Source organism: Sorangium aterium (assembly GCF_028368935.1).
GTDB classification, from domain to species: domain Bacteria; phylum Myxococcota_A; class Polyangia; order Polyangiales; family Polyangiaceae; genus Sorangium; species Sorangium atrum.
This window is the reverse complement of the sequence record NZ_JAQNDK010000002.1, coordinates 2,362,356-2,477,698: the sequence shown is the minus strand read 5'-3', so window position 1 is coordinate 2,477,698 and position 115,343 is coordinate 2,362,356. Positions and strand designations below refer to the sequence as shown.

Below are 115,343 nucleotides of genomic sequence, written 5' to 3'. Positions count from 1 at the left end.
CAGGCACCAGGCTGACGGTATCGCGCCATGCGCGCACGGGCGGCCCAGCGCCGTCGATGTCGAGCACCTGAAAGAAGAACCCGTGCAGGTGGAACGGGTGATCGTAGTTGGTGGTGTTCGTCAGCGTCCACATCTCGACCGTGTTCGTCTTCGCAGAGAACATGAGAGAGCCGCCTGTCTGGCCGTTGATCCCGAGCACCGCTCCGTCGGCGTCGCCCTGCTCCATGAACTCCACCGCCTGCCGCTGCGCGCCCGTGGTGTCGATCGAGGCGATCTCTGCCAGTCGCTCGGGAAGCGCCGACGCGCCGCGCCCCGGAGGCTCGTCGGCCAGCTCGAGGCGCATGAGGTCCTTGGGATCGTTCTCGCTCGGCAGGTGGAATCGATTCGCGTCCAGGAGCGGGATCACCACCGACCGGCCCTCGACGGGCAGCAGGTAGAGCTCGGCGCGCTCCCCCGGGGCGAGCGTCACCTCGTCCACCGGTAGCGGGCTCTCCGAGAGGCCCCCATCTCCACCGATGCTCACGAGCGGCTGGCCCGGCACGGCGAAGCGGAAGTACCGGCTGCGCGCGGCGTTGACCACCCGCCAGCGCTGCGGAACGCCCTCCCGCGCCGCGACCGTCGGCAGGATCTTCCCGTTGACCAGGACCCTCGACCCCTCGCGCCCGAAGTAATCGCCGAACCATCCGCTCTCGTCGGCGGCGGTGAGCGAGCCGTCTTCCTCGATGCCGATGTCGCTCATCACGAGCAGCAGCTCGTCGCCGAGCGGCGCCTCCTCCGCGGCCTCCTCGACCACGAACGCGCCGTAGAGGCCCGCGCCGACCTGGGCGCTCGAGCGAAGGTGCGGGTGGTACCAGAAGGTGCCCGCGTCCGGCACGGTGAAGGAGTACTCGAAGCCCTCGCCCGGCTCGATGGGCTCCTGCACGTGCTGCGTCCCATCCATGGCCGCCGGCACGCGCAGACCATGCCAGTGGACCGTCGTCGCCTCGGGCAGGTGGTTCTCGAACTTCACCACCACGCGATCGCCCTTCTTCGCGCGGATCGTCGGACCGGGGAGCATCCCGTTGTAGGTCCAGACCTCGGTCGTGAGGCCTGGGACCACCTCGATCTCGGCCACCTTGGCCTCGAGGTGCACCTCGACAACGTCGGGCGCGGGGTCGTGATCCTCGGCGTCCGGCAGCCGCAGCGCGTCGTCCCAGCCCGCCGGCTGCCGGAGGTCCGGCGGCGGCTCTTCCGCGCCGCACCCCGCGAGCAGGCCCGCGAGCGACAGGGTGACCGCAACCTCTCCGGCAAAGCGTGCCGAGGACACGCATCCTTTGCGCCTCGCGCGGGGCAAGGCGCATCCGATCCAGCGCATGCGCCGCCCTCTGCAAGGCGTGAGCCCTCACGGGCGAGCGGACCTGGTTGTGGGAGTCGACCCCGCGGGCTGCGGGGTGAGCCTCGCCGCGCAGGACTGCGCGGCGAGGGCTACCGCCCGAACGCGCCGATCGTGAAGCTCGCGCCGTCGTTGCGCGCCCTGGCCTGCTGGTGCGGCGTGTACTGGTGCTCCACCGGCGGGAGGCCGTCGAGCGAGGCGCCAGCGCCGATGAGCGGCGCGCTCGCGGCCGGCATGAAGTCGTGGTCTGCCTCCGACGCGAACGCCGGATCGACGCCGAAGATCGAGGCGTCCAGGCCGTCCACCCGCCCGACCACCTTCACCACCTCCCGGACCGGATCGAACGGCAGCCATCCGTTCGTCACCCAGTTCCCGGACAGGGTGAGTGCCCCGGCGGCCACACCGTCGCGGTCCCCGAGGAAGGTCACCGCGCGGAGCTCGGTCGGCTCCAGGCTGCTGGCGAACACGTTGTTGCGGGCGTCGATCCGCTCGTCGTTGGTCGAGGCCTCGAACATCGAAGAGCGATCGTAGTCCTCGTAGTCGTCGTTGTTGACGAAGACGGTGTTGGCGAAGAAGTGGAGCGTGCCCTTCCTGTAGTACTCGGTCTCCCCGCTGTCCCCGCCATAGTGGATCATGGACGGGCCGTAGCCGTTGCGCAGGAGCACGTTGCCGTAAATGAACGTCTCGTGGAACGACGGCAACGCGACCGAGTCGGTCGCCTCCTGCGCGTCCACGAGGTCGATCAGGTGGGCGCCGTCCTCGATCCAGTTGTACCGGATCACCACGCCGGCCGAGCGCTCCTTGATGTTGTTGCCGTGGCCGCCGCGCGTGGGGCCGAAGCGGTTGAACTGGTAGATGACGTTCGAGGCCTCGTTGTAGACGTTGTGCTCGTTGTAATCATCGAGGCCGTTGTCGTGGATGTAGTTCGACTCGATGAGCACGTTCGTTGTCAGGATATCCCCGCCGGCCGTGCCGACGAAGAGGCCATTGGCGTTGTCGTGCACCTCGCAGGCGCGGATGGTCACGTGATCGCCGCGCTCCACGAAGACGCCGGCCGCGAAATCCGCGTAGGTCGCCCGAGACCCCGACTTGTCGGTGAACCCGTGGGGGGGCGCTGCGTTCTTGATCTCGAGCCCCTCGATCGTGATGTGGGTGGGCTCGAGCTCGTACGCGTCGTCGTGTTTGTGACCCACGATCACGACCCCCCGCACCTGGTGGCCGTCGAAGGGGAAATCGAGCTCGGGCCGGGTGGTCGCGTCCTCACCGTCGATCACCGGCAGCTCGCCGTTCGGCCCCGGAACGCCACAGAGCCGGATCGGCTGCTCGGCCGTCCCCTGGCCCCCGAGCATGATCTTCTCGTGGTACCCCTCGGCACGCCAGAAGATGCGCACCGTGTCGCCGGCGACGAGCGATTCGAGCGGGACGTCGCCGATCGCCTCGAACGCCTTGCCAGGGCCGACCTGGTAATCCTTGCCGCTTCCGACGTGGCTGCAATCGACGTGAATCGGCGGAATGTTCACGACGGGCGGAGGGAGCGGCGCCGGACCGCCGTCGGCATACGTCGTTCCGCCAAGCTCGCCGGTGCAACCGGCGGCGAGGAGCAATCCGGTCACGCAAGCTCGAACCTTCACAGAATTCTCCACGATATGGGCCATAGAAGCTCCATTGTAATTTTACACATTCCGAACCCTTCTCGGCTCGGTGAGGCAAGATGACACGCCGATGCACTTTGTCATGCGACCGGACATTGCTGTTGTCGCATCTTCCGCCCCTGAGGTAGCAGGATGTAATCCAGGCTCGCGCCCGATGTCGCTTTCGCGTCATTCGAGACGATGACGTAGGATATGCAATGGGTGCATGAGCTCCATGCGGCCTATGAGCTGGATCCCACCGATGAGCTGGTTGATTATCCACGATGGATAGAAGCCCCGGTTCGGCGATCGCTCGATGCCGATCCCCGGCGGGCGGCGAACACGCAGCACAGCGCGGCTCGATAATTCCCAGGAGAATCGAGTTGACGCCCCTGCGATCCAGCCCGCTGTGTTCAGCGACCGCGCGAGGACTGAAGCCATGAAGCGAACGAAGCCCAGCCGCGTGAGACCCCTCGACGTCCTCGATAGAGTCACCGCGCCAGGGCGGCGCGCGACGGCTGCCGCCGGCGCGGTTGTCCTCGCGGCGTCCCACCTGCTCTCGGGCTGCGTCGGCGACCTCGGAGGCGACCGCGGCGGGTCGCCGAGCGCGAGCGGGCTGGTCGACGTCGCTCCAGCGGGGATGCGCCGGATGACGCCGGAGCAGTTCACGAGCTCGATGCGCGACCTGTTCGGCGATCCGGGGCTCGAGCTCGACCTCGACCCGGACGCGGGAGAGGTCGCCTCGCTGCTCGCCGTGGACAAGCTCAACGCCGCGGCGGAGGCGATCGTCGCGCGGCGCGCGTCGTGGGGGACACGGGTGTTCCCGTGCGACACGGGCGGCCCGGAAGACGAGGCGTGTGTGGACAGCTTCGTGCGGACGTTCGGGCGCCGCGCCTTCCGGCGCACGCTCGACGAGGCCGAGGTCGCGATGCTCAAGGGCCAGTACGCCCGGGCGCGGGAGGAGCAGTCGTTCGAGGACGCCCTCCTCGTCGTGCTCGAGACCATGATCCAGTCGCCCGACGTCTATTACTTCGTCGAGCTCGGCCGCGACGGGGACGGGAGCGAGCCGCTCGCCTCGGGCGTCCGTACGCTCACGGGCTGGGAGCGGGCGTCGCGCCTGTCGTATTTCCTCTGGAACACGACGCCGGACGACGCGCTGCTCGACGCCGCGGAGTCCGGCGCGCTCGACACGGCGGAGGGCGTGCGCGCCCAGGCGGAGCGGCTCCTCTCGAACGACCGCGCCCGCGCCACGGCGAGGCGCTTCTTCGCGGATTGGCTGGAGCTCGACGGCACGAACAAGCACGCTTCGCTCGAGAGCGCGCCGAAGAGCCCCGAGATCTATCCCGAGGATTCACCGGCGCTGCGCGCTGCCATGCGCACCGAGCTCGAGGCCCTCGCGGAGCGCGTGCTCTTCGAGGGGGACGGCAGGTTCGAGTCGTTGCTCACGACGACGGACGCCTATGTGAACGGGCCCCTCGCCGCGCTCTACGGGGTGGAGGGCCCCGCCGACGAGCGCACGTTCTCGTGGGTCTCCCTCCCCCGCGATCAGCGCGCGGGGATCTTCACGCGGGCGGGCTTCCTGAGCGTGTTCGGCAGCATCGAGGTCAAATCGCCGATCCGCCGCGGCGCGTACATCCTGGAGCAGGTGCTCTGCCGCCCCCTCGGCCCGCCGCCCCCCAACGCGAGCGACGTGCCGGTCAAGGGCGGAGCCGTCGAGGAAAACGGCGAGGTGGTGCACAGGACGATCCGTCAGGACGTCGAGGCCAAGACGTCGAGCGGCACCTGCGCGAGCTGCCACAGGATCATCAACCCGATCGGCTTCGCGTTCGAGCATTACGACGCGCTCGGACGATGGCAGTCGCAGGAGGCGGGCGGGGACGCGCAGGCACCCTACAAACTCGACATCGACGCACGCGGCAGCCTCCCTGCGCTCGCTCCGGACGAAGATGGCGTGGAGGTTGACGGCGGCGTCGGGATGTCGGCGGCCCTCGCGGCGAGCCCCGCGGCGCGCGCTTGCCTCACGAAGCGCTTCTTCCGGACGGCGCTCCGGCGCGTCCCGATCGACCAGGATCTCGCGTCGATCGAGGCGGCCACGCCGACGCCCGAGAGCGGCGGCAGCATGCGTGATCTCATCCTCTCCCTCACGACCAGCAATGCCTTCTTGCACCTGCGCCAGAAGGAGGAGTGAACCCATGCGCCGCGCCGCTTTCAGCCGAAGGAATTTCCTCCGCACCGCGACCGGTCTGTGCGTCGCCCTGCCGTTCCTCGAGGCGACCCATGGGGACGTCTGGGCCGCGAACGGCAGGGCCAGGCGGTTCATCGTGTTCTTCAGCCACGGCGGCACGATCACGTCCCGCCACGCCTCCGGGGAGAAGGGGGATCCCTGGAAGCCGGGCGCCTGGAGCATGCTCGACCTCTGGGCGCCCGGCGACGAGGGGTCGGCGCTCGAGGCCCTCGGCGAAGAGATGGCGCCGCTCGAGGCCCACAAGGGCGACCTCACCCTGCTCCGCGGCGTCGACGACGCCGCCGGGATGCTCCAGGGAGACTACGGCGGTCACCACGGCTGCTCCAACGCGACCGTGCTCACCTGCGCCGATACGACCTCGGGAGGCGACGACGCCAGGGCGCTCGACCCATCGATCGATCAGGTGATCGCGCAGCGGCTCGCCGGCGAGAGCCCGGCGCCGTTCTCGTCGATCGATCTCATGGTCGACGGGCACAACTACGGAGAGCCGCTGTACAACGCGGCGGGCGAGCAGGTGTCCAGCGAGAAGGACCCGACGAGCGCCTTCGACCGGCTCTTCCAGGATGTCACGGAGACCGGGGCGGGTCCGACGCCCGAACAGCTCCGGCTCCGCGCCCACCGGAAGAGCGTGCTCGACGGTGTGAGCGAGCACCTCTCGGCCCTGAAGGGGCGCGTGAGCGCGGCCGACAGGCACCTGCTCGACGCGCACGCCGAGCACATCCGGAGCCTGGAGAAGAAGCTCGAGGGCCTCGCCAACCTGGCGGCCTGCACGAAGCCGGACGTCGGCGGAGCGCCCGTGTACCAGGGATACGGATCCTACACGGGAGGGGGGATCAAGGAGGCCGCTCCCCTGCTGGTCGACGTCCTCCTGCATGCGTTCCGGTGCGGCCTTACGCACGTGGCCACCTTCCAGGTCGCCGACGTTTTGACGAGCTGGCTGCCCCAGCCCTACAGCACCGACCTCGGCCACAGCCTCGGCCATGCCGGCCTCGACGTCGGCCCGAGCGGCGCGGAGCCCGACAGGCTCGAGGACTGGCGCGCGACCATCCTCGCGAACCGCAACTGGCGTATGGAGCTCTTCGCACGCCTGCTCGACGGGCTGAAGAGCACCCCCGAGGGCGACGGCACGATGCTCGACAACAGCGTCGTGCTCTTCACGAGCGAGTTCGGGTGCGGAGGCGGGCACTCGCCCCGCGATATCCCCGTCCTGCTCGCCGGCAAGGCAGGCGGCAGGTGGCCTGGCGGCCGCCACGTCAACTACAACAAGCGCGCGAGCGCGGATCCCACCCAGTCCGAGTACGAGACAGACGCCTCGATGCACAACGTCTACACATCGATCCTGCGCGCCTTCGGCTCCGAAGACGAGCACTTCGGAAATGAAACGGCGTACAGGAAGGGCCCGCTCGCGGAGCTGCCGTGAGAAGCGTACGACGCTCCTTCAGCGCGCCCCGTTCCTGCGACTACGACGGTTTCCGCCCACCTCTGCTACGTGCAGAGCAGAGCGGCGGTCTCCCGCACAGGAGACGGGCCCAGATCGGCGTTTTCGGCGCGCAAGCGCACTCCGGTGCGCTGAGCACCGAAAACGCCGAGGTGGGCCCGTATCCGAAGCGGGTGACCGCCGCTCTAGAAGGCGGGGTTGTCGCGCTTCGGGGGCAGCTTGCTCATCGCCCGTTCGGCCATGGCGGTGATGGTGAGCGACGGGTTCACGCCCAGGTTCGAGGGCACCATCGAGCCGTCGACCACATAGAGGCCCTCGTGGCCGAACACCTGGTTGCGCTCATCGATCACCCCGCGCTCGGGGCTCTCGGCGATGGCGCAGCCGCCGAGGATGTGCGCCGTGGTCGGCACGTTGAGCACCGCTTCGTTGATGGCGTTGCGCGGGGTGCCGTCCATCAGCACGGCGAGCCGCTTGCCGACCTCGTTGGCGACGGGGATGTACGCCGGCGGCTTCGGCTGGTCGGGCGGCCTGCGGGTGGTCATGCCGCCGCGTTGCCAGACGAGCTGCATGTAATTGTCCAGCGTCTGCATCACGAGGAGGATCGTGGAGCGCCTGGCGAATTTGAACGGCAGGAGCCCCGAGATCAGGTCGATGGGGTGGAGCAGCCGCCGCCCCAGCCAGCGCAGCCAGCGCGGCAGGCCCGGCGCGTCGTCGGTGAGCACCGTGCCCAGCGCGCCCATCACGTCGGAGCCGGCCGGGTATCGCACCGGCTCGATGTGCGTGCGCGCGTCGGGGTAGATGCCGCTCGTGATCGCGATGCCACGGGAGTAGTCGACCCGATCGTCGCTGGCCGTCACCCCGAGGATGACCTCGCTGTTGGTGCGCACGTAATGGCCGAGCTGCGGGGAGAGACGGGGTAACCGGCCCTCGGCCCTCGCCTTCAGAAGGAGCTTCACCGTGCCCAGCACGCCGGCGCTGAGCACGACCGCGCGCGCCCGGAGCCTGCGGCGGCGCTTCCTGAGCAGCGCGGTGGAGCGCTCCAGGGTGAGCTCGTAGCCGCCGCCCGGGAGCGCGTCGATGGCGGTGACCATCGTCTCGGGCTGGATGGTACAGCCCTTCTTCTCGGCCAGATAAAGGTAGTTGAGGTCGAGCGTGTTCTTGGCGCCGAAGCGGCAGCCCACCATGCAGCCGCCGCAGTGGACGCACGTGGCGCGGTCGGGGCCCTCGCCGCCGAAGAACGGGTCCGGCACGCGCTGCCCTTCCTGCTCGCCCTCCTTCGCGAAGAGGACGCCCACGCTGGCGACGTGGAACGTGTCCCCCCGGCCCATCTCGTCGGCGATCTGCCGGAGCTGCCGGTCGGCCGGCCACAGCTTCGGGTTCGCTGTCACGCCGAGCATGCGCTTCGCGAGCTCGTAGAAGGGCATCAGCTCGTCGCGCCAGCTCATACCGGCCGGCCAGCCGGGGCTGGTGAAGGCCTCGGGCGGGGGCACCAGCAAGGTGTTGGCGTAGACCAGCGAGCCGCCGCCCACGCCCGCGCCCGAGAGGATGAGCGTGTCCCTGAGCAGCGTCAGCCGCTGGATGCCGTGACAGAGCAGCCTGGGCGCCCAGAGGAACTTCCGTACATTCCAGTTGGTCTTCGGGAAATCCTCCTTGCGCCAGCGCTTGCCGCACTCGAGCACGGTGACGCTGTAGCCCTTCTCGGTGAGGCGCAGCGCCGAGACGCTGCCGCCGAAGCCGGAACCCACGATGGCAAAGTCGACGTCGAAATCCATGCTGCCCGCTTCTCGGGGAGGAGTATGACCCGGTCGGTCTCCCGAGCCCACCGGCGGACGCGGCTCGGCCTCGCGCCTCGCGCCTTGGGGGCGGCGCGCCCGCGCTCCCACGCCGCCGCCGCCGCGAGCGACGCGCGCCTTCCTGGAGAGGCGCACGCCTCCGCACGGACCTCGGCGGCCCGAGGACGCTCTCGAGGCCCGCGGTGCGCGCCGGAGCAGCCCCTTCTTACGTGTCCTTCACTCCGTTAGCGGCAGATACCCGTGATGCAGTTCTGTCCATCGTTGCAGGCCGTACCGCATCCTCCGCAGTTGCTCTCGTCGTTGCTGAGATTCACGCATCGGCTACCGCAGTACGCCAGCCCCGCATTGCACGTGCACTCGCCGGCGGTGCAGAAGGAGCCGCCGCCGCATGTGTTGCCGCACGCGCCGCAGTTGAACTGATCGAGCTTCGTGTTGACGCAGAGCGGATCGCAGTAGGTCTGCCCCGCCAGCGGGCATGTGCAGGCGCCGGCATGGCAGGTCGAGCCCGCTTTGCACGTGGTGCCGCAAGCCCCACAGTTCATGCTGTCCGTCTGCGTATCGACGCACGCGGGATCACAGAACGTCTGGGTCGGGGGACACGGAGGTTCGCTGGCCCCACCCTGCCCCCCCGCGCCGCCGTCACCGCTCCCGCCTTGCCCTCCGGCGCCCCCGAGCCCGCCCGCCCCGCCGGTGCCACCTGCGCCGCCGTCACCGCTCCCGCCTTGCCCTCCAGCGCCCCCGAGCCCGCCCGCAGCGCCGGTGCCACCCGCGCCGCCGTCACCGCTCCCGCCTTGCCCTCCGGCGCCCCCGAGCCCGCCCGTGCCCCCCTGCACGTCTCCACCACTCCCCGCGTCCCCGCCGGTAGCGCTGGCCGTGCTCGTGGTGGTGGAGCCTGACGTGGCGCTCGTCTCCTCCTGGGTGCTCTCGCTGCTGCTACATCCGACCATCGGTGCCGAACAGACGCCCACGCCCGCCAGCCAACCCAGGATCCACATATTCACGCGCGCACGATGCATGCCGTCCTCCAGATGTAAGAGGTAAGTGGAGTCGTGCCAACATCGAGGCTTGCTCTGGGCAGCTTCGACGACTCCCACGGACCACTGTCGCTGCCGACGGCGCGCGCGGCTCAGCTTTCTTTCATCTCGAGTCCCGATAGCGTCAGTCTCTGTTCGGGGAGCCACGGAGAGCCCAGGACGACACGTTCGCTCGCCGCTCGCATCCCCATGAAAGATCGCCCGTATTCAGCAGGACACACCTGAGCCTCGATAACGGCCGACCGGCCGCGTCCTCGACAACGAGGCGCGCAACTCCCACTGTTGCGTCACCACGGCGGTGTCGGCCCACGACGAGGGTCGGCGGCGCACATGCGACGATGGGCTCTGCTCGCCGCGCAGGCTCGGCCCCCTCCCGCGACCGGCAATGGCCAGCTCAGCGCGCTTCGCAGGAGCTTCTGATCACCCGACTACAGATCGCCCCGCCGCAGGCGCGCCATGATGAATGTCCGGGCGAGGATCGCGACGGCGGCCGCGATGCTCTCGATGTTCGAGGGCATGACGTGCAGCGTTGTCGCCTTCCGCCTCGCGCGCCTCATCCACCGCGCCCAGCGGGCTCAACCATCGTCGCGGCCAGGATCCAGCGGCGCTCCGCCCGCCGCCCGCGGCCGCCTCCGGTAGAGCAGCCGGCTCACCGGCAGCCCGTCGGCGATCGCGTGGTGCTCGCGGGGGCTCCGCGCGCCGTAGGGGTTCTCGGCGAGGTGCGGAGAGCCGGGCGCGTCGCCCGCCGGCTCGAACGCGGGGTGCGCGCCGATCTGCTCGGCGTAGAGCGCGCCGCGCTCCTCGACGTCGGTCTGCACGAAGAGCTCGCCGCCGTCCACGAGCAGGCGCGCGAGGCTGTCGAGCAGCGCCGGGCCCATCACGAGGCGCTTTGCGTGGCGCTTCTTCCACCACGGATCCGGGAAGTGCAGGAAGAACCGCGCGATCGACGCGTCGGGCCGGAGCCGCGCGAGCGCCTCGCGCGCGTCGGCGTTGAGCGCCCGCACGCGTCCGCCGAGGCCGCCTTTCCGCAAGCGCCCGTCGACGATCGCCGCCCACTTCAGGCGGATCTCCAGCCCGAGCAGCCGCGCCTCGGGGCTCGCCGCCGCGCGCTCGAACAGGAAGCCGCCGCGGCCAGGGCCGATCTCGATCTCGACGGGGCCGGCGCCCGGGATCAAGGCGTCGATGGAGACGTCGTCGCCGTCAGGGAAGCGAGGCGCGTCGGCGTAGGGGTGGTTCGGGCGCGGCTGGAAGACCATGGAGCCCCGGCGCTCTACCAAATGCCGGCCGCCCCCGCGCGGGAAATCCGCCGGCCACCGGGCGCGGGAAATCGCTGTCCCCGGGCGGCACGGTGGTATGCGTCGGGCCCCATGGCGGCTCCTCCGGCCCCCTCCCGGCTGCGCGCCCTCGCCGCGCGCGCCCTCCCCTATGCGCCCGCCCTCGCCGCGAGCGGCACGCTCGGCGCGCTCTGCGTCAGGGCGATCCTTGCGCAGGCCGGGGGCCCGGCCCTGCCGCTCGACGACGCGTTCATCCACATGCAATACGCCCGGCGGCTCGCCGAGGGCGGCTTCTTCAGCTTCGTCGCGGGCGACGGCTACTCGAGCGGCGCCACCAGCCTGCTCTGGCCCGTGCTGCTCGCCCCCTTCCACGCGCTCGGCCTGCGCGATCTCTCGCTCGTCTATGCGGTCTGGGCGCTCGGGCTCGTGTTCCACGCCGCGCTCGCCGTCGAGACCGCGCGCCTCGCGCGCCCCCTCGCCGGCCCCGCGGCCGCCGCCGGCGCGGGCGCGATGTGCGCCGGGTTCGCCGCGTTCGCGTGGTTCGCCTGGAGCGGGATGGAGACGGTCGCCTTCGCCTGGATCCTCACCCGCACCGCGCGCCTTGCGGCGGCGCTCTGCGAGCCAGCTCCGCCGGATCCCGCCACGGACAGCGCCGCCCCGGCGCAGCCGCTCAGTGCGCCCGCGCAGCCGCCGACCACCTCCGCGCAGCCGCCCAGCGCGCCCGCGCAGCCGCCCAGCGCGCCCGCGCAGCCGCCCAGCGCCTCGATCGCCCGCTCCCTCGCGCTCTGCGGCTTCGTCGCGCCCCTGCTTCGCCCGGAGGGCGCCCTCGCCTCCCTGCTCGCCGCGGTCGCGCTCGCCTTCTCGGCGTCACGCTCCGCGCCTCCAGCACCGCTCCCGGCGCCGCCCCTCCCCGCTCCGTCGCCCTCCCGCGGCGGCGCTCTCTGGCACTCCGCGCGCTCCGCCGGGCGCCTGCTCGCCCTCGCGCCGCTCCTCGGTCCGCTCGTCGTCCCGGCCTTGAACCAGCTGCTCGCGGGCCACCCGACCTCCTCGACGACCTCCGTCAAGTGGCTGATCGGCAACCCCAACTACGACGGACCGACGCTCCGAGCCGCGCTCCTCGACAACGTCCGGCTGCTCGTGACCGACGTGATCGACGGAGGCCAGTGGACGGCCGTCTTCCTCCCCGAGGGCTCCGCCGCCGTCATCGCCCTCGGCGCCGTCGCGCTCGCCGTGGCAGCGCACCGGAGGGGCCGCCCCGCGCACGCCGCGATCGTGGGCGCCCTCGCGCTCGGGGCGCTGCTGCCCTGCACGTACCTCAGCTTCCTCTGGAACCGCGTGCGGTACGTCTGGCCCTTCGCGCCGGCGTGGATCGTCATGGCCGCCTGCCTCACGCGCGAGCTCGGCGACGCCGCCCAGCGGCTCCGGCCCTCGCTCCACTACGTCACGCCCCTCCTCGCCGGCGCGTTCGCCGGCGCCCTGGCCGCGCGGCTGCCGTGGGCCATCGGCGACCTCGCCAACTCCGCCCGCGCCATCGATCGGCAGCAGGTCTGGCTCGGCCGCTGGGCCGCGCAGCACCTGCCGGAGGACGCCAGGATCGGCGTCAACGACACGGGCGCGCTCGCCTATTTCAGCGGCCGCAGGACCTTCGACGTCGTGGGCCTGACCACCGAGGGCGAGGCGCGCTACTGGGTGGCCGGCGCCGGCTCCAGGTTCGAGCACTACGAGAAGCTGCCCCCGGAGCGCCGGCCGACCCACTTCATCGTCTACCCGCACTGGATGGCGTGCGCGCCGGTGCTGGGCCGCGAGCTTGTCGATGCCACCGTCGAGGACCAGGCCATCCTCGGCGGCACCACGATGATCGCCTACGAGGCGCGCTGGGACCTCCTCGGCTCAGGGGCGCTGCCGGTGCGATCCGCGCCCGGCGAGCGGATCCTCGACGAGCTCGACGTCTCGGACCTCGAGTCCGAGGCGGCGCACGCCTACGCGCTCGATCCGCTCGCGGACCAGCGCAACATGGCGATCGCGCTCGCCGCGCCCGAGAGCAGCGCGCCGGGGGAGCTCGACCCCACGCGCCCGGAGCTCGCGGACGGCGGCCGGCAGCACCGCACAGCCGACCGCTTCGTCGCCCGCCTCACGGCGCCCCCCGCCGAGGCGCGCCTCGTGCTCCGGGTGGCCTCGGACGAAGGCGCCGAGCTCGCCGTCTCCGTGGCGGGCGAGGAGATCGGCACCGTCGACGTGCCGCGTGGACCGTGGGTGGAGCGGGCGCTGTCCCTCCCCGCCGCGCGCCTGTCGACGCCGACCCCGATCGCGATCACCCTGCGCCGCGGCGCTGGATTCCACGCCTTCCATTACTGGATCGCCGGGCGCTGACGCCAGCCACCCACGCGGCCAGCCCCCGAGGAAACACCACACCTTCTCACATCGACCTCCCATCGAGTCGCGCCCTGGAGCAACCCCCGCTCCCAAGATGCGCTCTGGAGAGCACGCCGGCGGGCTCGCGGCCCTCCACGTCGAGCGTTCAGGACAGCCATTGACGCATCCGGGCATTCGTGTAACATCGGGATGTTCGCGCAATACAGCAAGTCAGCGAACAGTTCCGTCGCAGATTCGTGGGGGAAACCGGGCAGCGCGCGCCCGCCGGCGCCGTCGCGCACAGCCACGGCCGGCGATCCTGGCGGGCTCCAGGACCTCGGGCCATCGGCACGTCGGCTCGCCCCGATCGTGTGCGCCCTGCCCGGCGCTCGAACGTGGGGAAATCCATGCGCAAGTCGGCTTTGCTCCTCTGCTCGCTGCTGTGCCCTCTCGGGGCGGCGGGCTCCGCCTGGGCGCAGAGCCCGGGGAGCGAGGCGCTGGCGAGCGGCGATGACGGCGGTCAGGGGCAGTTCCTCTCGCTCGATCTCGAGGAGCTGCTCAACGTGAAGGTCTCGTCGACTGGCTTCTTCGAGACCGAGAGCAAGACGTCGACCGGCCAGGCGCGCCTCTATGACGCCCGCGCGCTGAAGCTCTATGCCGTGCGCTCCCTCGACGACCTCTTGCAAGCCCACCAGCCCGGCGTCCTGATCGGCGAGCACGAGCGCACCTCGCGCCTCATCGGCGTGCGCGGCGTGCTCATCGACAACAACGCCAAGACGCTCGTCATGGTCGACGGCGTGAACACGAACATGCGCGCCCATTTCGGCGCCATCGGGAGCACGCTGGCCGTGCCCCTCACCGGAGACATCGAGCGGGTCGAGGTGATCCTCGGCCCCGGCGCCATCGTCCACGGCTCCGGCGCGATCAGCGGCTTCGTCAACGTCCTCAGGCCGACGGGGATCACCCGCCCCGGGCTCTGGGGCAAGGCGTCGTATGCCTCCGGCGACACGCGCACCCTGGAGGCCAGCTACGGCGGCCTGCTCAGCGAGAAGCACAACGCCGATCTCTTCCTCTACTTCGGCCACGCCGACAACGAAGGAGAGCTGCCCCAGGCGCCCCGGCCAAACACGGCGGAGCTGTATGGCAAGGGCTACGCCGGCGTCACGACGTCTCCCTTCCTGCACCACACGCGCGTCGACGCCCTCGGCGAGCCGAGCTACAAGGGCTTCGGCCGCCTCCGCTACGGCTCCGAGCGCAGCCCCGTCAGCGTCGATCTGCGGCTCGACTACGCGCAAACGTCGATGATGGGCAACGCCCCGAACAGGGCCATGACCCGCGAGCAGCTCGCGGGCCAGTGGTCCGACAGCAACACCGGCCATGTGCGGCAGAGGACGTTCGCCGTCACGCCGGAGATCCACGTCCACCTGTCCAAGCAGCACAAGATCGAGCTGGTCCCGACCTTCTCGGCCTTCGAGACGGCCCTCGTCCCGGCCGACTGGGTCGCAGACGAGATGGCGAAGGCGTCCAATCCGGTCCCGGGCGGAGGGCTCCTGCCGGTCGGGGGCCTCGGCGAGGAGCACCGGGACATCAAGGCGGTCTACAAGACGACGGCGCTGCCGAACAGCCAGATCGCCATCGGCGCGTCGGCGAGCCACAAGCGCTTCAGCGGCCAGAGATCCCGCTGGGGACGGCTCTACGGGACCGCCTTCGAGTCCCCGGAGAGCTTCTCGTGGACCGAGCTCGCCGCCTTCGGCGAGAGCACGGCCACCTTCCACGATCTCACCGTCTCCGCGGGCCTGCGCTTCGATCACACCGAGTTTGGAGAGCTGAACCTCCGCGGGGGCCTCTCGCGCGAGCCCGAGCCGGTGAACAGCCCCTCCTACCGCGTCGCGGCCGCCTACGCGATCAGCGACACGCAGAACGTCAAGCTGTCCTACCAGAAGGGCTTCCGCTTCCCGGACGCCGCATACTTCAACTGGCTCGAGCAATTCAACGCCGCCTTCGAGGACGAGCCCATCGCGCCGCTGCCCTCGCTCGTTCCGGAGTCCTCCCACCTCGTGGAGCTCGACTATGTCGTGGGCCTGCTCGACGAGCGCCTCGCCCTCGACGTCGCGGTCTTCTATGAGCGCTACAGGAATACCCTTGGCTGGGTGTCGTGGGATCAGGTGCGGCCCGAGGACTTCGAGGACCACGTGGCCCACAACCCCAGGCACCCGTCCGCGGGCGGCTGGTGGGGCAGCTTCGCGAACAGCACCGCGGACGTCGACGCCCTCGGCGGCGAGATCGGCGCGATCGGCGACCTCGGCGGCGGGTTCGCGGGGGACCTCTGGTACAGCGTGTCGAAGCCGTTCGGCGCCGAGAGCGACCTCAACATCCTGACCAACTGGGACGGCGAGACCTGGGCCAACTACCCCATCCACCTCGTCAAAGGCCACCTGAGCTACAGCGCCAGCCGGTTCACCGCCGGGCTCGCCGCGACCTTCCGGACTGGCATGAACAGCCACGGCTCCAGGGACGCGCCCGCCCACGACACGGACGAGCTGCCGCCCAGAGATCGGCTGGCGGCGCGCCCGGCGTTCAACCTCGACGCCTCTGTGTCCTTCTCGCCGATCGATCGCGTCTGGGTCTCCGTGTTCGGCAAGAACCTCACGTTCAACAAGGTCCCTCCGCCGTCCTACGCCTCGCACCGGCTGATCATCACCACCGGTCGCCCCTACGTGGGCGCCTCGGTCGAGGCGTCTTACTGATGCCGCCGGGGCATGCACGGGAAGGCAGACGCAGGAGCACACACGACAGCGACAGCAGAACCGACGTCAGAAATCTCCTGACACCGTGCAGCCCGATACGAATGCACCACCCCGGCGTCTGCCCTTGTGGTAAATCGAGGACACCTTGTCCGAAGCAATCAGCCAGGTTCACGATCTGCGCGACGACGCCCCGGACAAGGGCCTGCGCGAGAGGGCCGTTGTCGATTTCCTGCTCTTCGACATGGGCGCGGTGACCTTCGCGCTCAGGGCGCAGCAGGTCGAAGAGGTGATCGCGTGGCGCGCCCCCTTGCCGCTGCCGCGCGCCGACCCCCGGGTGATGGGCATCCTCCAGGACCGGGGGAGGATCATCGTGATCCTGTCGCCCGCCGTCGCGGAGCCGGCGGCTACCCCGCTCCGTATCGTCGTCTGCCGCGCTGCGCGCGGCTACCTGGGATTGCCCGCCGGCAAGACGCGGTGTGTCGCCGCGGTCGAGGTGTTCGGGGAGCCTGCGCCGAACGCCGTCGTCGACACCAGCGAGGGAGCGGTGACCTTCCTCGACGCAGCCCACCTTGTCGACGCTTCGGACGCTGCGCCTCGGCCCTCGGCGCCGACGCGCGAAGCTCAGGCCATCTGGTCGAACCCATGAGCGTTCCGAGCTCCCGATCGCCTGCGTCCAAACCCAGACCGCCGCTCGATTCGGCCGTCGAGGCGTCCCCGGCGAGCGGGGCCCCGCTGTCGCGGTCGCCGGCGAGCGCTCCGGCGAGCACGCCGACAACCGCGCCGACCAACGCGCCTGTGCTCGTGATCGACGACAGCGAGATCGCCCGAGAAGAGGTGTCTCGCGTGCTGCGCTCTGCCGGTTTTCAGGTGCTCGCGCTCCCCTCCCCCATCGGGGCGACGCAGGCCATCGTGCGGCACCAGGTGCGCGTCGTCGTCCTCGACGTCTTCATGCCCACCATCCGTGGGGACCGGCTGCTCACCCTGTTCCGGAAGAACCAGCGGCTCGGGCAGCTCAGCGTCATCCTGATGTCCGGACACTCCGAGCGGGAGCTCGAACAGCTGCAGCTGGAGGTCCAGGCGGACGCGGTCCTCTCGAAGCGCCACCTCGATCGTCTGCCGGCCCTGGTCAAGCGGCTCGCCGCCAAGGAACGTTGACGTGGGGTCCGCGGTCGCCTGATGCCACGCTTATCGAGGATCCGTCCGCGCTCCTACGAAGCTCGCCAGCGGAACATGGTATCTCCGATCTCGTCGATTCGAATGCTGATGGCCGCGGCGCTCCTCACGACCGTGAGCACCGAGAGCCGCTCTGCCGCCTCCGTCCCCTACGAGCTGCGAGGCGCCATCCTCCTGCGATCGATCGGCTACGAGAGCGGGTTCGCGAGCCGCGCGGGCACGGCCGTGCTCGCGGTCGTCGGGGCGGAGTCGGGCGCGAGCGCAGAGGACGCGAGCGCGATGGCGGCCGTGCTCTCCAGGCTGGCCGCGAAGACGACCGTGGCCAAGCGGCAGGCGTCGGTCCTGCGCGTGACGTACAGCGGAAGGGCCCAGCTGCAGGAGGCGCTCCGCGCCGCCGGCGCCGAGGTGGTCTATGTGGCGCGCGGGCTCGCCGCGGCCATCCCGGACATCCCGTCACGCGAGGGAGCCGTCGTCCGCATCGTCGTGTGCGGCGACGGCGACGACACGAAGCGCGGCTGCGCCGTCGCCGTGGGGCTCTCGGGCGCCAAGCCCGAGCTCCTGCTGAACGTGAAGCACGCCAACGCCGTCGGCCTCCGCTTCGACCCGCAGCTCCTCCGGCTCGCCCGCATCGTCGACTGAGGCCCTCGCGACGTCCGCCACCGGACACCGCGCATCGCCGCTCGCAACTTCACCGCTCACGGCTCACGACTCGCGATCTCCCATCTCCCAGCCAGCGCTTCTCGTTCCGCGTCCGCCATCGCCGTCCCTCACCCGCCATGCTCAACTTTCGCTCTATCCGCTGGAAGATCGCCGCCCTCGTCGCGTCGGTGGCCATCGTGCTGTCGGCGCTGGATCTGTGGCTGATCCCCGAGCACGCCGCGCGGGCGAGCGAGGCCGAGCTGCGCGAGCGCGCCGGGATCCTCGCCACCATGCTGAAGGAGCCCATCGGCGTGGCCATGGACCTCGAGCAGCCGCCGGAGACCTTCCCGGACACCCTGCGCACCGCGATGACCGATCCCCTGGTGAGCTGGGTGTCCGTCTACGACGCGAGGGGGCAGCGCATCGCCGCGATCGGCGCGGCGCAGGCGCCCGAGGGCGCGCGGGGCCGGGGCGACGCCGGCGTCGTCGTCAGCGAGGCCCCGATCCGGTCGCGGAACGGCGATCGCCAGCTCGGGACGCTGGCCGTCGGGCTGCGCAGCGACCGGATCGCCGAGCGCCGCGCCGACGCGCGCAAGACCATCGCCCTGCAATCGGCGGGGATCGCGCTGCTCGGCCTGGGCCTCGCCTGGGTCATCTCGGCGCGCATGACGCGCTCGATGGCGCACATCAAGGAGGCGGCGGACCGGATCGCCCGCGGCGACGTCTCGGCCCGGCTGTCCCTCAGGATCTCCGACGACGAGCTCGGGGACATGGCCAGCGCGTTCGAGCGGATGAACACCCAGCTGCGCGAGCTCCAGGAGACGGCCGCGCGGGTCGCTGGCGGCGACTTCACGTGCAAGATCACCGGCGACGGGGAGCTGTTCGCCGCGTTCCGCTCCATGGTGACGAGCCTCCAGGAGCTCGCCTCGCGGATTGGCAACACCTCGGCGGAGGTCGCGTCGGCCGCCGCCGGCATGTTCTCGTCGGTGCGCGAGCAGGAGACGAGCGCGAGCCAGCAGAACGCGGCGCTCGAGGAGATCCGGCGGACCGTCGAGGCCCTGACCGCCAGCGCGGATCACATCGCGAAGGACGCGACGACCGTGCACGAGATGGCGCAGCGGAGCCTCGTCAGCGTCCAGCACACCGCGGAGCAGACGCGCCTCGTCAGCTCCCACTCGGACCGCATCGGCGAGATCCTGTCCTTGATCCAGAGCATCGCCGACAAGTCGGACCTGCTCGCGCTCAACGCCGCGCTCGAGGGCACGAAGGCCGGCGAGGTGGGGCGCGGGTTCTCGCTCGTGGCCGCCGAGATGCGCCGCCTGTCCGAGCACGTCATGGACTCGGTGCGCGACATCCGGAAGCTCGTGGCGAACATGCACGCGGCCTCCCACGCGTCCGTGCTCGCGACCGAGGACGGGATCAAGCTGGCCCGCGACACGGCCGCGGCCGCCGCGCAGATCTCGGACGCGGTGGACCACCAGCGCGAGGGGACGGCGCGGGTCAAGACGGCGATCGTCGACATCGTCGGGGCGGTGAACGACGCGCTGACGAGCAGCGTGGCCGCGACGCGGTCGGCCGAGTCGCTGCTCCAGCTGTCGCACGTGCTCAAGACGACGGCGAAGGCCTTCCGGGTCAAGCCGCTGGGGGCGAGGGCCAGCAAGCCCGAAAGCGCGGAGGCGGACGCGGATGAGGAGCCGGGCTGATCTCGTCGCCGCGTTCCACCGGACCATGCCGGACCGCGTGGCCCAGGCGACCGACCTGTGGCTCGGCTACGAGCAGGGCCAGAGCGGCAACCTGCAGGTGCTGCGCCGGCTCCTGCACACGCTGAAGGGCGAAGCGCATATGCTGGAGCTCGCCGCGTGCGGCGACCTGGCCGAGCTGGCGGAGGACGTCATCGACGCGGTGCGGGGCGGCGCGCGCCCCACGCAGCTCACCGGCGACAGCCTCCTCGGCGCGCTGGAGGGGCTGGGGCTCCTGTCGGCGAGCCCCGGCGGCGACGCCGCGCCCGAGCTCGAGATCGTGAAGGAGACCCTCCGCGCGGCGCGCGCGGAGCTCGGCGGCAGCGGCTTGCCCGCCGGCGAGCTCGCGCCGCCGCTCGCGCCGCCGCCTGAGTCCGTGCACGAGAGCGTCCTGCCGCCGCGGCTGGACCCGCCCGACGCGCCGCCCGACCCCGCCCAGCCGACCGCCCGCGCGGCCCTCGACGTCGAGGCCGTCGGGGCGCTCTTGCAGGAGCTCCAGCGGCTCCACGGCGAGCGGGAGGTCATCCAGCGGCGCCTCCGCGAGTCCCAGCGCATGCTCCGCGCGCTGCTCGTCGAGATCGACCCCCGGGGCGCGCCGGACCGCTTTGCAGAGCGCATCGCGAAGACGCTCGGCTATGGTGCCGAGATCGAGCGCCTCCTGGGCGCCGTCCGGGCGGACTCGTCCAGCAACGAGTTCGCGGCAGGGCGCGCGCTCGGCGAGCTCGACGAGGTGGTCCGGAGGGCGTCGGTCGTGCGCACCGAGCGCCTGCTGAACCAGGTGTCGCTCGCCGCCCGGAGCGCCGCGCGCATGCTGGGCAAGGACGTCGAGGCGCGGGTCGAGGGGACGGGGCTGCTCGACGCGGCCGTGGAGCGCCGCCTCGAGCCGGCGCTGCTGCACCTCGTGCGCAACGCCATCGACCACGGGATCGAGCCGGCGGACGTCCGGGCGCGCCGCGGCAAGCCCGCGCGCGGGACGGTGGCGGTGACCGTGATCCAGACCGACGCCGCCGTGCGGATCGAGGTGAAGGACGACGGCGGCGGGGTCGACTTCGCCCGCCTGCGCGAGGTGCTCGCGCCCTCGGTCCCGGGCGCCTGGTCCCTCGACGACGCCGAGCTCATCCCGTACCTGTTCGCGCACGGGCTCACGACGAGCCGCAGCGTCGGCGCGATCTCGGGCCGGGGCGTCGGGCTCGACATCGTGGCGCGCGAGATCGGCGCGCTGGGCGGGCAGGTACGGGTCGACTCGAAGCCCGGCCTCGGCACGACCATCCTGCTCGTGGTGCCGAAGAACCTGCACGGCGAGGAGGTGGTCCCCATCTCCAGCGGGCGCTTCCGGTGCGCGGTGCCGACCCACGCCGTGCACTCGGTCGTGCTGCTGGAGGACGAGGAGCTCCTGCACACCCCCGACGGGCCGCGCGTGCGCCTGACCAGCGGCGCCGGCGCCGAGCTCGCGCCGCTGTACGCGCTCGGGGCGGTGCTCGGCGACGGAGGCCAGCCCGAGCCCGGGGACGCGGCGCTCGTGCTGCACCACGCCGCGGGCCTCTTCGCGGTGAGCGTGGGCGGCTACGAGAACCCCCGGCTGGTCGCGCTCGTGCGCTCCGAGGAGATGCCCGTCACCTCGCCGCTCGTGCGCGCGGTGGCGCCGACCGCGGACGGCGAGGCGATGCTGCTCCTCGACGTGGAGCGGCTGTTCGCGTACGCCCGGCAGGCGCCGCGGGAGGCGCCCTTCGCCGCCGCCGAGCAGAAGCGGGAGCCACTCGCGCTGGTCGTGGAGGACGCGCCCGTCGCGCGGGAGCTGCTCTGCGGCATCCTGCGGTCGCTCGGGCTGCGCGTCGAGGAGGCGACCGACGGGCGGGAGGGGCTCGCGCGGGCGCGGGCGGCGCCGCCCGACGTGGTGCTGACCGACCTGGAGATGCCCTACATGAGCGGCCTGGAGCTGGTGGCGGAGCTCAGGCGCTCGCCCGGGCTCGCCCGCGTGCCGGTCGTCGTGCTGACGACGGCGGCGCAGGAGCAGAGCGAGGCCGCGCTGCGCGGGCTCGGCGTGCGGGCGGTGCTGTCGAAGCAGCGGTTCGTCGAGGAGGAGCTGCGCCGGATCATCGCGGCCAGCCTGGGGGGCGCCTGACGACGCGCAGGTCGAGCGCCCCCGCGGCCGTCACTTCGCCGCGGGGGAGGCCCCCGGCAGCGCGACGGAGATCTCGACGCGCCCCGGAGGCAGCTTCGTCTCCCCGAGCGCGGCGGCCGCGGGGTCGTGCTCGGCGTGCCCGACCGCCGACAGCCGGGCCCCTGCCACCGAGCACTTGTCCTGGAGGGTCTGCGTGACGGTCGCCGCCCGGACCGCCGAGAGCTCCCACGGCGTCGGATAGGCGGCCTGCAAGGGCGCAGGGACCGAGGCCGGAGGACCGCTGACCGCGCCGACGCGCAGCGGCGCCTGGCCGCCGCCGCTCGCGGACAGCGCCCCCGACACCTGGCAGAGGAGGGCTTGCCCCTGCGGGCTCACGTCGACCGTGTTGGGGAGGAACACCGCGCTCTCCGAGAGCGCGACGAACGCCTGTCCCTCCGCGACCGCGACCGCCGCGACCCCTTTCTTGACGTGCTTGTCGAGCTTCCCCGCGAGCTCCGCCTTGATCTGCTCGACCCGATCGACGCCCGATTTCTTCGCGGCCTCGGTCTGCTGCCGCTCCGCCTCGCTCTTCTCGATCTGCGCCGTCTTCGCCTGGAGCTCCCCGCGCACCTGGCTCAGCGTCTGTTCGAGCTCTTTGCCCCTCTGGTTCGACTTCCGCTGCTCCTCCAGCAAGAGCACGTGAGCGCGGTGAAGCGGGACGTAATATGCCGCCACGAACGCCGCGGCCGCGACGAGGAGGAGCGCCGGCATCACGCGCATCCAGCGTCGGAAGCTGGACGATCCAGCGCTGTTGCCGGCCCCGATCGCCTCATCCGCGATGTTCATGACTGCCTCCATGCTCCGCCGCCATCGCCGGCGAGAATACCGGCATGGCGAGGATCCCGCCAGCGCCACGGGTCACAGCGTTACAGCTCACACCTCACTCATTGCAAAAATCCGCACCGTCTCGAAAGCACGCGGAGGCTCATGTCGGTGTGTACGGTGCGCGCGCGCCGTGGCATCCTCGCGGGCGCAAGGGAGGACTTTGTATGAAACCGCCGCCCCTTCCGGCCAGGCGCCCGGCGCCGCCCGTTCCGGCAACCGATGATCGCGAGAGTCTCTGGCATGTCGCGATCGCGCCTGACGACATCAAGGTGCTGACGTTGGACAAGCTCGACGACCTGTTCCGTCTCGACGTGATCGACGAGACGACGAAGATATGGCGCCCTGGGATGGCCGCCTGGCAGCCGCTCGGCGTCGTGGCGGGAATCGAGCCGACGCCGCCCGAGCCGGCGCAGGTCCAGGGTCCTCCGCCGAGCACGGCGCGTCGGGGCCCGCCTCCGCCGCCCCCGCGCGCCCCTGCGCGGCGGAACATGGACTCCGACCATCCGACGCCGGTGGCGTCGAACATGTCCTCCACGATGCCGCTCGGCGCCCCGATGTCGCTGGGCGACACGATGCCGCTCGGAGCGCTGGACGACAGCTCGCCCAACCTCGTGACACGGACCGAGGTGCAGGCGCCGCCCGCGGCGATGCTCGCGGCGTCTCGGCCCACCTCGCCGCCGTGGATGCCGGAGGTTCGGGAGCAGGTCTTGCTGAATGAGGTGTCCTACGCGGCGCCTCGCGCGCGCGAGACGGGCCGGGCGCAGCGCCTGACGCTGGCGCTGTCGGTCGTGGCGGGGCTGATCGTGACGCTCTACCGCAATGACGTCCTCCTCGACGCCGCGCGCTCCTCCGGGCATCAGGGTGAGTATCTGAAGATCGAGACCGCGCTCGGCGGGCCCGGCTTCGGGACCCCGCGCTCGATCGAGAAGCTCGGCGCGACCGCAGAGCAGGCGCCGGCGAAGTAACCCCCACCGAGATCCAGCGCTCCTTCGAGCGTCGCACGGCGCGCGGCATCGCGAGCGCGGCCGCGCTGCGACGTTCGGCCGCCTGCCGCAGCGACCCAGACACGAAGGCCGCCGAGGCGCAGGCGATGCCACGAGAGCGAGAAGGGCTCGCTCCTCGGCGCCCCGGAGGCTCATCTCCGGATGGTGGTCGCCCTTGCCGAGGACGATCACAGGGAGACGGGGAGGCGGGAGATTTACTAAGTTTTTCTCCCTGCCCCCCCGCCTCCCTATCCCAATTTGACCAGTCCCCGTCTTCGTCTCGCAAGAGCACCTCCGCAGCGCCACGCGCTGTCAGCGGAGGATCGCCGCAACGCAGGTCGCGCTTCGCCCTGGGACTTCGAGCCGACCGGAGCATCCATGTCTGCGCCAGGAACGACACAGTGGCTCGTCTGCGCACAATATCGTCCACCAGTATCGCAAATCAACGATGTCAGTGCAGACGAGCTCCAGATTTGCTATAGTAAAGACCTTACTCTAACCGGGGAGGGCACTACCGGACGTCATGCGATCCCCGGTTGCGTGCCGAAATTTGCCCAGCGCGTCCGCCACGCCGTGGCGCGGTGGGATCTGGCCAGCACCGACATTTGAAAATCACTTGAACAAGACAGGGAGGTGGTCCTATGTCGCCCTTTATCTCACGCAACCTGGCTGTCGTTCTGGCTCAAGTTGGTTTGCTTACCACGGCTTCTTGGAGCCTCACCGGATGTGATCAGGCGGGTCACGTGGACGAGCCGCTCGAATCCGATGCTCAGGCCATCGTCACCGAGGAGGCCGACGAGGCCGACGAGGCCGACGAGGCCGGTGATACCGAGGATCTCGGCGATGGCGACGAGGCGTGCTCCGGCGAGGAGCCGGCGTTCACCTCGCGCGAGATCGTACGGGATCTCTCGTTTCCGATGCGGATCGTCTGGGGGCCGGACGGCTACCTGTGGCTGACCGAGCGCACCGCGAAGCGGGTCGTGCGCGTGAGGCCGGAGGACGGCCTTCAGAAGACCGCTATCACCATCCCGGAGGCGTTCCAGTCGGGAGGTCAGGACGGGCTGCTGGCCCTGGCGCTGCACCCGGATCTGCTCAAGCACAAAGGGAAGGACTATGTGTACGTGTCCTTCACCTACAACGTCGCGGCAGATCCAGCGGTGGACCGCAGGACGAAGATCCGCCGCTACACGTACAACCGGGCGACCGAGACCCTCGGGAGCCCTGTCGACGTCATCACGGGCCTGCCGGGGAGCGACGATCACAACTCCGCGCGGCTCCTGTTCGGCCCCGATGGGAAGCTCTATTACACCATCGGGGATCAGGGGAACAATCAGTTCGCCAGGATGTGCAACCCGAACCGCGCGCAGGAGCTGCCCACGGCGGCCGAGGTCGCGGCGCACGACTGGTCGAAATACGTCGGCAAGATCCTGCGCTTGAACGTCGATGGCTCGATCCCGAAGGACAACCCGAAGATCGACGGGGTCCGCAGCCATATCTACTCGTACGGCCATCGCAACGCGCAGGGCCTCACGTTCGGCCGGGGCGACAAGCTCTACGCGAACGAGCACGGGCCGAAGAGCGACGACGAGCTGAACCTCATCCAGGCCGGCAAGAACTATGGCTGGCCGTACGTCGCCGGCTACAAGGACGACCAGGCGTACACGTACGACAACTGGTCGGCGTCGAGCCCGACGCCGTGCAACGAGCTCGCCTGGAGCGACTTCGCTCCTCCCCCGTCCGTGCCGCGGCAGCTGGAGAGCGCCTTCAGCCATCCGGACTTCAAGGAGCCGCTCCTCACCTTCTACACCGTCCCCAACGACTACGTCTTCTTCGACTGGGCGTGCGGGTTCAGCCAGTACATCTGCTGGCCGACGATCGCGCCCTCCTCGCTCCACTACTACCCTGCCGGGCACGGCATCCGCGGGTGGGGGAACTCTCTCCTGATGACCTCCCTCAAGAAGGGCGCTGTGTACCAGGTGAAGCTGAGCCCGAACGGGAAGTCCGTGGAGGGCGAGCCCGTCGTCCTCTTCCAGACCACGAACCGGTACCGCGATCTCGCGATGAGCCCGGATCGCAAGACCTTCTACATCATCACGGACACCACGGGGAACACGAGCGGGCCGACCGGCGGCGTCACGACGGTCCTGGACAACCCGGGGGCGATCCTCGAGTTCAAGTACACGACATCGCACTGAGCCAGCAGACGTCGGGCGCGGGCGCGCCCGCGCTCAGGCGCTCGCGGGCGCCCTGTGGAGCTGCAGCAGGTCCCTCGACGGCGCCCTGCCGGTCAGCCGGAGATCGTAGCGCTGCTGCAGGACCCGCAGCACGTTCGGCGAGAGGAACGCCGGCAGGCGCGGCCCGAGCACGATGCCCTTCACGCCCAGGCTGAGCAGGGTGAGGAGCACCGCCACCGCCTTCTGCTCGAGCCACGAGATCACCAGCGTGAGGGGCAGCTCGTTCACCCCGCAGCCGAGCGCCTGGGCGAGCGCGCCGGCCACGCGGAGGGCGCCGTAGGCGTCGTTGCACTGCCCCATGTCGAGCAGCCGCGGCAGCCCGAGGTGGGTGCCGTGGTCCTGGTTGCGAATACGGTACTTGCCGCAACCGAGCGTCAGAATGAACGAGTCCCGAGGCGTCTGCGCGGCGTAGTCCGTGAAGTAGCTGCGCGCCGCCTCGGGGCCGTCGCAGCCGCCGATCAGGAAGAACCGGCTGATCTTCCCGGCCTTCACCGCCTCCACGATGGCGCCCGCGTGCGCGAGGATCGCCTCGTGGTGGTAGCCTACCTCGGTCTCGCGGACGAAGTGGTCGGGCAGCGGCGGGCTCGCGAGGGCCGCCCGGATGACCTCGGAGAAGTCGCCGCCGCGCACGCGCCGGCCGCCGGGCACCGCGGTGACGCCGGAGGTGAACAGGCGATCGCGGTAAGCCTCCTTCGGGACGAGCACGCAGTTCGAGGTCATCAGGATCGGCCCCGAGAACGCCTGGAACTCGATCTTCTGGTGCTGCCACGCGGAGCCGTAGTGCCCGACGAGGTTCGGGTGGCGCGCGAGCTCCGGATACGCGTGCGCCGGCAGCATCTCGCCGTGGGTGTACACCCTCACGCCCGTCCCCTCGCACTGCCGGAGCAGCTCGGCGAGGTCCGAGAGATCGTGCCCCGAGACGAGGATCCCCGGGCCCGCCACGGTGCCTTCCCGGACCATCGCCGGCTGCGGCTCGCCGAAGCGCAGGCGGTGGCCCTCGTCGAGCAGCCTCATCACCAGGAGGTTCACCTGACCGCACTCCATGCAGAGCTCGAGGAGCGCCTCGGGGTCGAAGCTCACGTTGGTCAGCGTGGAGAAGAGCGCCTCCTCGAGGAAGCCGTTCACCCGCTCGTCGCGCATGCCGAGCTTTCGCGCGTGGTGCGCGTAGGCAGCGACGCCCTTCACGCCGTAGATCAAGAGCTCCTGGAGCGACTGCACGTCCTCGTCCTTGCCGCAGACGCCCGCCGTGGTGCACCCGGTCCCGTGGGATGCTTGCTCGCACTGGTTGCAGAACATGGTCATGATGGACCTCGAGGGTTGTGGGCCCACGCGCGCAGCGCAGGCGCCGGCCGGTGAGCGCGCGTGGCGGCAGCGCAGCCGCGCAGGGCGCGTCCTCGGCGGCCACGAGGTCAATCAACGTTCGTGCCGCCGGCTCGCACCGGATCCGGAGAGGCCAGAACGGGACGAGGCCGGGCTCTCCGGCGCTGCCCCGCGCCGGCCGACGCGCAATCACGGCGTAGGAGTGCAAACGGTGCGCGCGCCCGAAACGGATAGCGCGGCAGCCCTGTGTGTCAGTAGAATGGAGGATCCTTGAACTCTGAATGAGGTCGAAGTGGAAAATCATACCATGGTCAAACGAGGGCGCTTTGCCCGGTTTCACCGTTCCATCTCGCTCGCCCTGATCTCTCTGAGCGTCGCTTGCGGCCAGGCACCGGCTGGCGACGGCAACGGCAACGCGGCGCCGCCCCCGTCCCTGATCGGGGATGTGTCGTTCTCCACGCCCAGCCAGACGTTCAGGGATCAGATCCAGGTGGGCATGTCCACGGCGATCGAGGGGGCCGAGATCCGCTACACGCTGGACGGGCTGCTGCCGACAGCGTCCTCCACGTTGTACACGGGCGAGCCCGTGCCCCTCACCGCCACGACGCAGGTCCGCGCTCAGGCGTTCGTGGGAGGCGCCGCGACCGGCGCGGTGAGCACCGGCCTCTACATCGCGCGCACCATCGACGCGACGTCCGATATTCCCATCGTGATCGTGGACGGTTACGGCATGGGCAAGCCGACCGACAAGGAGGTCTACTTCGACGCGGCGGTGATGATCTGGGAGCCGGTCGACGGCGTGGCGTCGATCGCCTCGCTGCCCACGATGGCGATGCGCGGCGGGTATCACGTGCGCGGTCAATCGTCGCAGAGCTTCCCGCAAACGCCGTACAAGCTCGAGCTGTGGGACAACGACGACAAGGACCTCGACTACCCGGTGCTGGGCATGCCCGCCGACTCGGACTGGGCGCTGATCCCTCCCTACTACGACCGCACGTTGATCCGGAATCCATTCACGTTCACCCTGGGCCGCGACATGGGCCTCCAGGCGCCGCGCGTCGAGTTCGCCGAGGTCTATCTGAACTACGATGCGCGCGCCATCGGCGAGGCGGATTACCAGGGCATCTACTGGGTCTCGGAGACCATCAAGAACAACAAGGTCCGCACCGATCTCAAGGAGCTCAAGGAGACGGACCGGGGACTGCCGGACATCAGCGGCGGCTACATCTTCAAGTTCGACCAGGCGGCCGCCGAGGAGCCGAAGCTCGCCTGCACCGGCTCGGATCCGCTCCCGTCGTTCGGCGGGTTCGGCGGCCCCCGCCCCGACGAGGGCGGCACGTGCTGGATCGATCTCGAGGTCGTGGATCCCGATCCCCTGAACGACGAGCAGAAGACCTGGCTGACGCAGTACATCCAGGAGTTCCACGACAGCGTCCATCAGACGCCGATCGGTGATTACTCGTCGTACATCGACGTGCCGTCGTTCATCGACTACCTGATCATCAGCGAGCTGACGCTCAATGTGGACGCTTACGTGCGGAGCGCCTATTACTTCAAGGATCGCGATCAGAAGCTCAAGGCCGGCCCGCTGTGGGATTACAACTTCGCGCTCGGCGGCGTGGGCGCCCAGAGCGCGACGCCGCAATCGGGCGACGACACCGGCTGGCGCTTCAGCGGCACGAGAAACGTCAACAACTGGTATCAGAAGCTCACCGCGGATCCGAGCTTCATGGCGCAGGTGAAGGCGCGCTACACGGCGCTTCGCCAGACGCACCTGTCCGAGGCCGCGATCGAGCAGCGCATGAACAGGCTGAGCGCGCCGCTCTCGCAGGCCGTCGTCCGCGACTTCGCCAAGTGGCCTGTGTCGGACGTCATCGAGTCGAGCGAGGGCTTCCTCGGCGGCCCCACCGCGCCGACGTGGGAGGGGCAGCTGCAGGGCATGCGCGACTTCCTGCGGGCCCGACTCGCCTGGATGGATGCCAACCTGCCGTGACGCGGCGCGAGCGGCCGCGCAGATCGCGCGGCCCTCCTCGACCGTGCGCGACGAGCTGCTAGCTGCGCTGCAGCCGGCTCACGGCGAACGCGCCGTCGCCGAGGAAGGCCTGCGCGCCGAGCGCGATCATCAGGAAGGCGACGTACTCCCAGCCGCCCCCCTGGCCCGCGAACATCCAGCCGTTCGGCAGGTGCACGAGCAGCGCGCCGATCATCACCGGCAGGAGCAAGAGCGAGACCAGGCGCGTCCTGAGCCCGGCGAGGAGCGCCGCGCCGCCGAGCAGCTCGGCGAGGAACACCGGATACGCCGTCCAGCCCGGAAAGCCGCTCGCCGCGAAGAACGCGACGGTGCCCGGCAGCGTGTACACGAGCGGCTTGGCGAGCGCGTGCGCCAGGAACACGGCGCCCAGCCCGAGGCGCAACGTCAGCGCGGCCAGCTCGGCCGAGCGGGGAACGGAGAGGATCGTGTCGACACGGTTCATGGGTGATGCCTCCATGACCCGAGGAGTAAGCCCTGGCGCCGCGCCACGGTAGAGCGCGCCCGGGAACGAATTGTTCTCGGGGGAGAACGATCTGCCGTTACGCCCATGAGATCCCGCGGAACGCAGCCGCCAGGTGCTCGACGAGCCGCCGCACCCGCGCGGGCGGGCGCCGGCCGGCCGCGTGCACCGCGTAGATGCCCATGGGCCGGGGCGCGAACGCGTCGAGCAGCGTGACCAGGCGCCCGGCCGCGAGGTCCTCGTCGACCATGAAGCGCGGCAGCACCGCGAGGCCGATCCCGGACACGGCCGCCTCGCGGAGCGCCGTCCCGTTGCTCGCCGTCAGCGGGCCGGAGACGGGGACGGAGATGCGCCCGCCGGCCCCGTAGAAGCGCCACTCGTCCTCGACGCGCAGGTGGAGGTAGCGCAGGCAGTCGTGGCGCAGGAGATCTCCCGGCTGCTCGGGCCGCCCCCGCCGCTCGAGGTAGCCCGGCGCGCCGACCACGTGCAGCGCCGTCGTGGCGAGCTGGCGCGCGACGAGGCTCGAGTCCTTGAGCTTCGTGATCCGGATGGCCAGGTCGACGCGCTCCTCCACCAGGTCGACGAGCCGGTCGTTCAGCATGAGCTCGACGTGCGCGCCCGGGCTCGCCCGGAGGAACCGCGCGAGCGGCTCCGCCAGGTACATCTGCGCGAAGCTGACCGGCGCGTTGAGCCGGATGCGGCCCCGGTCGGCGTCGGACGCGCCCCGCACCGCGGCGGCGGCCTCCTCGAGCACGCGCGCGCAGCGCGAATAGAGGTTCATGCCGGCGTCCGTGACGGTGAGCTTGCGCGTGGTGCGCACGAGCAGGCGCTCGCCGAGGCGCTCCTCCAGGCGCGCGACCCGGGTGCTCACCATCGACTTCGACACCCCGAGCTCCGCCGCGGCCGCGGTGAACGAGCGGCGCTCCACGACGCGCGCGAAGCACAGCAGGGCGGGCAGATCGTCGAAGAGCGGGTCGACCATGCGCCCACTGTGCACGGCGGGGCGGATTGTTCGCAACGGCGAACATCCGGGGTCGGCGTCGCCCGCGGTCGCCCGGCGAACGCGGCGCCGTGTGGCGGACGGCCGGGGCCTCTTCGCGGAGCGCGATGCTCAGAGACCAGACGACAACGCCGTGACGCTCCCATGGCCGAGTGACGCGGTGCGCGACCGCCGTACGCCTAGCGCGCGGATCGGCACCCCGCTATAAACGAACAAACCACGAGAGAGGGGGTTTCATGGCCAGCTCATTCAACTACCTGAGCACGAGCGTCGACGTCTCGTCCGTATCGTTCGACGCGATCAGCAAGTACATGCAGGTGCTCCTCCTGCGGAACTTCGCGACGGGGACCTGGGTCTTCAGCAAGGGCGCGATGCAGTCCGTCAAGGGGTGCGTGCTCGCGTCCCCGTCCCTGCCGGACGACAGGGGTCAGACCGACCAGGACTATGTGCACCACTGGATCCGGGACGCGGCCATCTGCATTCCGGAGGCGCTCGACAACCCGGTCTTCATGGCGCGGAACATCTGCGAGGATTACACGATGTTCTCGGCGCTGTGCCAGGAGAACGCCGAGCGCGCGAGCAGGTTCGCGCTGGCGTGCTTCCACATCGACGGCACCGTGCGCGACAACTGGACCTCGCAGACGGATGGCCCGGCGCACCGCATCCTGTCGCTCCTCGCCATCGAGGATCGGCTGTCGCTGCAGGCGCTCGCCACGGCCAGGTCCATCATCGAGAAGGACACCCGGTACCTCCTCTCGGCGTACAAGGAACAGACGCACAACCTCTGGGAGGAGACGGCCGGATTCAGCTTCTATGCCCGCTCCGTGCAGCGGAAGGCGTTCCTCTCGCTGATCGGCCGCGCCGACGAGCTCGGGCTCTCTCCGTACACCAACGACATGTGGGCGGCGGCAGAGTGGCTGGGCAGCCAGATGGCGACGCACCAGGGCACCTACGACGGGCAGCCGTACTACGCGTCCATCACCGGACCGAACGGCAAACCCAGCGATGGCAGGGGAGCGACGCTCAACGTGGATGTCGTCATGTCGGTCGTCTACGGATCCACGAGCTGCGCGGACCCGGTGCTGCTCTCGACGGCTGCGCTGGTGCGCGAGGCGTTCGTCCAGGGCGACCTGCGGTACCGCATCAACGACGCCGATCGGGCGCTGCCTCGGAGCAGGGGGCCGATGATCGGGCGGTACCCGGAGGATACGTACGACGGCAACCAGTCGGATGCTGGTCCGGACGCCGGTCACCCGTGGGCGCTCACGACGTGCAACTTCGCGGAGCTCTACTTCATGCTCGCGGCGAAGATCAAGAGCTCCCCGGGCGCCGTGGTCGTGAACGCCACGACGCAGAAGTTCTTCGCGCAGGTGGGCGTGAGTGATCCCGCCGATCCGGACATCGCGGCGAAGCTGATCGACGCGGGCGACAGGATGCTCGAGGCGGTGATCTACCACTCCGATCGCCTCCAGCTGAGCGAGCAGTTCGATCGCGACAACGGGTATGAGTGCAGCGTGAGCGATCTGAGCTGGAGCTACGCCGCCTTCCGCAGCGCGGTCAGGGCGCGCGAGGCCGCCGTGGGAGATTTTCCGAGCCGCCACGGGTAGCCCGAGCGCGGCGCGCCCGTACCGGTTTCCGCCCACCTCAGCCCCATGCCGAGCAGAGCGGCGGTCTCCCGCACAGGAGACGGGCCCAGATCGGCGTTTTCGGCGCGCAAGCGCACTCCGGTGCGCTGAGCACCGAAAACGTCGAGGTGGGCCCGTATCCGAAGCGGGTGACCGCCGCTCTAGAGCGAATCCTGACGGTTGAGGACGGCGTTGAAGACGACCGCCGGCACCCGCAGGCGCTCGTCGCCCTCGTAGAGCTGGCGCAGCTCGGCGAAGCGCGCGTCGGGCGAGCGGGTGATCGCCGCGAGCCGGTCGAACAGCGCGAGCTGGTCGTCCCGCAGCGGCTCGTCGGATCCGATCATCGCACCCCAGTCGTCCCACGGCAGCATCTCCATGTTGTTGAGCGCGGCGAGATCGCGCAGGACGTTGCCGCTGATGAACCAGAGGCCGCGCATGTCGAACATCCCGAACTTCGACGGATCGGCCTCCCCGGCGCGGCACTGCGCCCAGGCGTCGCCCGCGATCACGAAGCGGTGGCGCGGCACGTCGAGCACGTCGAAGTCGGGCTTCAGCGCCGCACGCTGAACGTCGTCGATCTGCGCGTCGACGAGGACCCAGCGCGCCTCGGCGGCGTTCCAGTACTCGCAGACCCAGTGGTCCACGAGGTCGACGGCGTGGAAATAGCCGCCGAAGCCGCAGCGGGCGCGGGCAGGGATCCCCTTCGCGCGCAGCAGGGCGACCAGGAGCACCGTGAAATCACGGCAGGTGCCGACGAGGCGCGTGTCGAGCGGCCGGGCAGCGGAGAGCGGCCGATCGTCGTGCGCGAGGAGGCGATCCAGCATCCTGTCCGTCGGGCGGAGGTGGGACTCGCCGCGGCGCTCGTCCGAGAGCTCCACGCCATAGGCCTGCGCCCAGTGCAGGTGCAGCAAGAGGCCCTGTACGACGCGCACGAGCGAGGCCACGTCGCCCGGCAGCTCGTCGAACCTGGGCGCGTGCGCGCCGCCGGACGTCATCGCCGCAGGGCGCGTGTAGAAGTCGAGGATCTCTCGGGGGGTCGTCATCGTTCGTTCTCCACGAGGTGAACCGTCCGGGGAGACGGTGTCGTCTGCCCGGAGATCTCTAGATGAAGGCGGGAGGAATATCGACCTCTTCGAGCTGAAGAACGTCCGGTGGGCCGTATTCCGTGTACACGCTCGCCTTCATGTGCCTCCTCGAAGCTGGCAAAGACCGATGGCGCCCTCGCCAGCCGTCCCCTCGCCGGAGAAGGGCTGATCAGCAGGTGAGGCGCCGCGGGGCGCACGCTCACGTACCTGTCGGTCCTCCTTCATCTTCCGACGACAGCACGGTTCCGCCGCGACCGGTCCGATGTTCACCGCTCGCGGTGAGCCCCTGGACGAGGCGGCGATCGCGCAACAGGAACCCGCCCTCGCTGCCGCCGGCCGCGCAGCGTTCGCCCGTTCGCCCGATGCGGCGCTGGACAGCGCGGCGCCGCTCGGGGAACACTCGGGCATATGGGATACGAGGGGGACGACGGTAGCGCTCAGCTGGCTCGCCGCCTGGAGGCGATGGAGCAGGAAATGGAATCGCTGCGGGCGGACGCACGCAGATGGCGCGCGCTGATGGCGGCGCGCTGCTTCAGCGTGTCGATCCACCACCCCGTCGGCAGGACCCACGCCGTCAATCCCGGCTGGGAAGCGCTCTGGCGGGCCCCAGCCGAGGTTTTCTTGCAAATGAACTACAACATGCTGGAGGACCGGCAGCTCGTCGAGAACGGCATCATGCCGCACGTCGAGCGGTTCTTTCGCGGCGAGGAGGTCGCGATCCCGCCGATCAGCTACGACACCGATCTCGTCGATGACCTCACGGGCAAGGCGGGCGGAGCGGTGTGGGTCTGCTCCTTCGGCGTGCCGGTGCCCGACGCACGGGACGGCTTCGAGGGCGTGCTGTTTCAGTTCGCCGTCCCGGAGGCGGCCGATATCCAGCACAAATACGAGGCCCTGATCGAGGAGCAGCGGGCGCTCCAGGCGTCGCTGGAGGCGCGGAACCGGGAGCTCGAAGAGACGGTGCGGGTGATCGCGGCGCAGCGGGACGCGATCCAGGCGATGAGCGTCCCGGTGATCCGCGTCGCGGACGGCGTGCTCTGCCTCCCCATCGTGGGCATGATCGACGACGCGCGGGCCAGCGCGCTCCTCGAGCGCCTGCTCGAGGCGATCGCCGCGCAGCAGGCGGCGCAGGTGCTGCTCGACATCACCGGCGTGCCGGCGCTCGACGCCCGGGCCGCCGCGCAGCTCGTCGGGGCGGCGTCCGCAGCGCGGCTCCTCGGCGCGTCCTGCACCCTGGTGGGCGTCTCGCCCGCGCTGGCGCAGACGCTCGTCGAGCTCGGCGTCGACCTCGGCGGCCTCGACACCGCGGCGACGCTGGCCGAGGGGCTGACCCGGGCCCTCGCCGCGCGCCGCGGGGCGGCGCAGCGGAGCGCGGCGGTCGCGGCGCGCGCGCCCGAGCGAGGCGAACGGGGAGCGGCGCATCGGCCGGCGGCGCTGCCCCCTGGAGAGGCTCCCTCCCGCAGGCGGTGAGCGCTCGTCCGGCTACGGCGCCGTCAACCAGATGGAGAACGGCGGGTCGGTGAGGTTCAGGCCGCGCCGCGTCCCGTGCAGCGCAAGGCCGGCGCGCGAGCAGAAGACTTAATCGGTTCAGAATTCACCGCTGTGAGCGGGCGGCGCGCCCCGCCCGACCCGGGATCGCGGCCGTGGAGGCGCCGGGGCGCCATGGCCGGCGCGGCGAACCGCGGGGGCGCGGGCGGCGCTCCTTCGGCTGGCCTCCGGCCCCTGGCTCCTGCGACGCGGTCGTGGCGATCTGGCGACGGCATGCACGCCTTGCATGAGGTCCATGATGCATTCGAGTTGGAAGGGCGCCAACCGTCGCCATAAACACTGCCCGTCGCACCGATATGACGCGGGGGCGCGGGGCGTCGAGACACTCGGGGCGACAGGAGAAGCAACCAGTGCGCGCACCTGTATATGCTTTGCTCTCATTGTGCTTGGTCGCCTGCAGCGTGGAGGGCTACGACGAGACCTCCGAGCAGATTGGCGCGGCGGACGACGCGCTGATCGGCGGGCAGCCGGCGCTCGAATCGCAGTATCCATCGACGGTCCTCGGCCCGGGCTGCACCGCGGCGAAGGTCGGACCGCGTCACTTCCTCACCGCGGCTCACTGCGTGGACGACGAATACGCCGCCACCGTGGCTGCGGGCTACGGGCCGGGCGGCTCCTACTCGGTCAGCGCCGACAACACGCCCCCGATCTCGCCGTACGTCAACCTGACGATCCAGCAGACATACATCCACCCGAAGTGGCTCGAGGTCTGCGCCGCCGCGCTGGCGGGGGGAGCGAACGATTGCGGGGTCAACGTCCTCAACCCGGGGAACGCGCCCGACCTCGCGGTGGTCGTCGTCAACGAGCTCTCGCCGACGATCCCGGCGGCCGTGGTGGACGGGGCGCCGGTCGCGGTGGGCGATCCCGTCGTGGCGACCGGCTATGGCTGCGAGGACCCCAGCGGCGGGGGCGGCGGCCTGTTCAAGCTCCAGAACCTCAACGCGGCGCCTGCCTCGATCCTGGATCACCCTGGCTCGTACGTCTCCGGCCCCACGATCAACGACGTCGCGGCGGCGTACGTGCTCACGCCGGGTTATGCCAGCAGCACCAGCTATGCCAGCCTGTGCCCCGGCGACTCGGGCGGCCCGCTCTATCGCCAGAGCGCGACCGACCTCGTGGTCGTGGGCGTCAACGCCTATTACACGTTCCCGTCCGGCTGGAGCGGCCCGGCTCCCTCGCAGACCAACTGGCACACGCGGCTCGACACCGCGGCGCGCTACCCGGTGACGACGTGGCTCCAGGGCCTCGGCGTGAGCGTGATCAACGGCGGCACCGCGCCGACCTGCACCGACGGCGTCAAGAACGGCACCGAGACGGACGTCGACTGCGGCGGCACGTGCACGGCCGACTGCGCGAACGGCAAGGCGTGCGTCACCGGCGCGGACTGCACGAGCCTGAGCTGCGTGGCCGGCGTCTGCCAGCCCAGCACCGGGACGGCGCCGTGCAGCAGCCTGTGCACGGGCCCCACCGTGTACTCGAGCGCGAGCTACAGCTCGGGCAACCTCGGCACCGGCGCGCGCTGCTTCGAGACCACGGCGAGCCTGAGCGGCGCCAACTGCGGCAACTTCGCGGGCGGCCGCACGTTCGCGGTCAACGGCACGAGCGTGACGTGCAACGGCGGCAACATCACCCTGCCCGCGAAGCGGAACGGCGGATACTGCTTCCAGGCCTCCGCCGGAAACGAGGCGTGGGCCTACTTCACCAGCTGGTAGAGGGAGACGCGCAGCGAGCGAACCGCGGCCGCGCCCCGGGCGGGGGCGGCCGCGGCCGTTCCATCACCTTTCATCACCGGGGCGCCGCGTCCCCCTTGGCCGGCGGGGCGTCGAGGCCGAGCTCCTTGAAGAGGAACGCGAACACGTCGGCTTGCTGCTCGATCTCCTCCGAGAGCGGCGTCCCGGCCCCGTGGCCCGTCGAGCCGCTCGCCCGGAGCAGGATGGGCGCCGAGCCCGACGAGGCCGCCTGCAGCCGCGCCGCCATCTTCCGCGAGTGCCATGGATCCACCCGCGGGTCGTTCGCGCCGGTCAGGAACAGGATCGCCGGATACGCGGTGCCCGCCTCGACGTGGTGATACGGCGAGTAGGCATGGAGCGCCTTGAACTGCTCGGGATCCTTCACCGTGCCGAACTCCGTCACGTTGAACGCCCCGTTCGGCGTGAGCTCCACCCGGAGCATGTCGTAGATGCCGACGTGCGACACCACCGCCTTGACCATCTCCGGGTGCTGCGTGAGCTGCGCTCCCATCAGCAGACCGCCGTTCGAGCCGCCGAGGATGGCGAGGCGCAGTGGGCTCGTGATCCGCTCGTCGACGAGGTGCTGCGCGCACGCCGCGAAGTCGTCGAAGACGTTCTGCTTCCTCGTGAGGTTGCCGCCGCGGTGCCACGCCTCCCCGAACTCGCCGCCGCCGCGCAGGTTGGCGATCGCGACCACCCCTCCCTGGTCAAACCACAACCGCCAGAGCGGGTTGAACCCGGGAGCCATGCTCGTCCCGTAGCCGCCGTATCCCGTGAGGAGCGCCGGCGCGGTCCCGTCGAGGGGTGTGCCCTTCCGGCGCAGGATGCTCATGGGAACCTTGGTCCCATCCTTCGATGTGCACGCCTCCCGGGCGACGTCGACGTCGGCATAGGAGACAGGGGCCGTCATCGCGAGCGGCGTCTTCGCCACCTTGCCGTCCCTGGCCGAGTACGCGAACCAGGCCGCCGGCTCGGTGTAGCTCACGCCGCGAAAGAGCATGTCGTCGCCTTGCGTACGCACGAGCTGCCGCACCGAGGAGACCTGCGGGATCGGCACCGTCCCGAGCGCCTTGCCCTTCAGATCGAAGACGCGGACCTGCGACGGGCCGCCGAGCAGATCGCGGACGTAGAGCCGCCCTGTCGTGGGCAAGAAGTCCTGGATCACCGCCTCGCTCTCGGGCACGACGAGCTCCGCCCTGGCGAGGTCCAGCTTGCCCGGCGAGAGGCGCAGCACCTTGCCGCGCGGCGCGTCCTTGCGCGACAGGAGGTAGAGCCGGTCGTCGGCGCCGAACACGACCCGGATGACCTTGTCGGGCAGGTCGGCGAAGCGCGTCCACTTGCCCGAAGCGTCGAGGAGATAGTGCCAGTACTCGCCTCCATCCCCGTTCTGCACGCTGGCGAGCACGAGCTTGCCGCTCTCGCTCGTCGTGAGCTCCACCTCGGCGATGCGGGGGAATTCCTTGCCGAGCGCGTACTTGTCGTCCTTGTCCGGCGTACCGAGCTTGTGGAAATAGATCTGCTGAAAGAAGCCCATGTCCTCTGGCGGGCGCTCCCCGGGCCGAGGGTGCCTGGTGTAGTAAAACCCCTTGCCGTCGCCTGTCCACGCCAGGCTGCCGCCCGCGGTGCCGCTGTTCGCGTAAGGGACGGTGTCGCCCGTCTCCTTGCCTGTCGCCACGTCGTAGACGCGCACGGTGCCGCTCTCGGTGCCGCCTTCGGACAGGGAGACAGCCACCTTCTTGCCGTCGCGCGAAGGGACGAACCAGTCGATGGTCGTGTGCCCTTTCGGGTCGATGACCTCTGGATCGACGAGGGTCCGCGCGGAGGCGGGGTCGTTCACGGAGCTCAGGACGACGAGGAAAGGCTGCTGCTTCGGCGGCTGGTTCTTGAGCGCGAAGATCTGCCCGCCGGCCTCGTCGAGCGCGTAGTGGTTCGCGGAGGTCGCCGACAGGATCTCCTGCACGCGCGCCCGGATGGCGCCGCGCGCCGGCATGGCGTCGAGGTAGGAGCGCGAGAGCTGGTTCTGCTCGGCGACCCAGCGCTCCACCTCGGGGGAGCTCGCGTCCTCCAGCCACTGGTAGTCGTCGACGACCCGGGTGCCATGGTACTCGCTCGCCACGGGCCGCTTCGCGGTCGCCGGATAACGAAGCCGCCCCGGCCCGGGGGGCGCCTCCGGCGCGGCGTGGGGCGAGGTCGCAGCGGCCGGGGACGCGGCCGGCTTGTCCAGCGGCCTCGACGCGGGGGCGCTGCACGCTGCGAGCAGCGGCAGCGCCAGGGTGACGGCGGAGGTGGTGCGCAGGCGGTTCATGTCGCCGACGCTAGCCGGCGACGGGGCGGTCACGGAAGAGGGCGAGCGACGTCGCGATCCTGCAACCGTGCAAGCCGGCTCCTCGCAGAATCGAAACCCGCCCGATCGGCGCCCGAGACATAAGTAGGGGATTTTCCGAAGGGTGTACTTGGTACGGAGGATGCTTAATCGGGGACCAGCTCCGCCGGCGGCCTCCGCCTAATCCCCCGAGGCGCCCGGCGGCGCTGCTATTTTGTCCTCTTGATTTCGGGCAGCCGCTCTGGTCGCGGCGCCTCGATGGTCGAGGCCGGTGGGCGCTGGCGTCCCTGCATCGATGGCAGAGGTCGCCTGGGTCCCGTGCACCGTGAGAGGCGCGGCGCCGTTCCTGCTACCGTGCGCCGCATGTCAACTTACGGGAACGAGGGGGCGGCTGCGAGCGGCGAGGTCCGCGAGGTCGACGAGAGCGTCCTGAAAGATCTCGAGTCGAGGTACGCCGACGTGGCTTGCCCGGTGCACGGCGACCCGCCGAGCTTCGAGCTCGCGCCCGACGGCTCCGTGGTCGAGCGCTTCTGCTGTCCAGCGCTCCTCTCGATCGTCCGCGAGCTCCAGGTCGCCGCGGGCGAGCGCTCTCCGCCTCCAGAAGACGGGGACGAAGAGATCAGACGCTGATCCCCGCCGCGCAACGAGGGTGTCCATGAAAGCGGGGGGAGGACCGTTCCCGGCCGACGCGCTTTAAGCTGCGCGCCATGCTGGACATCGATCGCCGCACCTTCATCGCCGGCGCCGCGGCCTCCGGACTGCTCGCCTCGTTTCCCCGCCTCGCCAGGGGCGCGAGTGGCAAGGCCGTCGACCTTTCCCCGGTATACGACAAGATCACCGAGCAGCGGAGGCAGTCGATCGAGCGCATCCAGCGCTGGATCCAGCAGCCGTCGATCTCGGCGCAGAACGTCGGCATCGCCGAGTGCTGCGACCTGACGATGGATCTCCTGCGCGAAGCCGGCTTCGGAGCGGTCAAGAAGATGAAGACCGACGGACACCCGGGCATCTTCGCGACGCTCGACGCCGGCGCGAAGCAGACCATGGGCTTCTACTTCATGTACGACGTACAGCCGGTGGAAGAGAAGGAGTGGTCCTCGCCGCCCTTCGCCGCCAGGCTGGTCGACAAGGCCGGCGTCGGCAAGGTCATCGTGGGGCGCGGCGCGGTCAACCAGAAGGGACCGCAGGGGGCGTTCCTGGCCGCGCTGCACGCGGTGCGCGCCGCCGGCCTGAAGCTGCCGGTCAACCTGGTGGTGGTCGCCGAGGGGGAAGAGGAGCTCGGCTCGCCGCATTTCTCGCAGGTGGTGTGGAACGATGAGGTGATGAAGGCGCTCGAGAAATGTCAGGGCGTGATGATGCCGGCGGCGGACCAATCGCTGTCGGGCACGGTCAACGTCGTCCTGGGCGCGAAGGGCATCGTCTACGTCGAGCTGGAGGCGAGCGGCAAGGCGTGGGGGCGCGGCCCGCGCGACGGGGAGATCCACTCCAGCATGAAGGCGGTCGTCGACAGCCCGGCCTGGCGGCTGGTGCAGGCGCTCGGCACGCTTGTCTCGGCGGACGGCAACGAGCCGATGATCGACGGGCTCACCGACGCCGTTCGCCCGGTCTCCAGCCAGCAAAAGAAGCTGCTCGACGACCTGGCGGCGCGCTGGGACGAGGCCGACTGGAAGAGGGTCTTCGGGGTCGACAGGTGGGTGAACGACCTCGACGAGCGCGCCATGCTCGAGCGGTACGTCTCGCGCCCGTCGGTGAACATCGACGGCCTCTATGCCGGCTACATCGGCGAGGGCTCGAAGACCATCCTGCCGCACCGCGCCTTCGCCAAGATGGATATCCGGCTGGTGCCGGACATGACCGCCAAGGACGTGCTCGCCAAGCTGCGCAAGCACCTCGACAGGCGCGGCTACAAGGACATCGTTATCAAGAACATCGGAAGCTACGACCCGACGGACACCGCGCTCGAGGCGCGGCCCATCCAGACCGAGCTCGCCGTCTACAAGGCCGCGGGCCTCGACCCGGTGATCTGGCCGCGCCTCGGCGGCTCCTGGCCCGGCTACCTTTTCACTGGAAAGCCGCTCGAGCTCCCCGCCGGCCACGTCGGCCTCGGGCACGGCTCTGGCGCCCACGCCAAGGACGAATACTTCGTCATCGAGCCCGCCGCCGGCAAGAAGTACCTCGGCCTCGACGGCGCGACCCGCTCGTTCGTCGATTTTCTGTTCGCTCTCTGAAGCTCTCTGGGCTCCTCCGAGCGCTACTCGTCGAACGCCGCGCCCGCGATGACGTCGCAGAAGTGGATGGGTCGAAACCCGTCGAGCCTGCGCTCGCCGACGTCGGCCACGACCGACGAGGTGGCCGCCGCCTCGTTTCGGCGGAGCAGCCCGCAGAGCGCGGAGGTCATCGCCTCCTTGAAGCCGAGCCGCGGATAGCGCCCGAGCGCCTCCTCGACGAGCCCATCGGGCAGGAGCGTCCGGGGCGCGTAACCGACGTCGATGGCCGCGCCCATCTGGCAGAGGGCGATCTCGGGGCGCTTTCGCTGGGGTATCACGACGGTGGTGTGCAGGGCGATCGCATCCCAGACGATCTCCTGCTCGCGCGCGCCGACCCCGCGCGCGGCCAGGAAAGCCCTCGCCGCGTCGGCCCCCTCGACCTCGAAGCGCGTCTCGACGGGGGCCGAGTCGGTGAGGCCCAGGTCGTGGAACACACACGCCAGATAGAGCAGCTCACGGTCGTACGACAGCCCCCGGAGCTGCCCCAGCGCGTCGCCGAAGACGTACGTGCGCGCCACATGGTTGAAGAGGAACGGGGCGCTGACGGCCCTGGCGTGCTCGGTCGCCTCGGCGCAAAGGTTGCTGTCCGGAATCTCGGGTAGCTCGATCGCATTCATTGGCTCCTCCCGGGTTTGCTTGGGCCTGGCTCGGGACGTCACGAAGCGCCGTCACGGCGGCGCAGCGCCCGAGCCCGCAGACGGCCCGCGGCCGCGTCGCCAGTGGGTACCAGACGGCGCGTCTGTCCCAAAAGACAATGAAGCTGCAATTTCGGCCAAGGCCGACACTCGCTCTGTGGCGCGCGCGGCCCGGTCGGCCTGGTTCCTCGTCTTCCCCGGCCCCGCCTCGCGCGCCCCTCCGGCGGGGTCGCTTGAGCCCGCCGCCGCCACGCTCTATCCTGGTCGCCGGCGATGCTGCTCGGACACGACGCGCTGAGGAACCTCTGTCGGGCGCGGGACCTGCTCTCCGAGGTGCGCGAGTCGAGGCTCTCGATCGAGGACGTGGCGCGGGAGGTGGCGATCTCACCCTACCACTTCATCCGGCAGTTCGAGGCGGTGTTCGGCGTGACCCCGCACCAGTACCGCATCCGGTGGCGCCTTGATCTGGCCAAGCAGCTCCTGGCGGCTGGACATCACTCGGTGACCGACGTGTGCATGGAGGTCGGGTTCTCCAGCCTCGGCAGCTTCAGCGCGCTGTTCGCGCAGCGGATCGGCGTGCCGCCGTCGGCGTACCGGCGCCGCGTGCGCGCGATGGTCCAGGTGCCGGGGAGGCTCCCGTGGGAGCTCGTCCCCGGCTGTCTCACCCTGATGGGCCAGCTGCCGCTGGGCGCGTTTCGCAGTTTTCGAGAAGCGTGAGCCGGGCGGCCCTGGCAGAGTCGGCCCGAACCATCAGCTCAGCGAGGCGATCGATGAGGATCAAGCTCAACAGCATCATGGTCGAGGACCAGACACGCGCGCTCAAGTTCTACACGGAGGTGCTCGGCTTCAAGAAGAAGAGCGATTTCCCGGTCGGGGAGTACCGGTGGATCACCGTGGTCTCGCCGGAGGGTCCCGACGACCTGGAGCTCGTCCTGGAGCCGAACGCCAACCCGGCGGCGAAGACATTTCAACAAGCGATGTTCGCGCAGAACATCCCGCTCACCGCGTTCGAGGTGTCGGACCTCAAGGCCGAGTTCGCTCGCCTCAAGGAGCACCAGGTCGCGTTCACCCAGGAGCCCACGCCGATGGGCCCGGTCATGATCGCGGTGTTCTCGGACACCTGCGGGAACCTGATCCAGCTGTATCAGCCGCTCTGATACCGCATCGCCAGGGCCATCCTGGCCCTGATAGGGTGTCGCCCAGGGATGTGCGGCTCGCGAGGCATTGCGCGGCCCGCGTCACCGCGGCGGCGCTGGCTGGGGCTCGGCCTCGATGTCGCCGTCCGGATCGCGCCGGTCTCGACGACACGGGCCGAGGTTCTTCAGCAGCTCGACGGGAAGCGCCACGTCGACCGAGAAGCGCTGCTCCTCCGGCTTGCTCGCCCAGGGAGGGCGCCGCGTCTGCGTCTCCACCTTCGCGTGGTCGAGCAGCTCGGCGAGCTCGTCGTTGTCTTCGCGCTTCGCGTTGAGCCGCCCCATGGAGAGCGCGGCGCCAAACAGCTTCGACAGGTCCTCCATCTCCTGGCCAGCGGGGCCGGCGACCTCGGCGACGACGGCGACATCCTCCGAAGCGTCGACGTGGATCTCCACCCGCTCTACGGTCTCTCGGATCCGCGCGGCGAGCTGGTCCTGGTCCGACGGCAGCATCCTCGAGAGATCATCGGGCGAGAGCACTCCATAGACGTCGCTGTAGGCCTGGTGTTCCTGGAGGATGGAGCCCTGCGCAGGGTCGGTCGATTCGAGTCGATCGATCGCATCCTCGACGAGATCGGGCTCGGCACGCGGGTTCAACAGCAGGACGTCAGGCCCCCACGTCGCGACGACCCTGCCCGTATCCTTCTCCTCGTAGAGGATGCCTTTCTCCCCGTACGTCCTCGTGGTCCATCGCTCGCGCTCGAACTTTGCGCCCTCGAACGATCCCTGGAGCACCATGAGCCCCGTGCTCGACGTGGCGACGCGCTCCACGTCTTCCAGCACGTCGATCCCGTATCGGTCCTTCAAGCGCGCGACGCCGGCGCGCTCGTCGCCGCGCGCCAGCATGCAATCGAGCCAGATCTGCATGATCGGCGACTCTTTGAGCGCCTCGATCTCGAACACCATGGCCGAGCGCTTCGGATCGGCGGGCAGGGCGGCGAGCACCGGGTCGCGCTTCCATTGCGGCGCTTCGACGCCGGGCGGCGGGGCAGACAGCGGCGGCAGCGTGCGGCGACGGCTGGCGCGCTCCACCTCTGCCGGCTTCGGGTAGCGCGGAAACTCGATCTTCCGGGGCCGGACCGTGGGCTTCTCCTTGTCCCCGCGCGACATCAGCCACGCGGCGAGCGCGAGCAGGACCATCGCCGCCGCGAGCCACACGCCCCGCTTCTTCATCGGTCTCATCGGGTCGTCACCCCCGCCCAGGCGCCGCGGAGCCGCCGATTTCGATCGCTCACCGCCTCGTCGAGCATCGCCGCTCCACCCTAGAAATCCTTCTCTTCGAACACGTGGATGCCCACCGCGAGCGCGGCCAGGCCGAAGATGAGCAGCCCTGCCACCTGGCTGGCGAGCACATCCCCCTTGATCGCCGTCGCCACCGCGAACTCCGCCGACGCGTCGGCGAGCGCCGACACCCGCGGCAGCGCGAGCGTCGCCGCGCGGAAGGCCCAGCGGGCCAGGCCGGGCTCGAAGAACGAGTCGAGCTGCTCGCGGTACCCCGCGATGATGCCGAGGAAGAACAGCGCGATCCCCACCGCCGCGGACAGCGCGGCGCTCCGCACCATCACCGCGGTCGTGAGCATCGCCCCGTAGATGCCGGCGAACGTCGCGCTCGCGAGGAACGCGGCCACGATCGGGCTCGCCATCCACACGCCCGCCCTCAGCCCGAAGATGACCGTGATGCCGACGGCGCCGTACAGCGTGCTGACGAGCGAGAGCGCGAGCACGCCGAGGAACGTCCCGAGCAGGAGCTCGAACCGCCGCACGGGCAGCGAGAGCAGGTGCTCGATGCGCCCCGGCGCCAGCAGGCTCGGGCCGAAATCGGCGCAGGAGACGATCCCGAACGCGAGCCCCCCGTAAAACAGCACATACGCCAGCGCGCGGCCCACGTAGCGGAGCGCGACGTCGACCGAGCGGATCTCGCCGCGGCCGACCTCCTTGCCGAAGAGCCGCGTCGCCGCGAGCGCGCCGTCCACCACCTCGAGCTGCAGCGCGCTCCCGATCACCACGAGCGCGATCGTGACGCCGATCCCGAGGGCGAGGAACCACCTCCGCGACGAGGCCTCGCGCAGGAGGTCGCCGGCGACGCTCAGCGCCGCCCTCACGCCGCACCTCCGCGAGCGCCGCCCGCGCCCAGCGCCTCGGTCAGCACGTCCTCCAGGTCGCGCAGGTCCCGCGACAGCTCGACGAGCAGGGCGCCGGCGCGCCGCGCCTGATCGAGCGCCTCGTTGAGCGCCGCGGGGCTCTCGGCCTCCAGGCGCCACCCGCCCTCCCCGTCGACCTGACGGAACCCGAGCGCGGCGATCCTCGCCGCGTCGACGCCATCCGCGAACCGCACGCGGTAGGCCGTCTCGCTGCCGCACAGCTCGACGAGCGCGCCCTCGCGCACGAGCCGCCCGCCCGCCAGGATGCCGATGCGATCGCAGATGCGCTCGGTCTCCGACAGGAGGTGCGAGTTCAGGAACAAGGTCGCCCCCCGCGCGCGCTCTTCGCCCAGGATCCTGCGGATCTCGGCGCGGCCGAGCGGGTCGACGCCGTCGGTGGGCTCGTCGAGCACGAGGAGCTCCGGCTGCCCGAGCAAGGCCGCGGCGAGCCCGAGGCGCTGCCGCATCCCCTTCGAGAACCCGCCGATCTTGCGGTCCGAGTCGACCCCGAGCCCGACCCTCTCGGCCAGCGCGCGCAGCGCGCCCTCGCCCGGCGAGAGGCCCTTCATGCGGGCCACGCTCGCGAGGAACTGCCGCGGCGTGAACGCGCTGGGCAAGAAGAGCCGCTCCGGCAGGTACCCGATCCTGGCGCGCACGCCCGGGTCCTCCGGCTCGCCGCCGAGCACGCGCACGGCGCCGCTCGTCGGGCGCACCACGCCGAGCAGCGTCTTGATGAACGTCGTCTTGCCCGCGCCGTTGAGGCCGATGAGCCCGAACGCGGCGCCGCGCTGGATGGCAAGGTCGAGGCCTGCGAGCGCCGTCTGCCCGCCGCTCCGGCGGAAGAAGCCGCGGTAGACCTTCCTCACGGAGGACGCTTCGATGGCGAGCACGGCGGCGTAGTCTGGCCGGCCGACCGCCGCACGCAAGCGGAATGCCCGAGGCGAGGGAGAGCGGAGCAGGAATCCTTCCGTCGCGACGGCGCGACCACGCGCGCGCTGAGCCCACCTCGAAACACAGGCTCAGCGCAGAGCCAAACACATCGTGAGGGGGCGGGAAGTCCAGACGCTCCGGGGGCGTTCCGGCCCCATCCTCCGCCCGCGGGCAGCGTCAAGCGCCAAGGAGCACGTGGTTATGACAGACCATGTCCGACCGGGTCCACGCCTCGATCACGCCCCCTCCTCTCCAGTTCTCCACAGGGGTTCTCCACAGGAGATCCCCTGGACAACAGCTGGATTCTGTCGATTACCTTCGCCGCGCGCGCCACCTCTCGTCATGGCCACTCGCGCGGTCGGGAGGCGCCCCGCGCCGGCGGGTGAAGCGCGCCCAACCACCCACGTAAACTATTGTAATCACAATATTTTTTCGACCCGCGGCGCATCCGTCCGCCCTCGACAGGTTGGGACAATGTCCGTCCGACCGATCCCTTTCCCGACGGGTCGAAGATGACTATCCATGGTAGACACCAAGGACGCGGCGCGACGGCGTGTCTCTCGTACGACGCGTGTCGATGGCGCGCCCGAATGCTTCGTTTTGCAGGAGACTTCATGGAAAAGATCTCGCTCACGTACTTTGTCGACTTCGTTCTCAAGGCCGGGACGCCCAAGCTGACCGGCGTCAGGGAGTTCAAGGAACGGAAGGACGAGCTCTACACGGACTTTTACAGGCAGGTGCGAGAGGCGATCGTTGACATGCACAGGAGCGGAAAGCCCACCAGCGTGCTCGACGGCTTCCTCGCCGCGCAGCACGACGAGCGGCGCCGCCGCATCTACCCGTCGGTCGTGAATGGATATCGCAAGTTCCTCGCCTCGGCGAAGATGACGTGGTTCGAGCCGCCGGCGTCGACGTACCGCCTGGGCGATCTCGAGATCAACGTCAATCCGGAGCTCGGGCTCGTCATCGATGGCACGCCCCACGTCATCAAGATGTATTTCCGCGGCGAGCCGCTGTCGTCCAAGCGCGTCTCGGTCGTGCTGAACCTGCTGATGAACGGGCTCGCGGAGAGCACGCCGGGCGGCGCCTTCGCGGTGCTCGACGTGCGGAACGCCAAGATCCACACCTTCAAGGTGCCGAACCCGCGTCTCAGCCTGCTGCTCCGCGGCGAGGCGGCCTCCTTCGCCACGATCTACACCGGGCTGTGATGCTGTGATGGGCTGTGATCGCGGCGCCGCCGAGCGAGGCGGCGCCGCGCAGCGCGGACATCACGCCACGTCAGCTGTCGATCACCTTTCCGGGGTTGAGGATGCCGCCCGGGTCGAAGGCGTGTTTGATGCGGCGGTGCAGCGCCAGCGACGCCGCGCCGAGCTGGCGGGTGAGGAGGCCGCGCTTGAGCGTGCCGACGCCGTGCTCGCCGGTGATCGTGCCGCCGAGGCCGAGCGCCTGCGCCATCACCTCGTTGAAAGCCGCGACCGCGCGCGCCTCGGCCGCGGCGTCCTTTCCGTCGAACACGACCAGAGGGTGAAGGTTGCCGTCGCCCGCGTGCGCCACCGTCGCGATGGTGGTCTGCGTCGCGGCGGCGATCGCGTCGACTCGACGGAGCATCTCCGGCAGCTGCGGCAGCGGCACGGCGACGTCGTCGACGAGCACCGTGCCGAGCTGCTCGACCGCCGTGAGCGCGAGGCGGCGCGCGGTGAGCATCATCTGCCCCTCGCTCTCGTCCTCGGTGGTGGCGATCACCGTCCCGCCGGCGGCCTCGCAGGCCGCCTGCATGCAGGAGAGCTCGGCGGACCCGGGCGCGTCGCTCTGCGCGATCAGCATCGCGGCAGCCTCGGTGTCGAGGCCGAGCGGGCGGAAGCGCTCGACGGCGCGGATGGCCGTGCGGTCCATGATCTCGAGCATCGACGCATCGACCGACCGGACGATCGCCGCGACCGCCCGCCCCGAGGCCTCTAGCGAGGTGAACGTCGCGACAAGCGTGGTCGCCCGCGGGGGCCGCCGGCGCAAGCGCAGCGTGATCTCGGTGATGAGCGCGAGGGTGCCCTCGGAGCCGACCAGGAGCCGCGTCAGATCGTAGCCGGCGACGTCCTTGCGGCTCCTGCCGCCTGTCCGGAGCACCGTCCCGTCGGCGAGGACCGCCTCGAGGCCGAGCACGTAATCGGACGTGACACCGTATTTCACGCAGCACAGGCCGCCGGCATTGGTGGCGACGTTGCCGCCGAGGGTCGAGACGGCGTAACTCGACGGGTCGGGCGGATACCACAGCCCCCGTTCGTGCGCGGCGGCCTTGAGCTCGCCGTTGAGCACCCCAGGCTGGACGACGGCGAGCATCGCGGCCTCGTCGATCGCGAGGATCCGGTTCATGCGCTCGAAGCTCACCACCACGCAGCCGTCGGTGGCGGTCGCGCCGCCTGCCACCCCGGTCCCGGCGCCGCGCGGCACCAGCGCGGTGCGGTGCCGGGTCGCCCACTGCGCCAGCGCCTGCACCTGGGCGGTCGAGGCCGGCCGCGCCACCGCAATGGGCCAGCCGCCGGGCGCCCAGAGGGCCTGATCGCGGCGATAGCCCTCCATGATGTCACGATCCGTCACCAGGCCGTCGCCCAGGATGAGGGCAAGTTCGTCGAGCGGGTTCATGTGCCGTAGAACTCCGAGAGGTGCGCCCTGAGGAGCGTCGCGGCCGACTTCGCGTTACCGCGCTCGACGGCGCGAAGGAGCGCCCGGTGCTCCTCGACCACCCGCGGGCGGATCGTCGCGAACGAGCGCGCCCGCAGCGCCTCTCGGAAGCGGGAGGCATTCGTCATGTTGCCCTTTGGTCAGACCAACGTACCGCCGGCGCTCATCGCCGTCAAAACAAAATCGGGAATCCATGCCAGGCGGGTGGAGGTAGCGGCCCGGGTAGTTCACGAGGCGATCGGTCGGCTGCCCGGCCTGACACCAGCACCGGGGAGGCGAGCAAGCTCGTTCCGATCATCAAGCCCGCTGTTCGCCCGTGGCTGCCAGCCTATCCTGGTCGGTGCTCGAGGCCTGCTGGCCCGGCCTGCATGCGCAAGGTGCTCACCCTTCTCGACGCGATACGAAGGCAGAACGGAGTTTGGCAGGTGGCTGCTCGACAAGGAACATGGCTGCTTCCTGGGAGGACGACGGGAATCAAGCTGGAGCTGAATCTGGGGCCGCAGGCGCGAAAGACAAAGATACGGCGGACGCCGAGTCGAGCGCCTCGGGAGCGTCCTGGTGGCCGTCGAGGTGTCAATTCCTTCGTACGCCCGGGCCCCCTCTTCGGCGACCGAGCCGCCACGCGCAGGCCGGTTACGACACGCCTCCTGCTGCGATCGAGCGGACCGCCCTCCCTAGAAATGGTGAGCCCGCTTCGATCGACCCAAGGCCACGAGGAGCACGTTGTCCTCGAGCGCACCAACGTCTCCAACGGACGCCCGATCAATCTACCGATGATCCTGACCGCGGCGTGCCAGTATGTCAGGGACAATGGCCAAGCCATCGCCCGTCGCCGTTCCTCTCGGAATCGTCCGAACAGGCGCGAGGACGTGCGGCCCCCGAGCGCAGGCCCCTCGCGGAGCGGCCCCGCGCTGCGGCCGGTGCGGGCAGGATCCAGCACGATGCCGTGCGGGAACTCTCTCCGTAGGATGGATGGTCGCAGCTCGTCGTCACGGACGGAACGGCGCGCTGCGGGGACATATGAAACGAGGCAGGTGGATCGTATCCAATGGGCTCGCATTATGATCGTGAGCTGGCTTCCCGCCAGGCGCGCTTCGTTGTATAAACCGCGGATGGAGTTAGTTGTTGTCCTCATCGCGCACTCCACACTCGCGGTCTTCTTCCAGACCTTCTTCCTCCACCGGTACGCGTCGCATCGGATGTTTACGATGTCGAAGCGCTCAGAGCGAGTGTTTCACCTTCTCACGTACCTCACGCAGGGCTCCTCGTTCCTCGTCCCCCGGGCCTACGCGATCCTGCACCGCGCGCACCACGCGTACAGCGACACGCCGAAGGACCCCCACTCGCCGCGGTACTTTGCCGAGCCCGCCTCGATGATGTGGCGGACCAAGATGCTCTACGATGCCATCTGCGACGGCACCGCCGACGTGGAGCCGCGCTTCCTCGGTGGCTACCCCGAGTGGCGCACGCTCGACCGCATCGGCAACTCGTGGATCAGCCGCATCGCGTGGGGCGCGGGTTACACGGTCTTCTACATGGCCTTCGCCTCGCACTGGTGGCAGTTCCTGTTCCTCCCGCTGCACTGGACCATGGGCCCGCTGCACGGGGCGATCGTGAACTGGTGCGGCCACCGCTACGGCTACCGCAACTTCAACAGCGACGACGACTCGCGCAATACGCTCGCCCTCGACATCGTGACGCTCGGCGAGCTCTTCCAGAACAACCACCACAAGTACTCGATGAGCCCCAACTTCGCGGTGCGGTGGTTCGAGATCGATCCGGCCTATCAGGTCATCCGTGTGCTGGCCTGGATGGGCGTCCTCCGGATGCCCGACAGGCGTCAGGTCGCCCGGCTGGAGGCCGACGTCACGCGGGCCGAGGGGTAGGCAGCCCGCTTCGGAGCAGAGCTCTCTCGGCGCCCGTCGGGCGATTCGTGAGAAGCTCGTAGGAAAGCCTCGCATCCGCAAGCATCCGCAAAATCAGCAAGCGCTTCATCGACTTATGGGGCGCTGCCGCCTTCGTTCTGCTACGCTTTACATTCACGGCGAAGCTGTGGGAGATGCCGCCTGGCCCCGTCGGCCACGAGCGGCGAGCAAGGCCGTCAAGCGACGATCGAGGCGACTCCTGCGGAACCTGGGAGGCACGCGCGCGGCGTGCGTCCCGCGCCCGGGAGAATGCCGATATGATCCACGCGTCTACGCCAAGTACCATGCCCGCCCCAGGCCCCACGCTCGCGGGCGCAGACCTCGCTCTGGGCTCGCCGCCGCGCGCGGAGCGGCTGCCGACCGATCTACGCGCGCTGGCGCGCTCTCTCGGCGGCCCCTTTGCTGGCCTCTCGTCCAGAGCGCGGTGGCGCCTCGCCTCCCTCTGCGATGGGCTCGCCGTGCTGATCCAGGCCCAAGACCATCACCGCGGCGCCGGTGACTCCGTGCGATCGTGGCCTGGCTTCCTCCTGAGCTCGCTGCTCGCGCTCCGCTTCGACGGGGAGGCGTCGCCGCTCTCTGCGCAGGAGGAGGCCTGGGTGGTCGCGGAGGTCGAGGCCGATTTCGAAGAGGCGTTCGCGGCGTTCAGGGTGCGGAGGGCACCTGGATGCTCACCAGCGCGCTTACCGCGGGCCTGACGCCCGTTCTGCTGTACGAGAGCGCGGCCAACGTGCTGCGCGGTGGAAAGTTGAGCGAGGACGGGAGCATCTTTTATCAGGGAGCGCTGTACACGATCGAGTCATCGCTCGACGGGAACACCGCACCGCGAAGTGAGCGGCAGCGTCTGACCGGTCGGCCGGATCGACCACGCTGACCGGAGGCCTTGAGGATCTCGACGCTCCATCGCGAGACCAGGCGCGTGCCTCCTCGGTCGCCCAGCTTCGGCCGGTCCATCTCACCCGGCCCGGCATCGCGCGGAACAAGGGCCGCCGCGACGCCACGGGAGGATCCGCGTTCGCGGCGAGCGCGCTGGGGGCGAGCTTCGCTTGTCGGTGAACGACACCGGCCCTGGAATACCCGACGACCTCCTGGAGCTCGTCTTCGAGCGATTCTGGCAGGCCGGTGGGAAGGACAGGAGAGGCCTGGTCCTCGGCCTCTACATCTGCAGGAGCATCGTTGAGGCTCACGCCGGCAGGATCTGGGTGGAGAGCAGGCTCGGCGAGGGCAGCACGTTTTATTTCACGATCCCGGGCGCCACCGGCAGCTTGTCTCCGCCGGCGAACGCCTCTCCCAGCGACCTCGGGTCGGTGTAGTCGCCCGCCCTCATCCGGACGCCTCGCTTCTCGATCTGCTCGCGGGCGGCGCGCGCTACTGCAGGTCGAGCAAGAACTCCTGTACGCGGGCCGATACCACGCCCCCTGCCTCGAGGAGCATCGCGTGGCCTGTGCGGGGCACGATCATCCACTCGGCACCCTGGATGAGGCGTCGCAGCATGTCGAGATCGGCCCGCAGGGCCATCACGTCGCGCTCGGGCGCGATCACCAGGACCGGCACCCGCACCTGGGGGAGGACGTCCGAAGCGCGTGCCGCCATCAACGACCGCAGAGACTCCCAGTAAGCGCGAAGGTCCATGGTCCCGACGGCGCGGAGGAAATGCTCCAGCTCCTCCCGAGGCGCCTCGGGCCCGAAGACGCCCGCGGCCTGGCCCAGGGGGAAGAGGGCGCTGGACGCCGTAACGCGGCGCACGACCGGCGCCATGCGAGGAACGATGGGGGCCGCCGTCCGCAGCGCCACACGGAGGGCCGCGCGCGCGCCGGGGATCCGGAAGGCGGCGCTCGATGCGTAGGGGTGATCGGCGCCGCCGGCGATGAGCACCATCGCGCGCACGAGATCGGGGCGGCGGCGATAGAGCTCGAGCAGCACCGTGACGCCCATGGAAAAGCCGATGTGCACCGGCGCGCCGGCGAACGCGCTACGAGCACGGACCGCCTCCGTCACCCGGAGAAGGTCGTCTGCGTGGGTCGGAATGGCGTAATCGCCCGAGCGCGCCGTCTCGCTCTGCCCGTGACCCCGGTAGCTCCAGTGGACCAGGTGGGTCGTCGTTGCGAGCGCGCTGACGAGGTGCTTCCAGAAGTTCTCCGTCGTGCTGAGGCCGTTCGTGAGGACGACGGGCGCTCGATCTCGCAGCTGCACCTCGCCTGGGCGCTGGTGCGTGTGCCACGCGATGCGCGTCCCATCGCTCGCGACGATGTGCCGAAGGATCGAACCTTCCATGATCGGAACGGACGGTAGCATGCGCGCTCTCGCGACGAGCGATCGACAGGATGGCGCGGCGCGGCCGCCTCAGCGCCGCCGGACGGCCGGACGTATCCCGCCCCGGCGCCTGGCTCAGGAACGCCTCCTTGAGACGCTGATCGACATACCCCGAAGGTGCCCCACACGTCCCCACCACGAGATTGATGAGCCGCGGCGCCCCGGAGGGCGCACTGCTGTCCAGGAAGTCGAGAGGATGCCACGACCGGGCCGGCGCTGGCCGGCGAGGCGCAGATGGCAACGGAGGAACCGATGATCCGTAGGGCTCGTATCGCGCTGGTGGCTCTCACACTCGCGCACCTGCCCGCCTGCGGCGAGGCCACGGCGACGGCCAGCGCGGAGATGGCCCTGAGCGAGGAGCTCGGCGCCGCGGCGCTGGTCGAGGAGCACGACGAAGGGAACGTCGCCTGGCGCATCGACGGGGACGGCCAGGTGAAGGCCGCGATCACCGCCAGCTCCGGTGTGCGCATCAAGGAGGACGTCGGTGGCACGCTCGTCTGGAAGCTGCCGTCCGGAGAGGCGCGGACGATCCCGCTCGCGATCGACGCGCGGACGGGGCTCCTGGTCGCGGCCGGGCCGAGGCTCGAGGCGGACCTGACGGAGATCAGCTACACGCTCACGGTCTCGGGCAAGGCGTGGAGCGGCGTGCTGCACGTGCCCGCGGGCGGCACGGCGGAGCTCGTGGCGAGCGCCAGGGTGAGCGTGGAGAGCAAGGTGTCCGAGGTCACGGTGGGCCCCCACGGCGGCTCCGTCCAGGTGGTCGGCGACGACCGGCTCGAGATGGTCGCCAACGAGGCCACGGGAGAGGTGCGCGTCTATGTGCTCGATGCTCACCTCAAGCCGGTCGCCATCGAGGGGCGAACGCTCAAGCTGGGTCTCGTGGCCGAGCGACCCGAGGTGCTGGTCCTCGCGCCGGCTTCTGCTGGGTTCTACTTCGTGGGCAAGCTCGCGGCGGTGGTGAACCCGTTCCGACTGACGGTCGCGCTCGGATTCCGCGGCACGACGCGCGTGGCGCTCTGGGGCTACCGGCCGGGCGTGCGCGTGATCGCGACGGCCGCGCGGGCGCCGCGGGTCAACATCCTCGTGAAGAGCTTCACAGATGGGCCTGACGTCGACGTGCACGTCGGCGCGCGCGCCGACGTGCACGTGAAGGTGCATGACCACGATCGCGGCGGCGACAAGGTCAAGGTCATGATCCATGACAAGGACCATGGCGGCGGCGACAAGGTCAAGGTCATGATCCATGACAAGGACCATGGCGGCGGCGGCACCAAGGTCATGATCCATGACAAGGATCATGGCGGCGGCGGCACCAAGGTCATGATCCATGACAAGGACCATGGCGGCAGCGGCAAGGCGAACGCGCATGGGAGCGGCGGCGGCGCGGCAAAGGCAGGCGGCGCCAAGGGCAAGCGCTGAGCTGCGCCGAGCCGCAGGCGCCGCAGCTGGGGGCTCGGCGCCTCCGAGGCATTTGGACTTCCCTCCCCCGGTGCTGCCCAAAAAGGATTCGCTCGAGGTGATGCTGAACTTGGTATGTTCGGCTCGCCACGCTGCGCACCGGGCTCATCCGGGCCTCGCGCGCTCACGCGGCCTCACGTGCCGGGCCTGTCGCGCGCCGCCCGCTCGATCTCCTCGATGACCTCTTCGGGCCGGACATCCCTCTTCAATTCGTCCAGGTTTGCGTCCTGTCCGCTGGTGACACCGAGATGACGAGCGATGTCGTCCACGAGGCCGATCAAGCGCGTGACCTCGTGCTCGGCGAGGAGGTTGATCTGGAGGTCCAGATCAGCCCGTTTGTCCGCGAGCGCCTGCATCCGGTTCTGGCTGATGAGCACGAAGGTCGACAGGAAGATCGCCTCGACCGATGCGATCATCGCCAGCATCACGAACGGGAATGGGTCGAAGGGCTGGATCCAGGGGACGATGCCCAGGTTCAACAGGATCCAGCCCCCGAACAGGAGAGCGTGGATATAGACGAAAGGCATGCTCCCCGCGAAGCGGGTGATCGCGTCTGCCACCATCTCTCGATGGGTCTTTCCACGTTCCATCTTCTCTCGTACGGCGAGCAGGGTCTCTATATTGCGCCGAACCAGGTTGTTCAGCTCGCTCGCGTTCGCGTGACGTCGATTCCGATCCATCGAGGCCATGCGGGATGCAAGTTTCGCCCCCAGGGGACGATCTGCGCCCTTCTCGGCGTGGCCGTGCCCGCAAGGGCTGGCTGGCTGCTGCGCCAGCCCGCAGGGCGTCGGGAAGGAGTGGCTCCAACCCGGGCCCGACCGCCGGTGCCTGGGCCTGGTGCGCGCCAGCGAGCGCGCGCCCTCAGGGCGTGAACATGCCCGTGTACGTCTGAGCCTGGGCCAGCGTCGCTCCTCGGTACTTGAAGGGCGCCTGTCGCGTGTGCTCGCCCAGGTACGCGGTGATCTGCACGCTGTAGTACCGCCCGCTCTCGAGCACGCCCTCCGGCACCTTGACCGTGGTCGCCGTGGTATCGACGCTGAGCACGCTCGTGCGCTGGCTCAACACCGCACCGTCCGCGTCCTTGATGTCATCATACAGGAAGACGACGACGCGATACCCGTCCGGCTCGCCCAGGTCCGGCGGCTCGAAGGTGATGGTCGGTGTCGCGCCGGCGCCCTCGGTCACCTTGTCCACCGGCAGGCTCACGCCGTCGATCCGCGGGTCCCGCGGCAAGCCGAGCAGCGCCTCCACCGCCGCGCCGTTCGCGTCCTCGGCGCTCGTGACGACCGCAATGAAGCCGCGCAGGCTCTCCTGGACCTCATCGACGGGATGCATCACCCGCGTGCGGAACGTCACCCTCACGTCGAGCAGCTCCATGCCTCTCTCGGCGTACGGGTTGCCATACCGGTACGTCGCCGCGTGGTCGCCGGGGTGGAACGTCGTCAACGCATCGTTGCACCCATCCGGGCAAAGCTCAGCCTCGCACGTGTCGTCCGTCGAGAAGCAGGTCGGGTCGACCGGCTCCTGGCCGCTCGTGACCTGCGCCTGGAGCAACGTGGGGGTGCTTCCATAGAGGGGCACGCCGGTGCCGGGCTCCTGGTACATCACCATCGAGGTGACCGTGCTCGAGAGGGCGACCGGCGCGTTCGCCGTCACCTGCGCGATGAACCGCGATATCCGGAGGTCGGCCGCGCGCCGTCGCCTGCAGCATCGCGCGGCTCTTCGGCGCGTTCGTCGCGCGCTCGTCCGGCGCGGTGGTCGTCACGATCCAGTACTCGCCCTCGGGCACCGCCGGGATCTCCCAGCGCGAGCCGTCGGCCGACAGCGCGCCCGGGAAGACCTGCGCCGCGCCGTCCGCGGCGACCACCTGGGCCTCGACGGACTCGTACTCCGACATGTCCCGGCTCACGGTGATCTCGCCGCCCTCGGTGACGTACCGATCGGTCAGGCCGAGTACCACGCCCTCGAACGGCTCTACGTCATCTCCACATCCCGGCAAGGTCGCAAGGATCGTTATCACCAGCACTGAAGAGCGATGAGTCCACGTGCGCATCGTCCCAGTAGACGAAAGCGTGCACAAGCAGCGCAAGCGGAAAATTCCGCCCGATGCGGTTCTCCCTCAGGCGCGCTCGCCGTCAGGCGCGCTCGCCGCGGCCGCTCACGCGGCGACGAGCATCCGTTCCCCGTCGCGCCGCGCCGCCGCCCACGTCTCGTCCCAGGCGGCGTCGGCCTCCGCGCGCGGGAGCCGGCCGAAGGCCTGCACCTCCTTCCGCTCGCCCTCGACCTCGGCGTCGTCCGCCGGCGGGGCCGGCGCCGGCCCCGTCATCGCGTCGCCGACCGCCTCGCGCACCTCGCGCCCGCCCTCGGCCAGGCAGTAGGCGAGCACGCGCCACCCGAGCTCGGCGTGCAGCGCCTCGTCGCGCGCGATCTCGCCGAGCGCCGCGCGCACGCCTGCGTCCTTCGCCCCCGCGAGCGACCGGCGCGCCCGGGCCGCCGCCGTGCCCTCGCCAAGACAGCCGTCGTGCCACGCCTCGAGCGCCATCCGCACGAGCGCCGCCTGGCGGTCGGCGTCGCGCGCCGCCGGAGGCGGGAGCAGCGCTGGCCTGAGGCGCCACCCCGCGAGCGCGCTCGCGATCGCGCTGCACCGCGCCGTGTGGCGGACCTCATCGCCGAGCGCGCCGAGCGCCCGCGACACGAGCGACGCGGGCGCGCCCACCGCCATGAGGTCCCGCGCGAGGGCGAGGAACGCCGGGATGGAGCCGCACTCGGCCCGCGCGCTGTCCAGCCACGCCCCCGCGAGCGCCGCCCGGGTCGCGCGATCGAGCCGCGCGGGGCGCGATGCAGCGGGGCCCAGCCCGAGCACCGGCGGGAGCACGACCCCATCCGCCGTGCGCAGCGGCCGGCCGTCGATGACATGGGACCGCTCTCCGAAAGGCCGATTGGCGCGGACACCCATGCCAAACATCCCCTCGGGGACGAACAGCTCGCCCGACAGCGGAATGACCGCGCGCGCCGAAAAATCGACGACCACAGGCTCGAACAGGCTGGCCATCGCGCCGATGTGGAGGCCGTGCTGCGCCGGGAACTCGTCGCTGATGCGGGTGCGGTACGTCCAGCCGAGCTCACCGTCGATGCTGCAGGCGACGGCCTGGTCGGAGTTGCCCGAGGTATCGCCGCCGCCATGGCTGCCTATCGCGAAGCGGCCGGCAGAGAAGTCGAGCCATGTCGCCTGCACGAACGGACCGAATCCCATGCGACCCGAATCGAACACTCCGGCCATGCTGCCCTCCATCAGGAACGTCGCGCGGAGGTCGCCGCCAAGACCGAAGGCGAGCTTCTGGCCGAAGGAGACCGACACGGAGACCCCGATCGACATGGCAAAAGAATCGTCGGCGCGCGCCTGGCCGGGCAGCGAGACGAGGGCGGCGACACCGAGGGCGGCAAGCGTGGGCGGGAATGCGCGGGAACCCAAAGACATGGAACCTCCGTAAGTTCAAAAGGGGGCCAAGAATCGATCTCGACTCCAAATTTACCAGATGGCGCGAATCGGGACGACCGCGTTGCATGACGGAAAGCGGCTCTGGAGGGCGGGAGCACGCGCCGCGCGCGGGGTCCGTTCGGAGCTCCATGCTGCCCGACCGACGGCGAGCGAGCTCGTGGCGGAGAAGGCGTCACGCGCAACAGAGCGCGACCTTCTGGGCGGAACATCCCATCCAAGAGCCCGCGAAAAAGATTGACCTCCCATCCCGCGGCGCTGACACATAGTCATCTGGGTGTTGCAAAAAGTTTGCCGAATTGAGAAATTCCCACCGCCAGGCGGATGGGGCACCGGCGCCCTCGGCTGGACCGTGATCCCCATGTCTCTCGCCTGCTCGACCTCGGGGGTGCGGCTGGCAGCAACGACACGTCGGGCTCGGAGGGCGCAAGGCGGTGGGCTCCATGGCGATCGCGCACGGCCGGGTCGATCGGGTCATCTCGGCCCCGCTCGAACGACCGGTGGTGATCGCGGGGCTCACCTCCTGCGACAGCTCGCAGCGCCCCGAGGGCAGGACCTGCCGCGCGCCCTCCCATGCCAGTGAGCCTCGCCGCCCCGCGGCGCGGCTGCCCTCCTGCTTAACACGAGAAAGGAAACGGAGACCATGACACGCACTTATCGCCACTTGCTGCTGCCTCTGACCCTCGCGCTCTTCTCGCACGTGGTCGGCTGCTCCGGTTCAGGCTCGGATGCGGACACCTCGAGCGACGGCTCGACCACCTCCGGCGGCGGCACCACCTCATCCACCTCCGGCGGCGGCACCACCTCGTCCACCTCCGGCGGCGGCACCACCTCATCCACCTCCGGCGGCGACACCACCTCGTCCACCTCGAGCGGCGACACCACCTCATCCACCGCGAGCGGCGATACCACCTCGTCCACCTCGAGCGGCGATACCACCTCATCCACCGCGAGCGGCGGGACGACCGAGAGATTCAGCTTCTTCGTGACCAGCCTCGCCGCCATGCGGGAGCTGTCGGGCTCCCAGGATGGCTTCGGGGGCGACCTCCGCTTCGGGGAGACGGGGCCGGGCGCCGGTCTCCGCGGCGCGGACAAGATCTGCGCGACGATCGCCGAGAAGAGCCTCCCGGGCGCAGGGGGCAAGACGTGGCGCGCGTTCCTGAGCGCCACGGCAGGCGAGGACGGGAATCAGGTCAACGCAATCGACCGGATCGGCGAGGGGCCCTGGTACGACCGGCTGGGCCGGCTGGTCGCGAACGAAAAGGAGGAGCTGCTCAACACGCGTCCCAGCGGGGCCGACGCGGCGATCATGAACGATCTGCCGAACGAGGACGGCGTCCCCAACCACCAGCCCGATCCGAACCAACCCGCGGTCGACAACCACGACACCCTGACGGGCTCCAACGCCCAGGGGCAGCTCCAGGGCGCCACGGCGACGTGCAAGGACTGGACGGCGAAGACGGGAGACAGGGCCGAGGGTGGACCGCAGCTTGGACACTCGTGGCCGCGGGGCGGCGGCGGCGGCCCGGGCGGGGGCGGGAGCGGGTCCCACTGGATAACGTCTCACAATGCACCGGGGTGCGCGCCGGGGGTCACCATCGTGGACATAGGAGGCCCCCAGCAGGGCTCGAACACCGTCGGCGGCGGCGGCGGCTACGGCGGCATCTACTGCTTCGCCCTGACGCCCTGACGCAGGCAACCCGGCGCACGCCGCCTCCCGCGACAACACCATGAGCCGCCCCGAACTGCCGGCTGAACGACGAGCTCATCGAGCTCACCGCGGGGCCGTCGTGCTGGATCGGGCTCTGGCGGCGCCGGCCGTCGTCTCAGGAGGATTGCGGCGCGCGCAGCTCGCCGCCGCGCGCCTCCTCCGCCCGGGCGGGCTCGGTCGCCCAGGTGAAGCCCATCTCCTCTGCCGCCGGGCCGAGCGTGATCCGGATCGGCATGCCGCGCTCGCGTGCGACCTGCGTCGCGCGCGCCAGGAGCCCGGCGGCGACGTCCGGCGGATACGGGCCCGCTGCGGCGGAGCCCGCGAGGTGCACGGTCAGCATGAAGTGCGTCGCCTCGACCTCGTCCATTCCGAAGCAGTCGACGAGCAAGCGCTCCACGGCTTCCATCCTGGTCACGTCGTCGTTCCAGAGCACGATCTCGACCAGCTCGCCTGCATGGTTGCTGCGCTCCGGGGCACGGGGCGGCTCCCGGCTCGCCTGGTCGAGGTCGGGACACGCCCTCGTGAGCAGCGCGGCGGCGAAGCAGCGCTCCCCCGCCGACTGCGCCACGACCACCAGATCGATCGGCGACGGGCCCCGCCACGACACCGACCTCGACCAGGCGCGATCCACGATGGCATTCGCGGCCGGCGATAACTCGAGCGTGGCGAGGTCCGTGGGTGCCTCGCGCGGCCCCGCGAGGTGTTGAGTCAGCTCGCGCCGCAGGGACGCGGCGCTCGCGCCGGCCGATGCGACCAGCATTGCCACCCGGCGATCGCAGAGCGCAGCGAGCACGACATGCTCCGGGAGCAAGACCCGCTGCCCGCGCCGGACGGCTTCGAAGCTCGCCGTGTACATGACCACGGTGCTATCGCCGCGCGGGCGCGCGCGTGAGCGCCGCTTCCGCCGGCGGTGAAGGATGGCGAGCCCGGTCGCCAGCACGAGGAGCAAGAGCCCCACGAGGAGGATGCGCATCTGCCCTGCGCATCCTACGCCGAAAGGAGGGTTGCCTCCAGCCCGCCTCGTGGGGCGCGGGCTCCGCGATCAGTTACAGGGCCCGAGGTCGGCCCACTCGGCCGGGCACCAAGACGTCGGGTTGCTGGGCGGGCAATCCGGGTGCGACCACCAGATCTGCTGGGTCGCCGACCAGAGGTGGCCGCCGTTGGTGACCTGCGTGGAGGGCGTATACACCTGCGCCGACGCCCACGCGGGCACGCCGCTGCAGTTGCTCGTGGGCACGGTCGACGTGCAGGCCTCCCAGGTCGACGGCGACGCGCTGAGGTTCTTGTTCTGGTAGACGTAAGGAGCGGCGTCGTGGAACGACCAGGTGCTCGCGCCCGACATGTTCTGCCAGGCGCCCGCCGTCGTCTTCACCTGCTGGCGAAGCATCTTGATGGGCGCCTGGCAGGAGACCTGCGGCTGGGGATACTGCGGGCCCACGTCGGCGAAATGCTCGATGTCGTGCGCATACATCTCGACGGTGGTGCGCGCGTCCTGGGCGAGGAACTGCCAGCCGGCGCCGTTCTTCATGTCGACATAGAGGCAGAGCTGGGCGCCGGTCACGCTCGCGACGCGCTCGGGCGTGCACCACTCGTACTTGAAGACGACCTGCTGCCCGGGCTGCAGGTTGCCGAGCGAGCCGCCGCAGGTGCCACCCGAGCCCCACTGGGTGTTGCAGCTCGAATGATTCCCCGTGACGCCGTTGTCATCTCCGAAGTAGTAGACGAACCACCCGTCCGGGCTGTGGTAGATGCCAGACTCTAGATTGTAGTACCACTGGCCAACCGCGGTCCAGGCCGTGGACGCGTTGAGGAGCTGAGGGACCTGCCACTCGATGAGCCAGCCACGGGTGTCACCGACGGTGCCCGTGTAGCTGCTCGTCAGATCGTAAGTTCCGCGCTGGCTCGCCACGCCGAGGCTCTCCTCGTCGTCCGCGCCGGCACCGGCGGTGCATGCGGCGGCGCCGAGGGCTCCGAGGAGCAACAGCGCCGCGCCAATCCGCGGCAGGACAGCGCGTGACGGACGGAGAGAATTGGCATGCATCGACAGAGTGTTCTTCTCGATCATAAGGATTCTCCTGAGAGCGATGTTTTCCCCCGCGGCCCTGAATAGCGCGAGCCGAGGCCACCGACCGTTAAGTCGTGTTAAGGCGAACGACGTGATTCAGGGGTCAGGCGCTGGGCGCGCGGGAGCAGGTCGCGGCGTAGGTCGATGCGCTGGTGGCGACGTGGAGTACTGCTCAGCCCGCGTCAGCGTCGATGATCTCGATGCGGTTCCCGAACGGATCGTCGGTGTGGAACCGCCGCACGCCGGGCAGCTCGTCGCTCCAGCGGACGGCGTGGCCCGCGGCCAGGAGCGCGGCGGCGATCTCGTCGATGCCCCTCACGGCGAAGCCGGGGTGCGCCTTGCGCGCCGGCTGGAAGTCGCGCTCGACGCCGAGGTGCACCGTCACGCCGGCCGCGCGGAACCAGGCGCCGCCGCGGGACGCGAGCGGCTCGGGCTTGGGGACCTGCTCCATCCCGAGCACGTCCCGGTAGAACGCCACGGCGCGCGGCTCCTGCCCGGGCGGCATGGCCAGCTGCACGTGATCGATGCACAGGAAGGTGAAGGGCATGCTCCATCCAGGATACATCGACGCGACGCGGTCCGCGAGCGGCGCCCCACCGCGCGCGACCTCGAAGCGCGTTCACCGGCGCGCCGCCTCCCATTCGGGGCTGCTCAGGAAGTACGTATCGTAGAGCTCCTGCACGTCGCGCAAGGTCTCGGGCGGCTCCTCGCCGCGGGCGATGCGCGTCAGCTTGCGGAAGTAGTCGAAGCGCTCGACCCCTGGGGTGATGACGACCAGGAGCTCCGCGCCCTTGCCGCGCGCGGCGGCGAACGCGTGGGCGACGCGCGGAGGGACCACGAGGAGATCGCCCTTCTCGGCCGTCACGACGTCGCTCCCCGAGAGGACCTGCACGGCGCCGTCGAGCACGTAGAACATCTCGGCCGAGCCGTCGTGGCGATGGGGCCGCGCGCCGTCCGCGTCCTTCGCGAGCGTCACGCGCACGGTGGAGAGGGCTCCGCCCGTCGCGCTGCTGTCCGCGAGGAGCTGGATCCGCGCGGCGGGAGAGCCGACGATCTCAGCGTCGGCGCCACGGACGACGACCGACCGATCGAAACAAGGCTGGATGATCGACATGCCGCCCAGTGAAGCACCCGCGGGAGGAGCGCTCACCTGGAAAAGCCTACGGAGCGCGCCCGCAGGCGGGGCGCCGCATGCGCTGCGTTCCGCGCCGCCGGCGGGAGGCGGCGCCTGCTCACGTGAGCGGCAGGGCGCCCCCGGTGTTCAAGACGCCCTCGCCGAAGCTCTTGACGTCTTCGAAGCCCATGTAGTGGAAGCAGCTCACGAGCATGTCGGCGAAGGAGCGATCGCCGCGGAAATCCACCAGCCGCCCGCGCCGGAAGTAGTCGTGAGCCTTGCCGGCGAACACGACCAGGCTGTCCTCGATGCTGTGGCTGTCGCCCTGCCCGAGCTCGTTCCAGTGCACGACGAGCGTATGATCCCAGAGCGTGCCGTCGCCGTCGCTCGTGTTCTTCAAGATCTCGTAGAGCTTCGTGTTCTGCTCCCAGAGGTGCCTGTGGATCTTGCGCACCTTGGCGAACGAGTCGTCATCGCTGTTGTGCGAGATGTCGTGGTGCCCGTCGCTGAGGCCCAGGTTCGAGTAGACGCGGTTGCTGGTGTTGCCGCTCCAGTTGAAATGCACCACGCGCGTCAGATCGCAGGCGAACGCGAGGGCGCTGATCTTGAAGAACAGCTCGCCCATGATCGCGTGGTTCTCGTCGGCGTACGGGTTGAGCCGCTCGCCGAGCGGGGTCTTCACGCACGCGGCCGCGCCGTTGCCGGCCTGGAGCGCGCGCTCGACGTCGCGCATCGCGTCGAGGTGCTGCTGGATCTTGACGCGGTCCTCGGCGCCGACCCGGGTGAGCAGGGAGTTCCCCTCTTCGCGCACCAGATCGATGGCCGACTGCTTCTTCGCCAGGCGCCTCAGCACCTCTTGCTGCGCGCCCCCGTCGTCGGGCATGGAGGCGAAGATCCGGGCGTAAGCCTCGTACGGGTCGGTCTCCGGCGGGATCGGGTTCTGCTCGCCCGCGGGCCCCGCGTGGGAGTGCGTGTTCCAGATGTCGTTCCACTTGTCCCCGACGCGGTACACGAGGTGCCGGTGAGCGATGCTCTCGTTGGCTTCCAGCACGCGACCGCCGATCGCGTAGTCGGCGCTCGGCCCCTCCACGTAACCGATCGTGCTCTCGGTGCCCCCGATGGGGAACGATCCGGTGCCGGACTTCCACGGAGCGAGCGAGCTGCCGCCCTGCTGGTGGTTGTCGGCCCGCTCGGACTCCGGCAGATCGTAGAAGTGCTTGTGCAGGTTGTTGAGAAAGAGGAGATCCTCGCGGTAAGGCTCGAGCGGGGCGAGGAACTCGCCGAGCTGAAAGCTCGTCTCGCCGCGGGCGTCGAAGCGCCTCTCCGTCTCGTCGCCGTTCGCCTGGAACACGAACATGATACGGCGCGGGGACGGCGTCGTCTGGGCTCGCGCGCGGCTCGAACGCATCGCATCGAGGAACGGGAGCGCGAGCGCAACTCCGGATGCGCCACGCAGGAAGGTACGGCGGCTCAGAGGTTTCATTGTTTCTCCGGGACGATGACGGGGCGGTAGCGGAAGGCGTCGGTCTGCGTGAGCGCGACCACGAGCTCGGACAGGCTGTAGCCGCTGTCCTTGAACGCGAGCGAGAGCGACGCCATCGAGCAGCGATCGGCGTCGGTCTTGTCGCGGCCGTAGAAGAAGCGGAAGTTTTGCAGCACATAGCAGGCGCGCGCCTCCTCGCTCTGCGCGAGGCGCTGTCCCAGCTCGGCGGCGTTCGCCACAGGGCCGTTGACGTCGCGCGTGCTCGAGATGGCGCTCGAGGTGTCGATCGGCCTGCCGGCCTCGTCCGTGGTGCGGGGGCGGCCCACGGCGTCGAACGACTCGAACACAACGCCGATGGGATCCATCAGCGAGTGGCACCCCGCGCAGCTCGGCTCGGTGCGGTGGAGCTCGAGGCGCTCGCGCTGCGAGAGCCCCTCTCCCAGGCCCTCGAGATCGAGCTTCACGTTGTTGGGCGGCGCAGGCACGATCTGGCACAGGAGATCGGTGCGCACCTTGAGGCCGCGGCGGACGATGGAGGTGCGGGTCGCCTTGTCGCGCGTGAGCATCATGCCCTGGGTCAGCACGCCCGAGCGGCCAGGCATGTCGACCCTGACGAAATCGTCGCCGCTCACCCCGCTCACGCCGTAGTGCTGCGCGAGCGGGCCGTTCACGAAGCTGTAGTCGCCGGCGAAGAGGTCGCCGAGCGAGCCGCTCGGGCTCGCGAACAGGTCCTTCACGAACGTGCGCGTCTCCGCTCGCAGCAAGGCGGGCAGGTCGCGCGAGAGGTCCGGATACACCGCCGGATCGCGGTTCATGCTGCTCAGGATGTCGGTGTCGAGCCACTGGTCGAAGTACTCGAGCAAGCGCTCGGCCTTGGGATCGGCCAGCATGCGCCGCACCTGGGCTTCGAGCTGCTCTGGCGTGCCGAGCTCGTCCGCCTCCGCCTCCCGCGTGAGCTCCTCGTCCGGATGCGACTGCCAGACAAGGTACGAGAGCCGCGAGGCCATCTCGTACGGCGTGGGCTCGGTGACGTCACCCGTGCTCGCCTGGCCAAGCTCGACGCGATAGAGCACGTTCGGCGACTGCAGCATGCTGAAGACGACCCACTCGATGCCGTCTTCGAAGGTGTACCCGTCCGATCCTGCGGTGAAGCGCTCCTCGTAACTCTGGACCTCGGCCTCCGTGAGCGGCCGCCGGTACGCCTTGGCGCCGAAGGCGCGGATGAAGTCGCGCGCGCACTCGAGCTCACCGAGCTCCTCCGGATCGCAGTCGACAAGGCCCGAAGCGTGGGCCGCGACAGCGGCGACCTGCTCCGCGGCGTCGAGGAACTTCTGCGCGACGAGCGAGCCGACGGTCAAGAAGCTCGCGTTGTTGCGGAAGCCGAGCGACTCGGACTCGTTCGGGAACGTGGCGACCACCTTGTCGACGGTGGAGGCCACGCCCGGGACGCCGGAGAAGAGATCCTTCACCGTGTTGGCGTACTCGTAATTGCTGAGACGGCGGAGCGGCGCGGTACCGGGCCTCGGCGTCTGGCAGAACGCCGAATCCAGCACGTCTTCCGGGGGTTCGACGATCCCAGGCTCGTCCCCGCCGGGGCCTGTGCCAGCGCCCGTGGACTGGCCGGGCCCGCCGATCTGGCCGTTGCAAGCCGCGACGAACGCGAGCAGGAGCGGCGCAGCGTACCTGAGGTGTGAGCCGAAAAGCTCGAGAGGCCAGCGATGCGTGTGTTGCTCGGGGTTCACCGTGTTCTCCACGCCGCGCCCGAAGAAAGGCACGAGTTGGTGCGAGCGCCGACCACATGGATTGGCACCTGCACGGGTTCCCGACGCTGCGACTCAACAGCGCCGATTTGATATGATGTACCAGAACCTGTCCCGTCCGGCTCACGGCAGAGGTCGATCGCGAACATTTTTGTGCCCCAACGACCCACCAACCCACCCATTTTATCTACCGCCGTCGCGTTTTTTGAATCCCGACGGTATCAGCGCGCGGCGTCTCGCTGCACATCACTGCTGAGAGCAGATACTTCAACCACCAACGATTTCGATGCCTGGACGTCGAGACGTCGGGATCGCGCTGGAGGAGAAGGCGCCTTCCTTCCGTCGTGAGGTCGTGGCACCATCGCCGCGCCAGGCGCCGTTCGAATCGACAGACGCTCGCGGAGGTGCAGCCGATGGGGGTCAAGGTTCTCTTCATCGTCAAGGAGATAGAGGGGGCCGAGCCGCTCGGCGCCCTGTACGTGGCGGGCTGTCTCGAGCAAGCGGGCCACGAGTGCAAGTTCATCGGCACGCGCGGCAACGACGTCCTCGCCGAGGTGCGGCGGTACGGGCCGGACGTCATCGCCTTCGGGGCGACGACCGGGCTCCATCGCTATTATCTCGGCCTCAATCACCACATCAAGCAGCATTACCCGAAGGTGGTGTCGCTGATGGGCGGGCCGCACGCGACCTACTATCCGGAGGTGATCCAGACGCCGGGGCTCGACGTGGTGTGCCAGGGCGAGGGCGAGGACGCCGCCGTCGAGCTGTGCGACGCGCTGGCGCGAGGCGACGATCACCGCGGTATCCGGGACCTCTGGGTCAAATCGGAGGGGAAGATCTACAGGAATCCAGCGCGCGGGCTGCGCCGCGACCTCGACGCGATCCCCTTCCCTCCGCGGCATCTGCTCTACGAGTACGACGACAGCCTGCGGCGGCGCCCCCTCAAGTCGTTCACCACCAACCGGGGGTGCCCCTTCCCCTGCAGCTACTGCTTCAACCCGTCGCTGGTCGAGCACTACGGCTCGAGCTGGAAGAAGGTGCGCGTCCGGAGCCCCGAGAACGTCGTGGCCGAGCTCGTCCACGTGATGAAGGAAGGTCCGCTCCAGTTCGTCGGCTTTCGCGAGAGCATCTTCGTGTACGACGCCGAGTGGCTGAGGCAGTTCGGAGAGCTCTACCGTCGCGAGGTGAAGCTGCCTTATTACTGCCACCTGCGCGCCGACATGATGACCGAGGAGATGGTGGATCTCCTCGCCTGGTCTGGCTGTTACACCGTCAACGTCGGCATCGAGACAGCGAACCCCGAGCTCGCGAACGGCGTCCTGCGGCGCCAGATCCGGATGGACCGGCTCGTCCACGGGATCCGCCTCCTCAAGCGCGCGGGGATCGTGGTCTTCGCCGACAACATCCTCGGCATCCCGGGCGGGACGCTCGACGACGATCTGGCGACGCTGGAGCTCAACATCGAGCTCGACGTGGACTACGCCGCCGCCACGTTGTGCACGCCCTACCCGGGGACGGGCATCGCTGCGTACGCGGTCGAGCACGGCCATTTCAGCGGGGACTTCGACCTCATCGACGACAGCTACTACACCGAGTCGGTGCTGCGCTTCTCGTCCGACGAGGAGAAGCGGCAGATCGAGAACCTGCACAAGGTGTTCGCGGTCACGGCCGCCATTCCTGCGCTGCTGCCGCTCGTGAGGCGGCTCATCAAGCTCCCGCCCAACGATTTCTTCTATGCGATGTTCCGCGCCTGGTACCTCGTCTGCCACATGACGGACGTGATGCCGCGCCGGCTCGAGCTCGCCGAGCTCGTCCACAGCGCGTTATCGATCTTCGGGGTGTACCGCGGCGCCGACGAGAACCGGTATCCCGCCCCGGCCCCCGAAGCGTTGCCCGTCGTTGCGCCGCCGGCGCAGGCCGCCTGCGGGGACACGAGGACCATTCAGCTGAGACGCCGCCCGCGGCTCGAGGCGGAGAGCGCGGAGGCGCCGGATGTTCGCTGATCCGAAGAAGGTGGGGCTGCGGCGGCTGAAGAGGCGGCTCAAGGCGGGCGCGTCGATCGCGATCGCCATGGTCGCCGGGGCGTTCCTTGCGTGCAAGGGCGGCGCGAGCGACCCGGGCGCGTCGCCGAGCGGCCCCGACGCGCGGACCGGCCCTGACCGGCGGGGCGCGGCCGGCGGGAGCAGCGGCCAGAGCGCGCCCGCCCCGACCAGCGGCTCCGTGAGCGGGGGCGCATCCGACGCCGGCGAGGAGATGGATGCCACGGCGCCAGCGGACGGGGAGGCTGGCCAGGCCATCCTGGTCCGCGACGCCGGCGCCCCCGCGGACGCCGGCGCCGGCGGGGCGATGATGGTCCCGAGCGGCAAGCCTGACGCCGGTGTGAAGCCCCGCGCACCGCACGTGGACAGGGAAGAACACCGCAAGGGGATGCCGGTGCGGGACAACCTCCTCGAATGATCCCGTGGGGCGCGCGGCCCCGGGATACGCCGCGCCTGCGGAAAAGAAACGCGCCCGCCGGCGCCGAGGTCACCCGCGCGCCGTCGCGCCGCCGCACCCGGGCCTCGCGGACGGACGCGCGCCGGCGAGGTAGGCCCGCGGCGTCACCCCGAGCAGCGACCGGAACTCGGCCGTGAGGTGGGCCTGGTCGTAGAAGCCGGTCTCGAGGGCGAGCCGCGCGAGGCTCGTCGTGGCGAGGCGCTCGGCGGCGCGACGGATACGCGCGATGCGGGCGTAGCGCTTCGGCGAGATGCCGATCTCCTCGTGGAAGAGCGCGCGCAGCGTCCGCTCGGCGACGCGGAGGCGCCGCGCGAGCGCGGGGATGGAGGCCTCCGGGTCGGGTGCCTGCGCGGACGCGTCGAGGGCATCGACGGCGCGGCGCAGGAGCGCCCGGCGCGCCGGGGCGTCGACGCTCGCGTCGACCGCGCGGCAGAGGGCGTCCTCGAGCAGGCGCACCGCCGCGGCCGGGTCCCCGCCGGCGCGCGCGAGCGCTTGCCGAAGCTCGCGCGCGCGTGCGCCCCAGAGGTCGTCGAGAGGGACGACGCGATCGACGAGCTCGTGGGCGGCGACGCCGAGCGCGGGCCGGGCGCCCCCGGGGTGGAACGAGAGGCGAGCATAGAGAGGCACCGCGCCCGAGGGCTTGAACGTGGCGCGCTGGAGCGGCCCGACGGCGGCCACGACCGGCTCGCCGCCGGTCCAGCACGCGACGAGCGACGTGGTCCCGCTCGGCAGCCGCGTCCACCCCGCTGGCGGCGAGGGGACGGCGCTCATCACGTGGACGTCGGAGACCCAGGAACGGAGCGGCGCGCCCGGCGAGAGGTCGCGGCGCTCCGGGCGGGAGGGCGGGAGCAACGGCGCAAGCACGGCGGCAGTGTAGCGCGCCCGGCCTCGGCCGCCTCGGCCGTCGCGCGCCGAAGCGCTCGACCTTCGTGCCGGAATCTCCAAGAGGCGGCCTCGCCGGGACAGCAGGCTTCGCTCTCGAAACGGAGGTGTTCATGATCCTTGTTGCTGGTGCGACAGGCACCATCGGTCGCGCCCTGATCCCACAGCTGCTCGCCGCCCGGGCCGACGTGCGGGTGCTCACCCGCGATCCCGCCCGCGCGCGTGCGCTCTGGGGGAGCGACGTCGAGGTGGCCTGCGGAGACTTCACGGATGCGCCGTCGCTCGCGCGCTCGCTCGAAGGCGCCGACCGCGTCTTCTTGCTCACGGCGCCGGGGCCGACGGTGGCCGATCACGACCGCGCGATGGCCGCGGCGGTGGTGCGCTCGCGGGTCGAGCAGATCGTCAAGCTCTCGGCTTACGGCGCCGAGCAAGAGGACCTCATCGCGTCCAGCTGGCATCGGGCCGGAGAAGAAGCGGTGATCGCGACGCGGCGCCGCTTCACGCTGCTCCGGCCGGCGGGATTCCACTCGAACGTGCTCGCGTGGGCCGCCAACGTGCGCGCCGGGGCCTCGATCGAGATCTCGACCGGCACAGGGAAGCACGCGATCGTCGACCCGCGCGACGTCGCGGCCGTCGCCGCCCGGGCGCTCACGTCGAACGATCACGACGGGCGGGCGTATACGCTCACCGGGCCCGCCGGCCTCGACGCGCACGAGCAGATCGCGATCCTCGCCGAGGCGCTCGGGCGCCCGATCGCCGCCGAGGACGTCACCGTCGAGCATGCGACGGCGAAGATGCGGGCGGCCGGCGCCCCGGAAGCGTTCGTCGCGGCGGTCCTGCAGGGCCTCACGTTCCTGCGCGACGGGCGCGCGTCGGCGCCGACGGACGACGTCGCCGCGGTCCTCGGCCGCCCGCCGCGGCCCTTCGCGGCGTGGGTCCGGGATCACCTCGACGCATTTCGCTGAGCGCCCGCGATCGCAGGGGCACGCCGCCGAGAGGCCCACATCACGCGATCATGGGTAGAAGCCGACGTCGTCGATATAGACGTCGAAATCTTCCCCTTGGGTGAACCCAAACTCGATCGCGAAGAGCCCTGTGAGGTCGATGGGCTCGGCGGTTGGCTCGGCGCCTTCACCACCGCGCGCGAACTCCTCGAAGGGGATAACGACCGGGGCCCACTCCGCGCCGAGGTGCGTGGTGGTTGACCAGTCGTCGAAGCACGGATTGGCCACGTCCTCTCCCGATTCATCGCAGATCCCGCCCGCGGGGTCCGAGGTCTTGTCCGTGATGTTGACCTTCATCGTCGTCGCCGCGCCCGCGTCGCCGAGCTTGGCCCAGAACACGATGCCGCTGTACGCCGACGCGTCGTAGGCGAGCCGGCCCCCGTCGGGGCCGTTCAGCGCGAAGCCGAACCCCGCGCCCCACTCGGTGAAGCCGGATCCGAACGTGTGCATCGCCATCGTGCTCTCGCCGCGCGGCTCCGCGAGCGTCTCCGGGATGAACCCGACGGGATTCTCTTCCGAGTAGACCGGGGGAGTCTGCGTGCCCGTCCCGTCATTGAAGCTGTACCAGTAGCCGACCCTGCCACCGGCCTCATCGATGGCGCTGTCGCCGTCTTCCATGTCGTCGATCAGCTCGACGTCCGTGGGGACGTCGACCTCGCCCCCGCCCGTGCCCGCGTCGCCGCCCGCGCCGGCCTCGCCGCCAGCGCCCGCGCCGGCCTCGCCACCCGCTCCTTCCAGGTGGTAGCTATCGTCCAGCCCCACGAGCGTGGTGCATCCACCGGCTGTGAGCATCCACGCCGCGCACATCCATGCTGCACGCCTCGTCGCCATATCTCCTCCTACCACCACCGCGTAGGCGCGGTCCACCGCGCCCACGGCACCCCGGAAAGGCTGCCGGCGTTGGATGAACCTGCCCTGCGGCGCTGGACGACACGCCGGCCTTGCGGCGCAGCGCCGCTCCGTGAGACCTTCTGTGCATGAGGTCGCCCAGAGCGCCTGAATCGACAGATGGGCTCCGGCGGCCTTGGTTGACCAGCCGTTGACTCGTCGGGCGGAGAGAACGAAGGAAAGATTCACGGGGAGACGGGGAGGCGAGAGATGGGAATCAGCCGTTCGACCCATCAGGCTCGGCGGTGACTGCTTCGGGCGGCGTCGATGCGGTCGGCTGGTGCCTTCCACGACGAGACGTTTGAGTGCATCGCCCGGAGTCATTCTCTCGAACAGACCTTGTCGTCGCTCCCCGAAGCGCTCGACCTGTGCACAAAGCGCGTGCTTCCGTGACGTCGCCGCCCAACAAGCTGTTGAAGCGAGCGGCTGCGCGTCGGTGGTTGGGGATGACGAAGCAGAGATTGCTACGGAATTCTATCCAGGGCGTTCGAGGGTCTCGACGGCGATCGCGCACCGGGCCAAATGTGGATAATGCGTATATTATGTAGTTTTGTCGACTTCTCGGTAGCCAACCGTGGGCCGTTACAATCGTGACGCGTGAGCGCTACAATGAGCTCAGCCCCTATGCCCGTCCATGCCATCCGAATCGAAGAGCGCCTCTGGTCGAGCGCGTCGCCGCTCCGCAGGCAGGAGTGGCGCACGATCACGGCCGATATCGTCTCCGGCGAGCCGCCCTGGCCCTCGCGCGAGCCCTGCACCCTCGTCGCCGGTTGCGACGACAGGGACCTCCACTTCGTCTTCACCGCGAGCTCCCTCCCGGTGGACGCGCTCGCCCTCGCGCGGGCGGACGTCGCGCCGCTCGTGGGCGAGTACGTGGGCCTCATCAGAAAGCTCTCCGGGGACGACCTCTACCCCGCCCACATCGAGCCCCTCGACATGGCCAAGCGCGTCCTCCACGACGCCGGCGCAGGGCGGATAGGCGCCCTCCTCCCCGACCTGAGCCCGAGCTTCGAGACGCGCCGCCGCTTCTTCTCGCTCGTCGTCTCGCTCCTCGTCGACACGACGCGGCTCGGCCCGCTTCCAGCGCATCAGCATGATCGAAGGCGCACGCGGTAGCAGGCGTCAGCCCCCCGACAGCCACGGCGTCAGGGCATGCCCGCAACAAAAGAAATCTTCGTCTCTTCTGAATCCACCCCCCCGAAGCGACGACGAGCGGCGGTCACCCGCACAGGAGACGGGCCCAGATCGGCGTTTTCGGCGCGGAAGCGCACTCCAGTGCGCTGAGCACCGAAAACGTCGAGGTGGGCCCGTATCCGCAGCGGGTGCCCGCCGCTCGGGCGCCGCTCGGATTAGCGGGCGCCCAGGAAGTCCATCTTGCCGATGTCGAGGCCGTTGTGGCGCAAGATCGCGTAGGCGGTCGTCACGTGGAAATAGAAGTTGGGCAGCACGAAGTTCAGCAGGTAAACAAGGCCCTTGAACTGCAGCGTCTGGTCGCGCGCCGGGATGGAGACATCGCGGTCCTCGGAGCCGTCGATCTGCTCGGGCCGGAGGCTTTTCAGGAACGCGACAGTCTTGGCGATGCGGGCCTGTAGCTCGTCGAAGCTGGCCTCGTTGTCCTCGTACTTCGGCAGGTCCACGGCCGCCAGCCGCGCTCCACAGCCCTTGGCCGAGTCGGTGGCGATCTGCACCTGGCGCGTGAGCGAGAGCATGTCCGGGGCGAGGCGCGCGTCGAGCAGGACGCGAGGCTCGATCTTCTTCGCCTCGGCATACGCGGCGGCCTTGGTGAGGATCGCCGAGAGGTTGCCGAGCATCCTGACGAGCACCGGGACCGAGGCTTGATACATCGAGATCGTCATCTTCTCATCTCCTTGCTATCGCACGGTTCAGGCAGCGCGTTCCCCGCACGGCGCACGCGGCGCGGCGCCGACGCACCCCCCGGCGGGGACGCGAGCAGGCGCGAACATAGGGCATCCTGCTCGTCAGGCAAGCACGCTCTCTCACGCGGCGCCGCCCGCGACCACCCGGGCGCCCGAGCACGCGCTCGTTCGCCGGGATCCACGGACTCCAGCGCTGAGGACACGCCCGCCGGCCGCTCCGCGTCATGACGCGCTCGTGAAGTAATGTAAAGGGCATTGACGAACCAGACTTCATGACGAGATGCCGCGGCGAGCGGCTCGGTGCGGGGGAGGGCGCGGGACGGGAGCGCGCCGTGATGGCCCTCGACGGCCGCGAGGGCGGCGCGCTATAGGGGGCGCCGATGCGAAACATCCTTTTCCTCTGCTTGTTCACGGCTGCGCTCACGACCGCGTGCGGCTCCACGACGACCGACCCCGACCCGACCGGGAGCGGCGGGTCGACCGCCAGCTCGACCAGCGAAAGCTCGACGGCCTCCAGCTCGACCAGCGAAAGCTCGACGACCTCCAGCTCGGCCACGGGCGCGACCTGCGTTCCTGGCGAGACCATGTCCTGCACCTGTCACGCCATCAGCGCGCCGGGTGTCGCCACGTGCCTCGCCGACGGCAGCGGCTACGGGCCGTGCATGGAGCAAGGCGGCGGCGCCTGCCGCTGTCCCCTCGGGCGCAGCGACGGCTGCTGCCCTGGCGACGGCATCTGCTGCGCGTGCGTGCAAGGCTGCGATCCAAACACGGATCCCCTGCAAGATGCCGAGACGGACGCGCTCATCGCCTGCGTCTGCGCGACGGGCGTGTGCGCCGAGGAGTGCGAGACGGAGTGCGCCGGCCGGGGCATCGCGGCGGACTGCAGGGCGTGCGTGCAGCAGGCGGGCGCGGACGCGTGCAAGGCGGAGTACGAGGCCTGCGGCGGGACATGAGCCCGCGCCGCGCGGCGCGCGGCGCGCGGCCAACAGCGCGCCGGGGGGCGGGGTCCGACTCCCCCCTTCCCGGCCGGCCCCGATTCCCACCTTCCCGCCCCCGGGCTCGTCGCTACATCCTCTCGGGCTCTGCCGCTCTCGCCTGCAGCAGCGCCTCGATCCGCCGGAGCAGCTCCGCCGGGTTGATCGGCTTCGGCAGCACACGTCCCGCGCGGGCCGAGAGGAACCGCCTGCTCACCTCGCTCGTGCCCCCTCCGGTCATGAACAGCACCCGGTCGACGAGCGCCGGCAGCTCCGCCTCGATCCACTCGTGGAGCTCTATCCCCGTGCCCTCCTGCATCACGATGTCGCAGAGCACGACATCGAAGGCCGAGTCCAGCCGGAGCGTCCTCTGGGCCTCTCGGCCCGAGCGCACGCAGACGACCTCGTGCGACGCCTCGAGGAGCCCACGCAGCGCGCGCAGGAGGAGGGGCTCGTCGTCCACGATCAGGATCCGGGCGCGCCGCGTCGGCTCGTCATCCCGCGCGGGCGCAGGCGGCGCGCGACGAGGGGTGCGCTCGGCGCTCGCCCAGGCGGGCAGCCGGACGCGGACGCAGGTGCCGACGCCGGCCTTGCTGCTGACGCCGATCGTGCCGCCGCACGACTCGACGATGTTGCGGCAGATCGCGAGTCCGAGCCCCGTCCCCTCCCCCGCGCGCTTCGTGGTGAAGAACGGCTCGAACAGCCTGTGCATGTGCTCTTCGGGCACGCCGCAGCCAGAGTCCACGATCTCCGCGACGACCTCCCGGCCCTGATCGCGGGTCCGCACCTCGACGACGTTGTCGGCGACCCGCCCCTCCCCGATCGACTGCGCCGCGTTGATGAGCAGGTTGACGAACACCTGCGTCAGGCGCCCCTCCGCGCCGCTCACGGGAGCCACCGGGGCGAGCTCGCGCACGACCCGCGCGCGGTGCTTCATCTGGGAATGCACGATGTTGAGCGCGCTCTCGATCACCGCGTTGACGTCGGTCGGCCCGATCGCCTCGTTCGCCTCCGCGCGCGCGAACACCCTGAGATCCCCGACGATGTCCATCACACGCGCCGCGCCGTGGCGGGCGTCCGCGAGCGGCTGGGCGAGGTGCTCGGCGGCGACGCCCCTGTCGGCCAGCCGCCGCACCTCGCGGGCGAGCAGCTCGAGGTTGGCCACCACGTACGCGAGAGGATTGTTGATCTCGTGGGCCACGCCCGCCGCCAGCTGGCCGACCGCGGCGAGCCGCTCGCTGCGCTCGAGCCGTGACCTCAGCTCCTCGGCCCGGCGCCGCCCGGTCACGTCGCGCAGGAGCGCCATGCGCGAGGGGCGCCCCTGCCAGTCCACGTCGACCCAGCGAACGTCGATGGCGACCTGCTGCCCTCCGATCTCCAGGCTCGTCTCGCCGGCGCAGAGCGCCGCCGGACAGCCCCGCCCGGCGACGGGGCGCCCGTCGCCCAGCAGCGACTCTGCAGCGGGGTTCGCGAAGAGCACCGTCCCGGAGGGATCCAGCACGATCACCCCATCGGCGCTCCGGGCGATGAGCTGGTGCAGGTTGGCCTCGTTCTCCCGGGCCTCCGCCATCGCCCGCGCGAGCTGCGTCAGGAGCTGCTGACGGCTGACCGCATAGCGGATGGCTCGCCACAATGAATCCGCGTCGAGGCCCCGCTTCACGAGGTAATCCTGCACCGAGGCGCCGAGCGCGCGCTCCGCGAGGCGGACGTCGTCATGGCCCGTCAGCACCACGATGGGCACATGGGGGTCGACCGCCCGCACCCGCTCGACCACCTCGATGCCTTCCCCATCGGGCAAGGACAGGTCGAGGAGGACGACATCCCACCCCTCGTTCACGCGCGCGAGCCCGGCGGCGAGCGTCTCCGCGTGCGCGAGCTCGGCGCGCTGCCACGGCACGGCGTCGAGGTGGCTTTGCACGACCGAGGCAGCGATGGCGCTGTCCTCGATCAGCAGGAGGCGAAAGCAAGGCGCAGGCGGCGCCCGGCTGGGTTCAGCGGACATGGTGACCCCCTGATGGCTAAGGAACTCCTACGCTTTCCCGGAAGTCAAGCGCCTCGCGCGCTGGCCGCGCCAGCGGATCGCAGCACGGGCGGAGCGGGGATTGGCGTGCTCCTCTGCGGTGGACGACGCGACGCACCATCCCCGGCGCCGGTGGGGATCGATTTTGCCCGAGAAAGATCACAGGGAGACGGTGAGGCGGGGAGATTTGCTAGGTTTTTTCTCCCTGCCTCCCCGTCCCCTGTCAAAATTTGACCGGTACCCCGGCGTCCGAGGAGCGGCTGCGCCGTCGGCGCTATCGTCGCTGGAAGCCGCGCCGTCGGCGCTATCGTCGCCGGAAATGGAGTTCCTTCCCTTCCCGAAGATGCCGTGCCTCGGCGCGAGCGACGCCCCGACCTGGGTCGCGCTCGAGAAGATCCACGGCGCGCAGCTCGTGATCGGCGTGGACGCGGCCGGCGTCCATTTCGGCAAGCGCAAGGAGTGGCTCCGGGACGAGGACCCCTTCTTCGGCTGGCAGCTGCTCCGCGCGTCGCTCCGGGACGCCGCCCGCGCGGCGTACGCCACGGTCGGCGCGGCGCGGCTCGTCCTCTACGGCGAGCTCTTCGGCGGCGGCTACCCGCATCCGGACGTGCCCTCGGGCGGCGTGAGCCCCGTGCAGACCGGGGTCTGGTACGCGCCCGACCTGCGGTGGGCGCCCTTCGAGCTGCGCGCGGTCGATGCCGGCGAGGACGCCTTCCTGGCCTGGAGCGAGGCGGCCCCGGTCGCCGCCGCGGCGGGGTTCATGATGCCCCCGCTGCTCGCCCGGGGGCGCAAGGCGGAGATCGCCGCCGTGCCCGAGCGCTTCCCGTCGCGCGTCGCGTCCGCCCTGGGGCTGCCGCCCCTCGGCCCGGAGAACCTCGCGGAGGGGCTGGTGGCCAAGCCCGACGTCCGCATGCCGGCCGCGGCCTACATGGCCTTGAAGCGCAAGATCGCCGAGATGCGCGAGGATCGCTTCGACGAGAGCGCGCCGTGGGACCCGGAGCGCCAGGTCGACCTCGCCACGCTGATCCGCTGGGGGGAGCGGCTCGTGAACGGCCCGCGCCTCTCGTCCGCCGCGTCGAAGGTGGGGCGCCACGACCGGGCCGCCGTCGACGAAGAGGCGGCCCTCGACGTGCTCGTGGACCTCGAGGCGGCGTTCCCCGGCGCGATGCGCGCCCTCTCGCCCGAGGACGGCGAGGCGCTGGAGCGCGCCGTCAGGGCCGCCGTCGCGGCGGAGCGGCTCTGAGCCGCGAGGCCGAGCGCTGCGCTCGCGCGCGAGCGACGCCGGCCGTTCGCTGCGGGGCCGAGCGCTCGCGCGCGAGCGACGCCACGGGTTCGCTATCATCGCTCGATGCTGCCCCACCCCCCGCGCGTCGTTCGGCTCGTCCTCGTCACGGCGAGGGGTGAGCTCCTTGGAGCGCTGCCGCCCTATCCTGTCGCGACGCCGTGGTGGCAGGACGCGCAAGCGGTCGTCCAGGGTGCCCGCGAGCGCTTCGGCCTCCAGGTGACGGTCCTCCGGATGCTCGCCGCCGAGCTCCCGGCCCCCCACGGCGGGGCGGTCACCTACCTCGCGGAGGCGGAGATCGACGCGCCGCCGCCCGGCCTCGAGCCGTGGCGCGGGGCGCTCGACGACCACCCGCTCCGGCAGCCATGGGCGCGGCCGGGCGGGCCTGCAGGCGACCTCGCGTGGGCGGACGCCGTCCTGCGCGATCGGGGCCTCGCGCGGACGGCGCCCGCCGAGCAGGTGCGGTCGTGGAACCTGTCGAGCCTGTGGCGGCTCCGTGCCGGCGACCAGACGGTCTGGCTGAAGCACGTCCCTCCCTTCCTCGGGCACGAGGGGGCCGTGATCGCGCGTCTCTCGGGCGGACCCGTGCCGGCCCTCCTCGGCCACGACGGCCGGCGGATCCTGATGCTCGAGATCCCGGGGGAGGATCTCTACGAGGCCGAGCTGCCCGTCCGGGAGAGGTTGGTCTCGCTGCTCGTCGGGCTGCAGCGCGACGCGAGCCGGAAGGTCGACGAGCTCCTTTCGCTGGGGCTGCCGGACTGGCGCGCGCCGGCCCTGAGCCGGCTCATCGCGGACGTGGTGGGTCGGACGCCCGAGCTGTCCGCCGGCGATCGGGCGACCCTCGACAGCTTCGTCGATGGCCTGCCCGAGCGCTTCGCTCGCCTCGCCGAGGCCGGGCTGCCCGATACGCTGGTTCACGGCGACTTCCACGTGGGCAACGCCCGCGGCGACGCGACGTCGGCCGTCCTGCTGGACTGGGGCGACAGCGGCGTCGGGCATCCGCTGCTCGATCAGCCAGCGTTCCTCGACGGGGCCCCGCCCGGCGCCGTCGAGCCGCTCCGGAGCTCCTGGAGCCGCGCGTGGCGCGCCGCGATCCCGGGCTCCGACCCCGAGCGCGCCGCCGAGCTGCTCGCGCCCGTCGCTGCGGCCCGCCAGGCGACCATCTACCGCAAGTTCCTCGACGACATCGAGCCGTCGGAGCACCCCTACCACGCGAGAGATCCCGCAGCGTGGCTCGCGCGGACAGCAGCGATGGTGCGCTCTCGATCCTGCTAGTCTCGACCTGGGCAAAGCTGCCCGGTGTCAGGGAGCTGTGTCCAAGTCGAGAGCACATCCGGCACGGGACCGCGAACTTCGTGGCGCTCACGAGGCGATCGGTCGACCGGTCGGCCTGTCGCCGGCCTCGAAGGTGCGAGCAAGCTCGAGCCGATGGTCGACGCGCCGCTCGCCTGGAGTCGCCGCCGGCGCTTGCAGCCCCCGCGCCGAGCGGCTGCCCGGTCAGGTCCTGCTGTTCGACGCCGCGGGGCCCCTCCCCATCGCAAGCACGCTGCACCAGGCTCTGGGCGGGCAAGGGCCAAAGGACCGCAGTCACAGAGCTTGCCCGGAGGCGCGAATGGCTGACACGACCGACATCAACAAGGCGGGCACGGATGAGTTTCAACGGGTGAGCCAGGTGAGCGAGGAAGGCGCGCAGATCATCGTTCAGAAGCGCGAGGAGCTCGGGGGGTTCAGCAGCTGGGAGCAAATCCAACAGGTGACCGGCATCAGCACCATGATGATAGAGAGCCTGAAGGACGCGGGCTTTTACGTGACGCAAGCGAGCACGCCGACGCCCCGTACACCGCCTCGGTGATGCAGCGAAAGAGCAGCCTGAGGCTGCTCTCGAGGCTGGGCGCGTCGAGACACCCTGCGAGGCCTTGAGCGGCATGGGTCGGCCCGGCCGGGGAGAGAGCGCGGCGGGGCTGTTGCCCGCCGCGGCGAAGCGGCTCCGTTCGACATGGTCGCGAAGCGACTTCGTCCATGCCGCCCCGTTCGCCCTGGTCGCTTGACGCGCGCAGGCGCAGGCGCCCGGGTTGGCATCGAGGACCTGCCGGCGGTAGGCTCGTCGAGCGCGCACACAGGATCCGTGGCAGGGTGATTGCCTGTCCGACTCGCACGAAGCGGCGTCCTGGAAAGCCAGGCAGCTTCTTGATGACGGGAGGGCTCATGACCGATTCCATCGTTGCCACGCCGTGTCTGGAGATAGCGGGGCCGTCAGCGGCCCCCGGATCGGATGCCGAGGCCGAACCATCCGCCGAACAAGGCACGATCCAGCGGATGTTGCGGGTGAATCCGGCGGTGCGCGAGCCCGACGCCGAGGCGACGCTCGTCCTGTCCCTGGCATCGGCGTGGATGTACTCGGATCTGGACACGCTGGAGAAGGCGATGTCGGTTTACGGCGACTGGGACCTCGCGAGGATCAGCGTGCGGAACGATGCGCTCTTCGTGGCGAGCGACGTCTGCTTCATCCAGAGCAGGTGCAGGCGGCTTCTCATCCTGTGCGTCAAGGGGACCGAGCCGGGGAACCTCTTCAACTGGCTCACGGACGCGAGCGTCGTGTCGCAGCGATATTGCTCGCTCGGGCACGTCCACGGCGGCTTCGCCCGCAACGTCGATGTGATGTGGTCGATCATCGACAAGCACCTCGGCGCGGCGCTCCGCGGCGAGTACATCCGTGATGTCCTTCCGGGCACCGAGGTATCCCCGCGCCCCAGCGCCGCGTCGACGCCTGCTGCCGGGCATGCGCCCGAGGCCCAGGGCAAGCTGGAGGCGCTCTTCATCACCGGTCACAGCCTGGGCGCAGCGATGGCGGCCCTCATCGCCGCGCGCCTGTTCACGGACAGCAAGTACGGGGAGATCCGGCAGCGGCTCCGCGGGGTCTACACGTTCGGGCAGCCGATGATCGGCGACGCGGGCTTCGCTGCCAGGGCCGAAGAGCTCTTCGGGGACAGGCTGTTTCGATTCGTCTATGCCAACGACATCGTGCCGCGCCTGCCGCCGCTCTCGACGGGGTACTTCGTGCACTTCGGGAGGGCGTACCGCTCGACGGGGCAGGGGTGGACGTACGAGGGCAAGATCGCCGGCCAGACGCGCACGTTCCTCGTGAGCGCGGCGGTCGGCATCTTCGCCTGGGTGAAGGAGCAGCTGCCCATCATCCGATGGGTGCCGGTGCCGTTCTCGTGGGGCGATCACTCGCCGGCCAACTACGTGGAGGCGTCGCAGGTAGGCACGGCCCAGCCAGCCATCTTCCGATTCAGGCTCGAGTAGGCGGGCACCGCGCCCCCGCCCCTCGGCGCGGCGCCGGGCCGCCGTGGGCGTCCGGCTCCGCGCGCCACGTGACGCGTCGATCTGACGGTGCGTGACCGCTCGCCCGAAACCACCGCGCGAGGCGGCAGCGACCGGAGGGGCTGTGATGAACCAGGAGAACCTCGCTCCAAGGACGGTGTTCCAGGGCTGCTACGAGATCCTCTCCCTGCTCTGGGAGAGCAGGCTCGCCGTCGTCTACGAGGGGCGGCGGATCACGAGCGGGCAGCCGGTCGTCCTCAAGATCATGCGCCTCCCCCGGGACGGCGGCCCCGCGGATCTGGCGCGCCGTCGCAGCGCGCGATTTCTGCGGGAGATGCGCCGCTGCGCGCGGCTTCACCATCCCGGCATCGTCCGGCCCATCGACGCGGGGCAGGCCGACGAGGGCCAGCTTTATGCGGTCTTCGAGCGCGTGCCAGGGCAGAGCCTGGCCGAGCTGCTGTCGGCCCAGGGCCCGCTCGAGCCGCCGGAGGCGCGGCACCTGATGAGGCAGGTCCTCGACGCGCTGGGCTGCGCGCACCGGCAGGGCGTCGTCCACGGGGATCTCAGACCGGCCCACGTGATGGTCGTGCCCTCGGAGGCGCAGCGGAGCGCCCTGGTGCTCGGCTTTGGCTTCAGCGCGGCCGCCGCCGTCGCGCGAGCGGACCAGGAGGAAGCGCCCGTGTCCGGCCGCGAGCTCGTGGGCTCGCAGGCTTACCTGGCGCCCGAGCAGCGCCGGGGGTTCCCGCCGACGGCGCGTGCGGACCTGTACGCCTGGGGTCTCGTGTTTCTCGAGTGCCTCACGGGCAGGCGTGCAGGCCGCGGCGGGCCGCCGGAAGGAGCGGCTCTCCAGCGAGATGGCCGTGAGCCAGTGAGGATGCCTCGAGCGCTCCTCGATCACCCGCTCGGCGCCCTCTTGCGACGGGCGACGGTCAAGGAGATCGCGGCGCGGGACGTCACGGCCGACGGCCTGCTGCGCGAGGTCGACGCCTGCGATGTGGGCGGGCTCCGCCGGGAAGACCTGATGAAGCCGGACGAGCTGGCGATCGGAGCAGCGAGAAGGACAGCGGAGCGAGCTGGCAGCGCCGCGCTTCCACCGGGACTGGCAGCGGCGCAGATGCCGGAGGAGCGAACAGACAACGCTGAGCCCTCCCAGGAGGAGGCGGCTGCGCCACCGTCCGCTGGGCCCGCAAGGGGCGTCATGCCTCTGGAGGCCGGCGACCGCATCAAGCATTACGAGATCATCCGCAAGCTGGGCCAGGGCGGCATGAGCGTCGTGTACTTGGCCCGCGACACGAAGCTCGGCCGACTGGTCGCGCTCAAGCTCCTGCTCAGATACAGCGGGCACAGGATCGAGCGCTTCCTGGCCGAGGCGCGGGTCACGGCGCGCTGCAGGCACGACAACATCGTGGTCATCCACGAGGTCGATGAGATTCGTAAATATCCCTACCTCGTGCTCGAATACATCAAGGGTCGCACGCTGCGCGAGTGGATGGCCCAGCGCGAGCACCCCGGCGCGTCCGGGTCGCCCGGCGCCCACACGCCGCCCGGCCCGAGGGCGCCAAACGTCGTGATCGAGCTCATGATTCCCGTGGTTCGCGCGCTGGTGTGCGCGCACGAGCACGGGATCGTGCACCGCGATCTCAAGCCGGAGAACATCCTCCTGGATGACGCCGGATGCATCAAGGTGGTCGATTTCGGTATCGCCAAGCAGATCGAGGCCAAGGTGGTCTCGACGATGACGAGCGCCCGGGCGGCGCTCGCCGGAGACGCTGGCCAGCGCCGGAGAAGCGCGGCTGTCGGCACGCCACGGTACATGTCCCCCGAGCAACTGCTGGGCGGGGATGTCGATCATCGCGCTGACCTGTGGGCCGTGGGCATCATGCTGTACGAGCTGCTCACGGGGGAGCACCCGCTGGAGCCGTTCTCGCGCGCGCGGCTCTCGGACATCGCGAGCCTCGATGTTCCGATGCCCCGCCTCAGCGAGAAGCGCCCGGATGTGGGTGCGCTTGGCGCCCTGGTCGACCGTTGCCTGAAGAAGAGCAAGGCCGAGCGCGTCGGCTCGGCCATGGAGCTCCTTGCCGAGCTCGAGGCGCTCTTGCCCGGTCGAAAGGCGCTCGACCTCGGCGAGGAGGGGAGTCCATTTGCCGGCCTGTGCGCCTTCCAGGAGGCGGACGCGGCGCGCTTCTTCGGCCGCGATCGCGAGATCGCCGCCACGACGGCGCGGCTGCGCAACCAGCCGCTCCTGGCCGTCGCCGGGCCCTCCGGGGCAGGCAAGTCGTCGTTCGTGCGCGCGGGGGTGATCCCGGCCTTGAAGGGATCCGAGGGCCGCTGTGAAGCGTTTGTTCTGCGCCCAGGGCGCCGTCCCCTGTCCGCGCTCATCGATGTGCTCGTGCAGGTCGCCGGGGCGGAGTCCACGAGCAGCGCGGCGACGGGTCCGCCCGAGCTCCCCGATCACGACGAGCTGCTCGCCACCCTGCGCTCCCAGCCGGGCTATCTGGGTGTTCGGCTGCGCGCGCGCTGTCGCCGTGCTGGACCCGGGCACCGTATCCTGGTCTTCGTCGATCAGTTTGAAGAGCTCTACACGCTCGGCGCCGCGCCCGAGGAGCGGGCGGCGTTCGTCGCCTGCCTGGAAGCTGCGGCTGACGACGCCTCGTCGCCCCTGCGCGTCCTGCTCGCCATCCGCTCGGACTTCCTCGATCGGATGGCCGAGGATCATCATTTCATGAACGACGTGACCCGCGGGCTCTGGTTCCTTCCGCCGATGGGGCGAGGCGGCCTGCGCGAAGCCTTGACGAGGCCGATCGAGGCGGCCGCTCATCGCTTCGAGACGGCGGAGATGGTCGAGCACATGCTGAGCACGCTCGAGAGCACGCGGAGCCCCTTGCCGCTCTTGCAGTTCACGGCCGCTCAGCTCTGGGAGGCGCGGGATCGCGCGCGCCGCGTCTTGACGCGGGACAGCTATGATCGGCTCGGCGGCGTCGCCGGCGCCCTGTCGGCCCACGCGGACGCGGTGCTCTCGGCGCTCCCATCGCGCGAGCAGCGGCTGGCCCGGGCGGTGCTCTTGCGCCTGGTCACGCCCGAGCGCACGCGTGCGGTGGTCAGCCTGGATGAGCTCCGCGAGCTGGCCCAGGACGGCGAAGGTGATGCCGGCGACGCGGTCGTGCAGGTGGTCCAGCGCCTGGCCGGCGCGCGGCTCCTGCTCATCGAAACTGGCGAGGAGACCGGTGGCGCGAGCGATCGCGCGACGGTGGAGCTGGTCCACGAGTCCTTGATCGAGAGGTGGCCGAAGCTCGGGCAGTGGCTCGCCGAGAGCGAGCAAGATGCGCAGTTCCTGGCCCGGCTGCGCTCCGCCGCTCAGCAGTGGGAGGCGAGCGGTCAGGCCGAGGGGCTGCTCTGGCGCGATCGCACGGCGCAGGACGCCAGGGCGTGGCACGAGCGCCGCCGCGCTGCCCGCGGAGCCGATGGGCGCGTCGGGCTCAGCAGGCGCGAAGAGCGCTATCTGCTGGCCGTCGTGGACCACGCCGACCGCGCGCGCCGCTTGCGCCGGCGGCTCACCACGGGCGTGACTGTCACGCTGGGCGCGGTTGCGATCATGGTGTCGTACCTGGCGATTCGCGCCGACCGGCAAGCAACGCGCGCCGAGCAGCAAGCAACGCGCGCCGAGCAGCAAGCAACGCGCGCCGACCAGGAAGCGGCCCGTGCGCGAGCTGAAGCACTGCAGGCGCGCAACGCCACCCGCATGGCCACGGCGCGCGAGATGCAAGCCGATCCCACGACCGTGCTCGCGATACTGCGCGAAGTCGAGCCGCCCGACGTGCCGCGAGGGTGGTCTGTTCTCGCGCGGTGGACGCTGCACAACTGGGTCGCTCGCGCGGTGCTCGACCACCCGCACTGGGTCAAGTATGCGGTCTATAGCCCTGACGGCAAGCGCATTGTCACCGCGTCACAGGACAATGCCGTTCGGGTGTGGAACGCCGATGGCATCGGCGAGCCCATGGTCCTCCGGGGACACGAGGCGGTGGTCACTTCGGCGGCGTTCAGCCCCGACGGCAAGCGCATCGCCACTTCATCGTATGACAAGACCACGCGGGTGTGGAATGCCGATGGCACGGGCGAGCCCATGGTCCTTCGCCGTCACAAGGCGAGAGTCACTTCGGCGGCGTTCAGCCCTGACGGCAAGCGCATCGCCACTGCATCGTATGATAAGACCGCGCTGGTGTGGAACGCCAATGGCACGGGCGAGCCTCTGGTCCTTCGCGGTCACGAGGCAGTGGTAACTTCGGCGGCGTTCAGCCCCGACGGCAAGCGCATCGTCACCGCGTCTTTGGACAAAACCGCACGGGTGTGGAACGCCAATGGCGCGGGTAAGCCCCTGGTCCTTCGAGGCCACGAGGCGGGGGTCACTTTGGCGGCGTTCAGCCCCGACGGCAAGCGCATCGTCACCGCGTCTTTGGACAAAACCGCACGGGTGTGGAACGCCAATGGCGCGGGTGAGCCCCTGGTCCTTCGAGGTCATGAGGATCGGGTCCTGGGGGCGGCGTTCAGCCCCGACAGCACGCGCATTGTCACCGCGTCACAGGACAGGACCGCGCGGGTATGGAACTCCGATGGCACGGGAGAGCCCCTGGTCCTTCGAGGTCATGAGGATGGGGTCGAATCGGCGGTGTTCAGCCCCGACGGTGAGCGCATTGTCACCGCGTCCTACGACATGACCGCGCGGGAATGGAGTGTGCACGGTGCGGAAGAACCCCTGGCCCTTCGTGGTCACAACGAAAGGGTCAATTCAGCTACGTTCAGCCCCGATGGCAAGCGCATTGTTTCCGCGTCTTCGGACAAGACCGCGCGGGTGTGGAACGCCGATGGCTCGGGCCAGCCCCTGACCCTTCGCGGTCACGGGGATGGGGTCTATGCGGCTGCGTTCAGCCCCAACAGCAAGCGCATCGTCACTGCATCTTTGGACAAGACCGCGCGGGTGTGGAACGCCAATGGCACGGGCCAGCCCCTGATCCTTCGTGGTCACGAGGATGCCGTCTTGAACGCGGCGTTCAGCCCCGACGGCGCCCGCATCGTCACCGCATCATGGGACAAGACCGCGCGGGTGTGGAACGCCGATGGCTCGGGCCAGCCCCTGACCCTTCGCGGTCACGAGGATCGGGTCTTGACAGCAGCGTTCAGCCCCGACGGCGCCCGCATCGTCACCGCATCATGGGACAAGACCGCGCGGGTGTGGAACGCCGATGGCTCGGGCCAGCCCCTGACCCTTCGCGGTCACGAGGATCGGGTGATGAACGCGGCGTTCAGCCCTGACGGTAAGCGCATTGTGACCGCGTCATTGGACAAGACAGCGCGGGTATGGAATGCCGATGGCACGGGCGAACCTTTGGTCCTTCGCGGTCACGAACATTGGGTTTTATGGGCGGTATTCAGCCCGGATGGCGGACGCGTCGTCACGGCGTCACAGGACAAGATGATCGGAGTGTGGAATGCCAATGGCACGAGCGAGCCCCTGTTCCTTCGTGGCTCCGACTCCCCGGTCAGCAGCGCGATGTTCAGTCCCGATGGAAAGCGCATCGTCACCGCGTCCGACGACAAGACCATTCGGGTATGGACCGACCTCCAGCCGCTCCGCGGCGTCGACGACCCGAGGCTGTGGACCGCGACCACCTACTGCATGCCCATCGAGCGAAGGGTAGCGCTCCTTCGCGTACCCGAAGCCATGGCCCGAGCCGACCGGGAAGCCTGCCTGCGCCGCGTCGAGGAGGCCCGCGCGGCTGCCCGGGAGCAGCGGTGAGCTGTTTCCGCCCTTCGGTGGCCATCCATTCCGGTCTCGGATCCGCCGCCCCCCTCGCCATGCCACGCTGCCACGTCGCGACCTCCTCGCGCCCCCTCCGAGGCCGCCCGTTTCGGTTTCAGACCGACCCGCCCCCCTCGCGAGGCCGCTCCGCCACGTCGCGACCACCCCGCCTCCCCCTCCGAGGCCTCCCGTTTCGGTCCCGACCCACCCGCACCCCCTCGCGAGGCCGCCCCACCCCATCGCGACATCCCCGTTCCGCCTCCCCTCTCGCGCCGCCCTACGCCCTCACGGCGGAAATCCCGGCGACTCCCCGTCGTCTCCGCCGGAGCCCAGCACGTCCGGGTTCGCCCCCTGCCCTCCGGCGCCGGCGACCGCCTCGATCGAGCCTCGGGGCCTCGGCGCGGCCCTGCGCGCCGAGGGTCAGGCCGGCGACGAAGAAGAGCCCCGTCGTCGCACGCACGGCGGCGAGGCGAGGCCGGCAGCGCACGAGGCAAGAGCGAAGCGGGACCGGGCAGGGCACGCCGAGCGGCCCAGTCCTGCAGCGGCTGACGCCACAAGGCCAGGCCGGAGCGCCCGCTGCGCTGCGCCGCGCGCGTTCTGTCCCAGGCGCCCTCTGCTCCAGAGCGCCCTCTGCATTCGCTCCCTTCGCCAGCTGGCTTGATGCCATGCTCGTCCGGCAGGGCGGCTGGCGGCACGCGCGCCGCGAGGTGCGCTGGGTACACGCTTGTGCCGGACGAGGGGCGGAGACGACTCTATAGAAGAAGCGATGGGCAGCGAGGTTGGCTGCCCGAAGAAGAAGCGATAGGGCAGCGCGGCTGGCTGCCCCAGAGCCGGGCCGGCCACCTCATCGAGCTCTCTCCGCGGCGCGGGGCAAGCTCGACCGCCGGACTCGCTGCGCCGGCGACATCGATCCGGATGAGGACGTTTCGCCCGCAACTGCCACGCGAGGCGGCCGCGACCGGAGGGACCATGATGAACCAGGTGACCCTCGCTCCAAGGACGTTGTTCCAGGGCCGCTACGAGATCCTCTCCCCGCCCTGGGAGACCCCCCACGCCGCGATCTACCACGGGCGGCAGATCGCGGGTGGGCAGCCCGTCGTCCTCGAGGTCGTACGCATCCTCCCGGAGGGGGTCTCCGGGGGCATCGCGCGACGCCGCGGCGCGCGCTTCCTGCGGGAGATGGGCCGCTGCGCGCGGCTCCGCCACCCCAACATCGTCCGGCTCATCGACGCGGGACAGACGGACGAGGGGCTGCTCTATACCGTGTTCGAGCGCGCGCCCGGGCAGAGCCTGGCCGAGCTGCTGTCGGTCCGCGGCGCGCTCGATCCGCAGGAGGCGCGACGCCTGATGAGGCAGGTCCTCGACGCGCTGGCCTGCGCGCACCGGCAGGGCATCGTCCACGGGGACGTCAGGCCGGCCCACGTGATGGTCGTGCCCTCGGGGGCAGAGCGGAGCGCGCTGCTGTTCGGCTTCGGCTTGGCCGCGGTCGCCGCCGGAGCGCCCGGCGGAGAGGACGGAGCGCACGCCTCCGGCACCGAGCTCATCGGCGCGCAGGCCTACGCGGCGCCCGAGCAGCGCCGGGGGTTCGCGCCGATAGCGCGCTCGGACCTGTACGCGTGGGGGCTCGTGTTCCTCGAGTGCCTCACGGGCAGGCGGGCAGCTTGCGGAATGTCTCCGGATGGAGACGCTCTCACGCCGGAAGGCGGCGAGCCCGGCCGGATCCCGCGTGCGCTCCTCGATCACCCGCTCGGGGCCATCTTGCGACGGGCGACGATCGAGGATGTCGCGGCGCGGGCCGGCACGGCGGACGATCTGCTGCGCGAGCTCGACGCCTGCGAGGTAACCGGGCTCCGCCGGGAGGACCTGATCCTGGACGCCGCGCCGAGCGGGGCCGGGGCGAGGCGAGAGGAGGCAGCCGGCTGCGCCGCCCTGACCGCCTCGGGACGGGACGCGGCGATCCACCCTGACGACCTGGGCGCGCCCGGGATCTCCGGTGAGGAACCCGCGCGCACGCTCGCCGAGGTCCCGGCCAGCCTGACATCCAGCGGGCAAGCGCGCGACGCCGTGCCTCTCCGGACCGCTGATGCGGGGGCGCCGGCCGAGCCCATCGCGGGTCGCATGCACCTGAAGGCCGGCGACGTCCTCAAGCACTACGAGATCATTCGCAAGCTGGGCCGGGGCGGCATGGGGGTCGTGTACCTGGCCCGCGACACGAGGCTCGGCCGCCTGGTCGCGATCAAACTCCTCCGCCGTTACACCGGGCAGACGGTCGAGCGCTTCCTGGACGAGGCGCGGGCCACGGCGCGCTGCAGGCACGAGAACATCGTCGTCATCCACGAGGTCGACGAGATCCTTGGATGTCCCTACCTCGTGCTCGAGTACATCAAGGGCCGCACGCTGCGCGAATGGATGGCCCAGCGCGAGCAACCCAGCGCGCCCGGGTCGCCCACTGCCGCCGCGCCGCCCGGCCCGATGTCGCCCGGCCAGGTGGTCGAGCTCATGATCCCGGTAGTTCGCGCGCTCCTCTGCGCGCACGCGGTCGGGATCGTGCACCGCGATCTCAAGCCGGAGAACATCCGCCTGGATGACGCGGGCGGCATCAAGGTGCTCGATTTCGGCATCGCCAAGCGGATCGACGCGGGCGTGGTCTCGACGATCACGGGCGCGCCGGCCGCGCTCGCCGGAGACGCTGGCCAGCACCGGAGGAGCGCGATCGTCGGCACGCCTCACTACATGGCGCCCGAGCAGCTGCTGGGCAGGGACATCGATGGTCGCACCGACCTCTGGGCCGTGGGCATCATCCTGTACGAGCTGCTCACCGGGGCGCACCCGCTGGAGCCATTCTCGCGCGCACGGCTCTCGGACATCGTGGACCTCGATGTCCCGATGCCCAGCGTGAGCGAGAGGCGTCCCGAGGCGGGCGCGCTCGGCGCCCTCGTGGACCGCTGCCTGAAGAAGCACAGGGCCGAGCGCATCGGCTCGGCCCAGGAGCTCCTCGCCGAGCTCGAGGCGCTCCTGCCAAGCCGAAAGGCGCTCGACCTGGGCGAGGACGAGAGCCCGTTCGCCGGCCTGTCCGCCTTCCAGGAGGCGGACGCCGCGCGCTTCTTCGGCCGCGATCGGGACATCGCCGCCATGACGACGCGGGTGCGGAGCCAGCAGCTCCTCGTCATCGCCGGACCCTCCGGGGCGGGCAAGTCGTCGTTCGTGCGCGCGGGCGTGATCCCCGCCTTGAAGGGAGCCGAAGGCCACTGGGAGGCGTTCGTCCTGCGGCCGGGGCGCCGTCCACTGTCCGCGCTCGCCGATGTGCTCGTGCAGGTCGCCGAGGCGGAGTCCACGCCTGGGGCGACGGCGGGAAGCGGGGCAGCGAAGGGCGCTCCCGAGCTCCCCGATCATGACGCGCTGGTCGCCACCTTGCGCACCCAGCCAGGTGCCCTGGGCGCCCGGCTGCGCGCGCGCTGTCGCCATGAAGGGAGGAGGCGCCGTATCGTGCTCTTCGTCGATCAGCTCGAGGAGCTCTATACGCTCGGAGCCCCCTCCGAGGAGCTGGCGGCGTTCGTCGCCTGCCTGGAGGGCGCGGCCGACGACGCGTCGTCGCCCCTGCGCGTCCTGCTCGCCGTCCGCTCGGACTTCCTCGAGCGCGTGGCCGAGGACCGCAATTTCATGACCGACGTGACCCACGGGCTCTGGTTCCTGCGGCCCATGGGGCGCGATGGCCTGCGCGAGGCCCTGACGCGGCCGCTCGAGGCGGCCGGGGTTCGCTTCGAGACCGCCGAGATGATCGAGCACATGCTGGGCACGCTGGAGGGCACGCGGAGCCCGCTCCCGCTCTTGCAGTTCACGGCCACGATGCTGTGGGAGGCGCGGGATCGCGAGCGCCGGCTGCTCACGCGGGACAGCTATGAACGCCTCGGCGGCGTCGCCGGCGCGCTGTCCGCCCATGCGGACGCGGTGCTCTCGTCGCTGCCGTCGCGCGAGCAGCGGCTGGCCCGGGCGGTGCTCCTGCGCCTGGTCACGCCCGAGCGCACGCGCGCGGTGGTGAGCCTGGAGGAGCTCCGCGAGGCAGCGCAGGAAGGCGATGGCGCTGCCGGCGACGCGATCGCGCAGGTGGTCCAGCGCCTGGCGGGCGCGCGGCTCCTGCACATCGAGGCTGGCTGCGACGAGGCCGGAGGAGCGCGCGACCGCACGACGGTGGAGCTGGTCCACGAATCCTTGATCGACAGGTGGCCGAAGCTCGGCCAGTGGCTCGCCGAGAGCGAGCAAGACGCGCAGTTCCTGGCCCGGCTGCGCGCCGCGGCCCAGCAGTGGAAGGCGAGCGGTGAGGCCGAGGGGCTGCTCTGGCGCGACCGCGCGGCGGAGGACGCGAGGGCGTGGCACGAGCGCCGTCGCGCCGACCTGGGAGCCGATTGGCACGTCGGGCTCGGCAAGCGCGAGGAGCGATATCTGCTGGCCGTCGTGGGCCTGGTCGAGCACGCGCGGCGTCTGCGCCGGCGGCTCGCCGTCGGCACGGCCGCCGCGCTGGGCGCGATCGCGGTCGTCGTGTCGTGCCTGGCGATCCGTGCCAATCAGCAGGCCACGCGCGCCAATCAGCAGGCCGTGCGCGCTGACCAGGAGGCGGCTCGCGCGCAGGTCGAAGCCCGGGAGGCGCGCAACGCGACCCGCATGGCCACGGCCCGCGAGCTGCAAACCGATGCCACGACCGTGCTCGCGATCCTGCGCGAGGTCGAGCCGCCCAATGTGCCGCGAGGGTGGGACTTCCTGGAGTGGTCGGCGCTGCACGGCGGGGTCGCTCGCGCGGTGCTCAGCCATCCCGACTGGGTCACGGACGCGCGCTACAGCCCCGACGGCGAGCGCATCGTCACGGCCTGCTCCGATGGATCCGCGCGCGTGTGGAACGCCGATGGCACGGGCGAGCCCATCGTCCTTCGGGGTCACGACGATCGGGTCACTTCGGCCGCGTTCAGCCCCGACGGCAAGCGCGTCGTCACCGCGTCGCACGACGGGACCGCGCGCGTGCGGAACGCCGATGGCACGGGCACGCCCGTGGTCCTCCGGGGGCACGACGATCGGGTCACTTCGGCCGCGTTCAGCCCCGACGGCGAGCGCGTCGTCACCGCGTCGCACGACGGGACCGCGCGCGTGTGGAACGCCGATGGCACGGGCACGCCCGTGGTCCTCCGGGGTCACCACGATCGGCTCAGTTCGGCGGCGTTCAGCCCCGACGGCAAGCGCGTCGTCACCGCGTCCTGGGACAAGACCGCGCGCGTGTGGAACGCTGACGGCACGGGCGCACCCGTGATCCTCCGAGGTCACGACGACCGGCTCACTTCTGCGGCGTTCAGCCCCGATGGCAAGCGCGTCGTCACCGCGTCCTGGGACCAGACGGCGTGGGTGCAAAACGCCGACGGCACAGGCGCGCCCCTGGTCCTCCGGGGTCACGACGAGGTGATCTATTCGGCCGCGTTCAGCCCCGATGGCAAGCGCATCGTCACCGCGTCCTGGGACAAGACCGCGCGCGTGTGGAACGCTGACGGCACCGGCGCGCCCATGGTCCTCCGGGGTCATGAGGACGGTATCGGTTCCGCGGCGTTCGGCCCCGACGGCAAGCGCATCGTCACCGCGTCCTGGGACAAGACCACACGCGTGTGGAACGCTGACGGCACCGGCGCGCCCATCATCCTTCGGGGGCACGGGAAGGGGGTGCTGGGGGCGGCGTTCAGCCCTGACGGCAGGCGCATCGCGTCGGCGTCGTACGACAAGACCGCGCGCGTGTGGAACGCCGACGGCACAGGCACGCCCGTGGTCCTGCGCGGTCACCAGAGCGAGGTCTACTCGGCCGCATTCAGCCCCGACGGCAAGCGCATCGTCACCGCGTCCTGGGACAAGACCGCGCGCGTGTGGAACGCCGACGGCACCGGCACGCCCGTGGTCCTGCGCGGTCACCGGAGCGAGATCTACTCGGCCGCGTTCAGCCCCGACGGCAAGCGCATCGTCACCGCGTCCTGGGACAAGACCGCGCGCGTGTGGAACGCTGACGGCACAGGCGCGCCCATCATCCTTCGGGGCCACGAGGATCGGGTCGAAGCGGCGGCGTTCAGCCCCGACGGCAAGCGCATCGTCACCGCGTCCTGGGACAAGACCGCGCGCGTGTGGAACGCTGACGGCACAGGCGCGCCCATCATCCTTCGGGGCCATGAAGGCCGGATCCGTTCGGCGGTGTTCAGTCCCGACGGCAAGCGCATCGTCACCGCGTCCTATGACAAGACCGCGCGGGTATGGAATGCCGATGGCACGGGCGAGTCCCTGGTGCTTCGTGGCCACGACCACTGGGCCATAGGGGCAGCGTTCAGCCCCGACGGGAGACGCATCGTCACTGGGTCCCAGGACAAGACAGCGCGGATGTGGAACGCCGACGGTTCGGGCGAGCCACTGGTCCTGCGCGTCTCCGACTCTCCGGTCAACGCCGTGGCCTTCAGTCCGGATGGCAAGCGGATCGTCACCGCGTCCGACGACAAGCTCGTGCGGGTGTGGACCAACCTCGAGCCGCTCCGCGGTGTCGACGACCCGAAGCTGTGGACCGCGACCACCTACTGCATACCCGTCGAGCGGAGGATAGAGCTCCTTCGCGTGCCCGAGCCCATGGCCCGAGCAAACCGGGAAGCCTGCCTGCGCCGCGTCGAGGAGGCTCGCGCCGCTCCCCCGGAGACCCGACCATAACCGGCTGTCCGTCCCAGCGACTCAGCCGATCGGTGATGCCCAACCTGGGTCGGGTCGCCCCGCGCGATCGAGCCTGAGCCATCGAGAGCATCGCGGCCTGGAGGCTTGAGTCGGCGAGCCGGGACCGGGGCGCGTTCGGTTGCGGTCGCGTGGGGTCGACGCGGCGCAGGCAGCCGCGCTGGAGAGGGCACCTCACCGGACGAGGCCGGCGCCGCTCAGGAGCTCAGAGGCGATGCCGGCGCCACGCCGGTGCGCGCCCCGGCCTTCAAGCCACCAGGCGGAAGCTGGAGAGCGGCATGCCGTATACCCGCTGCGACCCCTGCACGTCGACCTCGGTGATCTCGAGCTCGGGGTTCCCCACGCCGCCGCAGAAATAGTGCATCACCGACCTGGGATCGTAGGCCGTGAGGTCGATGGTCTGCGACATGTCCTCCCGGGGGCAGGCGGGCGGAGCGCCGCTCCGGATGTGCTCATGCCGGAAGCCGAGGACGTGACCCAGCTCGTGCCGGAGCACGCCGACGGGGTTGAACCCGAGCGAGGGCGAGAAATAGGAGGGATTGATCAGGAGCTGCCTTCTCCCGACCGGGTCGTTCGGGAAGAAGGACGCGGCGATGAAAGCCCCGCCGGAGAGGTTGAGCCGCACCGGGAACACGACCTCCGCGGGGCGGCTCGTGCTCCCGTCGAGCTCGGCCACGTGGCGGAACGACACGCCGCAGGTCTCCTCCCAGTCGCGCGTGGCCGTCAGCATGTTGGCGCGCACCGTCGCGTACTGGCGCTCGTCCCGGAAGGTCGCCCTGAGCACGCAGTACGTGATCACGAACCCCGGACGCCAGCGCAGCGGCCTGCCGTCCTGCAGGATGCCGACCAGCCCCTCCCCTCCGGGGCCGGCGTCCAGGTTGGGCGGCTCCACGTTGGCGGCGTGAGGCACGTAGTCGGCGAGCTGCTCCTCTTCCAGCAGGAGGTCGCCCTCCGCGACATACATCAGCTTCCCATCGAGCTCGAACGTGGGGAGCCTCGTCTTGAGCTCCCCTACCTTCTGCGCGATGGCCGGATCGGTGATGGCCATGGCGATTCTCCTTGGCCCGGAGCACCCGGGCTCTTGGGTGACGGTTGTGGTTCCGATCGCGTGAGACCGCGGATCACCTCCTGAAGGTGTCCGGGCAGCTCAAGGAAGAGCGCGCGGCTGAGCGGGTCGGCGCTCTCGGGCGCGGAGCCGCGGACGAGCGCGTCGATGAGCAGCTCCTCGCGCGAGCCGAGCGTGTCCCCCCGCACGAGGTAGAGCGTTTGACCTTCGATCTCGATGCGATAGCGCTCCTCGGTACGGCGGAAGAGCTCGGACCGGTCAAGGAGCGCCCGCAGCTCGGGGTGAGCCTCCAGCAACGAGGGTTGCGTCGGCTCCTCCGGCTTGATCGCTTTCATATCGACCCCGGCGCGGCCTCATGGCAGCGGCACAACGATCGCATTGTTCCAGCCGCACATGAACAACCTCGGTTCGGATGCGAGCGCGTCAACCCGCAACTCGTACACGGCGGGGAACGCGCCGGGCAGCGTCAGGTCGACCTCGAACAGCGGACCAGCGCCGAGCGTCACCGGCTCTCCGGAAGGGGCGGACGCGACGAACCGCACCTCGCCCGGTTGATCCAGGGCGAAGAACGCGCGCAGCCCCGCAGCCTTGAGCCCCGACGCCGGCCGGGCTGCCCGCACCGTGATCGCCTCGGCGAAGGACAGCCGTCCTTCCAGGCGCGACACGGAGACCGACTCCATGAGCTGGACAGACACCTTCACGGTATCGCCGGGCTTCGCCTCGTTCCGCGCGGGCCACACCAGGGTGGCCCCCCCCTGCCGCCTGCGGTCGAGGAACGTTGATTCCACCGTATCGAGCAGTAAGCTCGAGAAATGTCGGGTCTCCGGGGGCAGCGCGGCCGGCAGCTCGCTCCGCTTCTTCCAGAACTTCTCCCGCAGCGCCTGGTCGTGCTCGTCGAGCGGGTCGAACGCGGTCGGCGCGGTGCACAGGAAGTCGAACAGCGGCTCCACGTTCGCCGCGCGGAAGAGGACGGGCGCCGACCAGCTGGGCGGGTACGGCTTCTGCGCGAACATCTCCTCGCGTCCCGCCCGCACGGCCCGTTCGACGTCGCCCGGGCACTGCTTGAGCAGGCTGAGGACGAACGCCTGGAGGAAGCGCTCGGCGTCCGCCGCCTCCAGCCGGTGACGCATCCCGATCGCGCACTGGACGCCGGACTCGCCGTGGATCAGCGAGTGCGCCACGTTCTGGTTGCCGCGCATCCACTGCGGCAGCCGCTCGCGCAGCACCTCGCCCGCCGCGGTCATGCAGCCCGCGAGCACCACGACCGGCACGGGCCGGTTCAGGAGCTCGCTCCGGAGCTGATCGGCGCGGATCGGGTTGGCGAAGTCGCTGCCGTCGAGCTCGAACAGGAGGACGCCGATCGGGGGCAACCCCTCGAACCCGACCTCCTGGAGGTCGCCGTGCCCCAGGTAAACGAGGAGATCGTAGCGCACGTTGCGCAGCTCGGCGCGGAAGGCATCGTAGGTGACGGGCCCGCCTGCGCCCGCCTCGCTGCTCAGCACCGCGACCTCCACGACGTCGGCGAGCCCGCACCCGCGCGCGATCGCGACGACGCGATCGCGGATGGGCAGCACGGGCGGCACGTCCCCGCCGAGGTCCTTCGGGTTCGTGCGGACGAAGAGCACGCGGAAAGGCCAGCTCCAGCGCAGCGCCGGCGGCGCGGCCACCCCGCGGTGGCGCTTGTACGAGTGGACGATCCCCCGTACCAAGGGGTGCAGCGCGAGCCGGTCGGCGTCGAGCTTGAGCAGCTCGAAGGGGACGTCGTGCAGGTACGGAAGCACCGCCGGGTGCGGCCGGAAGACGATCCGGAAGGGCTGAGTCGCCGCGTTCACCGCGGTGCCCAGGTGGCCGCGGAGATCGTTCTGGAGCAGCCAGCCGGTGACCTGCTCGGCCAGGGACTCGGTCATCTGCTCCGACCCGTAGCCGCTCCGCAGCTCGTCGAGCTCCGCGGGCGGGAAGCTCGGAAAGGGTCGTTCGAGCTCGTCATCGATGGGCGCGAGGTGGCTGGCGTGGACGCACAGCCGCAGGCGCGAGCCCCCGCCAGGCTCGATGTCGACAACGAACTCGGGGTTTCTCATGGCTCCGTGTCCTCGGACAGGGATTGATCGAGCGCCTCATCGAGGGCGGCCTGCCGCTGGCCCTCGCGCTCGATGAGGCCCTTGCCCGGGAACTCGAGCCCGAGCGCCGCGTAGCGGGCCTCCAGCGTCTTCGCCGCGTCGAGCAGGTCGCGGGAGCACGAGAGATCGGCGGTCACCTGCGCCGGCGTGAGCGGCACGTCGCCCTCCGGGGTCTGCCCCGCGCCGAGCGTCGGCCACGTGGGAGAGCGCCGCGCGTCGTCGCCCTGCCGGGTGAACTGCCGGCCGAAGCGGTGCCGGAGGAACAGAACGACGGGCGTCAGGAGGGGGCGCTGCGACGCCGCCATCATCGCGTCCTCCACGTCGAGCGACGCCGCGAGCCGCTCGTAGAACGCGCGCCAGAACTCGCGGTACACGCGTGGATGCATGGGGCCGAGCTGGGCGGCGATCGTGGGGCCATCGCCGCTTTGATGGCCGAAGTGCGCGAACGCGTGGTACACGGCGGGCATGCCGCCGTGGCCCACGCGGGGAGTCTCCGGCGGGGTGAGCGAGAGGATCGTGGCGCTCGACCCGCGCAGCATGGCAGTGAGCTCCAGGGAGGAGAGCGTGTCGTCCTCGTCCCCCGAGAACTCGAGGAGGCCCTCCAGGCCGAGCGGCACCATGCCGTCGGCCACCACGTGGATCACCTCGAATCCCGCCTGGATCGCCGCGGAGAGCGCTTTGCGCGCGTCGTCCTCCTCGATCCAGGCGACCTCGATGCCGGAGCCCAGGCCCTCCAGCGCCTCGGAGAGCGAGGCGGGCGCGCCGCCGGTCGGGTCGACCACGGCGACGCGCAGCGGCTGTCCCTCCCGCAGGGAGAGCGGCGGCACGACCCGCCCCGGGATCCCCCGCACGATCGAGAGGCGCGGCGGGCGGTGCTCGCCGTGGAGGAGGATCTCCCAGGGAAGCTCGTCGAGCTCGGGCGTTTCGGTCGACCACCAGATGCGCAGCCGCCGGGGCGCGTGCGGCCGGAGCCGCAGGATCGCCCGGAGCCCGCGGGAGATCGACCCGATGAGGCGGCGCCGCAGCTCGAGCAGGGCCTCCTCGCCCTCGTAAAACATGCTCAGATACTCGGCGTAGCTGAGCCAGGTGACGGAGATCTCTTCATGGCCGATGAGCGGCAGCCCCGCCATCTCGGGCAGCGGCGACGCGCCGCCCGGCTCGACCGCGCCGGGGTCCCCGAGCAGCAGAGAGGAGATATCGAGCTTCGTGTAGATCCACGCGTGATAGCGCCGGCACACGCGGCGGCCGGTCGCGCGCGGCGTGACCGGCTCCGCGGGGCGGACCGGGGCGATGCGGACGAGGATCTCTGGAGTTCGAGAGAGCTGCGCGCTCGGCCTCGTGGTCATCCGCCATCTCCAGCGAAGTCGACCGACCGCGCGATCCGCGCATAGGACGCGGCGCGCTGCGGGGACAGCGACGCCGCGCCCGCCAGCATCGGCGGCCGCGGGATCGCCGCGAAGAACTCCATTGATCGCCGCTGGACGGCGCCGAGCTCGACCGGAGACGGCGCCGAGGCGACCACGAGCTGCGCCGCGACCGGCACGAGGCGGTAGGGGAAATATGAGGGTTTGTCCGGCGCCGGGCGGAGCTCACCGCTCCTGAGAAAGCGCGCGAGCGCGTCTGCCCGCTTCACGTCGGCCGCGACGTCCGGGTGGAGCTCCCTGAGCGCGCGACCGCCGAGCGCGTCCAGCTTCCTCTCCAGGAACGTGCCCGCGATCGCGCCGAGGTCGCCGAGGAACGGCGCGACCCAGGCCGGCGCGGGCAGCGCCCGCCAGTCCTGCTCTATCTGGTCGGCCGCGCCGGCGAGCGCCGCGACCCCGAGCCGCCGCAGCAGCGCGGCGAGCAGCGGGACGCGGATCATCGGGTGCGGGTGAGGATCGCGCCGGTCAAGCTCGCCTTGCTGGCTCCCGGGCGCGAGCACGAGTTGCAGCGACGCGAGCGCCAGCGCGAAGCCGGCGTTGCCGAGGAGGACACCGATCGCGTCGGCGAGGATCTCCCGGGTCCAGCCGAACCAGATCTCCTGCCGGTCGGACGGGATCTCCCCGTCGGTGCCGAGGAGCAGCGCCCTGGTCAGCTCGCTCGAGAGCGCCAGATCCTGATCGACGTTGTGGCCGACCTCGTGGCAGAGCATGACAAGGAGCCAGGCGCACTCGGTCTGATCGGCCGGCAGGAGCACGATCGGTATCGGCAGCCGGAGGTCGCGGTAGCTCCGGAGCGAGCTGCGGAGGGCGCGGAGCGGGTTCTGGCGGCTCACGGCGACCGGCCCGTAGTGCGCCTCCAGGCAGACCAGCGGCGGCTCGCGCATCCCCTCGCGGGGGACGAGGCCCCAGTTGCGCGCCGTGTTCATGCACGCCTGGTAACACTCGGCGGCCACGAGGTCGGCCGCGTCGAGCGGGGGGGCGAGCGCCGGCTGCTCCCGCTGCGCGAGCGTCTGAGAAAAGATGTTCCACACCCCGTGCGCGCCCGCGATCTCGACGAGGAGCTTGCCGAAGCCATCCGCGAAGTCGGCGTCGGACAGGTCCGCTCCGAGCCGCTCCAGGATGCCTCTCTGGCGCTGGATCAGCTCGTTCATGAGGATCTTCAGCGCCAGCACCTGGCTCTTGTGGATCCCGAAACCTCGCGTGTTCGCCGCGGCGGCCGCCTCGAACCGCGCGACGTCGCGCGGGAGCACGTCGATCCGACACTGGAGCTCGGCGGTCGCCCTGGCACGCAGAGTGGACACGGCCCCTCCTCTCCATGCGTGCTTAACGGCGCAGGGCGGGATGTAAAGCCTGCGCTTCCGTTCTCCCGACTCTCCCGGCGTCGCGCGAGCTCGGCAGCATCGCTGTCAGATGAGGGCGCTCGACGCGGGCTGCGCCGGCGCGGGCAGACCGAAGAGCCCCGCGAAGAGCCTCGGTCCTGAATAGGCGATCAAGAACCCGACGGCGACACCGCCCCAGAAATCCTCGATCGCGACGATGGGCTGCACGTCCCTCTTGCGCGCGAGCAGGACGACCGCCATCACGACCAGGACGAGCGACACGGCGAGGCTGAAGCCGGTCTCCACGTCGAGCGGCGCGGCGCCGCCCCGCGCGGCGAACCAGCCCCCGACGCCCCCGAGCACGGCGCCGCAGATCATGCTCGCCAGCGACGAGCTCACCTTGAGGACGTGCTCGATGGTGTCGACGTTGCTCGCGCCGTCGATCTCGTACTCGACCTCGATGAGCAACCGGTACGACGCGGTGCGGAACCACAGCGTGCGCCGCGATCGCACGGTGAAGCTCCGCGCCGTCGAGTTCCCGGCCTGGAGCACCGTGGGAGGATCCGGGGCCCCCGACGACAGGATGGCGTCCCGGACCGCGCCTGCGTCGTCGCCGAGGAGCCCCTCGGGCGAGGTGCTCCCCTCCTCGCCGTCCTCGCTCCACGCGCCCGCCGTGGGTCCCCGGCCCCGGAGGCCCGCGCTGTGCCGGAGCGGCGGGTGGAGCGCCGCGAGCGCGGCCTCGCCGCCTGCTCCGCGGAGATCGCGCGCGATCGCGGGCGCCCTCGGCGCCTCGCCGCGCCCGGGCGGGCGGCGCCGCAGCAGCCGCCGGACGGCGCGGCGCAGCCGCGAGCCCAGGGAGTCGCCGCCCGGCGCGAGCGCCCGCGCGGCGCCCTCGATCACGGCGAGTCGGTCCTCGAGCCTCTCGATCCGCTGCTCTGTCCACTGCCGGTCGACATCGATGAGCTCGGCGGGCAGGCTCGTGCTCACGCGGCACAGCGAGAGCGGCGCCTCGAACGGGTTCTGCACCGTGACGAAGAGGGAGAACTCCTGTCCTGCGACCAGCCCGTCCGTCGATGTCGACACCGAGGTCCGGATGGCTCCCCTGAACGGCTTCGCTGGCTCCGGTCCTGCCATGAGCTCGTTGGATGAGCGCACGTCGGGCGGCGTGCCGCGCGCCGCCTCCGATCTCCGACGATCACGCCGGATGACCTCGGCAGGCTGCCGCAGGAGCGCGCGCTCCTCCATGCCCGCTTCCAGCGGTCGATCGGGTCCACAGGGGGACGTCGCGCGGCCGTGCGAGCCGATGGGTCCAGTTCGGGGGCCGTGGCCTTCGACCTCGTGCTGGACGAGCGTTCGCCCGGTCCTCGGCGACCCGGCGCGGCTCACCGCGGGCCACCCTTGACAACTTAGGACTCCTAAGTTAAATGAGGGTCATGGGTCGCTCGCTCCCGCTCTTCTTCGAGGAGAACTCCGAGCCGATCGATCGGCGCATCGCGGTAGGGCTTCGGAAGCTGGGGCTCGCGATGAAGCTGCAGGCGTGGGAGCAGGCGAACCACGAGGGCCTGTCGCCGACGCAGGGGCAGATCCTCGCGACGCTCTCGCTGGAGGGGCCGCTCAGCGGGAGCGAGCTCTCGCAGCGCCTGGGCGTCACCCTGGCGACCATCAGCGAATCGGTCCGAGCGCTCGTGGACAAGGGAGCTGTCGTCAAGCGCCCGGACCCGCGCCACCCGCGGGCGAGCCTGATCGAGCTCACGCCGCAGGGGCGCGCGCTCGCGCAGAAAGTGACGACGCTGCCCGACGCCATCGTGTCCGCGGTGGGCGCGCTCTCGACGCTGGAGCAAGAGGCCTTCCTGGCTGGGGTCGTGAAGATCATCCGTTCCTTGCAGCTCAGCGGGCATATCCCGGTGAGCCGCATGTGCGTCACCTGCAAGTACTTCCGGCCGAACGCGCATGAAGGGGCGCTGCCCCACCACTGTGCTTTCGTCGACGCGCCGATGGCGGGCCGACACCTGAGGATCGACTGCGGCGAACACGAGCAGGCTGAAGAGGCGCAGCGCGAAGACGCGTGGAGGCGCTTCGTCCAGCCCGAGTAGAGCGGTGCTCCTCCTCGCGGGATGCGGGCGCAGCCGCCAGGCAGGCGGGTGGCATCGCTGCGGGAGGTTGCTCCGGATCAGCAGAAAAAGCCGCCGAGACGCCAGAAGACGCCAAGATCATTGTGATTTTCTCGATCTCTTGGCGCCTTGGTGCCTTGGCGGTTCATTTCTCGGCTGATCAACGTGAGCGGTGCTCCAGAGCGCCGCTCTACATACGATAGCCTCTTCGAGGCCTGTTACCGGCCAGTCGCCGTCGCGACGACCGTTTCAACGCCCCGAGCGCGTCGCTCGGGGTGAGCGCGGGGTATTGCCCGCAGAAGGAGTGAACGATCATGACCGTCCATGGATATACGTATGGAACAAGCGCCGTCGCGAAGTCCCCGGTTCTGCCAGCCGACTTCGAGGACATGAAGAAGAGCGCCCTCTTCGGCGAAGAGGACGTGAAGTACCTCCGCCTCTCGCACGACATCGTGAAGGATCAGGTCGAGCAGATCCTCGATGTCTGGTACGGCTTCGTCGGCGCGAACCCGCACCTCCTCGCGTCCTTCACCGGCAAGGCCGACGGCAAGCCGCTCGGCGACTACCTCGGCGGGGTCCGAAAGCGCTTCGGCCAGTGGATCCTCGACACGGCGCGCGCTGAGTACGACCAGAGGTGGCTCGACTACCAGCACGAGATCGGCCTCCGCCATCACCGCATCAAGAAGAACAAGACGGACGGGGCGCCGTCGACCGACCTGGTGCCGTTTCGCAACCTCTTCGCGCTCATCTTCCCTGTGACGTTCACCCTGAAGCCGTTCCTCGCCAGGAAGGGCCACTCCGCCGAGGAGGTCGAGAGGATGCACGCGGCGTGGGTCAAATCCTGCCTGCTGCAGGTGACGCTGTGGAGCTACCCTTACGTGAAGGAGGGAGACTTCTGACGCGCTGACCGCCCTGCGCCGCCTCGCGTGCCGTTCGGCCGGTGCAGCTCCGGCAAGTCACGATGTTCCGAGGCCCCGTGTCCCTCGATGTCGTTAGGGACATCGACGATCGAGGATCGAGCGCGTGAGGAGCGGGGACGACGTTCCAGCCAGCCGACAAGCTCTCGGCCGACGAAGACAGCGTGAGCGGCCCCGAGATCGCCGTGGATGGGGCCGGGCGGGGGCTCGCCGTGTGGACCCAGAAAGCCGCCGCGCTCCGGTCGATCTTTGCCAGCGAGCTGTCGCCCGCGCAGGGATGGACGGAGGCCCACCCGCTGGAGGACGACAACGCCGCCGAGCACTGGGAGCCGACGGTGGGCTTCGGCCCGAACGGGACCGGGATCGCCGCGTGGGTGCGCGAGACGACGACGAACGAGATCATGCGTCGCTCGATCTTCGCCGCTGTTTACAAATACTGAGGACTGAGCCGGGCGCCCGGTCACCAACGTTAACGTGGTCGTGGTCGTTAACGTGGTCGTTAACGTGGTCGTGGTCGTGGTCGTTAACGTGGTCGTGGTCGTGGTCGTGGTCGTTAACGTGGTCGTGGTCGTGGTCGTGGTCGTTAACGTGGTCGTGGTCGTTCACGGCCTGCCGTTGACGACCACGACCACGACCACGACCACGACCACGTTAACGTCTACGACCACGTTAACGTCAACGTTCATGTTTGGAGGTAGGAGAACGCGGCGCGAAGCTCGGTGAAGGCCCATGCCTGGTGGGCCTTCACCGGTCTCCAAGAGCTTTTACGCGCGCATCCGCAGGCCGGCGCACACAAAGGGGCTCAGGGCGGGGGCACGTTGATCAGGCGGGCCGCGCACCGGCCGCCCTGGCAGAGGCAGCCTCCGCCGCAATCCATCGTTCCGGGCCGGCACTCCTGCGTGCACATCAGGCCTCGATCACACGTCGGCGCGGTGGCCTTCGCGATGCACGCGGCCGCGTGGCACGCGCACACGGGCACACAGTCTGCGTCGCTCTTGCACGGATCGCTGCCCACGACGATCCGCTCGCCCATCGGGGCGGCTGCCGGCGGCGTGGCGGGCTCTTCCGTCGGAGGGATGTTCGTGCCGGGAGATGCGTTCGTGCCGGGCGGCGCGTTCGCGCCGGGCGGCGCGTTCCCGCCAGGAGGCGCGTTCGTGCCGGCAGGCTCATGCGCGGACGCCCTGCACCCGGCGCCGCAGAGCCCCGCGGCCAGGATGACCCCCATCGACCCATCGAGGATGTGTCTCATGCGGGTGCTCTCTCACGGATCGCCACGACGTTCCACCCCGCCCGCGAGCTCATCCTCGCCCGCCGCCGCCCCGCAGCGGCGGCGGACGCATCACGGCGGCCTGCCGCCCCGCCCCCCTCGGCCGCCCCGGCGACCCTGGAGCCCGGCCGCCCCGGTGGACCGAAAAAAAAATCGTCGGCTCCATGTCGAGCCGGCGCAACGTGCTCCGACATCCAGGCAGAGCGCGGTCGCGGTGACCCCGCCGTCCTCACCTCACCGCCGGGCCCGACCCCGGCCAGGAGCCCCGATCATGACCACCACGCAGAAGATCAAGACGTGCCTCTGGTTCAGCAACAACGCCGAGGAGGCGGTGAAGTACTACCTGTCCATCTTCAAGGGCTCACGGATCCTCTCGGAGCTCCGCTCGGGAGACGCGGGTCCGGGGCCCAAGGGCTCGCTCGTGATGGCCGAGTTCGAGCTGAACGGCCAGCGGCTCATGGCCCTGAACGGCGCCAACCAGAAGTTCAACGAGACGTTCTCGCTCGTCGTCACCTGCGAGACGCAGGAGGAGGTCGACGAGCTCTGGAGCAAGCTCACGGCCGACGGCGGCGCCGAGAGCCAGTGCGGGTGGCTCAGGGACAGGTTCGGCGTGTCCTGGCAGATCGTGCCGTCCGTCTTGATCCGGCTCATCCAGCACCCGGACCCGGCCAAGGCGGGGCGGGTCATGCAGGCGATGATGCAGATGAAGAAGATCGACATCGCGCGAATCGAGGAGGCCGCCCGATAGGCGCTCTCCTCCCGCCCGCCCGAGGTCCGGCGAGGGCTCGCCGGACCGCGCCCCTCACGCCAGCGCGCGGATCGCGCGCAGCACCGCCTCGACGTCCGCCTCGGAGTTGAGCAGGCTCGGCGCGACGCGGACATACGAGGTCGCGTACGGCGACGTCGACGCGATGATCTTCCTCTCGCGGAGCCTCGCCACGACGGCCTCCGGCGTCATGCCCGCCACCTCGAAGCACACGATCCCCGCGGAGAGGGCGTCGTCGAGCGGCGTGTGCAGGGTGACGTGGCCCATCCCCTTGAGCCCTTCCTTGCACTGCCGGTTCAAGGCGTGGATCCGGGCCGCGACCTTGGCCTTGCCGATGCCCCGGTGGAACGCGAACGCCGCGGGCAGCGCCCACCGGTGCTCGAAGGAGTGGAACCCTCCGGGAGACATCATGTCCGCGGTCGTGGGCGGCGGCGGCTGCTGCCGCAGCCAGGCTTCGTATGCTGCCTTTCCGAAGGACGGGATGCTCGGGCGCAGCGTCGGCCAGAGCTCCCGCCTGCCCCAGAGCACCCCGGTGCCCCGCGGCCCGAACATCCATTTGTGACAGCCCGCGGCGAAGAAGTCGCAGCCGAGATCGGCCATCGTGGCGTCCTCGACGCCGAAGCCGTGCACGCCGTCCACGCAGCAGACGACGCGCTCCCTCGGCGCCCGGCCCTGGTTCGACCTGGCGACGACCTCGGCGATGGCGCGCACCGGCGTCTTCACGCCCGAGCTCGAGTGGACCCACGTGATGGCCACGACCCGCGTGGCCGGGGTGAGCGCCGCTTCGATCGCCCCCGCCATCTCCGTCGCCGTCGCCGCGCTGCCCCTCGCATAGAGCGCGATCTTCCGCACCACCGCGCCGGTCCGCTCCGCGGCGAGCCGGAGCGACTCGTGCGTGGAGTAGTGATCGTGCTCCGTCGTGAGCACCTCGTCGCCGGCCTCGAGCGGCAGGCCGAGGTACATCGACGCGAGCCCCATCGTCGTGCTGTCCGTGAGCGCGATCTCCTCGGCCCCGACGCCCATGTACGCCGCGGCGGCCTCCCGCACCGGCGCCAGATCCTCGTGCGCGTGGAGCGCGTCCACCGGGTTCTCGTCGAGCTCGCTCCGCAGCCTCTCGATCGCCTCGCGGACGGGCCGCGGGTGCGAGGCGAGCAGGAAGCCCGTCATGTGGATCCACGCTGGCGACAGGTTGAACTCGCCCCGGACGCCCTGCCACGGATCGGCCGGCGCCTTCCGGCGAGCGCCCGCGCTCGTCATCGCCCCCGAGCCCGTGCAGCCCGCGGCGCCCATCGCCAGCAGGCCTGCGAGCAGGCTCCGCCTGGGTAGCTTGGTCATCATCTGATCCCCCCTCCGTGCCGGCGCGGCGGCTGCCCGCCGGCGCCGCAGCATCGCGCGGCCGAGAGCGCTGCGCTCCCGCCAACAGAGAGGTCGAACCGCGCCGCCCCGGGCGAGCGGGGGCCGCCGGGGCCAGCTGGTCAGGGCGCCGGGTTCGGGTACCGGGCGTGGATCTGGTCGATCTCGCCGAGCACCGCCGCGTCGAGCACAACGCCTGCGCTCTTCACGTTCTCCTCGAGCTGCTCGAGCGTGGTCGCCCCGAGGATGGTGCTCGCCACGAACCAGCGGCTGCGCACGAAGGCGAGCGCGAGCGACGCCGGGCTCAGGCCGTGGGCGCGCGCGAGCTTGACGTAGGCCTGCACCGCCTCGTCCACGTTGGGCTTCCTGTAGCGCTGGCCGAAGGACTCGAACCGGGCGAAGCGCGAGCCCGGCGGCGGCCCGCCCAGGTGCTTGCCCGTGAGCAGGCCGAACGCGAGCGGGCTATAGGCGAGCAGCGGGACGTCCTCGCGGCGCGAGGCCTCCGCGAGCGCGGAGTCGAACGTGCGGTTGACGAGGCTGTAGGCGTTCTGGATCGACACCGGCCTGGGGAGCCCGAGCTGCGCCGCGACGCGGCTCCACTGCGCCACCCCCCAGGCGGTCTCGTTGCTGAGCCCGAAATACCGGACCTTGCCGTCGCGGATCACCTCCGCGAACGCCGCGAGCTGCTCGGCGATCGGCGTGCTCGACCGCTCGTTCGCCGGATCGTAGGCGCTCGCGCCGAACTGCGGCACGTACCGATCGGGCCAGTGGATCTGGTAGAGATCGATGTAATCGGTCCTGAGGCGCCGCAGGCTGTCCTCGACCGCGCGCCGGACGTTGGCGCGGTTGATCGCGAGCGAGCCGCCGCGGACCCACGGGATCGGGCGGCCCGGCCCCGCGATCTTCGTCGCGACGATCACCTTGTCGCGCGGCCGCTGGCTCAGCCACTCGCCCACGTAGCTCTCCGTGCGCCCCTGCGTCTCGGCGCGGGTCGGCACGGGGTACATCTCGGCCGCGTCGACGAAGTTGATGCCCGCGTCGAACGCGTAGTCGAGCTGCGCTCTGGCGTCCTCGAGCGTGTTCTGCTCGCCGAACGTCATCGTCCCAAGGCAGAGCTCCGAGACCCGGAGCTCGCTGTCACCCAGCTGTCGATAGTGCATCGCTATACCGTCCGTTGGATGCCCAGTACCACGGGGCAGCGCCAGTGTCCACTATAACGGACGAAATTTCTTTTATAACGGATCAGCCCGTCTCGGCGCTCGACCGCGCCCGGAGGCCTGAAGCTCGCCTCCCGCGGCGCTGGGGTCCCGGTCGCTGCCGCCTGGCAGAGGAGATCACCTCGCCGAGGAGCGGCGCCTCCGGAGACGGCCTTGCGAGGGATCAGGGCATTCCCAAGCAGTAGCGAGGCCCTTCGAAGCTTCGTATGGATTGACCATCTTCGCTGACGTTGAGCGTGAAGTAGCTGTAGGCGGAACCCTCCTCACATTGCGCTCCGTACTCTTGCGGACCGGCCGTCGTCCCGCCGATGGGATCGAGCCATTGTTCGACGCTGGGCGTCGACGATTTCCATACCTCGGGCGTCGAACAACCAAACTGGACCTGGTACACGTGCTCCGCGTCGTACGTGTACCTGAACGCCACGACGTTCCTGGGGTAGTCGCAGAACTTGGAGACGTGCGAGCCCGTCATGCTGCCGGTCACGGAGCCGGCATCGTACCCGTCCCCCGTGTGGCCGTCGCTCTGAAAGTCGGCGCAATGAAGGACGAACCCGTTGAGCCACGCGTCACCCCAGACGCGGGCGCCCACGGCGACCCCCTCGCCGGGCACGCACTCCTGGATCATCATGTCGCCGCCCATCGCGCCGCCGCCCGTGCCGCCGCCGGCGCCGCCCGCCTCGCCGCCTCCCGCTTCGCCTCCGCCTCCACCGGCGCCGCCGGCGCCGCCCGCCTCGCCGCCTCCCGCTCCGGCGCCGCCGCCACCGGCGTCACCGCTCCCGCCAGCGCCTCCGGCGGCCTCACCGTCGAACTCGAGCGTTCCTACTCCCGAAACCAGCGTGCATCCTGCGGTCGCGGCGAATCCTACGACCAGAACACCCATCCTCGCAATTCGCATGCGTCGCGTATCCATGGTTCCTTCTCCCGTCAGAAGCTGCCTCGGTCTCGCCGCGGCGCGCGTCGCCAGAGCGTTAGAGCGTTCCGGGCGCGGTCACGCACTGTCGTCGTCGAGGATCCCTGACGTGGATCACTCGGCCCTGGGGGCCGGAGGCTCCTCGATGAGCGACGTCAATCGATCGATCTGGATGGGCTTGACGAGGTGCGTCTCGAACCCTACCCCCTTCGAGCGCCGGAGATCCGCCTCCTGCCCGTAACCGGTGATCGCGATCAGGCGAACGCGCTCACCCGCCGGCTGCTCGCGGAGACGGCGCGCGAGCTCGTAGCCGTCCATCACCGGCAGCCCGATGTCGAGCAGCGCGACGTCGGGCGCGAACTCTTCCGCGATCCGGAGCGCGGACGGGCCGTCGGCGGCGACGCGCGTCGTGTGCCCCATCGCGCCCAGCGACTCGGCCAGGAGCTCGACCGCATCGAGGTTGTCGTCCACGAGCAGGATGCGACGCCGGTCGGCGGGAGCCGGACTCCCCTGCGTCCCGGCCGGCGGGCGCGCCGGCGCGGCCTCGAACGAGCGCACGGGCGCCGCGGCCGGCAGCCGGAGGGTGAACTCGCTTCCGCGCCCGCGGCCCTCGCTGTGCGCGCACACGCGGCCGCCGTGCATCGCGATCAGGTTGTGGACGATGGCCAGGCCCAGGCCCAGGCCGCCCTGGGAGCGGTCGAGCGCCTGGCGCTCCTGCACGAAGCGCTCGAAGACGCTCGCCAGCATCTCGGGGGCGATGCCGATGCCATCGTCGCGCACGGACAGGACGACCTCGCCCCCCGTGCGCTCGGCCCGGACCGCGATCTCGCCGCCGCTCTCGGTGTATTTCGCGGCGTTCGTGAGCAGGTTCGAGACCACCTGGGCGAGCCGCGTGACGTCGCCGTCCACGGCGAGGCCGCTCGAGGGGACCGTCACGGTGAGGTGGTGCCGGCGCTGCTCGAGCAGCGGGCTCGCCTGCTCGACCGCCTTGGCCACGACCTCCGCGAGCTCGATCCGCTGCTTCTTCAGCTCGACCTTGCCCCGCGTGATGCGGGAGACGTCGAGCAGGTCGTCGACGAGCGCCGTCAGGTGCTTGATCTGGCGCTCGATGACGAGCCGCTCGCGCTCGGCGTGCCCTCCGGCGCGGAGGCGCATCAGGTGGAGCGCCGTGACGATCGGCGCGAGCGGGTTGCGCAGCTCGTGGCCGAGCATCGCCAGGAACTCGTCCTTCGCGCGGTTCGCCCGCTCCGCGTCCCGCCGCGCGTCCTCCGCGCGGCGCAGCAGCTCCTCGCGCTCCCGCGCCGCCGCCTCGAGCTTCTTTCGCGCCCGCACGGACTCGGTGACGTCGAGCGCGACGACCAGGATCCGGGTGACGGCGGCGCCCGCGTCACGCATCGGGTGCAGGTTGAAGCTCCAGTACGACTCTTCCAGCACGCCGCGCCCGCGATCGAGGTCGAACCGGCAGTCGTAGGTGACGAACGGCTCGGCCGTCGCGTAGACCCGGCGGAAGACATCGAGGAGCGGCGAGCCGATGATCTCCGGGAAGGCTTGCTGCAACTTGCGTCCGATCACGTCACGATGGCCCACCATGGCCACGAAGTGCGGGTTCGCCATCTCGACGACGAGGTCGGCGCCGCGGTAGACGGCGATCCCGACGGGGGCATGCTCGAACAGCGCGTACATCCTCCCGCGCTCCCACTCCACGGCCCGCCGGTGCGCCGCGAGCTGGAGGTGGGTCGCGACGCGAGCGACGAGCTCGCGCGCCGAGAACGGCTTCACGAGGTAGTCGTCGGCGCCGGCCGCGAGCCCCTCGACGCGGCACTCCTCGCCCGCGCGCGCCGAGAGCATGATGACCGACACGCCCCGCGTCGCCGGATCGGCGCGCAGCGCCCGGAGCAGGCCGAAGCCGTCGAGGACCGGCATCATCACGTCGGCGATGACGAGATCCGGCGGCGACCGCCGGGCGCTCTCGAGCGCGGCGGCGCCGTCGCACACGGCCTCGACGGTCCACCGCTCATCGAGGATGCGCCGCACGTACATGCGCATATCGGCGTTGTCGTCGGCGAGGAGGATGCGCGCGCTCGGGTCGAAGGGGGCCGCGGCGTGGTCGGGCTCGACGTGATCGGCCGGGGCGGGCGCCTCGGCGAGCTGCCACCGCAGCGCCTCCTCGACGTAGGGGGCGGCGCCCGTCGCCGTCGACGCGAGCGTCTTCTCCGCGCGGACGCGCTCCGCCGGCAGGTGCGCGGACCCGCGCGGGATCGCGATCGTGAACGCCGTCCCCTCGCCCGGGCGGCTCTCCGCCCGGACGCTGCCGCCGTGCAGGCGCACCAGCTCGTGCACCAGCGCGAGCCCGATCCCGGAGCCCTCGTGCGTGCGCGTGCGCACCCCCTGGACGCGGTGGAAGCGATCGAAGAGGTGCGGCAGCTCGTGCTCGGGGATGCCGGTGCCCGTGTCGCGCACCGCGAGCTCGACGTCGTCCCCGCGCGCGCGGAGCGACAGGAAGATCTCGCCGTCGAACGTGAACTTCAGGGCGTTGGACAGCAGGTTCAGCACGATCTTCTCCCACATGTCCCTGTCGACGAAGACGGGCTCCGGGAGCTTCGGGCAGTCCACCTTGAACGCGAGCCCCGCTCGCTCGATCGCGGAGCGGAACGCGCTCGCGAGATCGACGGTGAGGCCGGCGAGGTCCGTCGGCTCGTAGGACGCCTGCGCGCGGCCCATCTCGAGGCGCGAGAAGTCGAGCAGCGCGTTGACCAGCTTGAGCAGGCGCAGCGCGTTCCGGTGGGCGAGCGCCAGGTGCTCGCCGGACAGCGCACACCCGGGCGCCGCGAGCGCGTCCTCCATGGGGCCGAGCATCAGCGTCAGCGGCGTCCGGAACTCGTGGCTGACGTTGCTGAAGAACAGCGTCTTCGCGCGATCGATCGCGGCGAGCTCCTCTGCGCGCCTGCGCTCCTCCTCGTACGCGCGCGCGTTCGCGATGGCGGTCACCACCTGATCGGTGATCAGCCGGAACAGCCCGCGGTACGGCTCGTCGAGCAGGCGGCGCGGGCTCACGCCGCCGACGAGGAAGCCATACGGACGGGGTTGGCCCGGCCGCGAGAGGGGCAGGACGATCGCCTGCTCCGGCGCGCTGCCCCAGCGGCCGCCCGGCAAGGCGCCGAAGCGGGCCGCGAGATCGCCCACGAGGATCTCGCCGACCCGCGCGGCCTCCGCGAGCGGCCAGGCCGAGGCCTCGCCGCCTCGCTCGTGGAGGGGGACGCGCGCCGGCTTCACTGCGCCCTCGTAGTCGTCGAGCCCGCTCGCGCCGGCGAGGCGCGCGTCGCCCGTGTCGCCGTCCAGGAGGTAGAGCAGCGAGAACGGCAGATCGGCGTCGTTCGCCGCGAAGATCTCCACGGCTGTGCGGCACGCCTCCTCCGCGGACTTCGCGTGGGCGGAGCGCGTCGCGAGATCGCGCAGCATCCGGAGCTGGCGCGCATCGAGGACCTGCTCCGTGGTCTCCTTCACCGTGACGAGGACGCCGGCGACCCGCTCGGTAACGCCGGGTATCGGGCTGAAGGAGAACGTGAAGTACGCCTCTTCGACGAAGCCTCGCCGGATCACCGGGAGCATGAGGTGCTCGCTCCACGTCGCGGGCCCCCCGTCGAGCACGCTCTGCGTCATCGGGCCGACGACGTCCCAGATCTCGGCCCACACCTCGGACGCCGGAGCGCCCATCGACGCAGGGTGCTTCATGCCCAGGATAGGCAGATAGGCATTGTTGTAGATCTGCAGCATCTCCGGCCCGAGCAACATGAGCATCGGGAACCGATTGCAGAGCACGAGGCCGACCACGGTCTTGAGGCTTATCGGCCATGTCGCGACGGGGCCGAGCTTCGTCTTCGACCAGTCGATCGAGCGCATCAGGGCGCCCATCTCGCCGCCCCCGGCGAGGCAGTCCTCGGCGCTCGCGTCCAGGACGCTGCCATCGGACGAGGGCGCGACGACATCTGAAGATTTCTTCCGTATGCCGGCTGGCAGCATGCAGCGCCATGGTGGATGAGATCCACGGCTTATGCCACCGGGACACGCGCGCACGGCGCAGGCGCCGCCGGCCTTGAGCGGCCCCGGTGGCCTGGAAGCGGGCGAGCGCAGCGGCCTCCGGGGGCGGCGCGGCGGCGCGGTACGGCAGAGCGTGATCGCCTGAGAAGGGCGTGGCGACGCCGGATCACTCGCGCAGCCGCGTATCCGTGTTGTAGCCTCGCGGCGCGAGGGGCGAGAGCCTCTCCAGCCAGATCTGCTCGAGCAGGGTGAGCTCGTCCGCCACGGAGAACCCGGGCTCGTCCTTCTGCTGCACGACCTCGAGCACCTCGAACGTGAAGGCGTCGGCGCCGTGCTGCTGCCAGTCCCGCTGGAGAGCCTCGTTCTGGTGCCCGCCTATGGACAGCATGAAACGGTGCTTGTTGAGCGGCCCATGGAGGTTCGTGCTGCTGCCGAGCAGCACCTTGCCGTTCACCGTGTTCTTGACCTGGAAGATGCCCGCCTGCTTCGGGGTCTCGAGATACTTCCGCTTCATCTCCTTGCGCGTTTCCATCGTGCTCGCTCCTGCGTGCTCCGCCCCTGATCCGGGCGTCCTGCTCTCCGTCTCGGGTGTCGTGTCCTTCGCCTCGGGTGTCCTGGCCTCTGCCGCGATCAGCTCGTAGTGCTGGCCGTCGCGCGCCATGTATCCCTCGTCGACGAGCATGCGCCGGATCGTGCAGTGGTCGGGATACAGGGCCTTGATGATCTCGTTCACCTCCTGCTCGCGGTAGCGCCGGCCCGCCTGGAACTTGCCCAGAAACTGCTCGAGCACGATGCGCCGCTTGCGCCATTGCTTCGGCATCTGGACCAGCACGCCCCCGCGGAAGAAGGCGCGCATCACCTGGCTCCGGGCCCGCTCCGCGCGCCGCCGCGCAGCGCCGTCGGCGGCGGAGGGCAGCGAGACCAGCTCCTTCAGCGTGAGGCGGAGCAGATCGTCGCGCAGCGCATAGACCAGGTAATACTGGGTCTTGCGCTTCGTCACGAGCCCGGCCTCGTCGAGCTTCCGGAGGTGGAAGGAGACCGTGGACGGCGCGCGCCCCAGCCGCTCGGCCAGCTCCTCGGCGCAGTGCGGCCGCTCGATCAGGGCGTTCACCACCTGGAGCCGCGACGCGTCCGCGAGCGCCTTGAGCACGCCGATGCGCGCCTCGACGTCCAGCCCGCGCGCCGGGGGATCTGATTCGACGGTCATCGAACTGAATCTAGGCAGTGCGGCGGCGCCGTCAATCTGTTTCGACAGTCATCGAACCGGAAGCTCGCGACGTGGCCGCCGCTCGTTCGGGCGTCACCGTGGACGAGCGCGCAGCCGGGCTCGGGCGCGAGCCGGACGCGGGCGGGAAGCGGACGAGGCGACGAGCGTCGACCCCCGCAGGGGCGGCGAGCGCCGCCTGGGACCCTCCTACTTCAGGAGCTCACGGCGAGCGGTGCTGCGTGGCGATCATGGACGGGCGTTGGCCGACGACGTCGAACCAGCGCGAGAGGCCGCTCCGGCCGCCCCGCCACGCCCGATCCGGCCAGCGGAAGTCGAGGTAGCCGAGCGCGCAGGCAACCGAGATCGCGCCGATGTCCGCAAGCGCTCCCGAAAGCGCACCGGCGTCGCGCTCCAGCCGGTCGAGGCCGGCCTCGATGGCAGCCGCCTGGCGCTGCATGACGCTGCTCGATCGCTCGCTGGATGGGCGATGCTCGTCGGCGAAGAGGCGCCCGGCAGCGGCGTTGACGCCGTCCGCGATGCCCTGCCGGAGCAAGGCGCTCCACCGCGCCTCTCCCGGCGCTGGATACAGCCCGCCGGCCACGAGGTGGTCCAGGTACTCGCAGAGGAGCGCCGACTCGAAGAGCACCCGCCCGTCCCCCAGGACCAGCGTCGGGACCTTGGCCAGCGGGTTCAGGGACCGCAGCGCCGCGTCCGACCAGGGATTGACCAGCACGAGCTCGATCCGGTCTCCCAGCTGCAGCTCGTGGGCGGTGACCCGCACCTTGCGAGCAAAGGGGGATGTGGGCGCGTAGAAGAGCTTCATGGCGAGCAGTACGCCACCGGGCGAGGAGAGGGACAAGGGAACGACGATTCGAGGAGTTCACGCGCGAAGCGACGCTCCTCGGAGATCAGGAGTCATCTTGCGCGATCCCCTCCCTCCTGGACGACCGACACCCGCTACGGCGGCGGCCAGCGGACACCGAGCCCCTGGTGCGGCGAGTCGGCGCTCAGGCGAACATCGTCCGCTGGGGCCGGCAGCGCGCGCCACACGTCGGGGTGCTGGTCGGGCTGCTCGCCCTGGCTCTCGGCGAGCGCCTCGTAGAGCGCCCCCCGGTGGAGCACGTACGCGCCCTTGGGGTACGTCACGGCGCGCTCGTCCGGGCTGAGCGTCGCGCGGTCGGTCCACCACTCCAGGCGCCGGTAGTCCTCGTCGAGGGCGCCGCCCATGAAGTCGCGGAAGCGGACCCGCTCCACCGCGACCGTTGGATTGTCCTCGGCCTGCACGCTGTCGAAGAGCCACATGATGAACGGATAAGGCCCGTCCACCCGGTTGCCCTTCAGGATGTGCGGGTTCGGCGCGTTGCTGCCCACGGCGAAGACCTGCACGGGCTCGTCCATGTCTGGATACACCTCAGTGTAGTTGAAGTGGAACCCGAGGAAGACGTTGCGCTCGAAGCGTATCGTGGCGCCGGTGTCCACCGCGTGTGTGTACACCCCGCTCAGCGACGTGTCGGCGAAGTAGTTGTCCGTGAACGAGACCGTGTCCGAAGGCGAGCGCGGATCGCCGTCCACGCGCGTCGGGAACAGCTCGACGAAGAGGTCGCCCGTCCCGATCACGACGTTGTGGTGGAAGCTCGAGCTGCCATAGCGCTGGCCGAACTGCACGTTGCCGTCCTGGTAATGGTCGAACGCCGACCGCCACCGGACCGCGCCCGGCCCGATGACGTTGTGGTGGATCTCGCAGTCCGAGCCGAGCTGCCCGACCTGCAGCGCCTCGGTGCCGGTGCGGAGGAACCGGTTATCGTACACCTCGAGGCGCTCGAACGCGTGCTGCGGCTGCGCCTGGGTGCTGCCGAAGTAGATCCCCTCCGAGCCGACGTCGTGCACGTAGAGGTCGTGGATCTTCACGTTGCGCATCGTGGCCTGCCCGTCGTCGTCGGTCTTGGCGACGATGCCGGCGAACTCGGCGCGCGCGACCTCGAGGGTGTCCAGCTCGAAGTCCGAGGCTCCTCCGCCGATGGCCAGCCCGGAGAGGCCCTCCTTGCTGAACGCGTCGTCGATGAAGATGCCGTACGTCCCCTGGCCATGGGCGAACGCGCCCTCGGCGTGCCCCCGGAACCCCTCGTCGCCGGTCTTCGAGACTGGATCGTGGCGGCCGGTCAGGATCCAGCCCTTTCCGCCCTTGATCACGAACACGTAGTTGGCGGCGTCGCCCCCGACCTTGACCTGTCCGCCGAGGTTCGTGATCACGAGCGGGCGCTCCGCGCTCCGCTCGGGCAGGCCGCCGAGCAGGACGCTCCGGTAGCGACCAGCCGGGATGTAGAGCCGATCGAGCGCGCTCCAGTCGACCTCCGGGAACGACCCGGCGAGATCGGGATAGGCGATCTCCGGGAGCTCGCCCTCCCTGGGCGCCGGCTCCGGCAGCGTGAAGGTGGTC

The 115,343-nt window shown here is 70.5% G+C and carries 86 protein-coding genes (2 of these 86 cut by a window edge); 41 read left to right on the top strand and 45 right to left on the bottom strand.

The annotated features are described in order from the left end of the window. Both POL72_RS24280 and POL72_RS24275 read right to left on the bottom strand, forming a co-directional pair. Nucleotides 1-1,306 carry the 5' portion of a multicopper oxidase family protein gene (locus POL72_RS24280; RefSeq protein WP_272097902.1) on the bottom strand. Its footprint begins 119 nt before the window's first position, so the window shows 1,306 of its 1,425 coding nt (coding positions 1-1,306); its start codon is at nt 1,304-1,306; its stop codon lies beyond the left edge, outside the window. A 158-nt stretch (nt 1,307-1,464) separates the two neighbouring features. Next, complete coding sequence (locus POL72_RS24275) at nt 1,465-2,985, bottom strand: right-handed parallel beta-helix repeat-containing protein (protein WP_272097901.1); 1,521 nt, start codon at nt 2,983-2,985, stop codon at nt 1,465-1,467. Nucleotides 2,986-3,442: 457 nt separating this feature from the next. Between POL72_RS24275 and POL72_RS24270 the strand changes: the two genes are divergently transcribed. After that, a complete protein-coding gene (locus POL72_RS24270) occupies nt 3,443-5,191 on the top strand; it encodes a DUF1592 domain-containing protein (protein ID WP_272097900.1) in 1,749 nt (582 codons plus the stop codon). A 4-nt stretch (nt 5,192-5,195) separates the two neighbouring features. Then, the gene (locus tag POL72_RS24265) at nt 5,196-6,668 is read left to right on the top strand and encodes a DUF1552 domain-containing protein (protein ID WP_272097899.1); all 1,473 of its coding nucleotides are present in this window, start codon (nt 5,196-5,198) and stop codon (nt 6,666-6,668) included. A 203-nt stretch (nt 6,669-6,871) separates the two neighbouring features. On the opposite strand, the gene POL72_RS24260 is transcribed toward POL72_RS24265, so the two are convergent. From POL72_RS24260 to trmB, 3 genes are all read right to left on the bottom strand, one after another. Continuing rightward, the gene (locus POL72_RS24260; RefSeq protein WP_272097898.1) at nt 6,872-8,458 is read right to left on the bottom strand and encodes a GMC oxidoreductase; all 1,587 of its coding nucleotides are present in this window, start codon (nt 8,456-8,458) and stop codon (nt 6,872-6,874) included. Nucleotides 8,459-8,703: 245 nt separating this feature from the next. Further along, on the bottom strand, nt 8,704-9,474 hold the full coding sequence (locus POL72_RS24255; RefSeq protein WP_272097960.1) for an MXAN_6577-like cysteine-rich protein: 771 nt from the start codon (nt 9,472-9,474) through the stop codon (nt 8,704-8,706). A gap of 614 nt (nt 9,475-10,088) precedes the next feature. Further along, the gene (gene trmB, locus POL72_RS24250; RefSeq protein WP_272097897.1) at nt 10,089-10,769 is read right to left on the bottom strand and encodes a tRNA (guanine(46)-N(7))-methyltransferase TrmB; all 681 of its coding nucleotides are present in this window, start codon (nt 10,767-10,769) and stop codon (nt 10,089-10,091) included. Nucleotides 10,770-10,880: 111 nt separating this feature from the next. Between trmB and POL72_RS24245 the strand changes: the two genes are divergently transcribed. From POL72_RS24245 to POL72_RS24215, 7 genes are all read left to right on the top strand, one after another. Next, nucleotides 10,881-13,157 carry a DUF8728 domain-containing protein gene (locus tag POL72_RS24245; protein WP_272097896.1) on the top strand — a complete coding sequence of 759 codons (2,277 nt, stop codon included), beginning with the start codon at nt 10,881-10,883 and terminating at the stop codon, nt 13,155-13,157. Nucleotides 13,158-13,546: 389 nt separating this feature from the next. After that, nucleotides 13,547-15,886: a TonB-dependent receptor gene (locus tag POL72_RS24240; protein WP_272097895.1), complete on the top strand. Its 2,340-nt coding sequence runs from the start codon at nt 13,547-13,549 to the stop codon at nt 15,884-15,886. Nucleotides 15,887-16,031: 145 nt separating this feature from the next. Beyond that, the gene (locus tag POL72_RS24235) at nt 16,032-16,532 is read left to right on the top strand and encodes a chemotaxis protein CheW (protein ID WP_272097894.1); all 501 of its coding nucleotides are present in this window, start codon (nt 16,032-16,034) and stop codon (nt 16,530-16,532) included. A gap of 155 nt (nt 16,533-16,687) precedes the next feature. Further along, nucleotides 16,688-17,041 (top strand): response regulator, encoded by a 354-nt coding sequence (locus POL72_RS24230; RefSeq protein ID WP_272097893.1) that lies wholly within the window; start codon nt 16,688-16,690, stop codon nt 17,039-17,041. A 75-nt stretch (nt 17,042-17,116) separates the two neighbouring features. After that, nucleotides 17,117-17,698 (top strand): YfiR family protein, encoded by a 582-nt coding sequence (locus POL72_RS24225; protein ID WP_272097892.1) that lies wholly within the window; start codon nt 17,117-17,119, stop codon nt 17,696-17,698. Between the two features lie 137 nt (nt 17,699-17,835). Continuing rightward, a complete protein-coding gene (locus POL72_RS24220; protein ID WP_272097891.1) occupies nt 17,836-19,401 on the top strand; it encodes a methyl-accepting chemotaxis protein in 1,566 nt (521 codons plus the stop codon). Next, entirely contained in the window at nt 19,385-21,559 is a 2,175-nt protein-coding gene (locus POL72_RS24215) for a hybrid sensor histidine kinase/response regulator (RefSeq protein ID WP_272097890.1), read from the top strand. Before POL72_RS24220 ends, POL72_RS24215 begins: the two co-directional genes overlap by 17 nt. Nucleotides 21,560-21,589: 30 nt before the next feature. Here the strand turns inward: POL72_RS24215 and POL72_RS24210 are convergent, their stop codons facing one another. Further along, nucleotides 21,590-22,384, bottom strand: coding sequence for a hypothetical protein (locus tag POL72_RS24210; protein WP_272097889.1), 795 nt, complete (start codon nt 22,382-22,384; stop codon nt 21,590-21,592). Between the two features lie 308 nt (nt 22,385-22,692). Between POL72_RS24210 and POL72_RS24205 the strand changes: the two genes are divergently transcribed. Both POL72_RS24205 and POL72_RS24200 read left to right on the top strand, forming a co-directional pair. Beyond that, nucleotides 22,693-23,388: a DUF4339 domain-containing protein gene (locus POL72_RS24205; RefSeq protein ID WP_272097888.1), complete on the top strand. Its 696-nt coding sequence runs from the start codon at nt 22,693-22,695 to the stop codon at nt 23,386-23,388. A gap of 761 nt (nt 23,389-24,149) precedes the next feature. Beyond that, nucleotides 24,150-25,601: a glucose/sorbosone family PQQ-dependent dehydrogenase gene (locus tag POL72_RS24200; RefSeq protein WP_272097887.1), complete on the top strand. Its 1,452-nt coding sequence runs from the start codon at nt 24,150-24,152 to the stop codon at nt 25,599-25,601. A 33-nt stretch (nt 25,602-25,634) separates the two neighbouring features. On the opposite strand, the gene hcp is transcribed toward POL72_RS24200, so the two are convergent. After that, nucleotides 25,635-26,942 carry a hydroxylamine reductase gene (gene hcp, locus POL72_RS24195; RefSeq protein WP_272097886.1) on the bottom strand — a complete coding sequence of 436 codons (1,308 nt, stop codon included), beginning with the start codon at nt 26,940-26,942 and terminating at the stop codon, nt 25,635-25,637. 325 nt (nt 26,943-27,267) lie between these two features. Here hcp and POL72_RS24190 point away from each other — a divergent pair, with 325 nt between their 5' ends. Then, nucleotides 27,268-28,953 carry a CotH kinase family protein gene (locus POL72_RS24190; protein ID WP_272097885.1) on the top strand — a complete coding sequence of 562 codons (1,686 nt, stop codon included), beginning with the start codon at nt 27,268-27,270 and terminating at the stop codon, nt 28,951-28,953. A gap of 58 nt (nt 28,954-29,011) precedes the next feature. Here the strand turns inward: POL72_RS24190 and POL72_RS24185 are convergent, their stop codons facing one another. Together POL72_RS24185 and POL72_RS24180 are read right to left on the bottom strand one after the other, a co-directional pair. Further along, nucleotides 29,012-29,434, bottom strand: a complete 423-nt coding sequence (locus POL72_RS24185) for a DoxX family protein (RefSeq protein ID WP_272097884.1) — start codon at nt 29,432-29,434, stop codon at nt 29,012-29,014. A gap of 97 nt (nt 29,435-29,531) precedes the next feature. Continuing rightward, on the bottom strand, nt 29,532-30,434 hold the full coding sequence (locus tag POL72_RS24180; protein ID WP_272097883.1) for a LysR family transcriptional regulator: 903 nt from the start codon (nt 30,432-30,434) through the stop codon (nt 29,532-29,534). A 254-nt stretch (nt 30,435-30,688) separates the two neighbouring features. Here POL72_RS24180 and POL72_RS24175 point away from each other — a divergent pair, with 254 nt between their 5' ends. After that, entirely contained in the window at nt 30,689-32,059 is a 1,371-nt protein-coding gene (locus tag POL72_RS24175) for a glycoside hydrolase family 15 protein (protein WP_272097882.1), read from the top strand. A 179-nt stretch (nt 32,060-32,238) separates the two neighbouring features. Here the strand turns inward: POL72_RS24175 and POL72_RS24170 are convergent, their stop codons facing one another. Continuing rightward, nucleotides 32,239-33,120 (bottom strand): transglutaminase-like domain-containing protein, encoded by an 882-nt coding sequence (locus POL72_RS24170; protein ID WP_272097881.1) that lies wholly within the window; start codon nt 33,118-33,120, stop codon nt 32,239-32,241. Between the two features lie 669 nt (nt 33,121-33,789). Here POL72_RS24170 and POL72_RS24165 point away from each other — a divergent pair. Both POL72_RS24165 and POL72_RS24160 read left to right on the top strand, forming a co-directional pair. After that, the gene (locus tag POL72_RS24165) at nt 33,790-34,632 is read left to right on the top strand and encodes an STAS domain-containing protein (RefSeq protein ID WP_272097880.1); all 843 of its coding nucleotides are present in this window, start codon (nt 33,790-33,792) and stop codon (nt 34,630-34,632) included. A gap of 464 nt (nt 34,633-35,096) precedes the next feature. Next, a complete protein-coding gene (locus tag POL72_RS24160) occupies nt 35,097-36,422 on the top strand; it encodes a trypsin-like serine protease (protein WP_272097879.1) in 1,326 nt (441 codons plus the stop codon). Between the two features lie 73 nt (nt 36,423-36,495). On the opposite strand, the gene POL72_RS24155 is transcribed toward POL72_RS24160, so the two are convergent. Next, nucleotides 36,496-38,745 carry a prolyl oligopeptidase family serine peptidase gene (locus POL72_RS24155; protein ID WP_272097878.1) on the bottom strand — a complete coding sequence of 750 codons (2,250 nt, stop codon included), beginning with the start codon at nt 38,743-38,745 and terminating at the stop codon, nt 36,496-36,498. Nucleotides 38,746-39,126: 381 nt separating this feature from the next. Here POL72_RS24155 and POL72_RS24150 point away from each other — a divergent pair, with 381 nt between their 5' ends. Further along, nucleotides 39,127-39,393, top strand: coding sequence for a hypothetical protein (locus tag POL72_RS24150; RefSeq protein WP_272097877.1), 267 nt, complete (start codon nt 39,127-39,129; stop codon nt 39,391-39,393). A 77-nt stretch (nt 39,394-39,470) separates the two neighbouring features. Then, nucleotides 39,471-40,988: a M20/M25/M40 family metallo-hydrolase gene (locus tag POL72_RS24145; protein WP_272097876.1), complete on the top strand. Its 1,518-nt coding sequence runs from the start codon at nt 39,471-39,473 to the stop codon at nt 40,986-40,988. A gap of 23 nt (nt 40,989-41,011) precedes the next feature. Here the strand turns inward: POL72_RS24145 and POL72_RS24140 are convergent, their stop codons facing one another. Then, nucleotides 41,012-41,644: an HD domain-containing protein gene (locus POL72_RS24140; protein WP_272097875.1), complete on the bottom strand. Its 633-nt coding sequence runs from the start codon at nt 41,642-41,644 to the stop codon at nt 41,012-41,014. A gap of 291 nt (nt 41,645-41,935) precedes the next feature. Between POL72_RS24140 and POL72_RS24135 the strand changes: the two genes are divergently transcribed. Together POL72_RS24135 and POL72_RS24130 are read left to right on the top strand one after the other, a co-directional pair. Next, nucleotides 41,936-42,379: a helix-turn-helix transcriptional regulator gene (locus tag POL72_RS24135; RefSeq protein WP_272097874.1), complete on the top strand. Its 444-nt coding sequence runs from the start codon at nt 41,936-41,938 to the stop codon at nt 42,377-42,379. A gap of 53 nt (nt 42,380-42,432) precedes the next feature. After that, nucleotides 42,433-42,819, top strand: a complete 387-nt coding sequence (locus tag POL72_RS24130; RefSeq protein WP_272097873.1) for a VOC family protein — start codon at nt 42,433-42,435, stop codon at nt 42,817-42,819. A gap of 81 nt (nt 42,820-42,900) precedes the next feature. Here the strand turns inward: POL72_RS24130 and POL72_RS24125 are convergent, their stop codons facing one another. The 3 genes from POL72_RS24125 to POL72_RS24115 all read right to left on the bottom strand — a co-directional run bounded on the left by POL72_RS24125 (nt 42,901) and on the right by POL72_RS24115 (nt 45,862). Beyond that, on the bottom strand, nt 42,901-44,028 hold the full coding sequence (locus POL72_RS24125) for a hypothetical protein (RefSeq protein ID WP_272097872.1): 1,128 nt from the start codon (nt 44,026-44,028) through the stop codon (nt 42,901-42,903). Between the two features lie 89 nt (nt 44,029-44,117). Beyond that, complete coding sequence (locus POL72_RS24120; protein WP_272097871.1) at nt 44,118-44,957, bottom strand: ABC transporter permease; 840 nt, start codon at nt 44,955-44,957, stop codon at nt 44,118-44,120. Next, complete coding sequence (locus POL72_RS24115) at nt 44,954-45,862, bottom strand: ABC transporter ATP-binding protein (protein ID WP_272097870.1); 909 nt, start codon at nt 45,860-45,862, stop codon at nt 44,954-44,956. Before POL72_RS24115 ends, POL72_RS24120 begins: the two co-directional genes overlap by 4 nt. 678 nt (nt 45,863-46,540) lie before the next feature. Between POL72_RS24115 and POL72_RS24110 the strand changes: the two genes are divergently transcribed. Continuing rightward, entirely contained in the window at nt 46,541-47,134 is a 594-nt protein-coding gene (locus POL72_RS24110) for a hypothetical protein (RefSeq protein WP_044963911.1), read from the top strand. A gap of 70 nt (nt 47,135-47,204) precedes the next feature. Here POL72_RS24110 and POL72_RS24105 read toward each other — a convergent pair whose 3' ends face one another. Both POL72_RS24105 and POL72_RS24100 read right to left on the bottom strand, forming a co-directional pair. Further along, nucleotides 47,205-48,563 (bottom strand): FAD-binding oxidoreductase, encoded by a 1,359-nt coding sequence (locus tag POL72_RS24105; RefSeq protein WP_272097869.1) that lies wholly within the window; start codon nt 48,561-48,563, stop codon nt 47,205-47,207. Then, nucleotides 48,560-48,730, bottom strand: a complete 171-nt coding sequence (locus tag POL72_RS24100; protein WP_272097868.1) for an FCD domain-containing protein — start codon at nt 48,728-48,730, stop codon at nt 48,560-48,562. Before POL72_RS24100 ends, POL72_RS24105 begins: the two co-directional genes overlap by 4 nt. Nucleotides 48,731-49,663: 933 nt before the next feature. Here POL72_RS24100 and POL72_RS24095 point away from each other — a divergent pair. The 3 genes from POL72_RS24095 (at nt 49,664) to POL72_RS24085 (ending at nt 51,837) form a co-directional block, all read left to right on the top strand. Continuing rightward, complete coding sequence (locus tag POL72_RS24095; protein WP_276596886.1) at nt 49,664-50,488, top strand: acyl-CoA desaturase; 825 nt, start codon at nt 49,664-49,666, stop codon at nt 50,486-50,488. Between the two features lie 296 nt (nt 50,489-50,784). Next, nucleotides 50,785-51,222, top strand: coding sequence for a hypothetical protein (locus POL72_RS24090; RefSeq protein WP_272097866.1), 438 nt, complete (start codon nt 50,785-50,787; stop codon nt 51,220-51,222). 204 nt (nt 51,223-51,426) lie between these two features. Continuing rightward, the gene (locus POL72_RS24085; RefSeq protein WP_272097959.1) at nt 51,427-51,837 is read left to right on the top strand and encodes a sensor histidine kinase; all 411 of its coding nucleotides are present in this window, start codon (nt 51,427-51,429) and stop codon (nt 51,835-51,837) included. 55 nt (nt 51,838-51,892) lie between these two features. Here the strand turns inward: POL72_RS24085 and POL72_RS24080 are convergent, their stop codons facing one another. Continuing rightward, on the bottom strand, nt 51,893-52,798 hold the full coding sequence (locus POL72_RS24080) for an alpha/beta fold hydrolase (RefSeq protein ID WP_272097865.1): 906 nt from the start codon (nt 52,796-52,798) through the stop codon (nt 51,893-51,895). A 318-nt stretch (nt 52,799-53,116) separates the two neighbouring features. Between POL72_RS24080 and POL72_RS24075 the strand changes: the two genes are divergently transcribed. After that, nucleotides 53,117-54,256 (top strand): hypothetical protein, encoded by a 1,140-nt coding sequence (locus POL72_RS24075; RefSeq protein ID WP_272097864.1) that lies wholly within the window; start codon nt 53,117-53,119, stop codon nt 54,254-54,256. A gap of 173 nt (nt 54,257-54,429) precedes the next feature. Here POL72_RS24075 and POL72_RS24070 read toward each other — a convergent pair whose 3' ends face one another. The 4 genes from POL72_RS24070 to POL72_RS24055 all read right to left on the bottom strand — a co-directional run bounded on the left by POL72_RS24070 (nt 54,430) and on the right by POL72_RS24055 (nt 58,796). Then, entirely contained in the window at nt 54,430-54,984 is a 555-nt protein-coding gene (locus tag POL72_RS24070) for a DUF1003 domain-containing protein (RefSeq protein ID WP_272097863.1), read from the bottom strand. Nucleotides 54,985-55,156: 172 nt separating this feature from the next. Then, complete coding sequence (locus POL72_RS24065) at nt 55,157-55,951, bottom strand: hypothetical protein (RefSeq protein ID WP_272097862.1); 795 nt, start codon at nt 55,949-55,951, stop codon at nt 55,157-55,159. A 502-nt stretch (nt 55,952-56,453) separates the two neighbouring features. Further along, entirely contained in the window at nt 56,454-57,773 is a 1,320-nt protein-coding gene (locus tag POL72_RS24060; protein WP_272097861.1) for a hypothetical protein, read from the bottom strand. A 672-nt stretch (nt 57,774-58,445) separates the two neighbouring features. Continuing rightward, nucleotides 58,446-58,796: a hypothetical protein gene (locus tag POL72_RS24055; protein ID WP_272097860.1), complete on the bottom strand. Its 351-nt coding sequence runs from the start codon at nt 58,794-58,796 to the stop codon at nt 58,446-58,448. Between POL72_RS24055 and POL72_RS24050 the strand changes: the two genes are divergently transcribed. Beyond that, on the top strand, nt 58,777-59,481 hold the full coding sequence (locus POL72_RS24050) for a hypothetical protein (RefSeq protein ID WP_272097859.1): 705 nt from the start codon (nt 58,777-58,779) through the stop codon (nt 59,479-59,481). The genes POL72_RS24055 and POL72_RS24050 overlap by 20 nt on opposite strands. Nucleotides 59,482-59,617: 136 nt before the next feature. Here the strand turns inward: POL72_RS24050 and POL72_RS24045 are convergent, their stop codons facing one another. From POL72_RS24045 to POL72_RS24020, 6 genes are all read right to left on the bottom strand, one after another. Continuing rightward, nucleotides 59,618-60,475 carry an ATP-dependent Clp protease adaptor ClpS gene (locus POL72_RS24045; protein ID WP_272097858.1) on the bottom strand — a complete coding sequence of 286 codons (858 nt, stop codon included), beginning with the start codon at nt 60,473-60,475 and terminating at the stop codon, nt 59,618-59,620. A 69-nt stretch (nt 60,476-60,544) separates the two neighbouring features. After that, the gene (locus POL72_RS24040; RefSeq protein ID WP_272097857.1) at nt 60,545-61,483 is read right to left on the bottom strand and encodes a hypothetical protein; all 939 of its coding nucleotides are present in this window, start codon (nt 61,481-61,483) and stop codon (nt 60,545-60,547) included. A 256-nt stretch (nt 61,484-61,739) separates the two neighbouring features. After that, the gene (locus POL72_RS24035) at nt 61,740-62,114 is read right to left on the bottom strand and encodes a VOC family protein (protein ID WP_272097856.1); all 375 of its coding nucleotides are present in this window, start codon (nt 62,112-62,114) and stop codon (nt 61,740-61,742) included. 72 nt (nt 62,115-62,186) lie between these two features. Beyond that, a complete protein-coding gene (locus POL72_RS24030; RefSeq protein ID WP_272097855.1) occupies nt 62,187-62,717 on the bottom strand; it encodes a cupin domain-containing protein in 531 nt (176 codons plus the stop codon). An 82-nt stretch (nt 62,718-62,799) separates the two neighbouring features. Beyond that, nucleotides 62,800-64,089 carry a DUF1552 domain-containing protein gene (locus POL72_RS24025; protein WP_272097854.1) on the bottom strand — a complete coding sequence of 430 codons (1,290 nt, stop codon included), beginning with the start codon at nt 64,087-64,089 and terminating at the stop codon, nt 62,800-62,802. Between the two features lie 71 nt (nt 64,090-64,160). Continuing rightward, nucleotides 64,161-65,906, bottom strand: coding sequence for a DUF1592 domain-containing protein (locus POL72_RS24020; RefSeq protein WP_272097853.1), 1,746 nt, complete (start codon nt 65,904-65,906; stop codon nt 64,161-64,163). Between the two features lie 431 nt (nt 65,907-66,337). On the opposite strand from POL72_RS24020, the gene POL72_RS24015 reads away from it, so the two are divergent. Together POL72_RS24015 and POL72_RS24010 are read left to right on the top strand one after the other, a co-directional pair. After that, the gene (locus POL72_RS24015) at nt 66,338-67,927 is read left to right on the top strand and encodes a B12-binding domain-containing radical SAM protein (RefSeq protein WP_272097852.1); all 1,590 of its coding nucleotides are present in this window, start codon (nt 66,338-66,340) and stop codon (nt 67,925-67,927) included. Beyond that, nucleotides 67,917-68,381, top strand: a complete 465-nt coding sequence (locus tag POL72_RS24010) for a hypothetical protein (RefSeq protein ID WP_272097851.1) — start codon at nt 67,917-67,919, stop codon at nt 68,379-68,381. Before POL72_RS24015 ends, POL72_RS24010 begins: the two co-directional genes overlap by 11 nt. A gap of 69 nt (nt 68,382-68,450) precedes the next feature. Here POL72_RS24010 and POL72_RS24005 read toward each other — a convergent pair whose 3' ends face one another. After that, nucleotides 68,451-69,284 (bottom strand): helix-turn-helix domain-containing protein, encoded by an 834-nt coding sequence (locus POL72_RS24005; RefSeq protein ID WP_272097850.1) that lies wholly within the window; start codon nt 69,282-69,284, stop codon nt 68,451-68,453. A 131-nt stretch (nt 69,285-69,415) separates the two neighbouring features. Here POL72_RS24005 and POL72_RS24000 point away from each other — a divergent pair, with 131 nt between their 5' ends. Further along, entirely contained in the window at nt 69,416-70,267 is an 852-nt protein-coding gene (locus POL72_RS24000; protein ID WP_272097849.1) for an NAD(P)H-binding protein, read from the top strand. 48 nt (nt 70,268-70,315) lie between these two features. Here the strand turns inward: POL72_RS24000 and POL72_RS23995 are convergent, their stop codons facing one another. Next, nucleotides 70,316-71,137 (bottom strand): CIA30 family protein, encoded by an 822-nt coding sequence (locus tag POL72_RS23995; protein WP_272097848.1) that lies wholly within the window; start codon nt 71,135-71,137, stop codon nt 70,316-70,318. Nucleotides 71,138-71,818: 681 nt separating this feature from the next. On the opposite strand from POL72_RS23995, the gene POL72_RS23990 reads away from it, so the two are divergent. Continuing rightward, complete coding sequence (locus POL72_RS23990) at nt 71,819-72,310, top strand: UPF0262 family protein (RefSeq protein WP_272097847.1); 492 nt, start codon at nt 71,819-71,821, stop codon at nt 72,308-72,310. 233 nt (nt 72,311-72,543) lie between these two features. On the opposite strand, the gene POL72_RS23985 is transcribed toward POL72_RS23990, so the two are convergent. Beyond that, nucleotides 72,544-73,050, bottom strand: a complete 507-nt coding sequence (locus POL72_RS23985) for a DUF1993 domain-containing protein (RefSeq protein WP_272097846.1) — start codon at nt 73,048-73,050, stop codon at nt 72,544-72,546. A 401-nt stretch (nt 73,051-73,451) separates the two neighbouring features. On the opposite strand from POL72_RS23985, the gene POL72_RS23980 reads away from it, so the two are divergent. Then, nucleotides 73,452-74,024, top strand: coding sequence for a hypothetical protein (locus tag POL72_RS23980; RefSeq protein ID WP_272097845.1), 573 nt, complete (start codon nt 73,452-73,454; stop codon nt 74,022-74,024). Nucleotides 74,025-74,136: 112 nt separating this feature from the next. On the opposite strand, the gene POL72_RS23975 is transcribed toward POL72_RS23980, so the two are convergent. Next, on the bottom strand, nt 74,137-76,047 hold the full coding sequence (locus tag POL72_RS23975) for a response regulator (protein WP_272097844.1): 1,911 nt from the start codon (nt 76,045-76,047) through the stop codon (nt 74,137-74,139). A gap of 337 nt (nt 76,048-76,384) precedes the next feature. Between POL72_RS23975 and POL72_RS23970 the strand changes: the two genes are divergently transcribed. The 6 genes from POL72_RS23970 to POL72_RS23945 all read left to right on the top strand — a co-directional run bounded on the left by POL72_RS23970 (nt 76,385) and on the right by POL72_RS23945 (nt 93,179). Further along, complete coding sequence (locus POL72_RS23970; protein ID WP_272097843.1) at nt 76,385-77,308, top strand: RNA ligase family protein; 924 nt, start codon at nt 76,385-76,387, stop codon at nt 77,306-77,308. Nucleotides 77,309-77,413: 105 nt separating this feature from the next. Further along, entirely contained in the window at nt 77,414-78,622 is a 1,209-nt protein-coding gene (locus POL72_RS23965) for a phosphotransferase (RefSeq protein ID WP_272097842.1), read from the top strand. Between the two features lie 337 nt (nt 78,623-78,959). Further along, nucleotides 78,960-79,199: a ComEA family DNA-binding protein gene (locus POL72_RS23960; RefSeq protein ID WP_272097841.1), complete on the top strand. Its 240-nt coding sequence runs from the start codon at nt 78,960-78,962 to the stop codon at nt 79,197-79,199. A gap of 464 nt (nt 79,200-79,663) precedes the next feature. After that, the gene (locus POL72_RS23955; RefSeq protein ID WP_272097840.1) at nt 79,664-80,653 is read left to right on the top strand and encodes a lipase family protein; all 990 of its coding nucleotides are present in this window, start codon (nt 79,664-79,666) and stop codon (nt 80,651-80,653) included. Nucleotides 80,654-80,798: 145 nt separating this feature from the next. Further along, a complete protein-coding gene (locus tag POL72_RS23950; protein WP_272097839.1) occupies nt 80,799-86,462 on the top strand; it encodes an nSTAND1 domain-containing NTPase in 5,664 nt (1,887 codons plus the stop codon). Nucleotides 86,463-87,380: 918 nt separating this feature from the next. Continuing rightward, nucleotides 87,381-93,179 carry an nSTAND1 domain-containing NTPase gene (locus POL72_RS23945; RefSeq protein ID WP_276596884.1) on the top strand — a complete coding sequence of 1,933 codons (5,799 nt, stop codon included), beginning with the start codon at nt 87,381-87,383 and terminating at the stop codon, nt 93,177-93,179. Between the two features lie 265 nt (nt 93,180-93,444). Here the strand turns inward: POL72_RS23945 and POL72_RS23940 are convergent, their stop codons facing one another. The 5 genes from POL72_RS23940 to POL72_RS23920 form a co-directional block, all read right to left on the bottom strand. After that, nucleotides 93,445-94,245, bottom strand: coding sequence for a zinc metalloprotease (locus POL72_RS23940; RefSeq protein ID WP_272097838.1), 801 nt, complete (start codon nt 94,243-94,245; stop codon nt 93,445-93,447). A 371-nt stretch (nt 94,246-94,616) separates the two neighbouring features. Then, entirely contained in the window at nt 94,617-96,341 is a 1,725-nt protein-coding gene (locus POL72_RS23935) for a CHAT domain-containing protein (protein WP_272097837.1), read from the bottom strand. After that, a complete protein-coding gene (locus POL72_RS23930) occupies nt 96,338-97,726 on the bottom strand; it encodes a CHAT domain-containing protein (protein ID WP_272097836.1) in 1,389 nt (462 codons plus the stop codon). Before POL72_RS23930 ends, POL72_RS23935 begins: the two co-directional genes overlap by 4 nt. Then, nucleotides 97,723-99,102 carry a hypothetical protein gene (locus tag POL72_RS23925; RefSeq protein WP_272097835.1) on the bottom strand — a complete coding sequence of 460 codons (1,380 nt, stop codon included), beginning with the start codon at nt 99,100-99,102 and terminating at the stop codon, nt 97,723-97,725. Before POL72_RS23925 ends, POL72_RS23930 begins: the two co-directional genes overlap by 4 nt. Before the next feature lie 105 nt (nt 99,103-99,207). After that, nucleotides 99,208-100,254 carry a hypothetical protein gene (locus POL72_RS23920; protein WP_272097834.1) on the bottom strand — a complete coding sequence of 349 codons (1,047 nt, stop codon included), beginning with the start codon at nt 100,252-100,254 and terminating at the stop codon, nt 99,208-99,210. Nucleotides 100,255-100,553: 299 nt separating this feature from the next. On the opposite strand from POL72_RS23920, the gene POL72_RS23915 reads away from it, so the two are divergent. From POL72_RS23915 to POL72_RS23900, 4 genes are all read left to right on the top strand, one after another. After that, entirely contained in the window at nt 100,554-101,213 is a 660-nt protein-coding gene (locus tag POL72_RS23915; protein WP_272097833.1) for a MarR family winged helix-turn-helix transcriptional regulator, read from the top strand. Between the two features lie 332 nt (nt 101,214-101,545). Next, the gene (locus POL72_RS23910; protein ID WP_272097832.1) at nt 101,546-102,130 is read left to right on the top strand and encodes a protoglobin domain-containing protein; all 585 of its coding nucleotides are present in this window, start codon (nt 101,546-101,548) and stop codon (nt 102,128-102,130) included. Nucleotides 102,131-102,312: 182 nt separating this feature from the next. Then, on the top strand, nt 102,313-102,588 hold the full coding sequence (locus POL72_RS23905) for a hypothetical protein (RefSeq protein WP_272097831.1): 276 nt from the start codon (nt 102,313-102,315) through the stop codon (nt 102,586-102,588). Nucleotides 102,589-102,622: 34 nt separating this feature from the next. Continuing rightward, nucleotides 102,623-102,871 (top strand): hypothetical protein, encoded by a 249-nt coding sequence (locus POL72_RS23900; RefSeq protein WP_272097830.1) that lies wholly within the window; start codon nt 102,623-102,625, stop codon nt 102,869-102,871. Between the two features lie 79 nt (nt 102,872-102,950). Here POL72_RS23900 and POL72_RS23895 read toward each other — a convergent pair whose 3' ends face one another. Further along, the gene (locus tag POL72_RS23895; RefSeq protein WP_272097829.1) at nt 102,951-103,397 is read right to left on the bottom strand and encodes a hypothetical protein; all 447 of its coding nucleotides are present in this window, start codon (nt 103,395-103,397) and stop codon (nt 102,951-102,953) included. 289 nt (nt 103,398-103,686) lie between these two features. On the opposite strand from POL72_RS23895, the gene POL72_RS23890 reads away from it, so the two are divergent. Then, nucleotides 103,687-104,163, top strand: coding sequence for a VOC family protein (locus POL72_RS23890; protein ID WP_272097828.1), 477 nt, complete (start codon nt 103,687-103,689; stop codon nt 104,161-104,163). 54 nt (nt 104,164-104,217) lie between these two features. On the opposite strand, the gene POL72_RS23885 is transcribed toward POL72_RS23890, so the two are convergent. The 7 genes from POL72_RS23885 to POL72_RS23855 form a co-directional block, all read right to left on the bottom strand. Further along, the gene (locus POL72_RS23885; RefSeq protein WP_272097827.1) at nt 104,218-105,519 is read right to left on the bottom strand and encodes an aminotransferase class V-fold PLP-dependent enzyme; all 1,302 of its coding nucleotides are present in this window, start codon (nt 105,517-105,519) and stop codon (nt 104,218-104,220) included. A gap of 137 nt (nt 105,520-105,656) precedes the next feature. Continuing rightward, entirely contained in the window at nt 105,657-106,694 is a 1,038-nt protein-coding gene (locus tag POL72_RS23880) for an aldo/keto reductase (RefSeq protein WP_272097826.1), read from the bottom strand. A 220-nt stretch (nt 106,695-106,914) separates the two neighbouring features. Beyond that, nucleotides 106,915-107,646 (bottom strand): hypothetical protein, encoded by a 732-nt coding sequence (locus POL72_RS23875; RefSeq protein ID WP_272097825.1) that lies wholly within the window; start codon nt 107,644-107,646, stop codon nt 106,915-106,917. Between the two features lie 129 nt (nt 107,647-107,775). Continuing rightward, nucleotides 107,776-111,681, bottom strand: a complete 3,906-nt coding sequence (locus POL72_RS23870; protein WP_272097824.1) for an ATP-binding protein — start codon at nt 111,679-111,681, stop codon at nt 107,776-107,778. A 184-nt stretch (nt 111,682-111,865) separates the two neighbouring features. Next, nucleotides 111,866-112,906 carry a metalloregulator ArsR/SmtB family transcription factor gene (locus POL72_RS23865; protein ID WP_272097823.1) on the bottom strand — a complete coding sequence of 347 codons (1,041 nt, stop codon included), beginning with the start codon at nt 112,904-112,906 and terminating at the stop codon, nt 111,866-111,868. A 220-nt stretch (nt 112,907-113,126) separates the two neighbouring features. After that, entirely contained in the window at nt 113,127-113,729 is a 603-nt protein-coding gene (locus POL72_RS23860; protein WP_272097822.1) for a glutathione S-transferase N-terminal domain-containing protein, read from the bottom strand. A gap of 134 nt (nt 113,730-113,863) precedes the next feature. Beyond that, nucleotides 113,864-115,343 carry the 3' portion of a right-handed parallel beta-helix repeat-containing protein gene (locus tag POL72_RS23855; protein ID WP_272097821.1) on the bottom strand. It continues 200 nt past the right edge of the window, so 1,480 of the gene's 1,680 nt are visible here — the last part of the coding sequence; its start codon lies beyond the right edge, outside the window; it ends in the stop codon at nt 113,864-113,866.

What these genes read in the sequence shown, in the direction of transcription:
- POL72_RS24270 (WP_272097900.1), top strand. Translation starts at nt 3,443, where the DNA reads ATGAAGCGAACGAAGCCCAGCCGCGTGAGACCCCTCGACGTCCTCGAT.
- POL72_RS24265 (WP_272097899.1), top strand. Translation starts at nt 5,196, where the DNA reads ATGCGCCGCGCCGCTTTCAGCCGAAGGAATTTCCTCCGCACCGCGACC.
- POL72_RS24260 (WP_272097898.1), bottom strand. Translation starts at nt 8,458, where the DNA reads ATGGATTTCGACGTCGACTTTGCCATCGTGGGTTCCGGCTTCGGCGGC.
- POL72_RS24255 (WP_272097960.1), bottom strand. Translation starts at nt 9,474, where the DNA reads ATGTGGATCCTGGGTTGGCTGGCGGGCGTGGGCGTCTGTTCGGCACCG.
- trmB (WP_272097897.1), bottom strand. Translation starts at nt 10,769, where the DNA reads ATGGTCTTCCAGCCGCGCCCGAACCACCCCTACGCCGACGCGCCTCGC.
- POL72_RS24245 (WP_272097896.1), top strand. Translation starts at nt 10,881, where the DNA reads ATGGCGGCTCCTCCGGCCCCCTCCCGGCTGCGCGCCCTCGCCGCGCGC.
- POL72_RS24240 (WP_272097895.1), top strand. Translation starts at nt 13,547, where the DNA reads ATGCGCAAGTCGGCTTTGCTCCTCTGCTCGCTGCTGTGCCCTCTCGGG.
- POL72_RS24225 (WP_272097892.1), top strand. Translation starts at nt 17,117, where the DNA reads ATGGTATCTCCGATCTCGTCGATTCGAATGCTGATGGCCGCGGCGCTC.
- POL72_RS24220 (WP_272097891.1), top strand. Translation starts at nt 17,836, where the DNA reads ATGCTCAACTTTCGCTCTATCCGCTGGAAGATCGCCGCCCTCGTCGCG.
- POL72_RS24215 (WP_272097890.1), top strand. Translation starts at nt 19,385, where the DNA reads ATGAGGAGCCGGGCTGATCTCGTCGCCGCGTTCCACCGGACCATGCCG.
- POL72_RS24210 (WP_272097889.1), bottom strand. Translation starts at nt 22,384, where the DNA reads ATGAACATCGCGGATGAGGCGATCGGGGCCGGCAACAGCGCTGGATCG.
- hcp (WP_272097886.1), bottom strand. Translation starts at nt 26,942, where the DNA reads ATGACCATGTTCTGCAACCAGTGCGAGCAAGCATCCCACGGGACCGGG.
- POL72_RS24190 (WP_272097885.1), top strand. Translation starts at nt 27,268, where the DNA reads ATGGTCAAACGAGGGCGCTTTGCCCGGTTTCACCGTTCCATCTCGCTC.
- POL72_RS24185 (WP_272097884.1), bottom strand. Translation starts at nt 29,434, where the DNA reads ATGAACCGTGTCGACACGATCCTCTCCGTTCCCCGCTCGGCCGAGCTG.
- POL72_RS24180 (WP_272097883.1), bottom strand. Translation starts at nt 30,434, where the DNA reads ATGGTCGACCCGCTCTTCGACGATCTGCCCGCCCTGCTGTGCTTCGCG.
- POL72_RS24175 (WP_272097882.1), top strand. Translation starts at nt 30,689, where the DNA reads ATGGCCAGCTCATTCAACTACCTGAGCACGAGCGTCGACGTCTCGTCC.
- POL72_RS24170 (WP_272097881.1), bottom strand. Translation starts at nt 33,120, where the DNA reads ATGACGACCCCCCGAGAGATCCTCGACTTCTACACGCGCCCTGCGGCG.
- POL72_RS24165 (WP_272097880.1), top strand. Translation starts at nt 33,790, where the DNA reads ATGAACTACAACATGCTGGAGGACCGGCAGCTCGTCGAGAACGGCATC.
- POL72_RS24155 (WP_272097878.1), bottom strand. Translation starts at nt 38,745, where the DNA reads ATGAACCGCCTGCGCACCACCTCCGCCGTCACCCTGGCGCTGCCGCTG.
- POL72_RS24150 (WP_272097877.1), top strand. Translation starts at nt 39,127, where the DNA reads ATGTCAACTTACGGGAACGAGGGGGCGGCTGCGAGCGGCGAGGTCCGC.
- POL72_RS24145 (WP_272097876.1), top strand. Translation starts at nt 39,471, where the DNA reads ATGCTGGACATCGATCGCCGCACCTTCATCGCCGGCGCCGCGGCCTCC.
- POL72_RS24140 (WP_272097875.1), bottom strand. Translation starts at nt 41,644, where the DNA reads ATGAATGCGATCGAGCTACCCGAGATTCCGGACAGCAACCTTTGCGCC.
- POL72_RS24135 (WP_272097874.1), top strand. Translation starts at nt 41,936, where the DNA reads ATGCTGCTCGGACACGACGCGCTGAGGAACCTCTGTCGGGCGCGGGAC.
- POL72_RS24130 (WP_272097873.1), top strand. Translation starts at nt 42,433, where the DNA reads ATGAGGATCAAGCTCAACAGCATCATGGTCGAGGACCAGACACGCGCG.
- POL72_RS24125 (WP_272097872.1), bottom strand. Translation starts at nt 44,028, where the DNA reads ATGAAGAAGCGGGGCGTGTGGCTCGCGGCGGCGATGGTCCTGCTCGCG.
- POL72_RS24110 (WP_044963911.1), top strand. Translation starts at nt 46,541, where the DNA reads ATGGAAAAGATCTCGCTCACGTACTTTGTCGACTTCGTTCTCAAGGCC.
- POL72_RS24105 (WP_272097869.1), bottom strand. Translation starts at nt 48,563, where the DNA reads ATGAACCCGCTCGACGAACTTGCCCTCATCCTGGGCGACGGCCTGGTG.
- POL72_RS24100 (WP_272097868.1), bottom strand. Translation starts at nt 48,730, where the DNA reads ATGACGAATGCCTCCCGCTTCCGAGAGGCGCTGCGGGCGCGCTCGTTC.
- POL72_RS24095 (WP_276596886.1), top strand. Translation starts at nt 49,664, where the DNA reads ATGATCGTGAGCTGGCTTCCCGCCAGGCGCGCTTCGTTGTATAAACCG.
- POL72_RS24090 (WP_272097866.1), top strand. Translation starts at nt 50,785, where the DNA reads ATGATCCACGCGTCTACGCCAAGTACCATGCCCGCCCCAGGCCCCACG.
- POL72_RS24080 (WP_272097865.1), bottom strand. Translation starts at nt 52,798, where the DNA reads ATGGAAGGTTCGATCCTTCGGCACATCGTCGCGAGCGATGGGACGCGC.
- POL72_RS24070 (WP_272097863.1), bottom strand. Translation starts at nt 54,984, where the DNA reads ATGGCCTCGATGGATCGGAATCGACGTCACGCGAACGCGAGCGAGCTG.
- POL72_RS24060 (WP_272097861.1), bottom strand. Translation starts at nt 57,773, where the DNA reads ATGTCTTTGGGTTCCCGCGCATTCCCGCCCACGCTTGCCGCCCTCGGT.
- POL72_RS24055 (WP_272097860.1), bottom strand. Translation starts at nt 58,796, where the DNA reads ATGGCGGCGAGGCTGGTCACGAAGAAGCTGAATCTCTCGGTCGTCCCG.
- POL72_RS24045 (WP_272097858.1), bottom strand. Translation starts at nt 60,475, where the DNA reads ATGCGCATCCTCCTCGTGGGGCTCTTGCTCCTCGTGCTGGCGACCGGG.
- POL72_RS24035 (WP_272097856.1), bottom strand. Translation starts at nt 62,114, where the DNA reads ATGCCCTTCACCTTCCTGTGCATCGATCACGTGCAGCTGGCCATGCCG.
- POL72_RS24025 (WP_272097854.1), bottom strand. Translation starts at nt 64,089, where the DNA reads ATGCGTTCGAGCCGCGCGCGAGCCCAGACGACGCCGTCCCCGCGCCGT.
- POL72_RS24015 (WP_272097852.1), top strand. Translation starts at nt 66,338, where the DNA reads ATGGGGGTCAAGGTTCTCTTCATCGTCAAGGAGATAGAGGGGGCCGAG.
- POL72_RS24010 (WP_272097851.1), top strand. Translation starts at nt 67,917, where the DNA reads ATGTTCGCTGATCCGAAGAAGGTGGGGCTGCGGCGGCTGAAGAGGCGG.
- POL72_RS24000 (WP_272097849.1), top strand. Translation starts at nt 69,416, where the DNA reads ATGATCCTTGTTGCTGGTGCGACAGGCACCATCGGTCGCGCCCTGATC.
- POL72_RS23995 (WP_272097848.1), bottom strand. Translation starts at nt 71,137, where the DNA reads ATGGCGACGAGGCGTGCAGCATGGATGTGCGCGGCGTGGATGCTCACA.
- POL72_RS23990 (WP_272097847.1), top strand. Translation starts at nt 71,819, where the DNA reads ATGCCCGTCCATGCCATCCGAATCGAAGAGCGCCTCTGGTCGAGCGCG.
- POL72_RS23985 (WP_272097846.1), bottom strand. Translation starts at nt 73,050, where the DNA reads ATGACGATCTCGATGTATCAAGCCTCGGTCCCGGTGCTCGTCAGGATG.
- POL72_RS23980 (WP_272097845.1), top strand. Translation starts at nt 73,452, where the DNA reads ATGCGAAACATCCTTTTCCTCTGCTTGTTCACGGCTGCGCTCACGACC.
- POL72_RS23975 (WP_272097844.1), bottom strand. Translation starts at nt 76,047, where the DNA reads ATGTCCGCTGAACCCAGCCGGGCGCCGCCTGCGCCTTGCTTTCGCCTC.
- POL72_RS23970 (WP_272097843.1), top strand. Translation starts at nt 76,385, where the DNA reads ATGGAGTTCCTTCCCTTCCCGAAGATGCCGTGCCTCGGCGCGAGCGAC.
- POL72_RS23965 (WP_272097842.1), top strand. Translation starts at nt 77,414, where the DNA reads ATGCTGCCCCACCCCCCGCGCGTCGTTCGGCTCGTCCTCGTCACGGCG.
- POL72_RS23960 (WP_272097841.1), top strand. Translation starts at nt 78,960, where the DNA reads ATGGCTGACACGACCGACATCAACAAGGCGGGCACGGATGAGTTTCAA.
- POL72_RS23955 (WP_272097840.1), top strand. Translation starts at nt 79,664, where the DNA reads ATGTTGCGGGTGAATCCGGCGGTGCGCGAGCCCGACGCCGAGGCGACG.
- POL72_RS23950 (WP_272097839.1), top strand. Translation starts at nt 80,799, where the DNA reads ATGAACCAGGAGAACCTCGCTCCAAGGACGGTGTTCCAGGGCTGCTAC.
- POL72_RS23945 (WP_276596884.1), top strand. Translation starts at nt 87,381, where the DNA reads ATGAGGACGTTTCGCCCGCAACTGCCACGCGAGGCGGCCGCGACCGGA.
- POL72_RS23940 (WP_272097838.1), bottom strand. Translation starts at nt 94,245, where the DNA reads ATGGCCATCACCGATCCGGCCATCGCGCAGAAGGTAGGGGAGCTCAAG.
- POL72_RS23935 (WP_272097837.1), bottom strand. Translation starts at nt 96,341, where the DNA reads ATGAGAAACCCCGAGTTCGTTGTCGACATCGAGCCTGGCGGGGGCTCG.
- POL72_RS23930 (WP_272097836.1), bottom strand. Translation starts at nt 97,726, where the DNA reads ATGACCACGAGGCCGAGCGCGCAGCTCTCTCGAACTCCAGAGATCCTC.
- POL72_RS23920 (WP_272097834.1), bottom strand. Translation starts at nt 100,254, where the DNA reads ATGGCAGGACCGGAGCCAGCGAAGCCGTTCAGGGGAGCCATCCGGACC.
- POL72_RS23915 (WP_272097833.1), top strand. Translation starts at nt 100,554, where the DNA reads ATGGGTCGCTCGCTCCCGCTCTTCTTCGAGGAGAACTCCGAGCCGATC.
- POL72_RS23910 (WP_272097832.1), top strand. Translation starts at nt 101,546, where the DNA reads ATGACCGTCCATGGATATACGTATGGAACAAGCGCCGTCGCGAAGTCC.
- POL72_RS23895 (WP_272097829.1), bottom strand. Translation starts at nt 103,397, where the DNA reads ATGAGACACATCCTCGATGGGTCGATGGGGGTCATCCTGGCCGCGGGG.
- POL72_RS23890 (WP_272097828.1), top strand. Translation starts at nt 103,687, where the DNA reads ATGACCACCACGCAGAAGATCAAGACGTGCCTCTGGTTCAGCAACAAC.
- POL72_RS23885 (WP_272097827.1), bottom strand. Translation starts at nt 105,519, where the DNA reads ATGATGACCAAGCTACCCAGGCGGAGCCTGCTCGCAGGCCTGCTGGCG.
- POL72_RS23880 (WP_272097826.1), bottom strand. Translation starts at nt 106,694, where the DNA reads ATGCACTATCGACAGCTGGGTGACAGCGAGCTCCGGGTCTCGGAGCTC.
- POL72_RS23875 (WP_272097825.1), bottom strand. Translation starts at nt 107,646, where the DNA reads ATGCGAATTGCGAGGATGGGTGTTCTGGTCGTAGGATTCGCCGCGACC.
- POL72_RS23870 (WP_272097824.1), bottom strand. Translation starts at nt 111,681, where the DNA reads ATGCTGCCAGCCGGCATACGGAAGAAATCTTCAGATGTCGTCGCGCCC.
- POL72_RS23865 (WP_272097823.1), bottom strand. Translation starts at nt 112,906, where the DNA reads ATGACCGTCGAATCAGATCCCCCGGCGCGCGGGCTGGACGTCGAGGCG.
- POL72_RS23860 (WP_272097822.1), bottom strand. Translation starts at nt 113,729, where the DNA reads ATGAAGCTCTTCTACGCGCCCACATCCCCCTTTGCTCGCAAGGTGCGG.